This window comes from Pedobacter sp. Hv1, assembly GCF_001412215.1.
In the GTDB taxonomy this organism is placed as follows: Bacteria; Bacteroidota; Bacteroidia; order Sphingobacteriales; family Sphingobacteriaceae; genus Pedobacter.
Genome location: NZ_LLWP01000002.1, coordinates 57,672 through 173,014, shown reverse-complemented (window position 1 = coordinate 173,014; position 115,343 = coordinate 57,672). Strand labels below are relative to the sequence as shown.

General features: G+C 37.0%; 94 protein-coding genes and 2 tRNA genes (2 of these 96 cut by a window edge). 54 read left to right on the top strand and 42 right to left on the bottom strand.

Annotated features, from left to right (window positions below; all coding sequences use genetic code 11):
- The 3 genes from AQF98_RS05035 to AQF98_RS05025 form a co-directional block, all read right to left on the bottom strand.
- Positions 1-75 carry the 5' portion of an ABC transporter permease subunit gene (locus AQF98_RS05035; RefSeq protein ID WP_055130835.1) on the bottom strand. 1,332 nt of this gene lie to the left of the window's left edge, so 75 of the gene's 1,407 nt are visible here — the first part of the coding sequence; its start codon is at positions 73-75; its stop codon lies off the left edge, out of view.
- A 2-nt stretch (positions 76-77) separates the two neighbouring features.
- Positions 78-2,429 (bottom strand): TonB-dependent receptor, encoded by a 2,352-nt coding sequence (locus AQF98_RS05030; RefSeq protein WP_082434908.1) that lies wholly within the window; start codon positions 2,427-2,429, stop codon positions 78-80.
- A 105-nt stretch (positions 2,430-2,534) separates the two neighbouring features.
- Positions 2,535-2,822 (bottom strand): hypothetical protein, encoded by a 288-nt coding sequence (locus AQF98_RS05025; protein WP_055130833.1) that lies wholly within the window; start codon positions 2,820-2,822, stop codon positions 2,535-2,537.
- A gap of 178 nt (positions 2,823-3,000) precedes the next feature.
- Here AQF98_RS05025 and AQF98_RS05020 point away from each other — a divergent pair, with 178 nt between their 5' ends.
- On the top strand, positions 3,001-5,433 hold the full coding sequence (locus AQF98_RS05020) for an outer membrane beta-barrel family protein (protein WP_055130832.1): 2,433 nt from the start codon (positions 3,001-3,003) through the stop codon (positions 5,431-5,433).
- A gap of 20 nt (positions 5,434-5,453) precedes the next feature.
- Positions 5,454-7,877 carry a TonB-dependent receptor domain-containing protein gene (locus tag AQF98_RS05015; protein ID WP_082434907.1) on the top strand — a complete coding sequence of 808 codons (2,424 nt, stop codon included), beginning with the start codon at positions 5,454-5,456 and terminating at the stop codon, positions 7,875-7,877.
- 53 nt (positions 7,878-7,930) lie between these two features.
- On the opposite strand, the gene AQF98_RS05010 is transcribed toward AQF98_RS05015, so the two are convergent.
- Positions 7,931-8,323 carry a VOC family protein gene (locus tag AQF98_RS05010; RefSeq protein WP_055130831.1) on the bottom strand — a complete coding sequence of 131 codons (393 nt, stop codon included), beginning with the start codon at positions 8,321-8,323 and terminating at the stop codon, positions 7,931-7,933.
- Positions 8,324-8,414: 91 nt separating this feature from the next.
- Between AQF98_RS05010 and AQF98_RS05005 the strand changes: the two genes are divergently transcribed.
- Positions 8,415-8,936 (top strand): hypothetical protein, encoded by a 522-nt coding sequence (locus AQF98_RS05005; RefSeq protein ID WP_200911842.1) that lies wholly within the window; start codon positions 8,415-8,417, stop codon positions 8,934-8,936.
- Positions 8,937-9,008: 72 nt separating this feature from the next.
- On the opposite strand, the gene AQF98_RS05000 is transcribed toward AQF98_RS05005, so the two are convergent.
- The 3 genes from AQF98_RS05000 to AQF98_RS04990 form a co-directional block, all read right to left on the bottom strand.
- Positions 9,009-9,392, bottom strand: coding sequence for a YdeI family protein (locus tag AQF98_RS05000; RefSeq protein ID WP_055130830.1), 384 nt, complete (start codon positions 9,390-9,392; stop codon positions 9,009-9,011).
- A gap of 2 nt (positions 9,393-9,394) precedes the next feature.
- Complete coding sequence (locus tag AQF98_RS04995) at positions 9,395-9,814, bottom strand: VOC family protein (protein WP_055130829.1); 420 nt, start codon at positions 9,812-9,814, stop codon at positions 9,395-9,397.
- A 173-nt stretch (positions 9,815-9,987) separates the two neighbouring features.
- Positions 9,988-10,872: an NAD(P)H-binding protein gene (locus AQF98_RS04990; RefSeq protein WP_055130828.1), complete on the bottom strand. Its 885-nt coding sequence runs from the start codon at positions 10,870-10,872 to the stop codon at positions 9,988-9,990.
- A 78-nt stretch (positions 10,873-10,950) separates the two neighbouring features.
- Between AQF98_RS04990 and AQF98_RS04985 the strand changes: the two genes are divergently transcribed.
- Entirely contained in the window at positions 10,951-11,316 is a 366-nt protein-coding gene (locus AQF98_RS04985) for a helix-turn-helix domain-containing protein (protein WP_055130827.1), read from the top strand.
- A 65-nt stretch (positions 11,317-11,381) separates the two neighbouring features.
- Here AQF98_RS04985 and AQF98_RS04980 read toward each other — a convergent pair whose 3' ends face one another.
- Positions 11,382-11,807 (bottom strand): hypothetical protein, encoded by a 426-nt coding sequence (locus AQF98_RS04980; RefSeq protein ID WP_055130826.1) that lies wholly within the window; start codon positions 11,805-11,807, stop codon positions 11,382-11,384.
- Between the two features lie 224 nt (positions 11,808-12,031).
- Here AQF98_RS04980 and AQF98_RS04975 point away from each other — a divergent pair, with 224 nt between their 5' ends.
- A complete protein-coding gene (locus AQF98_RS04975; protein WP_055130825.1) occupies positions 12,032-12,844 on the top strand; it encodes an AraC family transcriptional regulator in 813 nt (270 codons plus the stop codon).
- 40 nt (positions 12,845-12,884) lie between these two features.
- Positions 12,885-14,456 (top strand): FAD-dependent monooxygenase, encoded by a 1,572-nt coding sequence (locus tag AQF98_RS04970; protein ID WP_055130824.1) that lies wholly within the window; start codon positions 12,885-12,887, stop codon positions 14,454-14,456.
- Positions 14,457-14,514: 58 nt separating this feature from the next.
- Here AQF98_RS04970 and AQF98_RS04965 read toward each other — a convergent pair whose 3' ends face one another.
- The 3 genes from AQF98_RS04965 to AQF98_RS04955 all read right to left on the bottom strand — a co-directional run bounded on the left by AQF98_RS04965 (position 14,515) and on the right by AQF98_RS04955 (position 18,024).
- Positions 14,515-15,465 (bottom strand): pentapeptide repeat-containing protein, encoded by a 951-nt coding sequence (locus tag AQF98_RS04965; protein ID WP_055130823.1) that lies wholly within the window; start codon positions 15,463-15,465, stop codon positions 14,515-14,517.
- 255 nt (positions 15,466-15,720) lie between these two features.
- Entirely contained in the window at positions 15,721-17,355 is a 1,635-nt protein-coding gene (locus AQF98_RS04960; protein ID WP_055130822.1) for an ABC-F family ATP-binding cassette domain-containing protein, read from the bottom strand.
- A 132-nt stretch (positions 17,356-17,487) separates the two neighbouring features.
- Complete coding sequence (locus AQF98_RS04955) at positions 17,488-18,024, bottom strand: hypothetical protein (RefSeq protein ID WP_055130821.1); 537 nt, start codon at positions 18,022-18,024, stop codon at positions 17,488-17,490.
- 142 nt (positions 18,025-18,166) lie between these two features.
- On the opposite strand from AQF98_RS04955, the gene AQF98_RS04950 reads away from it, so the two are divergent.
- Complete coding sequence (locus tag AQF98_RS04950; protein WP_055130820.1) at positions 18,167-19,222, top strand: serine hydrolase; 1,056 nt, start codon at positions 18,167-18,169, stop codon at positions 19,220-19,222.
- 59 nt (positions 19,223-19,281) lie between these two features.
- Here AQF98_RS04950 and AQF98_RS04945 read toward each other — a convergent pair whose 3' ends face one another.
- From AQF98_RS04945 to AQF98_RS04915, 7 genes are all read right to left on the bottom strand, one after another.
- Positions 19,282-20,430, bottom strand: coding sequence for a TlpA disulfide reductase family protein (locus AQF98_RS04945; protein ID WP_055130819.1), 1,149 nt, complete (start codon positions 20,428-20,430; stop codon positions 19,282-19,284).
- A 155-nt stretch (positions 20,431-20,585) separates the two neighbouring features.
- A complete protein-coding gene (locus AQF98_RS04940; RefSeq protein WP_055130818.1) occupies positions 20,586-21,620 on the bottom strand; it encodes a S41 family peptidase in 1,035 nt (344 codons plus the stop codon).
- A gap of 141 nt (positions 21,621-21,761) precedes the next feature.
- Positions 21,762-22,409, bottom strand: a complete 648-nt coding sequence (locus tag AQF98_RS04935) for a YceI family protein (protein ID WP_055130817.1) — start codon at positions 22,407-22,409, stop codon at positions 21,762-21,764.
- A 284-nt stretch (positions 22,410-22,693) separates the two neighbouring features.
- Positions 22,694-22,773: transfer RNA gene (locus AQF98_RS04930), tRNA-Leu, on the bottom strand.
- A gap of 95 nt (positions 22,774-22,868) precedes the next feature.
- A complete protein-coding gene (locus AQF98_RS04925) occupies positions 22,869-23,555 on the bottom strand; it encodes an MCP four helix bundle domain-containing protein (RefSeq protein WP_055130816.1) in 687 nt (228 codons plus the stop codon).
- Positions 23,556-23,899: 344 nt separating this feature from the next.
- Positions 23,900-26,455: an ABC transporter permease gene (locus tag AQF98_RS04920; protein ID WP_235524169.1), complete on the bottom strand. Its 2,556-nt coding sequence runs from the start codon at positions 26,453-26,455 to the stop codon at positions 23,900-23,902.
- Positions 26,433-27,128, bottom strand: a complete 696-nt coding sequence (locus AQF98_RS04915) for an ABC transporter ATP-binding protein (protein WP_055130815.1) — start codon at positions 27,126-27,128, stop codon at positions 26,433-26,435. Before AQF98_RS04915 ends, AQF98_RS04920 begins: the two co-directional genes overlap by 23 nt.
- A gap of 146 nt (positions 27,129-27,274) precedes the next feature.
- Between AQF98_RS04915 and AQF98_RS04910 the strand changes: the two genes are divergently transcribed.
- The 5 genes from AQF98_RS04910 to AQF98_RS04890 all read left to right on the top strand — a co-directional run bounded on the left by AQF98_RS04910 (position 27,275) and on the right by AQF98_RS04890 (position 32,584).
- Positions 27,275-27,904 (top strand): arylesterase, encoded by a 630-nt coding sequence (locus AQF98_RS04910; RefSeq protein WP_235524168.1) that lies wholly within the window; start codon positions 27,275-27,277, stop codon positions 27,902-27,904.
- A gap of 510 nt (positions 27,905-28,414) precedes the next feature.
- Positions 28,415-28,882, top strand: a complete 468-nt coding sequence (locus AQF98_RS04905) for a hypothetical protein (RefSeq protein ID WP_055130813.1) — start codon at positions 28,415-28,417, stop codon at positions 28,880-28,882.
- Between the two features lie 340 nt (positions 28,883-29,222).
- Entirely contained in the window at positions 29,223-29,681 is a 459-nt protein-coding gene (locus AQF98_RS04900) for a hypothetical protein (RefSeq protein ID WP_055130812.1), read from the top strand.
- Positions 29,682-29,757: 76 nt separating this feature from the next.
- Entirely contained in the window at positions 29,758-30,255 is a 498-nt protein-coding gene (locus tag AQF98_RS04895) for a very short patch repair endonuclease (protein ID WP_055130811.1), read from the top strand.
- Positions 30,256-30,361: 106 nt separating this feature from the next.
- Complete coding sequence (locus AQF98_RS04890; protein ID WP_055130810.1) at positions 30,362-32,584, top strand: DNA cytosine methyltransferase; 2,223 nt, start codon at positions 30,362-30,364, stop codon at positions 32,582-32,584.
- A gap of 125 nt (positions 32,585-32,709) precedes the next feature.
- Here AQF98_RS04890 and AQF98_RS04885 read toward each other — a convergent pair whose 3' ends face one another.
- Complete coding sequence (locus tag AQF98_RS04885; RefSeq protein WP_055130809.1) at positions 32,710-33,654, bottom strand: hypothetical protein; 945 nt, start codon at positions 33,652-33,654, stop codon at positions 32,710-32,712.
- 366 nt (positions 33,655-34,020) lie between these two features.
- Between AQF98_RS04885 and AQF98_RS04880 the strand changes: the two genes are divergently transcribed.
- Complete coding sequence (locus tag AQF98_RS04880; protein WP_152969636.1) at positions 34,021-34,464, top strand: JAB domain-containing protein; 444 nt, start codon at positions 34,021-34,023, stop codon at positions 34,462-34,464.
- A gap of 503 nt (positions 34,465-34,967) precedes the next feature.
- Here the strand turns inward: AQF98_RS04880 and AQF98_RS04875 are convergent.
- On the bottom strand, positions 34,968-36,743 hold the full coding sequence (locus tag AQF98_RS04875) for an aminopeptidase P family protein (protein ID WP_055130807.1): 1,776 nt from the start codon (positions 36,741-36,743) through the stop codon (positions 34,968-34,970).
- A 740-nt stretch (positions 36,744-37,483) separates the two neighbouring features.
- Between AQF98_RS04875 and AQF98_RS04870 the strand changes: the two genes are divergently transcribed.
- The 7 genes from AQF98_RS04870 (at position 37,484) to AQF98_RS04840 (ending at position 45,916) form a co-directional block, all read left to right on the top strand.
- Positions 37,484-38,365, top strand: a complete 882-nt coding sequence (locus AQF98_RS04870; RefSeq protein ID WP_055130806.1) for an AraC family transcriptional regulator — start codon at positions 37,484-37,486, stop codon at positions 38,363-38,365.
- A 415-nt stretch (positions 38,366-38,780) separates the two neighbouring features.
- Entirely contained in the window at positions 38,781-39,713 is a 933-nt protein-coding gene (locus tag AQF98_RS04865; RefSeq protein WP_055130805.1) for a dihydrodipicolinate synthase family protein, read from the top strand.
- A gap of 112 nt (positions 39,714-39,825) precedes the next feature.
- Positions 39,826-41,325, top strand: coding sequence for an aldehyde dehydrogenase (NADP(+)) (locus AQF98_RS04860; RefSeq protein WP_055130804.1), 1,500 nt, complete (start codon positions 39,826-39,828; stop codon positions 41,323-41,325).
- Complete coding sequence (locus AQF98_RS04855; protein ID WP_055130803.1) at positions 41,309-42,307, top strand: 4-hydroxyproline epimerase; 999 nt, start codon at positions 41,309-41,311, stop codon at positions 42,305-42,307. The genes AQF98_RS04860 and AQF98_RS04855 overlap by 17 nt, the downstream gene beginning before the upstream one ends.
- A 282-nt stretch (positions 42,308-42,589) precedes the next feature.
- Positions 42,590-43,852 carry an FAD-binding oxidoreductase gene (locus AQF98_RS04850; protein ID WP_055130802.1) on the top strand — a complete coding sequence of 421 codons (1,263 nt, stop codon included), beginning with the start codon at positions 42,590-42,592 and terminating at the stop codon, positions 43,850-43,852.
- 86 nt (positions 43,853-43,938) lie between these two features.
- Complete coding sequence (locus tag AQF98_RS04845) at positions 43,939-44,691, top strand: alpha/beta fold hydrolase (RefSeq protein ID WP_055130801.1); 753 nt, start codon at positions 43,939-43,941, stop codon at positions 44,689-44,691.
- 1 nt (position 44,692) lies between these two features.
- Positions 44,693-45,916: a sterol desaturase family protein gene (locus AQF98_RS04840; RefSeq protein ID WP_055130800.1), complete on the top strand. Its 1,224-nt coding sequence runs from the start codon at positions 44,693-44,695 to the stop codon at positions 45,914-45,916.
- Here the strand turns inward: AQF98_RS04840 and AQF98_RS04835 are convergent, their stop codons facing one another.
- Complete coding sequence (locus AQF98_RS04835) at positions 45,917-46,327, bottom strand: hypothetical protein (RefSeq protein WP_152969635.1); 411 nt, start codon at positions 46,325-46,327, stop codon at positions 45,917-45,919. It abuts the gene before it with no gap.
- 144 nt (positions 46,328-46,471) lie between these two features.
- On the opposite strand from AQF98_RS04835, the gene AQF98_RS04830 reads away from it, so the two are divergent.
- From AQF98_RS04830 to AQF98_RS04780, 11 genes are all read left to right on the top strand, one after another.
- Complete coding sequence (locus AQF98_RS04830; RefSeq protein ID WP_055130798.1) at positions 46,472-46,909, top strand: Rrf2 family transcriptional regulator; 438 nt, start codon at positions 46,472-46,474, stop codon at positions 46,907-46,909.
- Positions 46,910-47,077: 168 nt separating this feature from the next.
- Positions 47,078-49,168, top strand: coding sequence for a HEPN domain-containing protein (locus tag AQF98_RS04825; protein WP_055130797.1), 2,091 nt, complete (start codon positions 47,078-47,080; stop codon positions 49,166-49,168).
- A complete protein-coding gene (cobA, locus tag AQF98_RS04820) occupies positions 49,165-49,944 on the top strand; it encodes a uroporphyrinogen-III C-methyltransferase (protein WP_055130796.1) in 780 nt (259 codons plus the stop codon). Before AQF98_RS04825 ends, cobA (AQF98_RS04820) begins: the two co-directional genes overlap by 4 nt.
- Positions 49,928-51,439: a TSUP family transporter gene (locus AQF98_RS04815; RefSeq protein ID WP_055130795.1), complete on the top strand. Its 1,512-nt coding sequence runs from the start codon at positions 49,928-49,930 to the stop codon at positions 51,437-51,439. Before cobA (AQF98_RS04820) ends, AQF98_RS04815 begins: the two co-directional genes overlap by 17 nt.
- 2 nt (positions 51,440-51,441) lie before the next feature.
- A complete protein-coding gene (locus AQF98_RS04810) occupies positions 51,442-52,152 on the top strand; it encodes a phosphoadenylyl-sulfate reductase (RefSeq protein WP_055130794.1) in 711 nt (236 codons plus the stop codon).
- A gap of 42 nt (positions 52,153-52,194) precedes the next feature.
- Positions 52,195-53,100 (top strand): sulfate adenylyltransferase subunit CysD, encoded by a 906-nt coding sequence (gene cysD, locus AQF98_RS04805; RefSeq protein ID WP_055130793.1) that lies wholly within the window; start codon positions 52,195-52,197, stop codon positions 53,098-53,100.
- 80 nt (positions 53,101-53,180) lie between these two features.
- On the top strand, positions 53,181-54,428 hold the full coding sequence (locus AQF98_RS04800) for a sulfate adenylyltransferase subunit 1 (RefSeq protein WP_055130792.1): 1,248 nt from the start codon (positions 53,181-53,183) through the stop codon (positions 54,426-54,428).
- Positions 54,429-54,569: 141 nt separating this feature from the next.
- Positions 54,570-55,367, top strand: coding sequence for a uroporphyrinogen-III C-methyltransferase (gene cobA / locus AQF98_RS04795; protein ID WP_055130791.1), 798 nt, complete (start codon positions 54,570-54,572; stop codon positions 55,365-55,367).
- A gap of 209 nt (positions 55,368-55,576) precedes the next feature.
- Complete coding sequence (locus tag AQF98_RS04790; RefSeq protein WP_055131074.1) at positions 55,577-56,983, top strand: glycogen synthase; 1,407 nt, start codon at positions 55,577-55,579, stop codon at positions 56,981-56,983.
- Between the two features lie 12 nt (positions 56,984-56,995).
- The gene (locus tag AQF98_RS04785) at positions 56,996-58,267 is read left to right on the top strand and encodes a glucose-1-phosphate adenylyltransferase (RefSeq protein ID WP_055130790.1); all 1,272 of its coding nucleotides are present in this window, start codon (positions 56,996-56,998) and stop codon (positions 58,265-58,267) included.
- A gap of 136 nt (positions 58,268-58,403) precedes the next feature.
- A complete protein-coding gene (locus AQF98_RS04780) occupies positions 58,404-59,003 on the top strand; it encodes a CDP-alcohol phosphatidyltransferase family protein (RefSeq protein WP_055130789.1) in 600 nt (199 codons plus the stop codon).
- 82 nt (positions 59,004-59,085) lie between these two features.
- Here the strand turns inward: AQF98_RS04780 and AQF98_RS04775 are convergent, their stop codons facing one another.
- Positions 59,086-60,444: a PAS domain-containing sensor histidine kinase gene (locus AQF98_RS04775; protein ID WP_055130788.1), complete on the bottom strand. Its 1,359-nt coding sequence runs from the start codon at positions 60,442-60,444 to the stop codon at positions 59,086-59,088.
- A 211-nt stretch (positions 60,445-60,655) separates the two neighbouring features.
- Entirely contained in the window at positions 60,656-62,026 is a 1,371-nt protein-coding gene (locus AQF98_RS04770) for a sigma-54 dependent transcriptional regulator (protein ID WP_055130787.1), read from the bottom strand.
- 321 nt (positions 62,027-62,347) lie between these two features.
- On the opposite strand from AQF98_RS04770, the gene AQF98_RS04765 reads away from it, so the two are divergent.
- From AQF98_RS04765 to AQF98_RS04695, 15 genes are all read left to right on the top strand, one after another.
- Positions 62,348-63,592 carry an efflux RND transporter periplasmic adaptor subunit gene (locus AQF98_RS04765; protein WP_055130786.1) on the top strand — a complete coding sequence of 415 codons (1,245 nt, stop codon included), beginning with the start codon at positions 62,348-62,350 and terminating at the stop codon, positions 63,590-63,592.
- A gap of 20 nt (positions 63,593-63,612) precedes the next feature.
- Positions 63,613-64,005: a hypothetical protein gene (locus AQF98_RS04760; RefSeq protein ID WP_055130785.1), complete on the top strand. Its 393-nt coding sequence runs from the start codon at positions 63,613-63,615 to the stop codon at positions 64,003-64,005.
- Between the two features lie 83 nt (positions 64,006-64,088).
- Entirely contained in the window at positions 64,089-64,787 is a 699-nt protein-coding gene (locus tag AQF98_RS04755) for an ABC transporter ATP-binding protein (protein ID WP_055130784.1), read from the top strand.
- A 139-nt stretch (positions 64,788-64,926) separates the two neighbouring features.
- The gene (locus tag AQF98_RS04750) at positions 64,927-67,278 is read left to right on the top strand and encodes an ABC transporter permease (RefSeq protein WP_055130783.1); all 2,352 of its coding nucleotides are present in this window, start codon (positions 64,927-64,929) and stop codon (positions 67,276-67,278) included.
- A gap of 78 nt (positions 67,279-67,356) precedes the next feature.
- Complete coding sequence (locus AQF98_RS04745; protein WP_082434905.1) at positions 67,357-69,729, top strand: ABC transporter permease; 2,373 nt, start codon at positions 67,357-67,359, stop codon at positions 69,727-69,729.
- Positions 69,730-69,807: 78 nt separating this feature from the next.
- Positions 69,808-72,177, top strand: coding sequence for an ABC transporter permease (locus AQF98_RS04740; protein ID WP_055130781.1), 2,370 nt, complete (start codon positions 69,808-69,810; stop codon positions 72,175-72,177).
- A 78-nt stretch (positions 72,178-72,255) separates the two neighbouring features.
- On the top strand, positions 72,256-74,619 hold the full coding sequence (locus tag AQF98_RS04735) for an ABC transporter permease (RefSeq protein WP_055130780.1): 2,364 nt from the start codon (positions 72,256-72,258) through the stop codon (positions 74,617-74,619).
- A 78-nt stretch (positions 74,620-74,697) separates the two neighbouring features.
- Complete coding sequence (locus AQF98_RS04730) at positions 74,698-77,088, top strand: ABC transporter permease (protein ID WP_055130779.1); 2,391 nt, start codon at positions 74,698-74,700, stop codon at positions 77,086-77,088.
- Between the two features lie 78 nt (positions 77,089-77,166).
- Positions 77,167-79,563: an ABC transporter permease gene (locus tag AQF98_RS04725; protein ID WP_055130778.1), complete on the top strand. Its 2,397-nt coding sequence runs from the start codon at positions 77,167-77,169 to the stop codon at positions 79,561-79,563.
- A gap of 156 nt (positions 79,564-79,719) precedes the next feature.
- Positions 79,720-82,113, top strand: a complete 2,394-nt coding sequence (locus tag AQF98_RS04720) for an ABC transporter permease (RefSeq protein ID WP_055130777.1) — start codon at positions 79,720-79,722, stop codon at positions 82,111-82,113.
- Positions 82,114-82,188: 75 nt separating this feature from the next.
- Complete coding sequence (locus AQF98_RS04715; RefSeq protein ID WP_055130776.1) at positions 82,189-82,872, top strand: ABC transporter ATP-binding protein; 684 nt, start codon at positions 82,189-82,191, stop codon at positions 82,870-82,872.
- Positions 82,873-82,932: 60 nt separating this feature from the next.
- Positions 82,933-85,326, top strand: a complete 2,394-nt coding sequence (locus tag AQF98_RS04710) for an ABC transporter permease (protein WP_055130775.1) — start codon at positions 82,933-82,935, stop codon at positions 85,324-85,326.
- Positions 85,327-85,404: 78 nt separating this feature from the next.
- Entirely contained in the window at positions 85,405-87,822 is a 2,418-nt protein-coding gene (locus AQF98_RS04705) for an FtsX-like permease family protein (RefSeq protein ID WP_055130774.1), read from the top strand.
- 79 nt (positions 87,823-87,901) lie between these two features.
- Positions 87,902-90,376 carry an ABC transporter permease gene (locus AQF98_RS04700; RefSeq protein ID WP_055130773.1) on the top strand — a complete coding sequence of 825 codons (2,475 nt, stop codon included), beginning with the start codon at positions 87,902-87,904 and terminating at the stop codon, positions 90,374-90,376.
- A 690-nt stretch (positions 90,377-91,066) separates the two neighbouring features.
- A complete protein-coding gene (locus AQF98_RS04695) occupies positions 91,067-92,137 on the top strand; it encodes a gliding motility-associated C-terminal domain-containing protein (protein WP_055130772.1) in 1,071 nt (356 codons plus the stop codon).
- Between the two features lie 200 nt (positions 92,138-92,337).
- Here AQF98_RS04695 and AQF98_RS04690 read toward each other — a convergent pair whose 3' ends face one another.
- The 4 genes from AQF98_RS04690 to AQF98_RS04675 form a co-directional block, all read right to left on the bottom strand.
- Positions 92,338-93,984 (bottom strand): hypothetical protein, encoded by a 1,647-nt coding sequence (locus AQF98_RS04690; RefSeq protein WP_055130771.1) that lies wholly within the window; start codon positions 93,982-93,984, stop codon positions 92,338-92,340.
- Positions 93,985-93,995: 11 nt separating this feature from the next.
- Complete coding sequence (locus tag AQF98_RS04685; RefSeq protein WP_055130770.1) at positions 93,996-94,670, bottom strand: hypothetical protein; 675 nt, start codon at positions 94,668-94,670, stop codon at positions 93,996-93,998.
- Positions 94,671-94,841: 171 nt separating this feature from the next.
- On the bottom strand, positions 94,842-95,531 hold the full coding sequence (locus AQF98_RS04680) for a response regulator transcription factor (RefSeq protein WP_200911841.1): 690 nt from the start codon (positions 95,529-95,531) through the stop codon (positions 94,842-94,844).
- Between the two features lie 64 nt (positions 95,532-95,595).
- Complete coding sequence (locus AQF98_RS04675) at positions 95,596-97,440, bottom strand: ATP-binding protein (protein WP_152969634.1); 1,845 nt, start codon at positions 97,438-97,440, stop codon at positions 95,596-95,598.
- A 167-nt stretch (positions 97,441-97,607) separates the two neighbouring features.
- Here AQF98_RS04675 and AQF98_RS04670 point away from each other — a divergent pair, with 167 nt between their 5' ends.
- Together AQF98_RS04670 and AQF98_RS04665 are read left to right on the top strand one after the other, a co-directional pair.
- Positions 97,608-98,012: an EVE domain-containing protein gene (locus AQF98_RS04670; protein ID WP_055130768.1), complete on the top strand. Its 405-nt coding sequence runs from the start codon at positions 97,608-97,610 to the stop codon at positions 98,010-98,012.
- The gene (locus AQF98_RS04665) at positions 98,013-98,516 is read left to right on the top strand and encodes a hypothetical protein (protein WP_055130767.1); all 504 of its coding nucleotides are present in this window, start codon (positions 98,013-98,015) and stop codon (positions 98,514-98,516) included.
- Positions 98,517-98,519: 3 nt separating this feature from the next.
- Here AQF98_RS04665 and AQF98_RS04660 read toward each other — a convergent pair whose 3' ends face one another.
- A complete protein-coding gene (locus AQF98_RS04660; RefSeq protein WP_055130766.1) occupies positions 98,520-99,710 on the bottom strand; it encodes a cation:proton antiporter in 1,191 nt (396 codons plus the stop codon).
- Between the two features lie 31 nt (positions 99,711-99,741).
- Positions 99,742-100,263 carry an acyl-CoA thioesterase gene (locus AQF98_RS04655; protein WP_055130765.1) on the bottom strand — a complete coding sequence of 174 codons (522 nt, stop codon included), beginning with the start codon at positions 100,261-100,263 and terminating at the stop codon, positions 99,742-99,744.
- Between the two features lie 135 nt (positions 100,264-100,398).
- On the opposite strand from AQF98_RS04655, the gene AQF98_RS04650 reads away from it, so the two are divergent.
- Entirely contained in the window at positions 100,399-101,874 is a 1,476-nt protein-coding gene (locus AQF98_RS04650; RefSeq protein WP_055130764.1) for an alpha-amylase, read from the top strand.
- Between the two features lie 48 nt (positions 101,875-101,922).
- Here AQF98_RS04650 and AQF98_RS04645 read toward each other — a convergent pair whose 3' ends face one another.
- The 3 genes from AQF98_RS04645 to AQF98_RS22115 form a co-directional block, all read right to left on the bottom strand.
- Entirely contained in the window at positions 101,923-103,143 is a 1,221-nt protein-coding gene (locus tag AQF98_RS04645) for a DUF5103 domain-containing protein (protein ID WP_235524167.1), read from the bottom strand.
- 44 nt (positions 103,144-103,187) lie between these two features.
- Complete coding sequence (locus AQF98_RS04640) at positions 103,188-105,098, bottom strand: ABC-F family ATP-binding cassette domain-containing protein (protein WP_055130762.1); 1,911 nt, start codon at positions 105,096-105,098, stop codon at positions 103,188-103,190.
- Between the two features lie 156 nt (positions 105,099-105,254).
- Positions 105,255-105,392, bottom strand: a complete 138-nt coding sequence (locus AQF98_RS22115) for a hypothetical protein (protein WP_161805845.1) — start codon at positions 105,390-105,392, stop codon at positions 105,255-105,257.
- Positions 105,393-105,577: 185 nt separating this feature from the next.
- On the opposite strand from AQF98_RS22115, the gene AQF98_RS04635 reads away from it, so the two are divergent.
- The 3 genes from AQF98_RS04635 (at position 105,578) to AQF98_RS04625 (ending at position 107,840) form a co-directional block, all read left to right on the top strand.
- Positions 105,578-105,988, top strand: coding sequence for an Rrf2 family transcriptional regulator (locus AQF98_RS04635; protein WP_055130761.1), 411 nt, complete (start codon positions 105,578-105,580; stop codon positions 105,986-105,988).
- Positions 105,989-106,042: 54 nt separating this feature from the next.
- Positions 106,043-106,690, top strand: coding sequence for an NAD(P)-dependent oxidoreductase (locus tag AQF98_RS04630; protein ID WP_055130760.1), 648 nt, complete (start codon positions 106,043-106,045; stop codon positions 106,688-106,690).
- 121 nt (positions 106,691-106,811) lie between these two features.
- Entirely contained in the window at positions 106,812-107,840 is a 1,029-nt protein-coding gene (locus AQF98_RS04625; RefSeq protein WP_055130759.1) for a quinone-dependent dihydroorotate dehydrogenase, read from the top strand.
- A 9-nt stretch (positions 107,841-107,849) separates the two neighbouring features.
- Here AQF98_RS04625 and AQF98_RS04620 read toward each other — a convergent pair whose 3' ends face one another.
- The 5 genes from AQF98_RS04620 to AQF98_RS04600 all read right to left on the bottom strand — a co-directional run bounded on the left by AQF98_RS04620 (position 107,850) and on the right by AQF98_RS04600 (position 110,470).
- Entirely contained in the window at positions 107,850-108,311 is a 462-nt protein-coding gene (locus tag AQF98_RS04620) for a GyrI-like domain-containing protein (protein WP_055130758.1), read from the bottom strand.
- 53 nt (positions 108,312-108,364) lie between these two features.
- A complete protein-coding gene (locus AQF98_RS04615; RefSeq protein ID WP_055130757.1) occupies positions 108,365-109,084 on the bottom strand; it encodes a YafY family protein in 720 nt (239 codons plus the stop codon).
- Between the two features lie 53 nt (positions 109,085-109,137).
- The gene (locus AQF98_RS04610; protein WP_055131072.1) at positions 109,138-109,509 is read right to left on the bottom strand and encodes an iron chaperone; all 372 of its coding nucleotides are present in this window, start codon (positions 109,507-109,509) and stop codon (positions 109,138-109,140) included.
- A gap of 188 nt (positions 109,510-109,697) precedes the next feature.
- Positions 109,698-110,135, bottom strand: a complete 438-nt coding sequence (locus AQF98_RS04605) for an SRPBCC domain-containing protein (protein ID WP_055130756.1) — start codon at positions 110,133-110,135, stop codon at positions 109,698-109,700.
- A 5-nt stretch (positions 110,136-110,140) separates the two neighbouring features.
- Positions 110,141-110,470 (bottom strand): helix-turn-helix transcriptional regulator, encoded by a 330-nt coding sequence (locus tag AQF98_RS04600; RefSeq protein ID WP_055130755.1) that lies wholly within the window; start codon positions 110,468-110,470, stop codon positions 110,141-110,143.
- A gap of 138 nt (positions 110,471-110,608) precedes the next feature.
- Between AQF98_RS04600 and AQF98_RS04595 the strand changes: the two genes are divergently transcribed.
- A complete protein-coding gene (locus AQF98_RS04595) occupies positions 110,609-110,929 on the top strand; it encodes a DUF6686 family protein (RefSeq protein WP_055130754.1) in 321 nt (106 codons plus the stop codon).
- A gap of 157 nt (positions 110,930-111,086) precedes the next feature.
- Here the strand turns inward: AQF98_RS04595 and AQF98_RS04590 are convergent, their stop codons facing one another.
- The 3 genes from AQF98_RS04590 to AQF98_RS04580 form a co-directional block, all read right to left on the bottom strand.
- Entirely contained in the window at positions 111,087-111,263 is a 177-nt protein-coding gene (locus AQF98_RS04590; protein WP_055130753.1) for a hypothetical protein, read from the bottom strand.
- 40 nt (positions 111,264-111,303) lie between these two features.
- A tRNA-Cys gene (locus AQF98_RS04585) sits at positions 111,304-111,374 on the bottom strand.
- Between the two features lie 71 nt (positions 111,375-111,445).
- Entirely contained in the window at positions 111,446-112,192 is a 747-nt protein-coding gene (locus AQF98_RS04580) for an RNA methyltransferase (RefSeq protein ID WP_055130752.1), read from the bottom strand.
- On the opposite strand from AQF98_RS04580, the gene AQF98_RS04575 reads away from it, so the two are divergent.
- The gene (locus AQF98_RS04575) at positions 112,183-114,618 is read left to right on the top strand and encodes a BamA/TamA family outer membrane protein (protein ID WP_055130751.1); all 2,436 of its coding nucleotides are present in this window, start codon (positions 112,183-112,185) and stop codon (positions 114,616-114,618) included. The genes AQF98_RS04580 and AQF98_RS04575 overlap by 10 nt on opposite strands.
- Here AQF98_RS04575 and AQF98_RS04570 read toward each other — a convergent pair.
- The gene (locus tag AQF98_RS04570; protein ID WP_055130750.1) at positions 114,615-115,142 is read right to left on the bottom strand and encodes a hypothetical protein; all 528 of its coding nucleotides are present in this window, start codon (positions 115,140-115,142) and stop codon (positions 114,615-114,617) included. The two genes, AQF98_RS04575 and AQF98_RS04570, sit on opposite strands and share 4 nt — an antisense overlap.
- A 67-nt stretch (positions 115,143-115,209) precedes the next feature.
- Positions 115,210-115,343 carry the end of a patatin-like phospholipase family protein gene (locus tag AQF98_RS04565; protein WP_055130749.1) on the bottom strand. The gene runs 2,182 nt beyond the window's last position, so the window shows 134 of its 2,316 coding nt (coding positions 2,183-2,316); its start codon lies beyond the right edge, outside the window; it ends in the stop codon at positions 115,210-115,212.

Below are 115,343 nucleotides of genomic sequence, written 5' to 3'. Positions count from 1 at the left end.
TATAATGCTTAACAACACCATTGTTTTGTTGCGAAGGGCAGATCTGATTTCGTTGAATGCAATAACCTTGATCATTTTTATGATTTCTTAAAACTGTAAGTAGCGGTAAACATGAAATTTCGTGGCATGCCAGGTGCGTAAATGGTATTCACTCCGCTTTGGGCATATCGTTTATCAAAAATGTTATTGATATTGAACTGAAAGCCATAACGGTTGCGTTGATAGCCCAACATCGCGTCGGCAATGGTGTACCTTGGCAATACCAATACATCAGTATTTAATCTTTTGATATTGATAAACCTATTGCCGGTATAACGTGGTCCCATGCCAATTTGTAGCCCTTTTAAACTGCCTTTTTCAAACTGATAACTGGCCCAGATACTGGCCATATGTTTTGGCGAATTGCTAAAAGTCTGCCCAATTTCTACTGGTTTATTGCTCTTGCGTACCTTAGTGCTATTGTTACTGTAATTGACTGTTAAAAATAAACTGTTAGTAACCTTACCAGTAAGGCTCAACTCTACTCCTTGACTTCTTACCTGTCCAATTGCCCTTAATAAATTGGGGTTGCTGGGGTCTAATGCATTGGTCAATACATTCGTTTTATCAATTCGATAAATAGAAACACCCGCCAATAGGCTGTTGTCTAAGAAACTGCCTTTGTAACCAAACTCATACTGGTTGCTAGTTTCAGGATCAAATGGACCACCATATAATTTTGCGTTGTTGTATTGAGGCGTAAAACCCTGATTATAGTCGAAATAGAGACTGGTGTTTTTCCAAGGCTGGTAAACCAATCCAATTCTAGGGATAAAGGCACTGGTAACCTCAGGGTTTTCATTGTACTCGTTAAATTCTACCCCATCGTAAGTAATGCTGGGTACATGGTATCTTGCATAATAGTTCGCATAACGTAAGCCAACCAGACCCTTTAACTTTGGCGTAATTTCTATCTGATCTTGTATATAGGCCCCAAAAATATTATAGGTAAATGTTTCTTGGGTAGAAAGGTAAAATAGGGTTTGTCCCTCTATAGTAAAAGGACGATCCTCTGGATTGTTTAAGAAAATGGGATTTGCCGAGTACTGGAAAAATCCATTTGGATAATTGGTACGCTTAAAATCTGCATTGATACCAAAAGAAAAGCTGTTTTTGATGCCTAAAGTATTGAATTTACCATTCAGGTAAGGATTAATAGATATAGATGGAGAATTGATCTCTTTTTTGGTATAAGAACGTGACAACATCGTTGTTTTAGGGTTGTAATAGCCTAGTGAACCATATTCATTTCGTTTAGAAGAGCTTTCGGCAACATTAGCCAATAAATGCAGGCTCCAATTTGTATTGAACTGGTGTTGTGCCTCTGCCTGTACCTGATAAGAATTGCCTTTGTAATAAGCATCAGAGCTAGAGAAGTTGAAACGATAAGGAACAGCAAACAGGTCATTTTTTACAATGGGTAGGGTAGGTTGGTAATTTCTGGTCTGTTTATCATTTAAATAAGTTCCATTTACCTGTACAAATGTTTTGGGGCTAATGTCCCATCGCAATGCACCATATAACTGCAGGTTTCTCTTTTTATAATTGTCTAGATAAACACCACCATCCTGATAACCTACACTGCTTACAAAATAGAGGCTTTTGGCTTTATTTAAGCTTCCGCTCACATCTGCCATGGTACGGTAAAGGTTTAAATTACCCACAGCAGCACTTACATTAAAAGAAGTGTACTTTTTAGGTTGTTTGGTAACGAGGTTAATGTTGCCTCCCAATGCGCCCTGACCATATAGAATGGCTGTAGGCCCATGAATGACCTCAATGCGTTCTACATTGGAAAGCATTGGAGAGACGCCTTCTGGGTAAGGACTACCTTTCATTCCATTGAACATGATATCTTGTAGTCCGGTTTCAAAACCCCTATAATTGAAAGTGCCATAGGGTGAAGAAAAATTAACTCCAGCTACATTTTTTAGCGACTCTTCAACATATAACAGTTGTTGATCTTTGATTTGCCTTTCGCTTACCACTTGGATACTTTGTGGCAAGTCTTTTAAAGGAGTTGACGTTCTGGTGAGTGCAGTAGATTTTTTAACAATTTTTTTACTGATTTCCAGCTCCTCTAATAAATTGTCGGCAATATTTAGTTCTAGATTTACCACCGTTGTATTGCCATTGGTAATTTTAACAGCTGTATTTAGTGGAGCATAATTGATGCTGCTCACTTTTAAGGTATAATTTCCCTCAGGAAGTTGTTGAAAGCAAAATTCGCCACTTTCATTTGTGGCCGTAGTGGCATTGGTTTTTGCTAGAGATACAGTTACGGCTACTGCAGGAGCGCCATCTTTTTGTTTGATCTTTCCTTTTAGACTTCCTTGTCCATAGCAATAGCTGCTTACCAAAAGGCAGCAGAATAAGTATAAAAATTTCATTTACGAGTGTTGATTTCCAACTAGCTTTTGCCAGTTAGCGTTTAAATAATCTTGATTGTATTGTAGAAATAAGTAAACAACGCCCATGCGTTGCGGTGAGAATGATTAGGCCAAAGGAGGACCCTTATTGTCAAGAGGTATGGCAACTAAATTTGTTTTTCCCAATTGATAGGGAAGAAATTGAATTGCAATAAGGATAAAAGAGGTAGGTGTAGGGGCACTTAAGCTAGAGACTGTAATGCAACTATTCTCCTTGCTCAGTACAAATTCGCAGACTTCACATTTCTGATAAAGCTGGGCATTTTTTGAGCTTTGTGTGCTCGTACCAAAAGATGGATGGTGGTGGTGAAATTGAAACCATTGGAAAAACACAAATACCAATAACAGGGCCATGCCGAAGCATTGCCTGATCAGGGTTTTGAAAAAAGTGTTTAGGGTGACTTTCACAATTGCATCAAAGTTGCAACAAAAAATGATAATTCACTATAACATTTATGATATAATTTAAAATAATTCTAAAAATTGATGCAATCTGTTGCTCTGCTTTGCAAACTTCAAGAATGCTACAGAATTGAACACTAATTATGCAGAAAATAATTTTATGCAGCCCCTAGTTAGATTAATTACAGTATTTATCAGTTTAATGTTCGCCCTACCAGCTTTTGCACAATCAAAAGGAGAGATTGTTGGCGTGGTTAAAGAGCAGGCCAGCAACTTAAATTTAGAATCTGTAACGCTAGAGTTGAGAGAGCTGAAAAGCAATGCTGTAATCAAGAAGGAAGTAACCGATCAAAAAGGAAATTATAGGTTTACAGGTGTTGCAGATGGAAGTTATTACATCCAAACAAGTTTTGTAGGTTACCAAGTCTTTAAATCGGCTGCATTAATCGTAGACCAAAGCCATCAAAAGCTAGCCTTAAACATTACACTAAAAAACGACACCAAAATTTTAAAAGAAGTTGAGGTTACGGCTAAGAAGCAATTGTACAGCAATTCTATAGACCGTAAAGTGTATAATGTTGATCAAGATGTAATGGCAAAATCAGGTTCAGCAAGCGAGGTATTACAAAATGTACCTTTGGTTCAGGTTGATATTGATGGCAATGTTAGTCTCAGAAATTCTTCTGCAATGATATTGATCAACGGAAAACTTTCGCCCATTATGGGCAAAAATGCAGCTGCAGCTTTGCAACAGCTTCCAGCAAATAGCATTGCCAGAATAGAGGTAATTACCAATCCATCTGCTAAATATAAACCAGATGGTACCGGAGGCATTATCAATATTGTACTAAAAAAGAACAGTAAAAATGGTTTAAATGGCGGTGTTACCGCTAATATTGGCAATCAAGAACGCTACAATACTAGTATTAACCTGAATTATAAGCCAGGTAAAGTGAATTTATTTGGGAGTTACAGCATCAAGCAAGATTATCGGTTAAGGCAAACCACCAATAACAGAACGCAGGTAGATCCTACCAGTCGGACATCAAGTTATTATCAAGACGAGATCAGTGCCAGTTCAAGACCCTTTTCTAATACGGCAACACTAGGCTTAGAATATGCTATTGATGATAAGAATACCATTGGTATTTCTGGAAACTATTATTTCCGTAACATGCACAAGAATGACCTTACCCTTAAAATGGTGAGCAACAGCAACGGTCTAGTCTCAGATTATCAACGGATCCGCAAAAACTACGAATACGAAAGAGAAGCCGATGCTACCTTTTTCTTTGAGCACAATTTCAAAAAAGAAGACCACAAAATCAGGTTAGAATTTAATGCTGCGCATTCGCCAGAGGTAGAGGATAACCGTTATACCAATGTTTATAAATTTCCGAGCAATGTTAACCAGTTAGACAATACCATTATCAAACAGATTGCCGATAACCAACAATTGACATTGGCTTACGAAAACCCCATCTCAGAAAATACCAAGTTAGAACTAGGTTACGATGGGCAATACAGCAGACACGATATGGACTTCTTTGGCGAAGCGTACGATGATGGTCAACAAAGATTTATCACAGATCAGGCAAAAACCAATCGCTTTATCTATAATGAAAATATCCATGCAATTTATGGTACCATTGAACAATCATGGAAAAAATTTGGGTTAATGTTGGGGTTAAGAGGAGAGTATGCAGATCTGAACTCTCATCTCATTACCACCGATGTAACCATCCCTAATCATTATTTTAAGGTTTATCCAACACTACATTTGTCGTATAAATTAACAGATAGCAGACAACTGCAGTTGAACTACAGCCGCAGGGTGCGCAGACCTGAGGGCGATGACCTTAACCCATTTGCAGAATATGCAGACCCTACAAATATCAGGGTAGGTAATCCATACCTTTTGCCAGAGATTATCCATTCTGTAGAGCTGGGCTATCAATGGAAAAATGACAATTTTAGTATTTTACCAGGTATCTATTACCGTTATAAGTACAATGGTTTTACTTCCATTACCACTCCTTTAAATAGCACAACTTTAATTACTACACAACAAAATCTAGCCAATGATCAAGCTATCGGTGCCGATGTGGTTTTCTCTGCAAATTTGAATGATAAGGTGAACATCAATTTTACGCCGAATGCATTTTACAGTCAGATTGATGCGTCTAATTTGGGCTACAGCAGCAAAAGAAATACGTTTACATGGAGTGCCAATTTCAACTCGAGCTATACAGTTAGCAAAAGCACGGTTGTACAGGTCAATTCTAATTATAAATCTGCACGTTTAACACCCCAAGGCAAATATCTGCCAAGTTTTGTGCTCAATTTTGGTGCTAGGCACGAAATCCTTAAAAAGAAAGGGTCTATCTATTTAACCGTTTCTGATGTGTTTAAAACCCAAAGACAAGAAGCCGAATTAAGTAGCCCGATGTTAACGCAGCATGTGTTTACCCGAAGCAACTCGAGGATTGCCTACATTGGTATGAGCTATAATTTTGGGATCGTAAAGAAAAAGAAAGACCTCACTTTTGACAATACACTTTAAACTCTTTAAATGAATATATTATGTTGAAACTTAAGAAAAATGTTACGCTCATCCTATTTTTAATGTTCGCTTCTGCCATGGAAGTAGAAGCACAGACTTTTAAAGCAACAATTTCCGGTATATTGAAAGATGGAAAATCAAAAAATATTATTCCATATGCCAATGTGGTCATAAAAAATAAAAGCGACCAAAAATTTATTGCCGGTACCATTACAGATGAAGAAGGCCGTTTCAAATTGGCCGATATCGCAAGTGGAACTTATACCATCGCTTTTTCTTCCATCGGGCACCAGAATAAAACACAAGAAATGACCATCGGAACTTTAAATGCCTTTTTAGATCTGGGGGAAATTATTTTAACTGAAGATGCCAAAAGCCTCAACGAAATTACGGTCACTGCTAAAAGTGCAGATGGATTATCAGAACAAATGGATAAAAAGACCTTTACTTTAAGCAATAATGTAAGCCAAGCAGGAGGTTCAGTTTTACAGGCCATGCAAAACCTGCCAGGTGTAACCATACAAGATGGTAAAATCCAATTGAGGGGCAATGATAAAGTTGCCGTATTGGTTGATGGAAGGCAAAATGCAATGACTGGTTTTGGTACACAAACAGGTTTAGACAATATTCCGGCTTCTGCCATAGAACGAATTGAAATTATCAATAATCCCTCTGCAAAATATGATGCCAATGGAAATGCCGGGATTATCAATATCATTTACAAGAAAAATAAACAAGAAGGTTTTAATGGCAAAATTGGGCTCACCACAGGTTTAGGTGCGCTTTGGGTGAGACAAGAAAACTTGCCTACAATTAGACCACAATATCAGGCTACGCCAAAAATAAATCCATCTATCTCTGTCAATTACAGAAAAAATAAACTCAATACTTTTTTGCAGGGCGATTGGTTGTATACACAAACCCTCAACAGAAATGAGTTTGCTACCAGAACCTATGCCGATGGAACGATAATTAACCAACAAGTGAAACGAAATCGTACCACTACCTACACCACGGTAAAAACAGGTATAGATTGGAACCCAGATGAACAAAATTCTTTTACCATTTCTGGTTACTTCAATAGAGAGAAAATATTGGATAGAGGCGATATTCCTTATTTCAACAGCAATTTTTCTCAACGTTTAAGGTTGTGGCAGTTTTTAGAAGATGAGGTAAAATACACTGCAACAGGCTCTGCCATTTATCAGCATAAATTTAAACAACCGGGGCACTTGTTAAACGCTGGTTTCAATTATACTTGGCACAGAGAAGACGAAAAGTACTTTTTTACCAATATCATGCCCACTTTTACAGGAGAAGATTCTTTCAAACTGTTATCTGATGAGCATGTGGCAGATTTTAACCTCGACTACATTAAGCCATTGAAACAGGGTAGAATTGAAACTGGATTAAAGTTGAGAAGAAGGACAATTCCAACTAATATGGAGTTCTTTCCTGGGCTAAACTCACCAATAGATGTAAATGCAGGTGGTTGGGCAGACTATAAAGAAACGATCCCTGCGGTATATGCCAATTATATTTTAGAGAGCAATCATTTCGAATTAGAGGCGGGCTTAAGGTTTGAATATGTAAAAGTTCAATATGATGTGAACCCCAATCATAACACTTATCAAAGCGATGGTTACGATTATGCTCGTCCATTTCCAAACTTGCGTTTTGCCTATAAAATAAACGATCAAAATAAGCTATCGGTTTTCTTTAACAGGAGAGTAGATAGACCGAATGAAGTAGATATCCGTATTTTTCCTAAGTACGATGAACCCGAATTGCTTAAGGTAGGTAACCCTACATTGCGTCCGCAGTTTACCAATACTTACGAACTGGGCCATCGTTTAACTTGGAAAAAGGGCAGTATCTTTACTTCACTTTACCATAAAGAGATTGATGCTACCATTACCCGAATTGCAACAGCTGTTCCGGGAAGCACCATCCTTTACAATATCTTTCAGAATGCAGGTAGAAGTTACAATACCGGAGCAGAATTGATGTTACAACAAGAACTTACTAGTTGGTTCTCTTTCAATGCTAGTGTAGCCGTTTACCAGAATACCATTAAAGCTTTTAGCATTACAAATAAATACCCGGTGCCTACAGTTTATCAGATGGGCGAGGAAAAAATAACCTCTGGTAACGCAAAAGTAAATGGAATGTTCAAATTGCCAAAACAAACACAGTTCCAACTCTCTGCTGTTTATCTGGCTAAAGACATTGTGCCACAGGGTACCATAGGAGCAAGGTTTTCAATGGATATGGGCTTTAAAAAACAAATTCAAAAAGGGAAGGGAGAATTGTTCTTAAACGGAACGGATATCCTCAATACCTTAAAAATTAAAAGAGAAATACAGGGTAATGGATTTACCTTAAAGAGTACCGATTATTTAGAAACACAAGTATTCCGTATCGGATACAGCTATAAATTTTAATTGTTTTTGCTAAAGGATGGTGTATCGCTATCCTTTAGCAAAAACTAATTGCATTAGCCCATTGGGGTACAGAGCTCTATTAAAAAACCATCAGGGTCTCTTACATAAGCCACCACTTGGCCCCATGGTTTGGTTTTTGCTTTTTCAACCGCAATGGCTCCGGCTTTAATGGCATTGTCGAAAGTTTCTGGTACATTTTCGGTAGCAAAGCCAATCTCTATACCAAATGGTTTTCCTTTGGTACTGCTTTCTACAAATCCATCAGAAAGATTAGTGTTTGCTAACGTTATTGCGGCAAAAGAGAGTACAGTATCTCCAGTAACTAGCTCCCCATATTCATGATCTGGCGAAATAAATTTTCGTTTAAAACCAAAAGCATTTTCATAAAAAGTGATAGATTGGGTAACATCCTTCACATAGAGGATGGTATAGGCAAATTTAATCATACCCAAATTTACTGAACATTCTACATAAATTAAATATCTTTATTAACTGTAGCGTAAAATGTATTTTACTCGTTTAGGCTATAAACAACATATGATGAAAAGAAACCCTTACTTTATTATCTTATTACTGATTGCTACGCTATTTACGGCTTGCAAGAAAAGCGATCTTGTTCAAGAAAATGATTTTAACAAAAGTTTCAAAACTTGGTTAAATTTCAAATCGAGTAGCAACAATTCTTATCGTTATCAAACAATAACAGTATCATGGGGAGGGGCTAAGACTGAAACCATCATTACCGTAAAAAATGGTAAAGTTATTGGACGTTCTTATGTTGAAAAGAGGATCAATCGTACAACAAATGCAATGGTGGTTTACGCACAATGGGAAGAAAGTCAAGAAAACTTAAATTCACATCAAGAGGGCGCAAAAACCTTAACTTTAGATGAGATCTATGAAAAAGCCAAAACCGATTGGCTCCTCAAAAGAAAGGATGCCAAATCATCTTTTGAAGCCAAAAATAACGGCATGATCTCTTCTTGTGGTTATGTGGAGAACAATTGCGCAGACGATTGTTTTATAGGCATTTCTATTGATTTTATAGAAAAACTGTAGTTAATTGCGATCATACACAGGTCAATAACCAGATCTTCAAACCTTTGTCAAAGATCTGGTTACTGTGTTGGTCTAGGCTTCTACCATTAAATGGTCCCATTTGCCTGTATTTTTGGCAATGTCAATCGTGCGTTGCCCATGTGGCATAATCAATCCTTTTGCTTCCATTCTAGCCACACGTTCTTTGTTTGGTTCGCTCCATTTGCTTTTTGGATTGCGTGGGGTAAAGGTTAAATAAAAGCTTTCAGCATCTCTCTTTTTTGCCTTGCTGTCTATCCATCCAAAACATACGGCTTCTTCCATCGCATCGTTGTAGTTGACACTTTCTACCTTGCTTTTTTTATGGTATTGGATCAACCAAACCGATTTTTCTGTTTCAATATTTTCTGTTAACCAAGTACGCCATTCTGCCCTAGTTGGTGCATAAACAGCTGGTTTTCCGTCTTTCATTTCCATCACTATGCTTTTTGGGTTAAAATTTCTAGATAATGTTTGTTGGTCATAATGCCCAATATGTTGCCAAAAGGATCAACTACCGAAGCGGTAACAAAACTACCACTCCCCCCACTATGGTCGGTAATAGGTTGGTACGCTGTTGCGCCTAAAGTAATTAAATGATCAAGCGTAGCTTTTAAATCATCAACATGCCAATAAGCTATGGCACCTGCCGGACCTTTTGTTGCGCCTTCTGGTGCATAAGCACTGTCAATTAAGCCCAACTCATGCTGGTAATCGCCAATGCGAAACTCTGCATAACCTGGTACATTGAAATAAGGCTCCATGCCCAATAATTCGGTATACCATTTTTTTGCAGCGGCATGGTCTGCAGCATAAAAGCTGATGGTGGCTAAGCCTCGTAGTACATTTCCTTTGGTCATCTTATTTTTTATTTAGGTGAATACTGATTGAATATACTCAAAAATAACAGGCCTTACTGACAACCCTATGGCAGTGTAAAAAAGAAATTTTAAATTAATTTCAACGATAAGTTTTGGAAATAAAAAAGCCCCCGACACATCGAAGGCTTATCTATGTTATTTAATTACATTCATTACCCATTATAAGCAGCGGCAAATTTTAGGGCAAAATCTTCTAATTTGGTCTTGCCTTGGGGCACAGCTTTGTTCAAATCAAAATCTTCCCAAAGTATAGCGCTCTTAACGGCGTTACCCATCTCTACATAGTTTCTGGCCATATCTTCAGATAATCCAGCTTGTAACATTCCATCAAACGATTGGGTATCGTCAAACTCTATCCATGGTAGTTCTGGTTTTCCAATGGCCTGCCCAAGCTGCTCGGCAACTTCTTTTAAGGTACGTCTATCACTGGCAATATAAAATGTTTGGTGTCCGTTAAAACCCTCATTAATTTTATCTGTTGCAATACTGGCAATATCTTGTGGGTCTACCAATACAATTTCTTGAGCTGCACCATAATTACCCCCAATAATGCCCATATGTTTGATCATATCTATATTGCCGTACAAGTTATTATAGAAGTATGCAGGGCGAAGGAAAAGGATATCGATATCGCTAAGCTTTCTAAATAGTTTTTCAACAGCAGCCAAACCAGCAATCGGGCCTGTACCTGCATCAAGATGTGCACCAATACTACTTAATAAGACCACTTTCTTAATGTTGGCTTTCTGGATGGCATTTACATAATGTTCGCCAGTTTTTTTGATATGTGCTTTAAGGTCACTTGCAGTTAGATCGTTGGGTACCATGAGGTAGACCAGATCTGAACCCTTAAAAGTTGTAGTTAAAAAATCTTCGTCGCTTACTGAGCCGATAGCTGGTACTGCGCCTAGATTTGTGATTTCGGCTGATTTTTCATTATTGCTACTGATCACCGTTACCTGATGACCTTGTGAAATGAGGTTAATGGCAAGTGGTCTGCTGATATTGCCCAAAGAACCGGTTAAAATTATTTTCATGATTATGCTATTTTTTTCTAATAGCAAAGTTATATTTGTACTTACTTTTATACAAGTACTTACCCTAAAGTATGTATCATGACAGCCATCAAAGAAAATTCAACATTAAATAGCAATAAAAAGGCAAACGTGGCTTTATGTCCTATCAGTTATGTAATGAGCAAGTTGGGAGGTCATTGGAAACCGATTATACTTTTTCACTTAATGAGTGGCCCAAAAAGATACAGTGAATTGAAAAGGTTAATTCCGGCAATTACAGAAAAAATGTTGATCCAACACCTCAAGCAAATGCAAGAAGATACATTGGTGATTAGAAAGGCTGAAAATGTAGTGCCTCCTTTTGTAACCTATAGTTTAAGTGCCGATGGCGAACAGCTAAGGCCAATGCTTGATGAAATGGTAAAATGGGCTACTGCCCGTGATTTCAAAATGGAGCAGGTATAAAATCGAAATGTAGCTTTAAAAAGCTATTTACATCCATTGAGATGTAAATAGCCTAAATTAAATGGTTATTGTTTTGTTCCTCTAAAAATGTAGGTAACCTCACCTTGTGCTGTAGGTTGAGTAACGATCCTGATTGCTTTTTCAGAGTGTTGGTATACAACTACCCCTTCTGGTGATGAAATAGCTTCTGCGTCATCAGAATTTAGAATCGCTTTAATGGCGATAATTTTGGTGGCTACATTAGAATAGGCTTCGCCAGATTTAGCTGCAATTTTTACCTTGTTGCCACTTTCTTTGGTAATTACAATGGTGGCATTAAAGTATTCTTGGCTTGTGATATCAATGGTTCCTTTATAGGTTCCTACTACTCTTGCTGCGGCCGCTTCATCAGAGTTTCCAGATGAACTGCCTTCTTTCTTTTTACAAGCATACATTGTAGTTAAAGCCAATACGGTTAATACGATGGATAATTTTTTTTGAATTGATTTCATAGATTTTTGTGTTAATGCATTTTACAATTAAATGCGGATTGAAAATTGATCAAAATTATCCCTTATCAATTGCTAAAGATGTGCAGAAATGCTCAATTTTAGCTTTGGTACAGATGAATTCGATGATCTTGCTGTAAAAACAGAAGATTGATTAAAGATGAGGGTAGACCATACATTTTTCATCTTTCTGGTATGCTTATGCTCCAAATGTGCTATCTTTCAATATGCAGCATCAAGAATTTGAAGCCCCTGAAGCGCTACGAGATACCATTAGATGTTTTTGGTACAACAGTAAGGAATTTGGAGCACAACAAACGAGTTTTGAGGTAGTACCAGATGGTTACGCTGAAATTATTTTTCATTTTGGAGGGAATTGTAGCATTTCTTATGATGGAACCTTGCAATTATTGCCATCGCCGTTTATGATAGGCTTGCTCAATCAACCTGCTCTTTTTTATGCGAAGAATCGTTTAGAGATTATTGGTATTCGATGCTTTCCGTGGACGGTGTTCGATTTGCTTGGCCTACCGTCAGGTAAGGATAGTTTGCACCTATTTGAGCACCCTATTGCCCAGCTCCAACCGCTGTTGAAAGAGCTTGTTGATGCAGGTAGGATAGCCGAAGCGATAGTTGAAGTCAAACAGTATTTCCTAAATGCAAGGTTAAAGGTTAACCCTCATAGTATGTTGTTTAAAGCAGGAGTGGCCATGCGGAAAGCAAATGGCGTTATTCCGGTAAGTCAGGTAGCAGCGGCGGCTCATGCAACGGTTCGTACACTAGAAAGAAACTTCAAACAATCTTCTGGTCATACGGTTAAAGATGTATCTGCGCTGATGCGCTTTGAGCAGGTTAGAAATCAGTTATGGCTTTACCCAAATTCTAATATTGCCAGTTTGGCTCATGAATTTGGCTATACCGATCAATCTCATTTAAGTAGAGAATTTAAACGCTACAGTGGTAGCACACCAGCGGCATTTGCTAGAAAGGTAAAGAAAGAGGCAATAAACCACGATTTTGTCGCATTTGTACAAGCCTAGTTCAAGGGTATTGTAGAATTTTGGGTTTCCATTATTTGATATGAAACCTACACAAGCAAACAAAAAAATAATACAAAACCATACTATTTATGATGTGATCATTGCTGGCGCCGGACCCGTAGGGCTTTTCCTAGCCTGCGAGTTGGCTTTGGCCAAATGTTCAGTACTGATCTTAGAAAAGACAGAAAATCCATATTCGCCCTTAAAGCAACTTCCTTTTGGTATACGTGGACTTTCTGCACCTACTATTGAAGCACTTTATCGACGTGGATTGCTCAATGAACTAGAGGTACATCAACATCTTAAAAATCCGCATCAAAATGCTGGAGAAGGAGCAAAGCGTCAGGTAGGGCACTTCGCTGGCATTCCTTTCTATGCTGGTGATATTGATACTGCACAGTGGCCTTACCGTTTACCAAGCTCAATAGCTACCAGTTTGATCTCTACAATAGAAGAATTAGAAATCATATTAACCCGTAGAGCAGTAGCTTTGGGAGTTCAAATTGAGCGTGGGTTTGCCCTTAGCAATTTTCAGCAAACTGAAGATGGGGTAACTGTTCACTCTGGAGACCGATTTTTTAAAGGTAAATGGCTAGTGGGTTGCGATGGGAGTAGGAGCATGGTGCGCAAGATGGGCGGTTTTGAATTTGCTGGTACAGAGCCAGAATTTACAGGTTACAGCACCCACATTGCTATTGCCGATCCGGAAAAACTACTTCCAGGCCGTAACCAAACACCAACGGGGATGTACTTGCAATCGCAACCCGGTTATGTAATGATACAGGATTTTGATGGTGGGGAATTTCACAGCTCAGAAAAACCAATCACACTCCAACACGTGCAAGAGGTATTACGCCGCATCTCGAACACCGACGTAACCATCAACACTTTGCATACTGCAACCACCTGGACAGACCGAGCAAGGCAGGCTACCACTTACCGCAATGGACGAGTGTTTTTAGCTGGCGATGCTGCCCATATTCATTCGCCATTGGGAGGCCAGGGACTTAACCTTGGACTAGGAGATGCCATGAATTTGGGTTGGAAACTTGCCACAACCATCCACAAGCAAGCACCTAAAGGCTTATTGGATAGCTATGAAACCGAGCGATACCCAATTGGTGCGCAGGTTTTAAATTGGTCTAGAGCTCAGGTAGCCATTATGAAACCAGACCCCGCTATTTCTGCACTGAATGCCATTGTTCGCGACCTAGTGCATACAACTGATGGTGCTACCTATTTTGCAGCTAGAGTATGGGGTATTTTTACCCACTACAATCTTGGTGGCAGCCACCCTTTAATAGGGCATAGCGTTCCGAATTTTGAGTTCGAAGATGGAACAACGATTGGAGCGTTAATGCACAAAGGTGAAGGGATTTTGCTTGATTTTGAGGGAAATGATTCACTTGAGACTTTAATGCATAGTTATGATGATCGAATCAAGTATGTTTCTGCTAAGGTAAAAGATCAATTAGGCTTCAGCGCCTTACTGATACGCCCAGATGGAATTGTTGTCTGGGTTGCTGAAAATGACCCAGACTATAATGAATTGAAAAATGCTGTTGCCCGTTGGTGGTCGTTTTTTAAACAAAAAACCGCTCTACTTGCATAAAGAGGTTTTTGTAAGGGTTGTGGAGACTTAAAAATATGGAGAAGGCAATTCATCTGATTTAAATAAGTGTAACCTTTGATAAGTCGGCAACCCTTAAGCCTTGAAGTGCAGCATAGGTTAATTTATCCATTATTGCACCATCAAAACAAACTGTTTTAAAGGCACGATAAGCTTTGTTTGTGATAGAAAAAGGCATTTTGAATGATACATTTCTGAGTGTTGCTCCGGCAAATGAAACGTTATCTAGTGCAGATTGATCAAAATGGACACCGATAAAGGCATGGCCATCAAAGTGCATTCCACGCAAGTCGGAATATTTGAAGTCTACTCCATTAAAAATGCAGTTCGTAAAAATTGTTTCTTTAAGGTCGGTCATGGTCAATTTCACGTTTGTTAATTCTACATCTGTAAATTTTGTTCCAACCAATGAAGACTTGTTGAAATTGGTATTTACCAGAATAGTTTTGTAAAAGCTTGCATCTGTGAGGTCGGTAATAGAAAAGCTACAGTCTGTGAGTGTTGCCTTGTCAAAATTAGCCTTACGTGCATCGCATACTTCAAAAGAGGTACCTGTTAAATCGGCACCGGTAAAGTTGGCTTCATACAATAAACTGGCTTTGAATTTTCCTTTTTGTAAAATAACGTCTGCGAAATCACTTTTTTGCAGATCAACTGCGCTGAGGTTGATGTGGGTTTGGCGTTCCTGATTATTGGATAGTTTGGTCACTTCTGGTATGGTTTGCTCCATATCGTCAATACTAACAATGGGTGTTTTAAAAGGCAATCCATCATCCACAGCTTGGAAATCTTCTGAAAAATAGTTCAGGTCTACACCCAGAATTTCCGAGAGTCGGTTAAAAGTAATGATGTCTGGACTAGATTCTCCTCTTTCCCATTTTCCAACTGCTTGTGGACTGATAAATAGAAATTGAGCAAGTTGTGCTTGAGATAGATTTGTTTTCTTTCTTGCTTCGGCAATTTTATTGCCAATCATTTTTGTATTTAACATAGCTACTGTCTTTTTATTTGTTTTTTCGACACAGCAAAAGTATCTGGGTATATTTCCAGAATCGAAAAAAGCAGCATACTTCTAGTTGTATTTACGCTACTTATAGTTGTTATTCACAAATATAGGTAGTGCATAGCAAGACTTGTTGCAATAATTGAGGTCTTGGAGATAAATTGACAAAACAAAAAGCCTCCGATTTCTCGAAGGCTTTAGTAAGTATACTTAAATAGCTACTTATTGAAATAGGCGTCTATTCTAACTTTGTTCAATTTCTTTTAAGCTATCCATCTTTTTGTAGGCCAAGAACCCTTTGATGTCTTCAAAATGCTCGCGAACACGTTTGTTGCCAAATTCGAATACTTTTTTTGCCAATCCATCCAAGAAATCACGATCGTGGGATACCAGAATCAAAGTGCCATCAAAATCCTTAAGGGCATCTTTAATAATGTCTTTGGTTTTCATGTCTAAATGGTTGGTTGGCTCATCCAGTATCAACAGGTTTACTGGTTCTAATAACAACTTGATCATCGCCAAACGGGTTTTCTCTCCACCAGAAAGTACCTTCACTTTTTTTGTAGTATCATCGCCACTAAACATAAAGGCACCTAAAAGGTCTTTGATTTTTATGCTCCCATCACTTAGTGGAATTTGGTCAATGGTTTCGAATACGGTTAAATTCTCATCAAGCAATGCAGCTTGGTTTTGGGCAAAGTATCCAATTTTAGCATTGTGGCCTACTTTTAAACTTCCTTCAAAATCTATTTCGTTCATGATGGCTTTGATCATGGTCGATTTACCTTCGCCATTTTTGCCCACAAAAGCTACTTTTTCTCCTCGTTCAATTACCATTGATGCTTTTTTGAACACCACATGGTCGCCATAGGTTTTGGTAAGTTCTTCAACAATTACCGGATATTGACCAGAACGTGGCGATGGTGGAAATTTCAATCGCAAGGCCGAAGTATCTACCTCATCGATCTCAATAACCTCCAATTTTTCGAGCATTTTTACCCTCGACTGTACCTGTAGGGTTTTAGAGTAGGTTCCTCTAAATCGATCTATAAATTCTTGGTTGTCTGCAATAAAACGTTGTTGCTCTTCATAAGCTTTCAATTGGTGTACACGTCTGTCGGCACGCAATTGAAGGTAATGGGTGTATTTGGCTTTGTAATCGTATATCCTGCCCATAGTTACCTCAATGGTTCTATTGGTAATATTGTCTACAAAGGCACGATCGTGAGAGATCACCATCACCGCTTTTGCCGAGTTGATCAAGAAATCTTCCAACCATTGGATACTCTCAATATCCATGTGATTGGTAGGCTCATCCAATAAGATCAAATCTGGTTTCTTTAACAGAATTTTGGCTAACTCAATGCGCATGCGCCATCCGCCAGAAAACTCTGAGGTTTGACGGGTAAAATCTTTACGCTCGAAACCTAAACCTTTCAATACTTTTTCTACCTCTGCATCATAATTGATCTCTTCGATCGAATAAAATTTCTCGCTCAGTTCCGATACCCGTTCGATCAACTTCATGTAGTCATCACTATCATAATCGGTACGAACAGTTAATTGCTCATTCAGTTCATCTAGTTCTTTTTGCATCTGGTTTACCTCAGCAAAAGCTTTCATCGTTTCTTCAAAAACGGTTACTTTATCCTGCGTAAGCAAATGCTGTGGCAAATAGGCTATCACTGCATCTTTTGGACCAGTTACGTTACCAGAAGTAGGTTTAGCCACATCGGCAATGATTTTTAGTATGGTCGACTTGCCTGCACCATTTTTACCCATAAGGGCTATCTTATCGTTTTCGTTTATCGAAAAGGTTACGTCGCTAAATAGGGTGGTTCCGCCAAATGAAACGGAGATGTTATTTACATTAATCACAGTATGGAGTATTGAATTTTTGGCAAAGATAAGGGAAAGACATCGGATTATAAGGAGAGAAATAAAAGGAGTGATCACTGTTTCGAGCCAATCCTTAGAGGGTTTGAAAATTTTATGGCGATGGCAACGTTTTTATCTCCGTTTACTTAAGTTGATCGCCCTTTCTAACCGTGGACGGTTGTAACGTTGAAGTAAAATGGGATAAAGGTTGAGTAACACATTTAAGAGGATTAACCACAAAGCTTTGACAAACCCGAATTTGAACGCCACAAAAATGGTAAAGCCCAAAACGATAATCAAAATAAGGAGATGACCCAACTCAGACTGTTTTGTTCGGTTATGGAGATGAATTAAGGTATTGGTATGCTTTGCTACAGGATTGGATTTTTTGTTCAGTTTCTCCCAACCAATCCAAATCAATAATTTTCTGAAAAAATTGATGCCCAACTGTTCGTATATTTTTCCGCCTTTTTCCCATCCTTTTTCATGGTAATAGGTAGCATTAAGTGGACTTTTTAGTGTTTCGGTAAAGGTAAGCGCAGCGGCCATTAATATGAAATTGAGCGTCCAAGCAAATGCAAAACCCTGCATCCCGATATAATGTATTACGATGTAAATTAAGGCACTGGTGATGATTACGGTAGAAACTAAAATTAATGCTTTTTTCATTGATGAATTTGTTTGGGATTTCCGGTTGTTGCCTCAATCCGTAAATATAGGCAATAGCCTCATCGCCTAAAAACTGTATTTCTGCTGAAGATGCAACTTAAAAAATTAATTGTTGTCTAATCATTAACTTAAATTAGTTAAAATGAAGAAAATTTTAAACGTATTGTTCCTTTTCGTACTGAGTAATTATGCCTTTGGCCAAACGCAGCAAATTAACCAACTGGTAGAAACCTATGCTGCACAACATCAATTTAATGGAACAGTGTTAATTCAAAAGAATTCAAAAATAATTTATCACAAAAGCTTTGGCGTTGCCGAACGTTCGTTCAATTCATTGATTACAAATGACACCAAATATCAGGTTTGCTCTTTCACCAAAACATTTACGGCTGTTCTAATTCTTCAGCTCGTTGAACAAGGAAAAATTGATTTGAATAAAAAAATAGTCGACTATTTACCCGATTACAAAGGAGAAGCAGGCCCTAAAGTAACGATCCATCAGTTGTTGAATCATACATCCGGAATGAAAAATACAGATACCGCCAAAGACGAAAACTTTTTGAAGTATGGCATTGGCTTTTATCATAAACCCTATCAATTAAAGGAAATCGTAACTAATTTTTGTTCAAATGAGCTGGTGAATGAGCCGGGAACAAAATTCGATTACAACAATGGCGAATACATGATTTTAGGTCGAATCTTGGAGGTTATTTATCAAAAGACATTTGAACAGGTTTTAGCGCAACAAATTCTTCTTCCATTAGGAATGCACAATTCGGGATTGCTTTCTCATTATAAATTGATAAAAAACCTTGCCACTCCTTATTATAAGGATAAAAGCCTTGACCATTTAATTCCAAACATCCCAATTTATGTAGAAGACTTCTCGGCTGCTGGTGCAATGTATTCTTGTACTGCCGACATGATTAAATTTAATAATGCCCTATTTGCCTTTAAACTAATCAAAAAAGAAACTTTAGACCAGCTTTTAACACCTGGACTAGATAATTATGGCTATAGTGTTTGGATTCGGGATACGCAAAAATACAAACGCATGGAAAGGTATGGTAGAATAGCAGGTGCCAATGCTGTTTGGTTTCATTACTTAAACAGCGATTTGAGTATCATTATCTTATCGAATACCAATCTGACCGACCTGGGTGATTATGCCTTAAAAATTGGGAAAGCAATTCTTTAATTAAGTTTGATTAGCGGTGATTTTCTTTTGGGCAAGCCAAGAATAATTATTGTTTTTTGCTATTTTGAGGTAAAGATCGCTGCTAATTTTTCGTTTAACAATTTGCCGGTTAGGTCTTTTGCAATGATTTTTCCTGCTGGGTCAATCAAAAAATTAGCTGGGATACCTTGGATACCATACACTTTTGAAACTTGGTTGTCCCAGCCCTTCAAATCGGAAAGATGTGTCCACGTTAAGCCATCGGCAGCAATGGCTTTTAACCAAGATTCTTTTGTGGTTCCGGTTGCACCGCCATCTAAAGAAATACCCAAAACCGTAAAATTTTTATCTTTCCATTTGTTAAATGCCACTACCACATTTGGATTTTCTTCTCTACAAGGCCCACACCAGCTAGCCCAAAAGTCTAATAGCACATATTTTCCTTTAAAATCTGACAATTTAATCAATTTTCCATCCGTATTTTGTTGCCCAAAATCTGGTGCATTTTGTCCAATTGCTACTGCCGTATGAGATTTGAGTACAACGGGGATAGTTTTTGCCAATGTCGTTTTTTTAAGTTGTTCGGGCATTTTTTTATAGGCTTTTTCAACAGCAGTTATCATATTTGGTTGAGTGGCAGCAAAGGCTAAACTAATTATGCTGAGATAAGAATTTGGGTATTTATTGGCGAAAGCTACATGGATGGCAGCATTTTCATCAAACAGTTTTTGTTCTCTGGCAAGAAAACCCGCAAATACGATAGAATCACTTTGTTTCTCTTTCGATAAGTTATTGTACTCCTTTCTCATTGCGGTAATTTTATCATCGTTGCCTTTCAACATCTGTTTTAAATCGGCATAAAGGGTATTGGATGTTGAGCCAGTTACAGTCATTTTCTTTAGCGAATCGGCCGATTTTATCGTAATTTTTGATGGTTCGAGGTAAAATCTTGCATAATCTAATACTTCACCCTTTGCCATTTTTTTTACATAAGGATTTTTGTTGAGGTATAAACTTGCAAGTGCAGGATATTGAAGGTTTCCCTTGAAAACAAATTTTCCATTTTGAACAATAGAAGAGTCTGTAATTTGCTTTCCTTCGACTGGATAAGTGAGATAAATGATGTCGCCGTTTTTAAGGTTGCTAATTTGTGCGTTTACCTGATAGTTGTTTTGGGCAATGCTAAAAAGAGGGAATAAGCAAGTTAAGGAAAGTAAAAAAAGTCTCATGGCAAGGAGTATAAAAGGGTTGATCTATTGGCTAAAATAAACAAAACGTATCATAAACCTAACGTAAACACTAGATGTTTCCTATTTAGTGTATGGAGACTTTAAATTTTAAGTTTGATCTCAATAGTGTTACAAACTGCTAAAGTTTTAGCTTTTTACGATTTGTTCGTTATCCATTTAATGGCTTCCTGAATTTTTTGATCTAAAAGCAGCTCATCATAATTGTCTTGCTTTAGAATAGTGATATCTGGAATAATTTTTTCGTGGTAGTTGCCGTTTCTATCGCTATCGTAAGAGGTTGTTAAAGCCATGGTCATTTCAAAAGGTAAAGGCCACATCACATTTCCAGTAGTAGCTCCATAAGTGCTTTCTCCGATAAATATGGTATGAGGCCTGCCTTTAAATGCCAATGCAGTTACCTCTCCAGCGCTTGCGGTAAATATGCCGGTAATTACGGCCACTTTTGCTTGGTCTAACAGGGCGCCACTAGGATTAATAAAGGGTTCTGTTTTAGACCGGTCGATGTATTTTCCTTTTTTCAGTTTAGCGCTACGTTCTGTTTTTTTGTTGAGATTAAGTGAACCCCAAACCTCATTATCGCCCAGAAAATCATATAAGGCCAAAAGCATTGGTGTTGAGTTGCCTCCAGTATTAAAACGTAGATCGATCATCCAGCCTTCAATTTGATGCTTGGTTTTGATATCGGCAATCTGATCATATAAAGGCTGGGCTATTTGATGAATGTTGGCTGCACTTGTGTCGAAAAACAGCATACGTGGCATTAAAATGTAGCCATACTTTCCATTGAGCACTTTGGCTTCAAAACCAGGTTTGGTGTCGTATTTCTTTTGCCATTGTGTACTGTAGTCTTCTTTTGATATGATCTTTGCTGTAGAGGTGTATCTATTTTGTTGATCGAATACGGTGCAATGGGTAGCGCCTATTTTGTCGAACAATGGCTTAATTTCGTCTAATGAGTTTTTAAAGTTGCGATATGCTGCTAAACGCTGCTTGGTTTCAGCTTCAACAAGTTTCCAATTCACCGTTTGTTTGTGTAAGTATCCAATTTTTAAGGCCGAAAAAAGTTGATCGTAAAATACTTTGATACTATCTTGGGCAGTTAATTTTTCTTGTGCGGGTAGGTGGAGGGCTAAACTTACTATCAACAGTATTCCAAGGGTTCTTTTCATATATAAAAGACGAATTTTTGTAGATCAAGGTTGCAATCTATACAAATATTAGATGAAGTTGATGTTGTATTAGTGTTTAACAATTCCCTTTCTTTAGCAATTTGGTCTATAAGTTAAAAAGCTTACACCAAGCCACCTTATTTATGGCTTTGTTACCACCTTTATATGGAACTCAATATCATCTGAAATAGCTTGATTGGCTACAAGATCATAAAACTTTTGTGATTTATAGCGGACATCCCATTTTGTTCGATCGATGATCAGCTTGCCAGTCGCTTCGATAATTCCGTTCTTAACTGCTATTTTGGCAGTAAAAGTAACGGGATGTGTGATGCCTTTGATGGTGAGGTTTCCTGTAATTTCTTTATCATCGGCATTTAATGAGGTAACCTTGGTAATGGCAATTGTAGCAAACGGGAATTTGTTAACCTCAAAAAAATCGGGATCTTTTAAGTGCTTAACTAGGTTATTATCACGCCCGTGGTCTTTATCTTCAATGGTATTCATGTCTACTTCAATTGTACCACCTACAAGTTGGCCTTTTTCGATCATCAATTCTCCTTGTGATAGATAGACATACCCAGTATGACTATTTGAACCCATTAAACTAGCACCTTTCCATGTTACTACACTTTGTTTCGTATCTATTGGAATATATTTTTCATCGTCAACATGTAAGGATAAGGCACTTGCCGATGCCTTGTTTTTATTTTCGTTTTTTACAGATCCACTGCAAGCGAAGAAGAAAGGAGTAATGATTAAAATTAAGGTTGATAATTTGTTGTTCATATTACGGAAATTAAATTGATTGCTCATCAATTGAGAAAGATGATGGTTTTGATTTTTTCTAACTTTTTGATACCACAAAACTACTCTGAAGCCTTAGCGGTTAAGCGATTTGGATTGTAAATAAAAATGTAAACTTTGTAAATAAATCCAAAATGGGAGGTTTGAGAGCGAAAAACTGCTCAAAAGGAGAGGATTGAGTGTTTGTACAGATTGTTGCTATTGTTAAATAGCCAGAAAAGATTTAAAACAAAAAAAGCCTCCGATTTCTCGAAGGCTTTTTTACGTACCCAGCGCCGGAGTCGAACCGGCACGGTTTCCCACAGGTGTTTGAGACCAGCGCGTCTACCAATTCCGCCAGCTGGGCATTTGCTTATTCAGCGGGATGCAAATCTATCAAATGCAAGGCTAAATAACAAGGATTATTTTCATATTCTCTGATTTCGCTTTTTTAGCACAGTCTTAATTTAGGTTAAACTTCTGATTAGTAGTTTTTACCACATTAGAAGCGAAGATAATTGAGACGATTAAAATCCCGATTACAATGGCCAAAGCAAACTGAATACCTGAATATAACTTGCTACCAGAGACCAAATATTTGGAATCTTTCATCAATTCTTCGCCAACTTTGGTTTGTAGCTGCGTTAATTCTGCCAATTTGCTGTTAATGCTGTTGAAAGAATCCAGGCCAGTAGTTTCGAATAACGATTTGGTAGCCCCGTTGGCCTGAGTGGTTTCTGCGGCAATAATTCGGTCTTCTATAGTTTTGTTTTCTTTCAGTTTAGCCTTCAGCTCTGCCAAATAGGTTTTTTCTTGCTGTGTTAAAAAGGTCTTTTCGTATTTCTGCAATAAAGAATTGATGTTGGCATCGTGTTTAACCAAACGTTGCAATAGCTCGTGCTCACTTTCCTTTTTAGGCTGATGCTCGATAAAAGCCTCCAAAATGTAACGTTTGGCATAAAGATTCTCGGCCAGATAAAACAAATCAGTTGCCGGAATTAGCCTATCGTTATACAAAGAGATAAAAGCGTTGTTCATGCTCTTGATACTTTTATCCTCTAAAAATCTAATTAAGATGGTACAGGCCATTACTCCAAAAAGTAAGGCAGCAATTTTTGTTTTTTGCTTTACGGTGTGTGCAAATTTCATATCAATTCTATCTAAAAATGAGCGAACCTACAAAATAACCAAATATTATCAAGTAAAGAAATTATATGGCTAGAAAGCTAGGATATTAAGATAATAGTAAATAGGAAATAGGGAATAGGTTGGTTACCTTAATCTGTTAAAAAAGTATTTTGGCTAGAAAGCCAGGGTGTTAAGGGAATTGGAAATAGGGAATAGGTTGATTTTTTGAACCTAATTCGCTAAAAAATTATTGCGCACCAGATTCTTTTTTAATTTATAGTATACAATCTATTCCCTATTTCCCACTTTCTATTCCCTATTTACCATTCCCCTTACCATTCTCTATTTCCTATTTCCCATTCCCCCTATCCCTCACTTCTCAAAATCTTTAACGGCGGTTGGTTCAACACGTTTCTTGTACTTAAAACACCAGTAATTACAACTAGGCCAACTACGGTGGCAAAAAGAGCAAAGATGGGCAATAGTGGTGGGGCAAAAGCAGCCTCGAAACTAAACTTGGCCAAGAGCCAGCTGCTACCCAATGCCAGAATTAAGCCAGCACCAGCGGCAAAAACACCTAAAAAGAAGTATTCGATGGCATTAATTACCAATACCTGTTTTCTACTGGCTCCTAAAGTGCGCAATAAAATGCTTTCTTTAATGCGTTGGTTTTTGCTGGTGAGCACGGCAGAGAGGAGCACAATCCACCCTGTGGCCATACTAAAGCCAGCCATAAAGCGAATTACGAAACCAATTTTGTCTAAAATTTCATCTAATAACTGTAGCACCAGATCTAGATCTATAACCGAAACATTGGGGAATGCCCTAACCACCGCACCTTGAAACTCTGCCGAAACGGTTTTAGAAGGTACCCTTGTCATTAATACATGAAATTGTGGTGCAGATTCTAGCACACCAGTAGGAAAAACCACTCTGAAATTGGTTTGCATACGACCCCAATTTACCTCTCTTAAACTACCTACTTTAGTGGCGATTAACATGCCCTGCACATTGAACAAAATCTGATCGTTCAGTTTTACCTTAATCCTTCGGGCATAATCTTGATCTAAAGAGATATAGATAGGCGCCATGGCCGATTCGACCTTGCCTGTCCAAACCCCATCTGTTATTTTTTCTGCTGTGGTAAGAGTATCCTGATAAGTAGCTCTAATCTCACCTCTAAATGCCCTTGCATTGGTACTATCTGCGTCTATTTTTTTACCATTTATTTCTTCAATCCGCATGGTAATTACCGGAACCTGATTCATTAAAGGGAGCTTGTACGATTTGGTTAAAGTGTTTAATGCCTCTTTTTGTGTATTCTGGATGTCGAACAGAACCATGTTGGGCTGATTGGCACCAGACGATAAGGTTACCCTTTTGATTAATATACCTTGTACAAAAAATAAGGTACAGATAAAGGCAGTAGATAAACCAATAGATACCGTAAGCATTAAGGTTTGGTTGTTAGGGCGATACAAATTGGCAAAGCCTTGGCGCCATAAATAACTTAACTGCATGGGTAAAAACTTGCGCACCAAAAACATCAGCAACTTAGAAAATGCCATTAATAACAAAAATGCAATGCCTATGCTAATGGTAAAAGCTATGGTTTGTACCCAGCCTCGCATTTGTAGGTAGGTAAAACCAAATACAAAAACCACCATTAAAAGGTAAACCAACCATTTTAAAGGATCTCTTTTGGTTGCAGTATGCTCAAAAGATGCTCTAATGGCATTTAAGGGTGATATTTTACGTACAGCAAGTAAAGAAGGTAAGGCAAATAACACGGAAATGATGAGGCCTAAAATAATCCCTTGCCCAATGGCCAACCATGATATTTGCATGTTAATGGTAATGGGTAAAAAATCTTTTAGTACCAAGGGTAGCAGAAACTGGATTAAAGTGCCTAATACAGCACCGAGCACTGCACCAATTAAACCAATAAAAGAAATCTGGATCAGGTAGATGAAAAATGCATGCCTAGCCTTTAAGCCCAAACAACGCAGGGTAGCAATGGCACTTAATTTTTCTTGGATATATACATGGATGGCACTGCCCACACCAATACAACCTAGCAATAGGGCAATAAAACCTGCCAGCGCTAAGAAACGGCTCATGTCTCTAAAAGAACGACCTGTTTGTTCCTTTCTAGAGGCTACAGTTTCAATATCTAAACCTTCTTTTTCTTGTTTGGGTTCTAGTTTTTTAATTGTTTGCGCTAACGAATCGGCATTTTTATACAAATAATAATACCTGTAGGTAATGCGACTACCAATTTGGGTAAGTCCTGTTTTTTCTAGATAGGTTAAGGGAATATATACGGTAGGGGCCACCGAAGCCGAAATACCTGTTTGCCCAGGTGCTTTGTTTAAAACCCCAGCAATGGCAAAGTTGAGGTTGCCTACTTTAATCGAATCGCCGGTTTTGGCATTGAATTGGAGCATTAAGGTTTGGTCTACCAAAGCGTTTCTGCCATTTTGAAAAGTGCTGGCCGCTGTGGTAGGACTACTTTCTATTGCGCCATAATAAGGGTATTTACCTTGTAAAGCCTTAATTTGTACCAACCTGCTTCCCTGGCTTTTTATAAAATAGATCATAGAGGCAAAAGACCTTTCTTCAGATCGATCATCGCCCATTTGGGCCAAAAGCTGTTGTGTTTTAGAGGTAACGGCTCTTCTGCTCTCTACAATAAGATCGGCACCTGTTAGTTCTTTGGCCTGTGCGTCTATATCGCGTTGTAAATTGTCTTTAAATGAATAGACGGCCACCAGTGCGGCAATGCCCAATACAATAGACGAAATAAAGAGTAGCAACCTAGAACGGTTTTTGCGACTGTCTCGCCAAGCCATTAGCAATAGCCAAGCCATGCCAATGCGTTGATTTTCGATGGTAGGTTTAGGCATGTTGTTGGTTTTCATCGGCGATGATATGGCCACCTTTAATTTTAATAATTCGGTTTGTTCTAGCGGCAAGTTCCAGATCGTGGGTTACAATAACCAAGGTAGTACCTGCATCTTTATTCAAATCGAACAAAAGTTTGATCACCTTTTCACTCGTTTCGCTATCTAGATTACCGGTTGGCTCATCGGCAAAAAGTAGAGCAGGCTGATTGGAAAAAGCCCTAGCTAATGAAACTCTTTGCTGTTCGCCACCAGAAAGCTGTACTGGGTAATGGCCCGCACGTTCGGCCAAACCTACTTTATCTAAAAGGTCTAAGGCATGGGCCTTGCTATTTTTAGCACCTCTTAATTCTAGTGGCACCATTACATTCTCTAAAGCGGTAAGGGTAGGCAAGAGCTGAAAATTTTGGAAGATAAAACCTACATACTGGTTACGTACTGCGGCTCTTTGGTCTTCGCTCAAATTGGTCAACTCAATACCATTTAAAGTAACTGCTCCGGTAGTAGCTCTATCTAAACCAGCGCATAAGCCTAGTAAAGTGGTTTTTCCGCTACCAGATGGGCCTGTAATGGCTACGGTAGCACCTTTGTTAATTACAAAATTGACTTCATTTAAAACGGTTAGGTTATGGTGTGCACTTTGATAGATCTTGCTTACGTTTTTAATCTCGAGAATACTTTCTAATGGCATGCTTATTTAAGTTTTAGCTATATTTGAAATACAAACATTAATTCGGTTTACCTGTTAAAGATAATGGGTTTTGATGATTAGAGATAGAATAAATAGATATGTTACGAAAACGTTTAATAGCCATACTTGTTTTAGCAGCCCTTTTAATGGCCTGTACTAATACAAAAAATGACAAAGCCAAAACATTGGCAGATAGTACTGCAAACCAGACCGAAAAAACAGCGGCCTTGAAACATATCCTCTTTTTTGGAACCAGCCTTACTGCAGGTTATGGTTTAGACCCAACGGAGGCTTATCCGGCATTGATCCAGAACCGGATTGATTCGTTAAAACTACCTTATAAGGTAATTAATGGGGGCTTAAGTGGCGAAACCTCTGCTGGCGGCAAGGGGCGTATAGATTGGTTACTGAAACAACCTATAGATATTTTTGTGTTGGAGTTAGGTGCCAACGATGGTTTAAGGGGTATTCCGGTAGCCGAAACCACCAAAAACCTACAGTTTATTATTGATCAGGTTAAAACCAAGTACCCCAATGTTAAAATGGTGTTGGCTGGTATGCAGGTGCCACCAAATATGGGCAGTACTTATGCCAATAGCTTTAAAGAAATGTTTCCGAAGTTGGCTGCGCAGAACAAAATAGAACTTATTCCTTTTCTGTTAGATAAAGTAGGGGGTGTGCCTAAGCTTAATCAGGCCGATGGGATACACCCAACAGCTGAAGGCGATAAAATACTGGCCGAAAATGTTTGGGTAAAACTGAAGGGATTGTTGTAGGGATGATTGAAGAATTTTATTACTGCCATTTTTAACATTAAGAAATTAAGAGTTTTGTCACGTAAGGTATCTGGGTTAAGCTAAGTGCCGGTTTTAACATTAAGAAATTAAGGATTTTACTATCTAAGCTACCTGAGTTAACCCTTCTTAATGCCTTAATGTTTTAAGATAGGTTTCTGAGATGGTAAAAATTAACCACCTAAGTTAAGCTAAGTAATCGTGTGATGTTATCCAATTGTAAACACCACATAGGCACATAGTAACACATAGTGTTTAGCTTAAATTGTTAATTCTAAGCTGTTCTTAGGTGTCTGAGATGGTGAAAAATAACCAATTAAATAACCTGAGTTAAACTTTCTTAACGCCTTAATGTTTTAAGATAAGTTTTTGAGATGGTGAAAAAAATATGCTCAGAAAAACCTTAGCTGTTCTTAATGCCTTAATGTTTTAAAACATCAATTTATGTAAACTTTTAGGTTTTGGCATCTTTAGTTCAATTACTAATTAAACATGGAAAAAAATAGCCTATATCTTTTGTTAAGTATCCTGTCTATTGTGCTGCTGGCTAGTTGCAAGCAACAAAAAGACATTAGAGACCAGATGGACCAAAAAACTACCATTTGTTATACTGCTATAGACCAAACAGACACTGCTTGGCTTAGCATAGACACCGCCGGACACGAAGTTTTAGGTCTTTTAGAATTTAACTATGACAATAAAAAACATTATGTAGGCCAGATTAAGGCAGCTATTAAGGGCGATACCCTAAAAGGCCATTACGATTTTAAAGTAAACAACATAGATAAATGGTACAGAAACCCAGTGGCTTTTCTTAAAAAAGATGCAACATTAACCATGGGGGTGGGCGATATCAACCTGATTTGGGGCTCGCCATTTTTTGATGAAAAGAAAGCGATAGATTACAACAGAGGTAGGTTTGTATTTAAACAAACTGGCTGTGTAATTAAATTACCTTAAGGGGTTTAAACATTAAGAAGTTAAGAGGTTTATCGTGTAAGTAAAAATGTTTAATCTAAATTTACCAACTAGTTTTCGACAGGCTCAGACTGACAAACATCTACTCCTAAGCTGTTCTTAGGTATCTGAGATGGTGAAAATTAACCACCTAAGTAACCTGAGTTAACTTTTCTTAATGCCTTAATGTTTTAAAATAGGTTTCTGGGATGATGAATTAGCCACCTAAGTAATTTGAATTAATCTTTCTTAATGTTTTATAATTTTTAAAATATTAATTTATGTAATCTATTAGGTTTTGGCATCCTTAGTGCAAATGTCAATCTAAACCTAACCCATTAACATGAAAAGAAACCAACCAACCTTATTGTTAAGTGTCCTAACCATTCTTTTATTTAGCTGTAGCCAACCCAAACCATTTAAAACCAAAATTGACGAAAAACATACAGTCTGTTACATCGCAATAGACAAAGCAGACACCGCTTGGTTGAAATTAGATACCGCAGAGAAAAATATTTTAGGCGAAATGGAATTCAGCTACGCCAACAAAAACCATTACCAAGGACCAGTTAAAGCAATAATGAAAGGTGATACCTTAAGAGGTAATTTCTCTTTTAAGTTAAACAATGTAGATAAATGGTACAAAAACCCAATTGCGCTATTAAAAAAGGAGAACACCTTAACCATGGGCATTGGCGAAATCATGACGCTTTGGGGCTCAGGCTATTTTGATAAAAATATACCCATTGATTACAATAAAGGCAGGTTTGTGTTTGAGCGGGTGGGTTGTGAGGTGAAGTAACAGGGTTTGATTTTTGTTTTTATTGGCTTAAATTTAGGCCTTATAAACAATGCCCGTCTGTTGGTGTTTAACAATAATGAACAAACCCTACCCTATACAAGAAGATGTAATTAAGGTGCCCCGTTTTGAAGAAAGTGCAGGTTTTTACACCACCAAGCAGCGCAGCAAAACCATGTCTAAGATTAGGGGCAAAAATAGCCTGCCAGAACTCTTGCTCCGTAGGGCCTTATGGGCACAGCACATCCGTTTCCGTATCCATAGAAAAGATTTGCCCGGCAGGCCAGATCTCGTAATAGAGAAGTACAAACTGGTCATATTTGTTGATGGCGATTTTTGGCATGGCTATAACTGGCACCTGCGTAAGCCAAAAACCAATGCCGCTTTTTGGATACCCAAGATAGCACGTAACCAACAACGAGACCAGTTTGTAAACCAACAGCTTCAAAGTATGGGTTTTGCGGTAATGCGCTTTTGGGAGCATGAGGTAAAGGAAAATATAGCGGCTTGTGTAAATCAGGTAGCGTTGTATTTGGAGACGGCTAGGATAGGTAGTATACCTAATAGAGCTGAATAAACAAATTCGAAATTGTTGATAAATACTCATATTTATTTTGCTAAAAATATTTGCATTTTTCAATTATGTCCGTAGATTTGTTCGTGTCCGTAAATTTGTCCGTTATATGATAAATGTTAAATTTTACCTTGATAAGGCTGATAAAAGCAATAAATTTCCCATCTACCTAGTTATTAGGCAAAAAGATATACAAGTAAAAGTTTTTACTGGTGAAAAAATAAAAAAGAAAGATTGGGATAACAAAAATCAAGTTGTAAAAGATTCTTTATATGGATATAATGCTATCAATAAATTTCTATTGTTTTTAAAAGTAGAAATAGAGAAACACTTAGAAACAACTCCACATAGCCAATTAACTGATGTTAAACTAAAAGAGAAAATCTCTTCTTTGGTTAGTGGGCGTAGAGCCAATACAGGTATTAGAATAGTCGAAGAAGATTTGGCTTTTTACGAAGGTAAAACTGCAATTACTTTGGTAGATTTATTTGCAGGAGCGGGAGGTTTTAGTGAAGGCTTTCTTCAGGCGGAGCATGCGAATATGTATTATGATTTCCTTTTAGGAAGTGATATTAACGAAAACTGTGAATTAACACATTTGGCCAGATATAATTATCAATTAGGTTTAAGTGCAGAATTCTTAAAACAAGATATTACCGAGCCTGATTTTCTGGAGAATTTATTAGGCAAAATTGGTGATAAAAATGTAGATGTTGTTTGTGGTGGACCACCCTGTCAAAGTTTTAGCTTAGCAGGCAAAAGAAAAAAATTCGATAAGAAGGATGATCTCTTTGCAAATTATCTAAATGTAATTAAAAAATTAAGGCCTAAATACTTTGTAATGGAAAACGTTAAAGGTATTTTGACAAAGGAAGGTGGTAAAATTAAGGAGATGATTTTACAAGAAATCAAGTCAATAGTAGATTTGAAAGAATTTCATCAACTTATAGGTTTTATAGCTAGGATAAAAAAAGTTCATAAAGAAGATCTGTTTATATTAGATAGTTATCTGTTAAGATTGCAGTTTGAGACTACTTTAGAGAAAGATATTGAAGCAGTAAGAGAAAAATATATTCAAACAGTTGAAAATAAGTTTAAAATACTAGTTCCTAAAATTGTAGATTATAAAACGAGCAAAACTGATCCAAATATTAGTACAATTCGACATGGGTTTAATCTACTCAAAAGAACTACTGAGCTTGCTTATCTGAGAAAGAAAGTGATCAATGAAAAAGCTTTTAATAATCTAGATAATGATTTTTTTGCAGCTGATTTTGATAATTTTCTTACTTCTATTGAACCGGAATCGATAGTTGAAAAAGTGCAGTTGGCATTTAATAAGTTAAGATCCTCATCACACAACGAAGAAGTATCTCAGATAATAAAGTCTCTAGAGATTTTTAGTTATTCTTTTGATCAATGCATATCTGGATTAGACCCTTATGTTAAGAATCTAAATAAAGAAGTAGAGTTTGAAGAAATTCTATCCCACATCAGGTTATACAAAATTGATCAGCCATTTGTAGCACTTGCTTCTAATTATGGAGTGCCTCAAAATCGCGAACGTGTTTTATTTATTGGCTGTAGAAAGGATCAGAAAATGATACATAGTATACCTACAACCGTTAATGCAAAAGATAAGGTTACCGTTTTTGAAGCATTATATGATTTGGATTTTGTTGGTAACAATGATGAGAAGTTTGATTACGAAGATATTGATCTTAAAGCAAGGCATAATGGCTCAACTGAAAAAATGACATCTCTTTTGCGTAAAAGAAAAATAAATGGTGATGTTGATTTGCAAGCAGGGTTAACTTATGCTGACTGGTCGAAGAATGGAAGGTTAACTAATCGATTTTTAAATGCTAAAAATCCATTCTATGTTAGAAATGCAGAAGAGTTAAAGAATATCTTGGCACATCAAGTGGCCCCTCTTCATAATCATAAAACTAGCAAGCAAAACCAAGAGGTGATAAATAGGTTACAGATAATACTTGATGAGGGGAACTACGAAACTGCAAAAGAAAAATTAAAATCTAAAGGATTGGATTCGGAAAAAAGAAATTATAATGTATTAAAACCTGATTCTCAAAGTTCTACTATTATGACCATTGCCGATGATTATATTCATTATGCAAGCCCAAGATCATTAACAGTTAGGGAAATGGCTAGGTTGCAATCTTTTGATGATTCATTTGTATTTCAAGGCAAACGTTCAACTGGTGGTGATAAAAGAAAAACGGAAGTTCCTCAATATACTTTAGTGGGTAATGCAGTGCCACCATTAATGGCGAGAGCTGTTGCTATGGAAATATTGAAGAATATTGAATAGTACTTTTTCTTAATGGATTTTGGTATTTGCTTTAGAAGTGTTTAATATGAATGATGAATTGTATTTTGGGATAAATTCGGATCTTAAGATATTTTATTATACTCATACGAAAAGATCATTTTAAATCATAATAACTTAAAATATTCCAAATCACCATTCTTTTTAAAATCGGGTAAAGCTTGACGAAGATCATTTCTTAAATTTGTTCTAGAGCCTGAAGAGTAATTATTATTAAAAATCTCTTTTACCGATCTAGCGACACCAACATTTGTATGCTGACCCCAAAAATTACCCCCTGACAAATTTGTAACACGTTTAACAGCTACAGAATTTTGATTATAATTAGCCCTTGCGTTTGAAGGGACAGTTACAAAAGAATATGTGAAATTTCTAACATGCTGAATATTGAAATTATTTCTGCCAATTGTTATATTTCTACCGGAGAATCCGCCAGCAGAATATATCATATCCCAAAGCATTGGAATTTGTGCATTATCGTTCCAATTAGTTTTACATTGTATTACTCCAATTTCTAGATTTAAAAAATCTCTTTCAGTTAGGAAGTTAAGGGCATGAGGGTTAATCCTTCCTGTCACAGTAGTTGGGATTGTGTTTCCGTGGTCATCAATAATGTTTAAATTATTAACATCTTGATTATAATCATTAGCATTTGGGAAAATAATTACAGTAATATCTGATTCGGTATTGCAGGCAAAATTTGCATAATTAATTGTTGTTGCATCTTGAATAGGTTTAGGAACCATACTCATAGTTTTAATAGCAACGATACGACTACCTACACAACATAGATTTATATACCAACAAACAAGTGATTCCCATGCTGTTCCTCCACTCGAAAGTGCGCCTTGATCTCTCCCTGCTATTGCAGTAGATCTAAATATATTTCCTAAGTTATCCCCTAAGTTAATTATATCATTTTCTGCAAAATTTGCACCTAAGTGGTGATGTATTTCATTTAACCAAGTTGGCCATACATTTTGCATAGTAGGAGTTTGAAATATAGCTTGAACAGATTTCTTACGTAGTAATTCAGGAATAGTATTTAGCATTATCTAATTTTAACATTGTTGATTTTTAAAAGGAAAAGTCAAGATTTTGTAACCTAATAGCTTAAAGTAAGAATTAAATAAGATGTTCTTTATTGACTTTAATTTTTATAAACATAGGGAAATTTAAATTAAAAGTGATTTAAAGGATTTGGTATTTGTTAAAATCTGGATTACTTCCATAACTTTATCCGATTATATACGGGTAGTTAAAAACATAATTTGCATTTTTATAATGCGAATCCCAATTGGAGCAATCCAATAAATAAATTTATTTACAATATCCTAGGCGAGCAGTTGAAAGTACTGTATTCTATCGGTTTCCGATTGGGGTTCGCAGCGACCTGGGCTTTTTACAATTTTTCTACCATGCGAACCCCAAAAAATAACCCCACAGCCGCCGAGCTCTCCATCAGTTATCAGCTATACGCAGATAGCCTGATTATTAAAGACGCCAAACAGGCCCACGAACTCTTTTTAAAACTATATGCATACCAAGCCCACCAAGATGGTTGGTGTGTGCTTTTTCTGGGTGCCAAACAACAGTTTAAATGCTGGCATTTTTTAGAAAACTTTTTAGACATTACCGCAAGTGCCAGAAATATTATGGGTACTGCCATTAGTATCAATGCCAAGCAGGTAATTGTAGCCCGTATAGATGTAGAGCCCCATGCCAAGCTTAGCCACTTAGATATTTTATGGCTAATCCAGTTGTTAAAAACAGCCAAGAAAAAACAGATTGTACTTAAAGATTATCTGGTTATAGCGCTAGAAGATTGGTGCAGTTACCAAGACGAAGAATACGTTAATTAAGTGTTGGTTGATCTAACTTAATAGCTCATAAACAATTGTCTCTATTGTTGCCATATATACAGTGCATGCTCGCTGCTACTATTATAAATTGCTAACAAATTATATAGAAACCCTAACAAATTGTTCAATATGCCTAAATACTAGTATAGTTTTACCTACTTAGCCTATACTTCTTGCTCCTGAGACTATACTTTCTGCTACTTAGACTATACTTTTTGCTACTTAGCCTATACTTCTCGCTACTGATACCATACTTCTTGTTACTGAGACTACGGTTTTTCTGTTGTAACTATAATAAACTTGCTATAAGGTTTTTGGCAGATTGAAGAGGGGGGTATGCAAATGGCCAATCCAATTGCACCGCAATCAAATTGGCCATTAAAAATATTGTATTGTAAACGTATTCAGTCAATGAACTTTAAGCGCTTTCTATTAGTTATCAACCATCAACCATTAACCACGGGTAAATGAACTATTGACTAATGAACTAATGAACCATCAACCTACAAAGCGCTCGTCATTCCTGCCAAAAATGCCTTTTCATCCTCATTCAAAAACGGACTCAATTTAGTATACACATTCTCGTGGTACGTATTTAACCAATCTATATGTGCTTGTTCTAACAGTTCTTTTTTAACCAAGGTGGTATCTATAGGCGCTAAGGTTAAGGCCTCAAATGCATAAAACTCGTTAAACTCATTGGCTTGGTCGGCAATGGTAAGCACTAGGTTTTCAATCCTGATACCATGTTTGCCGGAGCGGTAAATGCCAGGTTCAATAGAAGTGATCATGCCCAGCTCAACAGGTACAGGTGTTGCCGTAGCATTAAAAACCTGTGGCCCCTCGTGTACATTTAAGAAATAACCCACACCATGCCCAGTGCCATGGCCGTAGTTTAAGGCATAATCCCACATCGGTCTGCGTGTAATGGCATCAATCTGATAACCACAAGTGCCTTTCGGGAAACGGGTTTTACAACCCTCTATCATGGCCTTTAATACCAAGGTATAATCAATGCATTCCTCTTCCGTATTGTTGCCCATAGGTAAAACACGGGTAATATCTGTAGTGCCATAACGGTATTGGCCACCAGAATCTACCAAAAACAAACCTTCGGCCTTAACCGTTACATCGCTAGCAGTAGTAGCCGCATAATGTGGTAAAGCCCCGTGTGCTCTGTAACCGGCAATGGTATTGAAACTTTCGCCAATAAAACCATCTTGTGCGGCCCTAAAAGCCTTTAATTGTGCAGCGGCAGAAATTTCGGTAATGGTTATCTCGTTTACATTGTCTTTAACCCATTTTAAAAATTGGGTAATGGCAACACCATCCTTAATCATGGCTAAACGGGTATTGTTAATCTCGGTTGCATTTTTTACCGCTTTTAACTGGGTAGAAGGGTTGATCTCTAAAATACGCTGTACCGAGTTAGGGATCAATTTATAAAGGGCAAAACAATTGCGTTTTGGGTCAATTAAAATAGAACTTTCGGCAGGTAAAAAGCCCAGGTCCTTGGCAATGGTATCGTAACTTAAAATTTCTACACCATTTTTAGCCAGACTGGCTTTATCATCAGCACTTAACTTATCGTGTTGGATATACAAGGTAGCTTGGTTTGCCGAAATCAGCGCAAAACTTAGCACTACAGGGTTGTAGCTCACATCATCGCCACGCATATTGAACAACCAAGCCAAATCATCTAAAGAAGAAATGAGGTGGTAATCGGCATGTAGTTGTTTCATCACCTTTCTAACCTCGTTAAGCTTGGCACTAACAGATTGGCCAACAAACTCGTCTGCTACTAAAAATGCAGGGTTGGTAGGTAGGCTAGGTCTGTTTGCCCAAATTGGGTTCAGGTAATCTTTATGTTGAAAATTGATGCTCTTGTAGGCCAATTGTTTGTGCAATAACTCTCCCAATGAAATAGAGACCAGTTTCTCGTCGAATGCAATTGTAGCACCCTGTGGTAAAACCTCGCCCAGCCACTGGATATACTCTGGTGCATGTTGCACCTTTAACTTAACCAGTTCAAAGCCACTGTTCTGCAATTGCTCTTCGGCCTGTTCAAAATATCTAAAATCGGCCCATAAACCAGCAAAATCTAAGGTAATTACTACGGTACTTACCGAGCCTTTAAAGCCCGTGGCAAAAGAGATACACTTGTAGTGGTTTGGCAGATACTCGCTAATATGAGGGTCGGCAGAAGGAATAATGTAGGCAGCAACACCGTCAGCCTTCATTTGCTCGCGGATGGCATGTAGTTTTTCAGGATAAGTCATGCACAAATGTGAGAAAGAAATGGGAAACCAAGAAATTGTTTCAAATATTTTGACATTTTGGTTTGTTAGTTCAATGGTTCATTAGTCATTAGGGAATAGTAAATTGTAAATAGGGAATAGATATAAAATGCCTCAATTCTGTGTGCATATCATCATACTTTGTGGACGTTAATCACTTTGAACTCCATCTTCCATTTACTTATTGGTTCAATGGTCAATAGTCACTAGTTCAATAGTCAATGGTTCATTAGTTCATTGGTCATTAGTCAATAGCCAGGTGTCCAAGTTAAAGAATATCAATTGATAACTTATTACTTATAACTTTCCACTTTTAACTTTTTACTTTGAATTCCATCTTCCATGTACTTATTGGTTCATCGTCTTCGACAGGCTCAGACTGACAAAATCATTGGTAAAGAGATATTGGTATTGTAAAACATCCCAATTTTGTGAATAGATTCAATAATCATCACACTTTGTGAATACTTTCTACTTTGAGCTTTATACTTTCAACTTATAACCTGCAACTTTTAACTTTCTACTCCATCTTCCATTTTCCATCTCACCTTTTCCATAAAAAGAAAGTACCTGAGCGGTAGCGAGCTTAACAACGATTTACAAAAATAATACCCCCAAATGTTATTTAATGTAATAAGTATGTGTTTATGAAGAATATTTTAACCCATAAATTCATTTTATTAAATATTTAAGTTAATATTGGGTTGGTATAACTCAGCTAAATGAAAGTTTTACAATTTACCATTCCGGTAGCACACGATAATACCATTATTGTGCAAGAAGATAACATGGCCCATTTTTACCCTTATCTGCATCGCCATAAGGAAGTACAATTGATGTGGATTAAAGAAGGAGAAGGTACATTGGTTGTAGACAATAACATGTATGCTTTTAGAAAAAATGATATTTACCTACTAGGTGCCAACCAACCACACCTCTTTAAAAGCAATGCAGAATACTTTAATGAGGGAAGCGATTTAAAAGTGCAGGCTTTAATGATTTTCTTTGACCCCAATGGAAAGCTGATGCCAGTTTTGGCACTGCCAGAAATGCAAATGTTAAGGTCGTTTTTACAACAGCACCAAAGCGGTTACAAAGTGCCGGCAGAACATGTAGACACTGTGATACAGAAAATGTTGAGTATGCAATATGCCAAAAACCAGGAAATTGTAATCCAATTTTTAAACCTGCTGCACACCTTACAACAAATTGGAAACCAAGCAGAAGGACTCTCTAATAAAAGTTTATCAAGTTTTTCTGAAAGTGAGGGGATCAGGATTGGACATATTTTCAACTACCTGATGCAGCATTACGAACGACCGATTAGTTTAGACGAGGTTGCAGCCGAAGCGCACATGACCCCGCAGGCTTTTTGCCGATATTTTAAAAAACATACCAGACAAACATTTGTTGAATTTTTAAATGAACTGCGCATTAACGAAGCCTGTAAAAAACTAACCAGTGGTAAGTTCGAAAACATTGCTACCGTTGTATATACTTGTGGTTTTAATAGTGTAACCAACTTTAACAGGGTATTTAAAGCCAAAAAAGGCGAAGCTCCAAAAGCCTATCTTAACCACTATTTTAAAAACATTAAGGTTTAATTTTATTAGTGTGAATAGAGCTAAGCATTCAGTCTATGTGGGCTATGTTGCGATGTGGCCGTTTCTATAATAGGATTTTTGAAATGCAAAATCTTTTAATTTGTTGTCATGCTGAGCCTGTCGAAGCATCTTTATATGTAAATTCGTTCATTTAGCTTCTTTGTTTTACTTATAATTACACAATAGTCTATGTGGACTATGTTTCTATGTGGTTATCTGTTTGATTATAAAAAAGACGAATATGTCCTTTAAATGTTGCGGTTAATATCTGTCAATTATTCATTAAAACCTGTTAAAAATAGTCAATAAGCACTAGCTACTTTTGGTGTATACAAAATTGACAAAGAACCACAGAGCGTAGCTAATTGATAAATAACAGCAAAACCTCTTTAACACCACATTAAAATAAATATTTATGAAAAACGTTGCATGGCAAGGTGTATACCCTGCACTTTTAACCCCATTTACCACTAACGATACCATCGATTATCCTTTGTTCCAGAAAAACCTCGATGCACAATTGGCAGCTGGAGTAGATGGAATTATTATCTGTGGCTCTTTGGGCGAGGCAAGTACCTTAAGCAGTACCGAAAAACTAGAGCTATTGGCTTATTGCGTAAAAAGTATCGGTGGTAAAGTACCTGTAATTTTAAACATAGCAGAACAAGTAACCAAAGATGCTGTGGCCATGGCCCAACAAGCAGAAGAAATAGGTGCCGATGGCTTAATGTTATTGCCTCCATTGCGTTATAAGGCAGATGATGAAGAAGCTTTAACCTACTTTAAAAGTGTAGCAAAAGCAACTACTTTATCTATCATGATCTATAATAACCCAGTTGATTATGGAGTTAAAGTATCAATAGAGATGTTTGAAGAATTGGAACAGTTTCCCAATATTCAGGCCGTAAAAGAAAGTACCAGAGATGTAGCTAATGTTACCCGAATGATTAACCGATTTGGTGATCGTTTTAAAATTTTATGTGGTGTAGATCCTTTGGCTTTCGAATGTTTGGCCTTAGGTGCGCATGGTTGGGTAGCAGGTTTGGTAGATGCTTTTCCGGCAGAAACCGTAGCCATTTATCGTTTGGTAAAAGCCAATCGCTATGCAGAGGCCCTTACCATTTACCGTTGGTTTTTGCCAATTTTAGAGTTGGATATCCATGCCAAGTTGGTACAGTATATTAAATTAGCTGGCGAGGCTACAGGTATCAGTTCTGAAATAGTAAGAGCACCAAGATTAGTGCTAAAAGGAGAGGAAAGGGTACAAGTATTGAAAGTAATTAACGATGGATTGGCCAACAGACCAGAATTACCAGCTTATTTACACTTGCAGGTAGAACACGTTTAGTTAATAGAGCCTTTAATGCTCTAGTTGGCGTCCTCGCCAACGATGATGTTAAGAGTTAAATTAACCACATAGGCACAGAGGAATCGCCAAAAGAGAATAAAAAAATAATACCATGTATAAAGATACAAGTACAACAGCACTAGACGATGTATTGGCAAAAGCTGTAAAAGCATACCATCAATATAAAACCTGTTCTTTAAAACAACGTGCAGATTTTATGCGTGCCATAGCCGAAGAAATTGCGGCTTTGGGCCCTGAGTTGATTGATACTGCCATGCAAGAAACCAACTTGCCGCAAGCACGTTTAGAGGGAGAAAGAGCAAGAACCATGTTCCAGTTAACCAGTTATGCCGCCGCTGCAGAGCAAGGCAATTGGTTAGAGGCAAGTATTGATACCGCTTTGCCAGAACGTACCCCTCCTAAACCAGACCTACGCAAAATGTTGGTGCCTTTGGGCCCTGTGGTGGTTTTTGGGGCTAGTAATTTTCCTTTTGCTTATTCTACCGCTGGTGGCGATACAGCTTGTGCTTTTGCTGCAGGTTGCCCGGTAATTGTAAAAGCACACCCTGCACATGCTAAAACCTCTACCTTAATGGCCGATGCCATTTTGAGGGCAGCAGAAAAATGTAACATGCCCGAAGGTATTTTTGCACATGTTTATGGAGCTGGATTTGAAGTAGGAACTTATTTGGCCAAACACGAAGCTGTAAAAGCAATTGGTTTTACAGGTTCTTATAGTGGTGGCAAAGCATTGTTCGATTTGGCTAACCAACGCAAAACCCCAATTCCTGTATTTGCAGAAATGGGCAGCGTTAACCCGATATTTATCTTACCAGAAAAACTAATTAAAGAGGCAGATACGCTATCTAAACAATTAGCCGCTTCGGTAACCTTGGGCATGGGGCAGTTTTGTACCAATCCGGGTTTAATTGTGGCTATAGATAACGAGGCATTAGAACGTTTTATTCTGGGTTTTAGAAGAGAGATTAAACCAATAAGCCCTGCCAAGATGCTTCATCAAGGTATAGCCACCAATTATGCAGAAAAATTGGCAACAGCTTTGGCACAAAAAGGGGTGCAGCTGGTGGGACAAACAGATGAGGAAGAATTAACCGAAGGAAAAGGCTTAATTAGCATAGCCACCACAAAGGCACAAACATTTTTAGCAAACCCTATATTGCACCAAGAAGTTTTTGGCCCATACTCGCTCATTATTCAATGTGTAGACGAAACCGAAATGCTGGCTGTTGCTAAGGCTATGGAAGGTCAATTAACGGCTACCATAATGGCTACGCCAAACGACATTAGACAGCATCAACCATTGTTAGATTTTGTACAAGACATTTGCGGACGCTTTATCCTTAACAATGTACCTACTGGAGTAGAGGTTTGTTTAGCCATGCAACATGGAGGCCCTTTTCCGGCAAGTACCGATAGCCGTTTTACCTCGGTTGGTGCAGATGGAATTAAACGTTTTGCCCGCCCTTTGAGCTTTCAGAATTGGGATGACGAGTTTCTGCCAAAAGAACTTCAAAATGCCAATCCTTTAAACATTTGGCGAACTGTAAACAACGAATTAACCCGCAACCAACTCCATGAAGAAAACATTTAGTTGTATAGATGCACATACCTGCGGCAACCCAGTTAGGGTTGTGGCTGGTGGTGGTCCATTGCTGGTAGGCAATAGCATGATGGAGCGCCGCTTACATTTTTTAAAAGAATACGATTGGATCCGTAAAGGCCTAATGTTTGAGCCACGGGGCCATGACATGATGAGTGGAAGCATTTTGTATCCACCAATAGATCCTACAAATGATATCGGTGTATTGTACATTGAAACCAGCGGCTGTTTGCCCATGTGTGGTCATGGTACCATTGGTACGGTAACCATTGCCATAGAAGAAGGGTTGGTGATTCCGAAAGTGCCGGGCAAACTTCGTTTAGAAACGCCTGCAGGTTTGGTTTTGGTAGAGTATGTGCAAGAAGCCGGAAAAGTTAAATCGGTAAAGCTGATCAATATCAAATCTTTTTTAGCGGCCGAAGGTTTAACCGTTCAGTGTCCAGATTTGGGCCAACTGGTGGTAGATGTAGCCTATGGGGGAAATTTTTATGCCATTGTAGATCCACAAGAGAACTTTAAGGGTTTGGAACATTTTACTGCCGATCAATTGATCAGCTGGAGCAGAACCTGCCGCAAGTTGATGAATGAGCAATATACTTTTATCCACCCCGAAGACAAAAACATCAATGGTTTAAGTCATTTTTTATGGGCTGGTGCTACCATTTCGCCAGAGGCAACTGCACGTAATGCTGTTTTTTATGGCGATAAGGCAATAGACCGCTCACCATGTGGTACCGGAACATCGGCCCGTATGGCACAATGGTTTGCAAAGGGCAAGCTCAAAAAAGGAGATCGATTTATTCATGAGAGTATTATCGGATCTCAATTTATTGGCACCATTGAAGAAGAAACTACCATTAACGGACAGCCCGCCATTGTACCGGGTATAGAAGGTTGGGCAAAAGTAACAGGCTACAATACCATATTTATAGACGATGATGACCCTTATGCACATGGATTTCAGGTTATTTAGTAAGAAGTCTGTAGTCTTTAGTCCATGGTCAATAGTCAATAGTCGGGAGTCTGTAAGCTGTCAATTAACCAGTTGGCAGTTTTCAGTTGACAATTTACAGTTAAGGAATAAAACAATTAACCAGTTAACCAGTTATTCAATTAAGCAATAGAACAATTAACCAGTTAGCAGTTTTCAGTTGACAATTTACAGTTAAGCAATAAAACAATATAACAATTAACTAGTTAAGCAATTAACCAGTTAACCAATCAAGCAATAGAACAATTAAACAGTTAACCCCGAATGAGTCTTCCACAACAAAAACCCACGGTAACCATTATAGGTGCAGGTATTATTGGCCTTTGTAGTGCTTATTACTTAACAAAAGCAGGTTTTAAAGTAACCTTGTTAGAGCAGGGCGATTTATACAATAATTGCTCGTCTGGTAATGCAGGGATGATCGTACCAAGCCATTTTGTGCCTTTGGCAGCTCCAGGTATGATCAGTAAGGGTATAAAATGGATGTTTGATAACAAGAGCCCTTTCTATGTAAAACCTTCTCTAAATCCGAAATTGATTTCTTGGGGCCTAAAATTCTGGAAACATGCCAACCCACAACATGTAGAACATTCGGCCGCACCGTTGCGTGATTTACACTTGTTAAGTAAACAACTGTATGATGAATTGGCCAAAGAACCAGAGCTAGATTTTGGTTTAGAGAAAAAAGGCATCCTAATGTTGTATAAAACGCAAGCTGCGGCAGAAGAGGAGATTCATTTAGCCAAAAAAGCACAACAAATGGGCCTTGATGTTGATGTTTTAAATGCAGGTGCAGTGCAAAATTTAGAACCAGACACTGCCTTAGCTGTTTTGGGTGCAGTACATTACCGTTGCGATGCACACCTGAGCCCAAGTACTTTGGTTAAACAGCTCATTGCCTATCTCAAAAACAAAGAAGTTGAAATCATCACCAATTGTAAAGTAAACGGCTTCGAAACTAACCAAGGTAAAATAACCGAAATCCATACCACAAACGGAACTTTTAAATGTGATTTGGTAGTGATGACAGGTGGTGCCTGGTTACCAGAACTGGCTCAAAAAGCTGGATTAAATATTCCAGTGATGCCGGGCAAAGGTTACTCTTTTATGGTAGATCCTTACCATCAAATTCATCATCCATCGCTATTGCTAGAGGCTAGGGTAGCTGTAACCCCAATGGGCGCACAAGTTCGTTTTGGTGGTACCATGGAGATTGCCCCAATTAACCATCAAATTAACATGAATAGGGTACAAGGAATTGTCAATGCCATACCCCAATATTATCCAGATTACCAAGTGGCCGTACCACAAGTAGAAAAAATCTGGTATGGTTTTAGGCCATGTTCGCCAGATGGTTTGCCTTATATCGGTTATAGCCACAAATTGGCTAATTTAATTATAGCAGGCGGGCACGGAATGATGGGGCTAAGTTTGGCACCTGTTACCGGTAAATTGGTTACAGAGTTGGCAACAAATGCTCCATTGTCTATCCAAATCGATAATTATCAGCCAAATAGATTTAATTAAATATATAATCTATAGAAATAGTAGTCTTTATTTAAAATATTGCTATTTTTGGAAAGTTTTGTGTTTCATTTCAAAATTTCCAGATTATGCAGGTACAATTAAATCACACTCCAAAAACCTTTCTTCCACATTGTGTTGCACAGACTAAAGACATTATTCTGCTTCACGGTTTATTTGGCAACCTTAGCAATTGGAAAAAAGTAGAGCACAGATTTGCTGTTCAACATCAGGTATGGACACCTGAACTGCCCCTGTTTAGTAAAATTGTAGGACAAGGTTTAGATAGGCTAGTGCTATTTTTGGAGCAGTACATAGAAAAGAACCACATTGTTAAACCAGTGCTCATTGGTAATTCTTTGGGTGGGCATGTGGCCTTGCTTTATACTTTAAAACATCCTGATCAAGTAGATCGTTTGGTACTAACCGGAAGCTCTGGTTTGTATGAAAATACTTTTGGCGGTTCGTTCCCGAGGGTAAAAGACTATCAATACATCAGAACTAAAATTGAAGATGTTTTTGATCGGAAAGAAGTTGTTGATGAAGAAATGGTGGCCCATGTGTTTGGTATTGTACAGCAGAAATTAAAAGTACTGTCTATTATTGGTTTGGCCAGAGATGCCCAAAAACAAAACCTCAAAGATTTTTTGCCACTCATTCACATCCCTGTATTGTTAATTTGGGGTTTACAAGATGTGGTAACACCGCCAACAGTAGCAGAACAATTTCACAGGTTATTGCCCAATGCTACTTTGCACTATATCAACCAATGCGGCCATGCACCTATGATGGAACAACCAGAGTTGTTTAATCACCATGTTCATAATTTTTTGAGCGCCTAGTATGCAGCAGATCAATTACCTGGCTTTTGCCATACCTGCTTTTTTTTTGTTCTTGTATTTGGAATATGCATTAGCAGTCCATTTAAAAAAGACCCATCTCTTTAAGTACGAGAGTTCAGTGTCAAATGTAAGTATTGGTATTGCAGAGCGCTTGTTAAACTTGTTTATTGCAGCTAGTTTTTACGATTTGTTTAACTACATCTACCTAAAATATGCCATTTTCAATATCCCTAATACCTGGTGGGTTTGGGTGCTGTTAATTTTGGCTACAGATTTGGTTTGGTATTGGTACCACCGATTGGGGCATCAGGTTAATTTTTTATGGGCAGCCCATATTGTGCACCACCAAAGTGAAGAGTTTAACCTTAGCGTGTCGGCACGGATTACCACTTTTCAGGCACTGATCAGAAATGTTTTCTGGTGTATTTTGCCGTTTATCGGTTTTCATCCAATAATGGTGGTGGTAATTTTGACGGTGCATGGGGCCTATTCTTTTTTTACCCATACACAAATGATTGGTAAACTGGGTTGGTTAGAGCATGTGCTAATTACGCCTTCTTTGCATGGGGTGCACCATGCCAGCGATGAAAAATACCTAGATAAAAACTATGGAGATGTATTTGTTTTTTGGGACAAAGTGTTCGGCACTTTTCAAAAAGAAGAAGAGGCCCCCAAATATGGCTTAACCCACCCTATAAAAAGTTATAGTTTTTTATGGCAGCATTTTCATTACTATTTTGAACTGGCCGAAGCTTTTAAAAGAGAAAAGGGCTTAAAGAATAAGTGGAAAGTAGTTTTTGGTAGCCCAGCTTTATTAGATCAAGACATTAGGCCCATTTTAGAGAAACGATTTTTACAGCATAAATCTGAAGATGTTTATCGGTTTAAATTTAAAAAATACCTCAATATACAATTGGTAGTCTGTGTGGCAATTTTAACCTTTACTACAGCTTTTTTTAATTCATTTCAAATCGTCGACAAACTTTTTGTGCTTTCATTCGTGTTGCTTACCCTCATCAATTGTGGGGCATTGTTAGAGCAAAGAAAATGGATCTACTATTTAGAATGTTTAAGATTGATGCTTTTAGTGGCTTATGTTTTTTATCAGTTAGATTTAGTGAACTTGATTTTTGTTCCACTAATTATATTGATTGCCTTAGAACGTACTTTCTCTTTAAGCAGAGTGTACCGTAATTATGTGCTGCAGTACGAAAAGATTAAATAATTAAGAAGCAATGCCAATTGGCAATTTTAAAAACTGATGCCGAATGGTATAAAGGCCAAAACCACCTGCAATAACCAGTAAAATCCAAGCATAATCATCAATAGGACATTGTTGGGTGTAGTTATCTTTAACTCCACAAGAACCATTAACAATACAGTTTCTTAAAGTTGCAGGGGCAGTAGCAGGGTAGGGGCTCCATTGACAGCCAGAGGCCAAGTTTACAGAGGGCGAAGTATTAAAGTTTTCAACTGTTTGTCCATTACAAGTACTGGATGTGCCTTTGCTAGATGTGTAAACTACAGTACCAGCCGATCCTGGACCGTATACAATTACACAACCAGTTTGTGCATAACCCATTAAACTGATAGAACATAAGCTTAAAACGGTTATAAATATGTAGAATATACGCATTGAGATGTTTCTTATACTTAAATATAAGCAAATTAATTAAATAATGTAATATTATAGATACTTATTGGAGCGAAAAATAATTTGAGCTTTAACTCCACGTTAAGCTTCTGTATTTCATAAATCTTTTATTAGCTTTGTTGGTATATGTTATCTAAGAAAACAAAATATGCTATAAAAGCACTAGTGGTTTTAGGAAGAAACCTAACACAGCCACCCATGCAGATTGCCCGTATTGCGGAAGAAGAACATATTCCCAAAAAATTTCTTGAACAGATTTTGCTCGACCTGCGCAATGCAGGATACTTATACAGTAAAAAAGGTGCAGGAGGAGGTTACAGTCTGAACAAAAACCCAGAGGATATTTATTTGGTAGATATCTTAAGGATTACTGATGGACCTATCGCCATGCTACCTTGTGCCAGCATCAAATTTTACCACAAATGTGAAGAGTGCCATGACGAGGTTACCTGTGGTATTCGTAAAGCTTTTATTAAAGTTAGGGATGCCAGTTTACAGATTTTAAGCGAAACCAGTATCGCTCACATCATCGAAAGCGAAAAAACTGCTGCCTCATTATTGTAGTAAATCCCTTATTTTAAGCTTTTTAAATAGGATTTAAATTTGTTTTCAAAATAAATACTACTATTTCTATGGATTTTATATATTTGCTACTTCATTTTGATATATAGTCTGCCTTTATGAGGCGGCTTTTGTTAAAGATGAAAATATCGCCTATAAAAAACAGACCAAATGCAGAGTTTCAGAACCGAGTTAGAAAATCCTATTGTAGCAAAAGATATCATTGATTTGGAAAAAAAGATCAATGATTTTCGTTCAGGAAAGATACATGAAGAGCGCTTTAGGAGTTTGCGCTTGGCCCGTGGAGTGTATGGGCAAAGACAGCCCGGTGTACAAATGATCCGTATTAAACTACCTTTTGGTAAAGTTACTTTTAAACAATTATTGCGCATTGCCGATATTGCTGATGAGTATGCAAGTGGAAACCTTCATTTAACCACCCGTCAGGATATCCAGATCCACTATGTAAGCTTAGACCGCACACCAGAACTTTGGGCCAAGCTAGAATTGGATGACATTACCTTAAGAGAGGCTTGCGGTAATACCGTTCGGAATGTTACCTCATCGCCAAATGCAGGCATAGATCCAGAAGAACCCTTTGATGTTTCTCCGTATGCACAAGCAGTTTTTGCTTACTTTTTACGTAATCCAATCTGTCAGGAAATGGGAAGGAAGATCAAAATTTCCTTTTCGTCTAGCGATAAGGATACGGCGTATAGCTATATACATGATTTGGGCTTTATCCCCAAATTAAATAACAATGGCGAGCGTGGTTTTAAGGTTTTATTTGCTGGGGGATTAGGGGCGCAGCCTTTTTTGGCTACTGCAGTACACGAATTTTTACCAGAAAACCAATTGATTCCATTTACAGAATCGGTATTGAGGGTTTTTGACCGTTATGGCGAACGCAACAATAGAAATAAAGCCCGCTTAAAATATTTGGTGCAGAAACTTGGGCTAGATGAGGTTTTAAGGTTGATTGATGAAGAAAGAACGGCCAATAAGGTGCAGACTTTCAAGATTGACCTGAACACAGTTCCACAACCTGCTTTACCACCTCAGTTGGCTTATTTGCCAGTAACACCAAGCAATGAAACTCATTACAAACATTGGTTGGCTACCAATACCATAGCGCAAAAACAAAAAGGTTTTTATGGGGTGTATGTAAAAGTACAGGTTGGCGATATCAAAACAGATCAGGCCAGAGCATTGGTAAAGGCCATAGCACCTTATGTGGCCGACGAAATTCGGATTACTCAAAATCAGGGCTTATTGTTAAAATTTGTAGCCGAAAATGCCTTGCCCTCTTTGTACCAAGCGCTAAGTGCCATCGGATTAGCCAATGCCGGTTTTGATAGCCTGGCAGATATTACCACCTGTCCGGGTACGGATACTTGTAACTTGGGTATTGCCAATAGCATGACTTTGGCAGAAGTGCTGGAAGAAGTGGTTTATGAAGATTTCCCTGAATTTATTTACGAGAAAAATATCAAGATCAAGATCAGTGGTTGCATGAACTCGTGCGGACAACATAGTTTGGCCGAAATTGGTTTTCACGGTAGTTCGGTAAAAGCAGATGGCAAAGTGGTACCAGCCGTACAAGTAATGTTGGGCGGTGGAACAGTTGGGAATGGAGTAGGCAGAGTGGCAGAGCGTGTAATTAAAGTGCCTACCAAAAGGGCAACCCAGGTTCTGCATTTGTTGTTAAATGATTTTAAGGCCAACCAACAAGCAGCAGAAAACTTCCATACTTATTATGATAGACAGGGTAAAGATCATTTTTACCAATTGTTAAAACCATTAGCCGATTTAACCAATCTGAAAACAACTGAGTTTGTGGATTGGGGGCACGAAGAAACTTTCGAAACAGCAATTGGTGTTGGAGAATGTGCCGGAGTAGTGATTGATCTGGTGGCCACTTTGTTGTTAGAAGCCGAAGATAAATTGACTTGGGCTGCCGAAGCCTTGAAAAATAAAGCATACGCTGATGCCATTTATCATGCATATAGTGTTTTTGTAAATGCTGCCAAATCATTACTCTTAGATAAAAACATCAACAGCAGTACACAGGCAGGTGTAATTAAAGAGTTCGATAATCACTTTGTGACAACAGGCGAATTTAATTTCGGAACAACTTTTTCTGAGCTCGTTTTGCAGATTAATAAAAACGAGCCATCCACGCTCTTTGCCGTACAATACTTTGGAGAAGCAACCCAATTTTTAAATCAAATTAAAGCCTTTAGGGCAGTAGAAATAGCATGAGTTTAATACAAAATATCAATCGCGAACCAAAAATAACCCTTTTGGGTGCAGGGCCCGGAGATCCAGATTTGTTGACACTAAAAGGTGTAAATGCATTAAAAACTGCCGATGTAGTACTCTATGATGCGTTGGTAAATGAAGCCTTGTTGATCCATGCACCAGTTAATGCCATTAAGGTTTATGTGGGTAAACGCTCTGGTGAACATTCGTATGAGCAAACAGCCATCAATAAATTAATGGTTGATTATGCTTTAAACTATGGGCATGTAGTGCGTTTAAAAGGTGGCGATCCTTTTGTTTTTGGTAGGGGCTATGAAGAGTTGGCTTATGCAGATTCTTACAGTATTCCTGTTAGTGTAATCCCCGGTATTTCAAGTTCAATTGGTGTACCTGGTTTACAGCAAATTCCAGTTACGCATCGTGGCTTGAGCGAAAGTTTTTGGGTAATTACCGGAACTACTTCAAATGGAGAAATCTCGCAAGATATTTACCAAGCCAGTCAATCTAGTGCAACGGTTATCGTTTTAATGGGCTTAAATAAGTTAGCGCAAATTGTAGAGATTTTTAAAACTGCCGGAAAAGATCAATTGCCTGCTGCGGTTGTACAAAATGGCTCTTCTACCAGCGAGAAATTGGTAGTCGGTAAAGTTGCCACCATTTTAGCTATGGTTAAAAAAGAAAAAATAGAAGCACCAGCACTATTGGTTTTTGGCGAGGTGGTATCCCTTCATCCATCATTTAAAACATTGGTTAAACAATATGCTTCCATTGCCTAATCTCCAATATAATGAGCAACCTTTGGCTGATACTGGCAAAGGGAACCAACTGTTTCCAGTTTTTATTAAACTGAACCAGTTGCGTACATTGGTAATTGGTGCAGGTTATGTTGGGTTCGAAAAGTTAAATGCCATTGTCAATAATAGTCAATTGGCAGCTATTACTGTAATTGCAGAAAATATAGCTCCAGAAGTGGAGCAATTAAAGCATAAATACCCTCATTTAAAACTTGAACAAAAAAGTTTTGAAACGGATGACCTTGATGATATTGACATTGTTTTTGTAGCCACAAACAATGCTACTTTAAATGAAAAGATAAGAACAGCAGCACATGCCAGGAGTTTGTTGGTTAATGTAGCAGACCAACCAGACCTATGTGATTTTTACTTAGGTTCTATTGTAAAAAAGGGCGATTTAAAGATTGCCATTTCTACCAATGGTAAATCGCCAACAATGGCCAAACGTTTAAAGGAGATTTTAAATGAAGGTTTGCCTGCAGAATTGGATACTTCTTTACAACAATTGAATGTTTTGCGACAATCGCTAAATGGCGATTTTGCACAGAAGGTAAAAAAACTAAATCAGGTTACAGCTAGTTTAGTTAGCCCTAAAAAGAGTTTTGTAGAGACAAATATCCAATGGTTGATCTGGCTGTCTACCGTACTTTTTATTGCTTCAGTAGGTTTAACCCTATGGAATACCGAGCCCGCGTTTCAATCGTTCCTCATCCATATCGATCCTTTGTTTTACTGGTTTTTAGGGGCAGGTTTTGTGTTTGCAATGGTAGATGGTGCAATTGGCATGTCGTATGGCGTAACCTCTGCCTCGTTTTCTTTAGCTATGGGCTTACCTCCAGCATCGGCCAGCATGGCCATCCATATTTCGGAAGTTTTAAGCAATGGTATCGCAGGCTGGATGCATTACCGAATGGGAAATGTGAACTGGAAACTCTTTAAGTTATTGATTATTCCGGCAGTAGTTGGGGCAATTATTGGGGCTTACCTATTGTCGTCATTAGAGCATTATAGTCAATATACCAAACCATTAGTGGCTATTTATACGCTAATATTAGGTGCTGTTATTTTAATGAAAGCCTTTAACATCAAAAGAAAAAGAAATGGTCAAAAAATTAAAAGAATTGGAATATTGGGCTTTTTTGGAGGCTTTATCGATGCCGCTTTTGGTGGGGGCTGGGGCTCTATTGTACTGTCTAGTTTAATTGCTGGGGGTAGGCATCCTTTATTTTCGTTAGGTACAGTTAAAATTAGTCGCTTTTTCATTGCCACTTTAAGCTCGCTAACTTTTTTTACCATGTTGGGTGGCCGATATTGGGAAGCCGTACTTGGGTTGATCATCGGCAGTGCTTTGGCGGCGCCTATTGCAGCAAGGGTATCTAATAAAATTTCGGCCAAAACCATTATGGTAGCTGTGGGCATTATTGTAATGGTGGTGAGCTTAAGGAGCGTGGTTTTGTTTATTTTAAAATTGATATAGGGATGAGTGTTTTGGAAAACATAGCAGGGGAATTAAAAGGATTAGACATTGTTGACAAGCTTTGGTTTTTAGCTCGAAAATATCAAAATAAGGTTGTTTTTAGTACGAGTTTTGGTATAGAAGATCAGGTGGTTACAGACCTCATTTTTGCCAATCAGATTCCAATTAAGGTGTTTACGCTAGAAACCGGAAGGTTATTTCCAGAAACTTATTATGTATGGAACAGAACTTTAGAGAGCTATCAACAGCCCATTCATGCTTATTATCCACAAACAGATTTGGTTCAGGAGCTGGTGAATACAAAAGGGCCAAATAGCTTTTACGAATCTGTAGACAATAGAAAGGAATGTTGTCACATCCGTAAGATAGAGCCTTTAAAAAGAGCATTGGCAGGTAATGAGATTTGGATTACAGGAATTAGAGCAGAACAAAGTATTAACCGGGAGGGGATGTATGATTTGGAGTGGGATGAAGGGAATCAGTTGATCAAATTCCATCCCCTGTTTAACTGGAGTTTGGAAGAAGTAAGGCAGTACATTGCTACCAACAATATCGTTTACAATACCCTACACGATAAAGGCTTTCCGAGCATTGGTTGTGCACCCTGTACCAGAGCCGTACAGCCCGGCGAAGATTTTAGGGCAGGAAGATGGTGGTGGGAAGACCAAAGTAAAAAAGAATGTGGCTTACACGCTACTGTAGTAAAAGGTTAAAGTGTTAAAACTTAACCTTCAAACAAATAACAACTACTTTAAATGAGTGCATACAATTTAAATTATTTAGACGAATTAGAGGCCGAGGCGATCCACATTTTACGTGAGGTGGCGGGGCAATTTGAAAAACCGGCATTGCTTTTTTCTGGTGGTAAAGATTCAATTACCTTGGTAAGGTTGGCCGAAAAGGCATTTAGACCAGGTAAATTTCCTTTTCCACTGGTACATATTGATACTGGTCATAATTTCGAAGAAACGATCCAATACCGCGACCAGATGGTAGAAAGAATTGGCGAGAAGCTAATTATTGGTTCTGTACAACAATCTATTGACGAGGGAAAGGTGGTGGAGCAGACTGGTAAAAATGCGAGTAGAAATGCGCTGCAAACCGTTACACTTTTGGATACCATTTTAGCCAATGGTTTTGATGCTTGTATTGGTGGTGCAAGGCGGGATGAAGAAAAAGCCCGAGCCAAAGAACGTATATTTTCGGTTAGGGACGAATTTGGTCAGTGGGACCCAAAAAGACAACGCCCAGAATTATGGAATATTTACAATGGAAAGATTCATAAAGGCGAAAATGTGAGGGTGTTTCCGATCAGTAACTGGACAGAATTAGATGTTTGGAATTACATCCGTAGAGAAAATATTGCTTTGCCAAGTATCTATTTTGCACATCAGCGTGATTGTATTACCAGAAATGGCCAGTTAATGGCAGCTTCGCCATTCTTAAATATGGATGAAGAAGACGTTGTAGTGCGTAAAAAAGTGCGTTTTAGAACAGTGGGTGATATGTCTTGTACAGCTGCAGTAGAATCTGATGCAGACCTGATTGACGATATTATTCAGGAAATCAGTGAATCGAAAATTTCAGAACGTGGAGCACGTATGGACGATAAAGTATCTGAAGCAGCGATGGAAGACAGGAAAAAAGGAGGGTACTTTTAAGAAGTACCAAGTAGTTAGTATCAAGTATAAAGACAGATCCAAGTCTTGATACTTGATACTTTTATCTTAATACTAACAAAATGAACATATTAAAATTCTTTACAGCGGGCAGTGTAGATGATGGTAAAAGTACACTCATTGGTCGCTTGTTATACGATACAGACTCGATTTTGGCAGATCAGCTAGAAGCTTTGCAACATGCCAATAGAAAAAATGACGATGGAACCATAGATCTGGCCATTTTAACAGATGGTTTAAGAGCAGAACGAGAGCAGGGTATTACCATAGATGTAGCCTATAAATACTTTCAGACAGCGAAACGAAAATTTATCATTGCCGATACCCCCGGGCATATCCAATATACCAGAAATATGGTTACAGGAGCGTCTACTGCAAATTTGGCCATTATTTTAATCGATGCCAGAAATGGAGTGGTAGAGCAAACCATTCGCCATTCGTATTTAGTTTCCTTATTAGGGATCAAACACATTGTGGTTTGTGTTAATAAAATGGATATGGTAGCCTATAGCGAAACAGTTTTCGAAGCCATTATTGAAAAGTATAAGGCTTTGGCCCAGCAATTGGATTTAAAAGAGGTAAGCTATATTCCTGTGAGTGCTTTAAAAGGTGACAATATTGTGCAAAAATCTGAGCAGATGGACTGGTATGAAGGCGAAAGCCTACTGCATTTTCTGGAGCAGGTAGATACCGATCTACAAGATCAAACCTCATTAGCTAGAATGCCAGTACAATGGGTAATCAGGCCACAAACAGACCAGCTTCACGATTATAGAGGTTATGCAGGAAGAGTATTGAGCGGTAATTTTAAAGTAAATGATGCGGTTACTATTTTACCATCAGGAAGTAGTTCTACCATTAGCAAAATTGAGTTTTTTGATCAGGAATTGAATGAAGCATTGGTCGGACAGTCTGTTACCATTCACTTAAAAGACAATATCGACATTAGCCGTGGCGATACTTTGGTCAATTCGTTGGCCCTGCCCAATGAAACCAAATTAATTGAAGCAGATTTATGTTGGATGGACGCTCGGGCTTTAGATACTTCATTAACCTACCTTATTCAGCACAACAGCACAACTACCCGCTGTAAAATTGACGAAGTGATTTACAAAGTAGATATCAATACTTTAGAAAAACATGGTGCAACTGAGTTTAAGCTCAACGACATTGGTAGGGTAGTTTTAAAAACTGCAGATGTTTTAGCATTCGACCTTTATAAAGAAAATAGGGCCAATGGTTCAGCCATTTTAATCGATAGTCGGAGCAATTTAACCATTGGCGCACTGATGTTTAGAGCTGCTGTTTAATCTGTAATTAATTGATTGATAGTTGTTTGTTATTTATTTTGGCTATTGCTAAAAAGAATAATTAAATTATTTTAAAATAAATACTACTAATACTATAGATATTATATACATTTGTGTCGTTGACCTCATAATTAGTAAGCGATGATTTTGAACCAGATTGAAAAACAAACAGTAGAACCTCAAATAACTTTGGTAGGGGCAGGTCCTGGAGATCCAGATTTATTGACCTTAAAAGGCGTTAAGGCCTTAAAAACTGCAGCAGTAGTTTTATACGATGCTTTGGTAAACGAAGCCCTTTTAAATTTTGCTCCAGATCATGCCATTAAGATCTATGTAGGTAAACGTTCTGATGATGAAACATTTTCGCAAGAGTTGGTTAACAAATTGATGATTGATTATGCGTTAAATTATGGGCATGTGGTGCGTTTAAAAAGTGGCGATCCATTTGTATTTGCCCGTGGTTACGAAGAAATAGATATTGCAGAATCGTATAGCATTCCTACAACAATTATCCCAGGTATTTCAAGTGCTTTGGGTGTACCAGGCCTACAGAAAATCCCTATGGTGTACAGCAAGCTGAGCGAGAGTTTTTGGGTAGTTACCGGAACCAACGCTGCTGGAGAGATTTCGCCAGACTTGTATGTAGCAGCAAAGTCTAACGCCACCATAGTAGTACTAATGGGTGTAGAAAAAATTGCTGCCATAACCGCCATATTTAAAGCAGAGGGCAAGGCCGATTTACCAGTGGCTGTTATAGAAAATGGTTCTTCTACTCAAGAAAATGTGGTAGTTGGTGTGGTAGAAACGATAGAAGAACTCATTGTAGAAAAAAATATTACTTCGCCTGCTTTATTGGTATTTGGTCAGGTGGTTTCTTTGCATCCACAGTTTAATCCCATTCATCAGTTTTATAGTATTCTTCAACAAGAAGAATATTAATTCATCAGTTTATTAGTAAAATTCATATTTATTTTTGTTTGGTTGTAAAAGGCTAGGTTTAATCACCTGGCTTTTTCTTTTCATGCAATTTATTTTCTTTAAACAAAATGCAGTTGCTCGTGTTCTTTTATTGAAAAAATATTTTTTTGTAAATGTTTGCAATACTCAATCTATTGCCTATTTTGAGTAAGTTTTTCAAAGCCCTAATTATGGAAATTATACACTTTAGTGCAGAATGTTATCCGGTTGCAAAAGTTGGGGGCTTAGGCGATGTTGTTGGTGCCTTACCAAAATATCAAAATAAGCTCGGACATGTAGCTAAAGTGGTTATGCCAGCCTACCAGACCAAGTTTTTGCACCAGCATGATTTTGAAGTGGTGTATGATGGTTGGGTAAGATTAGGCTATACTAATTTTCAGGTTAGAATTTTCAGAGAAAAAACAAATGAACTAGGTTTTGATCTATATCTGGTTCATATTGGAGGTTTGTTAGACCGAGAGAAGGTGTACGGCTATGACGATGATACAGAGCGTTTCCTAGCCTTTCAGATTGCGGCACTAGATTGGATTGCCCAATGGGAGCATCAGCCTAATGTTATCCATTGTCATGATCACCATACGGGTTTAATTCCATTTATGTTGGGCAATTGCCATAATTATAGACATTTAAATCATATCCCAACGGTACTCACCATTCATAATGCACAATACCAAGGTCAGTTTGGCTGGGACAAGCTATATTATCTGCCAGCTTTTGATCTTCGAAATTCGAGCAAATTAGATTGGGGCAATTGTATCAATCCACTGGCATCGGCCATTAAATGTGCATGGCGGGTAACTACGGTATCTCCGAGCTATTTGGAAGAAATCAGTTACAATGCCAACGGATTGGAAAATTTATTAGCGCAAGAGCGAGGCAAGTCTTTTGGTATTTTAAATGGAATTGATGTAGAGGTATGGAACCCACAAAAAGACCCAATGTTAACCAAAGGCTTTAATGCAAGAACTGTAGAGAGTGGTAAAAAAGCAAACAAGGATGCAATTTGTGCCATCTTTAACCTAGATAAAGAAAAGCCATTGTTTACTTTTATTGGTCGTTTGGTTGGAGAAAAGGGAGCGGATTTATTGCCCGATATTTTTTACAATGCCTTACAACAAAGTGATGGCGAAATTAATATTATCGCTTTAGGATCTGGAGATCCACATGTTGAAGATAGGCTAAATGAGCTTACACATCAGTTTCCGGGCAGTTATAATGCCTATATCGGTTATAATGAGGCTTTGTCGCATCAAATTTATGCTGCAGCAGATTTTATTTTGATGCCATCGAGGGTAGAACCTTGCGGCTTGAACCAAATGTATGCTTTGCGTTATGGAACTATTCCTATTGTAAGGCGCATAGGCGGATTAAAAGATACCATTATAGATATTGGTGATGGAGGTTTTGGTATTTGCCACGATCAAACCAGTATTTGGGACGTAGGACATGCCATTGGAAGAGCTTATGAGTTGTTTTTAGACCAGAAAAAAGTAAAAGAAATCCGTAAGTTTATCATGGCTTTGGATCACTCTTGGGATAAAGCAGCGCAACAGTACATAGATTTATACCAAATGTAAAAGTAAATATATATGACCGATAAAGTATTGGGTGTAATTCTTGGCGGTGGCCAGGGATCAAGATTGTCTCCACTTACACAAACCCGTTCTAAACCAGCAGTGCCAATAGGTGGCAAGTATCGTTTAGTTGATATTCCAATTTCAAATTGTATGAATTCGGGCATACATCGGATGTTTGTTTTAACACAATTTAATTCTGCATCACTCAATAAGCACATTAAAAACACCTATCATTTTAGCCATTTTTCTAAGGCTTTTGTAGATATTTTGGCAGCAGAACAAACGCCAGATAATCCAACCTGGTTTCAGGGTACGGCAGATGCGGTGCGTCAGTGTATGCACCACATTGTGAACCATGAGTTTGACTATATTTTAATTCTATCTGGTGATCAGTTGTACCAAATGGATTTCAAAGAGATGTTGAAGGCCCATATTGAAAAAGGCGCAGAAATTTCTATTGCAACCATACCGGTAAGTGCTAGAGATGCTACCGATTTTGGTATTTTAAAAACAGACGAAGACAGCTTTATTACTTCTTTTATCGAAAAACCAAAGGCAGATTTATTGCCAGATTGGACTTCTGAAACAAGTGATGAAATGAAAGGTGCGGGAAGAAATTACTTGGCCTCGATGGGGATTTATATTTTTAATCGCGACTTGCTGATTAAAATGCTGAATGAAAATCCGGAAGAAAAGGATTTTGGTAAAGAGATTATTCCACGTGCTTTATTAACCAATCATGTATTGAGCTATCAATATGAAGGTTATTGGACAGATATTGGTAATATTTCTTCTTTCTTTGAAGCCAATTTGGGCTTAACAGATGAGTTGCCACAGTTTAACATGTTTGATAGTGCACACACTATTTTTACCAGGGCAAGGATGTTGCCCCCTTCTAAAATATCAGGTACAACTTTAGAGCGAACTATTATTGCCGAAGGCTGTATCATTCAGGCAAGTAGGGTAGAAAGGGCAGTTTTAGGAATTCGCTCTCGAATTGGAAGAGGAACCACGATTGTAAACTCGTATATTATGGGTAGCGACCATTACCAAACCCTCCCAGAAATAAATGAAGAAACACGTATCGGACATCCTCTATTAGGGATTGGCGATCGTTGTTACATCAATAATGCCATTGTAGATAAAAATTGTCGTATTGGAAACGATGTGCGCATTAATGGCGGTTCTCACTTAACTGAAGGTGATTATGGATTATATGTGGTTAAAGATGGAATTGTAGTGGTTAAAAAAGGAGCTACTATACCGAATGGCACTGTGATTTAAATTGGGGAGTAAATAGGAAATAGGAAATAGTTTAACCTTGCTTCGTGTCAATATGAACTTTCAACTTTGGTTCGTGTTAATACGAATCAAGGTTTTTTTATTACCTTGAAAAATCTGTTCATTATACCCACGTTTTATGAGTATTCCTTATCTGTTAATTCTTTTCAGGTTTTTATTAGCGCCAACTATTATTGGTCTTTCTTTTTTGATGGGAGAGGAAGCGGCTTACATTGTATTGGTTCTGATGTTTTTAGGGCTGTTTTCTGATGTTTTTGATGGCATTATTGCCAGAAAAATGAAAATTGATACCGAAAAGATGAGAAGATTAGATAGTCAGACTGATTTGATATTTTGGTTGAGTATTGCTTTTAGTTGTTACTTGATTTATCCAGATTTAATCAGAGAAAACTGGATTGGTGTTATTGCAGTATTGGTAATGGAAGCGATGTGTAATGCGGTTAGTTTAGTCAAGTTTAGAAAGGAAGCCTGTACTCACGCATTTGTGTCAAAAATGTGGGGACTAACCTTGCTGGCAACATTTACTTCTCTATTGGGTTTTGCTTATGGTGGATGGATGATGAAAGCTTGTATTATTTTGGGCTTAATCTCGCAATTGGATGTAGTGCTTATCATTCTGTTTCTACCTAAATGGACGCATGATATTCCTAGTTTTTACCATGCCATTTTAATTAGAAAAGGAATTGACTTTAAGAAGAGTAAGTATTTGAATAGCTGAGTAGGAAATGGGGAATAGTAAATAGGGAATAGGAAATAGACTTGGTTTGTGCCCACACGAAACAAGGCTTGCTATTGATACACTAAGCGTAGTTAAATACCAAAGAGAAAGTGGTGCGTTCATTCGGAATAGAATCGACTTCTAAACTGCCTCTATGCATTTTCATAATGTTGCGTGTGATGGTGAGGCCTATACCTGAACCATTTTTTCGGGTAGTATAAAAGGGCACAAAGATTTTCTCAATATTGGCGGTTTCAATCCCCTTTCCATTGTCAATTACATCTACATAAACCTTATTATGTGCCAATCTGTAGGTGATTTCTATTACAGGTTGCTCTGTATGTTCTAATGCATACATGCTATTGGTAATTAAATTGATCAGCGCTTGTTCTACCAACTTAAAATCAATTTGTAGGGATATTTTAGAGGCAGTTTGCAGTACTTGTAATTTAATGTGTTTGGCACTCACCATTGGATGCATCAGCACCTTTACATGCTGTAAAATTTCGCCAACACTGTGTTGTTCAACATTTGGAGTTGGTAATTCGGCAATCAAGCGGTAATCTTTTACAAAATCTAAAAGACCTTCAGAACGTCGTTTAATGGTTTGTAGCGCAGGTTTTAAATCCTCCAAATCTTCTTGGTTCAGTGTCAGTTTGTTAGTGATCATCTGGTTAACCGTGTCTGATAAAGAGCTAATTGGTGTTATCGAATTTAAAATTTCATGAGAAATCACCCCAATTAAGCGGTTCCATGCTTCTGTTTCTTTTTGCTCAATTTCATCCTTAATATTTTGGAAAGAAATAATGATGTGATCAGCCCCATAAAGATTGAGCGGAATAACTTCTATAGAAAGTTGGATAAACTTATCTTGGATCTTCAATTCCAAAAAACGTTTTCCACCAGAATTGATCTTTTCTATCTCGGCAGCAAAAATTGGTAAATGTTCTTCAAAACGGTTCCAATAACTGTAAGCAGGTACATTTAAAAGGTTACTTGCGGCAATATTGAAGAAAGAGATCTCCGATTTTTCATTAACAGTTTTACTTTTTTTAACTACAATTACTCCAACCGGAACCTGCTCTAGAATAGTTTTAATTAGCTGAAAAATAGCGTCCTGTTCTAATTGGATGTCCTTATGAATTTGAATAATGTCGTTAAATGATTCATAGAGCTCTGGGAAACTGCCTTTGGTAATTTTGTTTTTGAAATTTAAAGTATGATCTCTAGTTTTTACTGCGAGAATAAATCGTTTAATGTCATTTCTAATCTGGTTGATGTAAAAATAAAGAGAAATGGTACTGCCCAATAAAACCAAACCAACACCGGTAATGGTAAACCATAGTTGTGTGTTTCTAATAAGATAAACCAATAACACCGCCAATATGTTAACAAACAATAAGCGACTAATTAAACGGAAGGTAAATCTTTGGTAAAACATCTCTGGGTTAAAAGTAGTAAGTATTTAGTTAAAAGTCTATAGTTCTAAAGTCGGGAGTCTGAAGTTTGGAGGCTGGAGTTTGGAGAGCAAAGTCATAGTATAAAAAGTTGAAAGCTTTGTATTGCAGGTTGCAAGGTCTTGATACTTGATACTCCATACTTGATACCCAAATCTCATATCTCACATCTCACCTCTAATATCTCCCTATCACTTACAAGCCAAATTTCTCAATTCTTCTGTAAAGTGCCGCACGGGTTAAGCCTAACTCTGCCGCCGCTCTAGAAATATTGCCTTTATGTTTCTCTATCGCTTTGTTGACCATCATTTTTTCCATCTCATCTAATGGCATATCGGTTTGCAAAACAGCTTGGTTGCCAAATTTCTGCGGAGAAAGTTGCAAATCATTCTCGGTGATTTCCAAACCATCGGTCATAATTACGGCCCGTTCCAATACATGTTGCAATTCTCTAATGTTACCTGGCCAACTGTAATGAAGCAGGGTTTGTTCAGCTTTTGTATTAATACCCTTTAAATTTTTATGGTATTTGTTGCTAAAGGTTTGCAAGAAATGATGGGCCAGCAATATAATGTCTTTGCCACGTTGACGCAATGGAGGTAGAATTAATTCTACAGTATTGATACGGAACAGTAAATCTTGTCTAAAGGTTCCTTTGGCTACCATTTCATTTAATGGCATATTGGTGGCACTGATTAAACGCACATCAATTTTTCTTTCCTTACTTTCTCCTAATCTGGTTACTGTTCTGTTTTGCAGTACACTGAGTAATTTAGCTTGCAAGGGTAGAGAAAGGTTTCCAATCTCATCTAAAAAGATCGTTCCTCCATCAGCCATTTCAAAACGACCGGGTTTATCTTCACGGGCATCGGTAAAAGCGCCTTTTGCATAACCGAACAGTTCGCTTTCAAATAGATTTTCGTTTAGCGAACCTAAATCTACATGCATAAAAATCTGTTTCCTACGCAATGAGTTTTTATGGAGTTCGTAGGCGAAAACCTGTTTTCCTGTACCATTTTCGCCTAAAATTAATACATTGGCATCTGTTGGGGCAACTTTTACTAAGGTTTTTTGAAGTTGCTGCACGCTATCATCATTACCTACAATGTGCTCAAACTTCCGAGCCATATCACTTTGGATAGAGGTATGTATTTTTTCTAGCTTTTTAACCTTTTTGTTAGATTGTCTGAGTTTGGCAGCAGCAGATAAAGTGGCAAATAATTTTTCGTTTTCCCAAGGTTTTAAGATAAAGTCTGTAGCTCCTTTTTTGATCGCTTGCACAGCTAATTCTACATTACCAAATGCAGTCATTAAAATCACGACATAATCTTTATCAATAGACAGGATATGTTCTAACCAATATAAACCTTCGCGACCGTCACTTGCCCCTTTTTGGTAGTTCATGTCTAATAAAATAATATCAACTTCGTTTTTACTTAGCAATACATTTATTTCTCTCGGCGATTTACAAGTTAACACTTGGTTAAAATGTTGCTTTAGAAATAAACGAGCACTTAATAAAATATCGTCATCGTCATCAATTACTAAAATATTGGCTTCTGTCATGTAGAAAGTATTAAGTATAAAGATTGATATGGGCTGCGGGCTGTGAGTTATGGTACGGGGCTCATGATCATCTTAGGAGCTTTAACATTTTAATCCTATTTACAGATCGATGTATAGCCTTAAACCCTATACCCTACACCTTTTACCTTATTTTCAAGAACAAATTTATAAGAAACTGTTCGATGGTGTACAGCTACTGTTCGATATTGGACATAATTTTACAGTCATTAAAAATAATTAGCTGATTTACAGTGTTTTAAAATTTTTATCGCTCTTGGCATAAACTTGGCAAAAGGCATAACAATAACAGAATATACCCACATGGACAAAGTAATACAGAAAAAAAGATTTAATAAAAAAACGATATTAATTATTGTTGGTGCCGTTGTTTTTCTAGCACTCGTAGCTTATGGATACAATTTATCGTTAAATAAAGTGTTTAAAGCAGATGCAGATAAAATTACCATTAGTAAAGTACAATACGGAGATTTTGAGGATGTAGTTTTACTTAATGCAAGTGTAGTTCCTTTAACCTCTGTAATTGTAAGTTCATCAGAAGGTGGTACAGTTGCACAGATTTTTACAGAAAATGGAGCATCTGTAGTGGCAGGAACCCCACTCTTAAGAATTGCTAACCCTAATGCTTTATCGAGCTATACAGCAAGCGAAACAAGTATTACCGAGCAGATTAATCAATTGCGTAAATTGAGATTAGATTTAGAGCAAAACCAAAGGGTAATGAGCCAAGATATGATGGACATTGAAAATAGCCTAAGAACCTCAACCCGTAAATATAAAATAGACAGTACATTATTTGCCAAAAAGGTAATTACCCAGCAAGAGTTTAATGCCTCTAGTCAAGACTATGAGTATTATCAAGGTAGAAAAGCATTGTTGAAACAAGCGGTTAAGCAAGAAAACCAAAGCCGTACCATGCAATTGCAGCAAATAGAAACTTCTATTGCCAGAATGAACGAGAGCTTAGAAACTATCCGTCAAAACATTGAGAACATGACCATTAAGGCACCAGTTTCAGGTCGTTTGTCATCTTACGATCCGGTTATTGGAAAATCATACAGCGCCAATGAGATGTTGGGTAAAATTGATGTAATGCAAGGTTATAAGTTACAAGCAGGGGTTGATGAATATTATATCAACCGTGTAAAAGAAGGACAGACTGCACAATGTGAGTTTAACGGAAAAACTTACTCATTAACGGTAAGAAAAGTAATTCCAGAGGTTACTGCGGGTCAGTTTCAAGTAGAGTTGGTTTTTGAAGGAAAGTCTCCTGATGAATTGAGAAGAGGTTTATCTATGCAGGTAAAATTAACTTTGTCTGATAACAGTAAATCACTTTTATTAACGCAGGGACAGTTTTTCCAAAGTACTGGCGGATTATGGGTATTTGTAGTAAACAATGGCAAAGCAACCAAAAGAAATGTAAAAATTGGTCGTAAAAACTATTTATACTATGAAGTATTAGAAGGCTTACAAAAAGATGAACAGGTAATTACCTCATCATACGATCAGTTTAACCAATATGATATTATTGAAATCAATAAATAACATTTAAAATATTAAACCCAATGAAGAAATTTATGATGATAATGGCCTTTTTATTTACAGCAAGTATTGCATTTGCTCAAAAAAAGGAATCAAACTATTCTAAATGGTCAGAAGTTAGAAATGGGAGTAAATATAGAATGGAAGTGACTGAAGAACAGCTTCAAAGTAAAATTGGCGAAAAGCCCAACGCAGTATTTAGTATTGGTGGAGAAGTAGCGCTTTTAGATAAAGTTGTTCTGGTTCAGAAAGACAAGGTAATGATGACTCTGGCGCTAAGTAAAGCGGTGCAAGAAATTAATGTTGAACCAGGTGTTTATACATTGAAGTTCTACCATAAAAAAATTGGTGAAAAAGAATTTGAAGTGAACCTTAAAAAGGGTGATCATAAAAATATCAAACTCACCTTAAAATAAAAATTTAGATTGGTTAAGCCTCGTGCCTTTGCGTTTGGTCGGGGCACCAATCTTTAAAAATATAAACCGATAAAAATACAGCAATGATTAAAATTGAAAATCTGGAAAAAGTTTACAAAACTGAAGAAATTGAAACTACAGCTTTAAATGGCATTAACCTGCACGTTGCGGCAGGAGAATTTGTATCCATTATGGGACCATCTGGTTGTGGAAAATCAACTTTGCTAAATGTAATGGGACTTTTAGATAAACCTGAAAGTGGAAGTTATAAATTCATCGAAACAGAATTATTAACCCTGAATGATAAAGAACGTTCAAATTTCAGAAAAAGAAATATGGGCTTCGTTTTCCAAAATTTTAATTTGATTGATGAATTAACCGTTTTCGAAAACATTGAACTGCCTTTGATCTACAATAAAGTTCCAGCTGGTGAACGTAAAAAATTAGTAAACGAAATTATCGGTCGTATGAACATTGTGAACCGCAGTGGTCACTTTCCTCAACAGCTTTCTGGTGGTCAGCAGCAACGTGTTGCAGTAGCACGTGCTTTGGTTACCAAACCAAAATTGGTTTTGGCCGATGAGCCAACTGGAAACTTGGATAGTACCCATGGTAACGAAGTAATGGAATTGCTTTGCGAACTAAATGAAACTGGTACCACCATTGTAATGGTAACACACTCTAGCCACGATGCAAGTTTTTCTAACCGGATCATCAATCTTAAAGATGGTCATGTAATTTCGGAAAAGGTGAACAAAGGAAGAACCGAAGAACTAATTTAATCACACCAAATGAAGGAGTAAAATATAAAAATGGAGAATAAATGGGCGGTGGGGTTAGGCCACCAACCATTATCCCATTGACAATGAAACTTCAAACCATAACATATAAACACACACACACAAATAAATCTCATACAGCATGTTTAAGTTAAACTTAAAAATCGCTTTGCGCAACTTATGGAAAAACAAAGGATATACCGCACTGAATATCTTTGGTCTTTCTGTTGGTTTAACAGGTTTCATTATGATCTTGTTATTTGCGAACCACGAAGGAAGCTACGACACTTGGAACCCAAAAGCAAAAAATGTGTATCGCGTTTCTGTAAAATGGGGTCCGGGCGAAGCTGAATATTCATCAAGTCCGGCAGAGCTAGCGCCAGCACTAAAAGAAGCCTTACCTGAAATATTAGATTATGGCCGTTTTTATGTTTGGGATATGAGCCAGAGATTGGTGAGTAAAGATAAAAACGAAGCCTATGTAGACCACATTATGGGGGTAGACAGCACATGGTTTAACTTGTTCCCCTATAAATTTGTTTATGGTGAGCCTCAAAAGGCCCTTTTAACTCCAGATCAAATTGTATTGAGCAGTAAAACCAGTAAACAGTTTTTCGGCGATATCAATCCCGTTGGACAAACCTTGCTGATCAATACCAACAAAAGATATACTGTAAGTGGTGTTTACGAAGAACCCAATACACCTGAGCACATGGATTTTGATGGTTTCGTGAAAAAATCTTCTGCCGGTGATGGTTGGGGCAATGGAAATTTCTTTACCTATTTTTTGGTTAAAGACGGAATAGACAGAAAAGCCTTTGAAGAAAAAATCAACAAAACCTTTTTAAAACTACCTATTGTTAAAAAGGATTCTGATCTAAAAAAAGCACAGATTTTTATTACCTCAGTTCCAGATATTTATTTGCATTCTAAAACAGATCAAGATCCGGCAAAAAGAGGTAATCCAGCCATCATTACTATTTTATTGTTGTTCTCTGGTTTGTTATTGGTTATTGCCTGTATCAATTTTACCAATCTGTCTATTGCACAATCTGTTAAACGTGCCAAAGAAACAGGTGTGCGTAAAGTGCTTGGTGCCAAAAGAAGCAACCTCATTACCTACTTTTTAACAGATACGGCAATGCAATGCATTATGGCCTTGTTGCTGTCGTTTGCTTTGGTAGAGATAGGGATGCCAGTGTTAAATAACCTAATGGGAACAGAACTTTCGCTGTTCGGTTTTGCTAATCCGAAGTTGCTGATTTTCCAATTGTCAATCGTAATGTTATTGGTAATTACGCTTTCTGGTGGTTATGCTGCATTTTTCCTTTCGAGCTACGAGCCGGTAAAAGTATTAAAGGGTAACCTATCCAGAAGTATCGGTAGTTTATGGATGAGAAAGACATTAATGTTGGTTCAATTTGCTGTAGCCACCATATTTATGGTTTCTTTAATCATTATTAAACAACAGGTCAATTACATTAAGAATAAAGATTTAGGCTTTAATAAAGAACACGTACTGGTATTTAAAATCAGGAAAGGTGAGACCCGAAACAATTTCGATCAGATTAAACAAAGATTGGCCAAAGTAGAGGGAGTTACGGCTGTAAGTAGAGTAAACTATTATCCTGGTGTAAAATCGATGCAGGTAGTAGGTAGAGAATACAATGGCAAAAGTGTACAAAACTTAAGTATGATCACCGTTGATTTTGATTACTTTAAGGTAATGGGCATGTCGGCACAATTGGGTAGGGCATTCTCTAAGCAATTTGCAACGGATAGTGCCGCCATTATGGTAAATGAAACAGCTGTAAAAAAATATGGCTTACAAAAAGAAGTAGGTAATAAATGGATTGAAGGCAGAACGCTTGTAGGTGTGGTAAAAGACCATGTACAAAAAGGAATGGAAACCAATGCAGAACCTACTGCTTATGTAATTGAAGGTAGAAATACCAATAGTGCAAATAATGTAATCATCAAGGTTAATGGTGCTAACATTCAACAAACCTTAAATGAAGTAAAAGAAGTATGGCAGTCGATAGAACCATTTCCTTTCCAATATTCGTGGCTAGATCAAAGTTTTGCGAATGTGTATATCCAATATGTAAGGCTTGATAAGTTGTTTAACATCTTTACTTATGTTACGCTTTCTATTGCCATATTGGGTTTGTTTGCTTTGGCCTCATTTACAGTTCAAGAACGTACCAAAGAAATTGGGGTAAGAAAAGTTTTGGGCGCAGAAACCAGAGATATTTTGCAGATGCTGAACAAAAGCTTCTTGATTTTGGTGGTGATTGCTAACCTCATTGCTATCCCAATTGCTTACATTTTATCTAACAATTGGTTGTCTGGATTTGCCTATCGTACCACAATTACCATATGGCCATTTTTAATTGCCATAGCAATATCTATTATAGTAACCATTATTACGGTGAGTTTACAGGCTTATCAAACGGCCAAAGCAAAACCAGTAGATGCATTAAAATATGAATAATGGCTTAGAGGTTTAAGGTAAAAGGCGTAAGGATTATACGCCAAAACCCTAAACCCTATACCCTAAACCTTATACCTTATGTTTAGATTAAACTTAAAGATCGCTTTGCGCAACTTGTGGAAGAACAAAACTTCTTCATTTATCAATATAATTGGTTTGTCTATCGGGCTTGCCGCCTGTTTAATGTTATTGATGTATGTAACCTACGAATGGAACTTTGATAAACAAGCAAAGAATTCGGCAGATGTGTATACAGGAATGACCAATATTGCCGGCGATAATAAAAAGATTTCGGGAACTTTTGAAGGCTCGACAACAGCCTTTGGCCCTGCCATTAAACAAGATGTACCCGAGGTTAAATATATGGCAAGAATGGATTATGGTAGGAAAAATCTGATTGCCAATGGCACCAATTCATTTAAACGTAGTTCGAGGTTTGCTGAGCCGGCCATACTTCAGATCAACGAATACCAATTTATTCATGGCAATCGTGAAACGGCCTTAAATAATCCCAATTCGGTTATTTTAACAGAGTCTACAGCTCAAATACTCTTTGGGAACACCAATGTGCTCAATCAAACGGTAAAGTTTAAAGATAAGATCGACCTAAATGTTACAGGGGTGATCAAAGATCTACCAGATAATAGTTCCAATAAATTTGACTACTTGATGCCTTGGGCTTTGTACGAAACTATTGATGTGAGCTCTAAAGACCTCAATTGGACAAACTATAGTTTTTTAACTTTGGTACAGCTTAAAGCTAATGCTAACCTTGATGTAGTTAACCAAAAGATAAAAGCGGTACTCAAAAAGAACACACAAGAAGAAGTACAATCGCAACTTTTATTTCCTTTGAGTAAATTGCACCTGTATGGAAAATTTGAAAATGGACAAAGTGTAGGTGGCGCCATAGAGCAGATTTACCTGTTTATGGGTTTGGCTTTTGGCATCCTTTTGATTGCATGTATCAATTTCATGAACATGACTACTGCAAAATCAGAAAAACGTGCTAAGGAAGTAGGCATCAAAAAAACAATTGGTGCAACTCGTACTTCACTAATTACACAGTTCCTGACCGAATCTATGGTGCTTACATTTATTGCTGTAATTGTTGCCATTGCGCTGTTAGAAGTTTGCTTACCCACTTTTAATAACCTCTTAAACATTAAATTGAGTATTGGTTATTTCAGCAGCACAAGCTGGATAGGGATTTTAGCAATTGTGTTTGCAACTGGCCTCATTGCTGGCAGTTACCCTGCATTTTACTTGTCTGCCTTTAATCCAATTCAAACTTTAAAAAGAAGAATTAAATCTAGCAGTTTCTTTACTGTTAGTTTAAGACAAGTATTGGTGGTGGGTCAGTTTTGTTTTGCCATTATCTTAATCATCTCTACCTTAGTTATCTATCGTCAGATCCAGTACATTAAAAACAAACCAGTAGGTTTTGATATCAATGCATTGGTAGAAATACCACAGGATGGAGAATTGAAAACAAAATATGAATTATTTCGTTCGCAATTGTTAAAGTCTGGTGCTGTTACTTCCATGTTCCAATCTTCTGTAGGTTTATCGCACCGTGGACATAATTTTATGGACATCAGATGGGAAGCAATGACCAAACCAGAAAATACACAATTGTTTAATCAGGTGATCACTACCTACGATTTTATCAAAACGAACGGAATTAAATTAACAGCTGGAAGAGATTTTTCTGAAAACTTTGCTTCAGATACTGCTGCAGTAATGGTGAGTTCTTCGGCTATTAAAATGTTTGGTTACACCAATCCGGTAGGAAAAACAGTAACCGTATTTGGCGATAAATTTAATATTATTGGTGTTTTTGATGATTATGTGTGGGATTCGCCCTACAACTCAAATAATCCCATGGTCGTATTTTTTGATAAACAACGTACTGGAACCATTACCATGCGCTTAAACGAAGCCAATAGTCTTCAACAAAATATAGATCTCATTACCAAAGTTACTAAAGAGATCAATCCTGCTTATCCAACGGAAATCAACTTTTTAAATGAGATTTATACCGAGAAATACAATACCGAAAAGACATTGGGAATTTTGTCTAATCTTTTTGGTGGACTGGCCATTTTTGTGTCGTGCCTGGGCCTATTTGGTTTGGTTGCCTATAGTGCCGAGCAAAGAACCAAAGAATTTGGCGTAAGAAAGGTATTAGGTGCTTCTGTAGCCAACCTGATGCAATTATTGTCACTTTCATTTATAAAGATGATTGTAGTAGCCATTATCATTGCTGCCCCATTGAGTTATTTTGCCATGGATAAATGGTTAACAAAATTTGAATTCCATACAGAATTTAGTTGGTGGATTATCCCGATTGCTGCATTTGGAACTTTATTAATGGCACTAGTTACCGTAAGTTTCCAAGCCTATAAATCGGCAAAGGCCAACCCTGTTGATGCTTTAAAATACGAATAATTGCTTTGAGGTTTAAGGTAAAAGGCGTAAGGTTGATACGCCCAAACCTTAAACCTTAGGCCTTAAACCTTATACCCTATGCTTAAATTAAACTTAAAAATAGCCCTAAGAAACCTTTGGAAAAACAAGGGCTTCTCGTTAATTAATATTGGTGGCTTGGCAATTGGATTAGCCAGCTGCATGATACTGCTTATCTATGTTTCTTATGAATGGAGCTATGATAAACAATTTAAAAACCATGATAAAACCTATGTAGTTTATCAAAGTGTGGTTGCCAGTGGTAAAACCTTTAGCTGGCCATGGACACCAAATGTAATGGCAAATGAAGTTCAAGAAAAAATTCCTGGAGTTAAATACGCTTCGCATTCTACTTACCCACGACCAAATTTAATAACCGTTGGAGATAAAAAATTGAGCAGTAAGGTGATTTTTACTGATCCAAATTTCGTTAAAATACTAGATTACAAATTTATTAAAGGTAATCCATCACAGGTTTTAAATGATATCAATACGATTATACTCACCAAGTCTTTTGCTGAGAAACTGTTTGGTAATGAAGATCCGATTAATAAAACCGTAAAATTCGAAAATAAGGAGGTTTTAAAAGTTTCGGCAGTAATTGAAGATGTACCTGCAAACAGTAGCATCATTTTCGAATGTATCATGCCATGGGAATTATTTATCAAAAATGAACCTTGGGCAAAAGATAGCAATTGGGGCAACAACATGTGTTTAACGCTGGTGCAATTGCAGGATAATAAATTTTTTCAGGAAGCAAATGCTGCGATGGAAGGAATTTATAAACGCAACCAAAAAGACAATGTAGCAGTAGCCTTATTGCACCCTTTGGTTAAATGGCATCTCTATGCCGATTTTGAAAATGGCAAGTCTATTGGCGGTAAAATCGATCAACTTAAAATATTTCTGCTCCTTGCTTTCTGTATATTGTTAATCGCCTGTGTAAATTTTATGAATTTATCAACTGCTCGGTCTGAGCGGAGAGCAAAAGAAGTGGGTGTTCGTAAAGCGATCGGTTCAACACGTAAATCACTAATTAGCCAGTTTTTTATAGAATCTTTGCTCATTACATTTATCTCTACTGTTTTAGCCTTTATCCTGGTTGAAGTGAGTTTGCCATATTTTAACAATATTTTAAACATCAAATTAACAATTGATTATACCAATAGTGAATTTTGGATCATCTTGTTCTCCTTAATGATTTTTACTGGATTTGTTGCCGGAAGTTATCCTGCACTTTATCTCTCTTCTTTTGAGCCGGTTAAGGTATTAAAAGGTCTCAAAATTAAAACAGACTCATCAGTTTCTGTAAGAAAAATACTGGTAGTGGGGCAGTTTGTTTTTGCTGCTTGTTTAATTGTATGTACTGCAGTAATTTATCAGCAATTGAACTATGTGAAAAATAAGCCTATTGGTTACGATCAATCAAATTTGATACAAATCAAAATAGATGGCAAAATGCGTGAGTCTTCAAAATTCGAATTGCTCAAAACTCAATTGTTAAAATCTGGTGCAGCAACTAACGTAACTATATTCAGCTCGGATGTTACCGAAGGAGGAAATAATACCACAAACATAGAGTGGGAGGGAAAAAATCCTAAGGAATTGATTTCGTTTAATCACAGGGCAATAGGTTATGATTTTATAGAAACTATTGGAACCAAATTAATTAGTGGAAGAGAATTTTCACGTGAATTTAAAAGTGATACCAATAACGTAATGTTAAATGAGGCCGCTGTGAAAATGATGGGTTTAAAGCAACCAATTGGTGCAACAATTACCTTTTGGGGCAATAAGCTAACTAATGTAGGTGTAGTTAAAGATTTTGTGGTAGAAAGTGCCTATCAAAAAGTAGCACCAATGATTTTTTACTTAGATACCCATGAGAATGCTACAGTGATACTCGCACGTTTAAACCCAAATCAGAATATAAGCTCTTCTTTAGCTACTATTGATGAGTTGGTTACACAAATTGAGCCTAATTATCCTGTCAATCGCAAGTTTGTAAACGAATCATTTGAAGTTAAGTTCCAAGATGAAAAATTGCTAGGTACACTTTCCAATTGGTTTGGTGGTTTTGCCATTTTTATCTCTTGTTTAGGCCTACTTGGTTTAGCCTTATTTATGGCAGAGCAACGTAAAAAAGAAATCAGTATTCGTAAAGTTTTGGGAGCCAGCACAGGAAATATACTGACACTGTTAAATAAAGATTTTATAAAGTTAGTAGCTATAGCAAATGTGATTGCAATTCCTATTGCTTACGTTGTGATTAATAAATGGTTATCTGCTTTTGAGTATCGGGTTTCTATATCATTTTTACCTTTTGCATTAGCGATCATTATTTCAATTTTAATAGCCGTTTTAACAGTAAGTATACAATCTATAAAAGTAGCCAAAGCCAATCCGGTTGATGCCTTGAAATACGAATAATGACTTAAAGGTTTAAGGTAAAAGGCGTAAGGTTGATACGCCCAAACCCCAAACCTTACGCCTTAAACCTTATACCCTATGTTTAGATTAAACCTAAAAATTGCCCTACGAAACCTTTGGAAAAATAAAGGGATAACCGCTATCAATGTTGGTGGATTGTCTATTGCTTTGGCTGCCTTTATTTTAGTAATGATGTATTTTACTTATGAGACGACCTTTGATCAAAAGAATCCTAATCATGACAATATCTATATCATTGGCAGGACTTTTCCTGAATTTAAAACCAATTTCACACCAGCGCCATTTGGAAAAGTAATTAAAGAGCGCTTTCCAGAAGTGGCTGCAGTTGGTAAAATGAAAAAGGGGGGCTTTGAGTTTGCTGTTTCTAAAGATGAGCGCACTGTTTTTAGCAAACAACAATTGTTTGTAGAATATGAAGCAGCTAAAATGTTTAACCTGATCCCAAAAAATGGCTTGCAAAAACCAGAGGGAACCGAAGTACTCTATTACTTGAGTGAGCCTTTTATGCAAGTGCTTTTTCCTGATAAAAAAGATGATAAACCAGAAATGGTACTTGTTGGGGGTAAATCTGCCGGCCAAATGGGTAAAGTTAGTGGTAGCATTGCACCAGATCCACATTCTAACATCACTTTTGATGCGGTTTCTATTGTAAATGAAATAGGTGAGGGCGATGATTATGGGCAAAATAATTATTTTACCTATATACAGGTTAAACCAGGAAGTGATATCCAAAATCTTGAGCAAAAAATAAATCAGTTATACAAAACCGAGCTCATTAAGGCAGGAATGGAGAAGGAGAAAGTTGCCACCATAACGGCATTTATAGATCCTTTAAAAAACCAACATTTAAGACCGAAGGCTGGTAATGATGCCAATTATAAAGTATTGATTGCTTTGTCTGTATTGGGCTTTTTGATTTTGGTAATTGCTTGTATCAACTTTACCAATTTAAGCATTGCACAAGCAGCTAAAAGGGCTAAGGAAGTAGGGATTAAAAAAGTAATGGGTGCTTATCGTTTTCAGCTCACCATTCAGTTCATCGCAGAAATTTTAATGCAATGTTTGGTAGCTACAGTTTTAGGACTGATTATAGCAGAACTTGTGCTCCCTAAATTCAATTCTTTGTTTTTGGTAGAATTATCTATTTGGAATAGGGACAATAGTTTACTTTGGCAATTGCCATTAATCTTGGTATTTATTACCTTAATTGCAGGTTTTTATCCAGCAATGGTATTGAGTGGTTTTAAGCCAGCTGCTGTTTTAAAAGGTAATTTCCAGACCAGTAGACAAAGTTATTGGCTAAGAAATAGTTTGCTCATTGTACAATTTGGTGTTGCCGTTACTTTTATTTCAGGGCTATTGATCATCAACTCACAATTAAAATACATGCGTACACAAGATCTTGGCTTTAAGGCCGAGCAGGTGGTATATGTAAAAAATATTGCTTGGTATACAAAACCAGAAGTTTTTGCACCTATTAGAGAGCGAATAATGAAAATTCCTGGTGTAAAATCGGTAACTGTTGCCAATGCCATCCCAGATGGTAGCGGAATGGGCTATAATCGCTATGCGGTTAATGGGCAAGAGCATAGCATCAATATGGCAGATGTAGATTTTGATTATTTTGAAACATTAGGTATCAGCATCAAAGAAGGAAGATTTTTCTCTACCACTTTTAAAAGTGATGTCGAAAACTCGGCTATTTTAAACGAAGCCGCGGTTGCCAAATATGGCTTGGTAGATCCTATTGGAAAAACGATTAAAGGTTGTAATATGGCTTATACCATTGTAGGTGTAGTGAAAGATTTTAAGGCCGAAGGATTTGAAAAAGCAATAGAGCCAACAATTTATATGGTTAACGATCCTTGTGGCAATGCGAAGACCGAAATTATGCTTAAAATAGACGAAACCCAAATGGGAGCGGCACTGGCTACATTAAAGTCGCAATGGTCTGATATCAATAAATTAGATGGAGATCATTTTCGCTACCAATTTTTAGACGAAATGTATGGCAAGCTTTTTCAAAAACAAGAACAGCTACAATCTGTATTTTTTGCAGCAGCCATGCTCACGATCTTCATTGCGGTATTAGGCTTGTTTGCTTTTGCTAAATACATTACCAATGGTAGAATTAAAGAGATTGCAGTACGTAAAATATTGGGTGCAAGCGATCTACAGTTATTTAAATTGATCAACACCTCATTTTTTGTAATGGTGATGATCGCTAACCTCATTTCTTGGCCTTTAGCCTATGTGTTAACAAAAAAATGGCTGGAAACCTTTGCTTATAGGATAGATATGCCTGTGCTGCCTTTTGTATTGAGTGCCCTAATTACCATTTGTTTAACCATTATTACGGTAACCATACAAGCTAAGAAAGCTGTAAAAGCCAACCCTGTTGATGCTTTAAAATACGAATAATTGCTTTGAGGTTTAAGGTAAAAGGCGTAAGGTTGATACGCCCAAACCCCAAACCTTATGCCTTAAACCTTATACCTTATGTTCAGATTAAACCTAAAAATAGCTTTACGTAATCTTTGGAAGTATAAAGGTTATACATCGATTAATGTTCTGGGGCTTTCTATTGGCATGGCCAGCTGTATTCTGATTTTTATATTTATCCGTTACCAATTGAGTTATGATACTGGTTTTAAACATAAGGATAGGATTTACCGTGTAGTTACCAATTGGAAATATAATTCTTTTGATGATTGTTCTGCTGGTGTGCCTTATCCTTTTACACAAGCGGCTCGAAATGAATTAACAGGTATAGAAAAAATTGCTGCCATCACCAAAAGATGGGGCATTGTCCATGTTAAAGATCAAAGTGGCAAAGAGTTGATTAAAAAGCAATCTGAAGTTTATTATACGGAGTCTTCCTTTTTTCAAATATTTGATGTGAAGTGGCAATTGGGCGAACCTTTAACCGCCTTGAAAGAACCCAATACTGTAGCTTTATCAGAATCTAGGGCCATTACCTATTTTGGAAGTGCAAAAAATGCAATTGGGAAAAACATAACACTAGATACCAGAACACATTTAAAGGTTACAGGTGTATTTAGTGATCTACCAACCAATACCAGTTTTCCTTTAAATATAGTCATTAGCCATCAAACACTTAAAGAAGGGAATACCGATTGCTGGGATTGTGTAAATTCAAGTTCCAGTAGTTACCTCTTGCTGAAAGAGGGGTTTGACGAAGCCAGTATGCAACCTGCCTTAGACCAGTTCAATAAAAAATATTACCACAAGCCTAAAATTTCAGGCAATCAGAATAACCAACTTCAAGCTTTAAAGGATATCCATTTTGATGAGCGTTACGATAATTTTGCCGACACAAGCATCGGTAGATATCAAATTTATGGTTTGGGCATTATTGGCTTGTTTTTAATTGTAACAGCCTGTATCAACTTTATCAACCTCAATACTGCACAAGCTGTTAACCGTTCTAAAGAGGTAGGTGTGCGTAAAGTAATGGGAGGCATGCGTAAACAATTGATAGTTCAGTTTTTAACCGAAACCTTTGTAATTACTTTTATCGCTTTGCTCATTGCCTGCGTATTCAGTGAATTGATGCTTCCAGTAATGCACCACCTATTCAAAAACCAGGTATCACTAAGTCTGTTTGGTCATCCGTTAATTTTTGTCTTCATGATGCTATTGGTCATTTTTGTGAGTTTTTTAGCCGGATTTTATCCAGCATTAATTATGTCGGGTTTTAATCCTGCTCTGGCCATTAAAAATAAAATGGTGCTGAACAACAATGGATTAAGTTTGCGAAAGATTTTGGTGGTGGCCCAATTCTCAATCACCATCATATTGATCATTAGTACATTGGTAGTAGTGTATCAAATGAAATATGTGCAACAAAAAACATTGGGTTTTAAAACCAATGAAGTGGTGATGATCGGAATTCCAGGCGATAGTGTTGGAAGGAGCAAGCAGCAGATTTTTAAAGATAAAGTAATGCAAATACCAGGGGTGAAGATGTTGAGCTATTGCATGGCACCACCGCTCTCTAATGATATTAATTCGACAAATTTTACTTTTAACAATGTCAAAAATAAAGACTTTGAGCTTCGGACTGTTGCGGCAGACGAAAACTATTTTGATCTTTTTGATATCAAGCTTATTGCCGGAAAAGTCTATGCAAAAAGCGATACTGTTAATGGTTATGTAGTTAATGAAACTTTTATTAGAAAGTTGAACATTAACAATGCGCAAGATGCTCTTGGGAAAATGATAGACGCTACAGGAAGAAACCTACCCATAGTTGGTGTAGCGAAAGATTTTAACGATAAATCACTAAAAGAAAGTATCTCTGGATTGGTTATCTACCCACGTAAAGGTCAGTATTGGAATGCAGCCGTTAAGGTTGACGGAAAACAACTACCCTTGGTAATGAAACAGCTAGAGACGATATGGAATGAAAATTTTCCAAATGGAATTTATGAAGCCAATTTTTTAAATGATAAGATTAATAATTATTACGAAAGTGAACGTATTACAGGGGTATTGTTCAAATTATTTGCAGGTGTAATTATCTTCATCTCATTTATTGGATTGTTTGGTCTCATTTCGTTTGTGGCCACACAACGCACTAAAGAAATGGCGATCAGAAAAGTATTGGGAGCCACTACTTTTGAACTGGTGAAGATGTTAAACAGTTCATTTTTGTTAATGGTTTTCGTAGCCAATTTAATTGCATGGCCATTAGCCTACCTTTTTGCTTCAAACTGGCTTTCGAGCTTTGCCTACCGTATGGAATTGAGCATTTGGCCGTTTTTATTGGCCATGTTTATCACCATGCTGATTACTCTGATCACGGTTAGCATCCGTTCTTATAAAGCAGCTGTGGCCAATACTATAGATGCATTGAAATACGAATAATGGCTTAGAGGTTTAAGGTAAAAGGCGTAAGGTTGATACGCCCAAGCCCTAAACCTTATACCTTAAACCTTTTACCTTATGTTTAAATTAAACCTAAAAATCGCCCTACGCAACCTCTGGAAAAATAAAAGCTATACTTTGATCAATGTAATGGGATTGTCTATTGGTATGGCAAGCTGTATCCTGATCTATGTTTTTATCAATTATCAATTAAGTTTCGACCAATCATTTGTCAATAAGAACCGTATTTATAGGGTGATTACTAAAATGGATATAGATGGGGTTGTAGACTATTCTGGTGGCGTTCCTATTCCTTTGGCACCAGCTATTCGAGAAGAATTGCCGCAGATTGAAAAGGTGGCTGCTATCCAAAAGAGCGGAGGTATTGTCAAAGTAGATGATGTGAATGGCAAAGAAAGGATCAAAACAAATGAAGATGTATATTTTGCCCAACCAGATTTTTTTGAAATTTTTAAAGTAAAGTGGTTATCAGGTAATCCTATGCAGTCTTTACAACAGCCCAATACGGTTACATTGACTAAGGAAACTGCGAATAGATATTTTGGCAATTGGCAAAATGCGTTGGGCAAGACCATTCGTTTTGAAAATACACTCGATTTGAAAGTTAGTGGTATTATAGACGAGCTCCCAATCAACAGTAGTTTTCCATTAAAAATCATTATAAGTTATGCTACCTTTCCGAGAAGTACCAATACCAGTTGGAGATCATTAAGAACAAATTCAAACTGTTATGTGCTATTGAAAGAAGGAGTTGATGAGCAAGAATTTGATAAAGCCCTAACACAATTTTCTAAAAAGCATTATAGCGATCCGAAGATTACGGGAAAAAGAGGGAATTTATTACAGCCTTTGTCCGAAATTCATAAAGATGAGCGAACAATGAACTTCGCTAACCAAACTACGCCAATGAAATCGATTATCGGTTTAGGTATAATTGGTATATTTTTATTGCTTACCGCCTGTATTAATTTTATCAATATGGCAACCGCCCAAGCTATTGCCAGATCAAAAGAAGTAGGTGTACGAAAAGTAATGGGAAGTTCAAGAAAAAAACTGATGATACAGTTTATGAGTGAAACCACACTGATCACATTTATTTCCATATTATTGGCCTGTGTAATAGCAGAACTAAGTATGCCAATTGTGTCAAATTTGATGGATACCTTGGTTGTTTTTAGCTTTTTCTCTAATGCAGGTATTTTTGTGTTTATTGCAATTTTATTGCTTTTAGTTAGTTTTTTGGCAGGTTTTTACCCAGCGCTAATCATGTCAAGATTTAGTCCGGCATTGGCTGTTAAAAATAAAGGCATTATTTCGGCAGGTGTTGGTAGTTTGGTACTTCGAAAAACCTTAATGATGGTGCAGTTTGCAATTACCACCTTGTTAATTGTGGGTACCTCAATTGTAATCTGGCAAATGAAATATGTTCGTGAAAAGCCTTTGGGTTTTAACCGAGAATCGATAGCCATGGTAAATCTTCCGTATGATAGTTTAAGTCAGACCAGATATCAACTAGCCAAAGCACGTATATTGGCCATTCCAGGTGTAAAACAAGTAAGTTTATGCAATACAGCACCTTCTTCGGCATTAAACCACGATACCAATTTCTCTTACAATAGTCCGGTAGCAGCAGATTTTACCATTAATACAAAATTTGTAGATCAAGATTATTTTAAAACATTCGGCCTGCAATTGATAGCAGGTAGAAACATTTCAAAAAGCGATACACTTAAAGAATATGTGGTAAACGAAACCTTGTTAAAGCGGTTGAATATCACAAACCCAAATGAAGTATTGGCCAAACCCTTAATTGTTGATGGCAAGAAAGCCTTGATTGTAGGAGTGGTTAAAGATTTTAACAATGTTTCACTTAAAGAAACCATTTCGCCAATTGTGATTTCTTCTGCAAATTCAGAGTATGAAACATTGGCAATTAAGCTCGAGTCTACTAATGTAGTACAAACCATGCAATCAATTGAAAAAGAATGGAAGTCTATATTTACAGATGGGGTGTACGGGGCCAGCTTTTTAGATGATCAGATTAATAGCTATTATCAGGCAGAACGAGTTACAGGTGTTTTGTTTAAACTTTTTGCAGCACTTATTATCTTTATTTCATTTATTGGGCTGTTTGGCCTAGTTTCTTATGTTGCTAGCCAAAGAACAAAAGAAATTGCTGTTAGAAAAGTATTGGGGGCCTCTACTATTGAACTGATCAGAATGTTAAATAGCTCTTTTTTAAGAATGGTATTGATTTCTAATCTGGTAGCTTGGCCTATTGCCTACCTGCTGGCTGTAAAATGGTTATCCAATTTTGTTTATCGAATAGAGCTGAGTGTTTGGCCATTTGTATTGGCAATGTGCGTTTCACTTCTAATTACCATCATTACCGTAAGTTTAAGATCTTATAAGGTAACTAAGGCTAATGTAATTGATGCTTTAAAATATGAATAACCAGCCGTAGTTCGCTTACGTACAGGTATTGTACGAAAACGAACATATTGAATTTTATTTAGTTTTTAATCAGCTGATTATTAGGTGTTTGTATTTTATTTTTGACTTGGTATAAAATTGGCATAGGAAACAGCATATTGTTGACCATACCAGATTATGTTTAAATTAAACCTAAAAATCGCACTGAGAAACCTTTGGAAATATAAAGGTTATACTGCCATTAATATCTTTGGCTTAGCCGTTGGTTTATCCAGCTGTATCCTTATTTTCATATTTATAAACTATCAGTTGAGTTATGATAAAGACTATCAGAATGCTGATCGAATTTATCGTGTGGTTTCTTCTTGGAAATATGCTGATGGAAATGAATTTTATTCGCAAGGCGTACCAAGACCATTGGCACCTGCCATGCGAAATGATTTTTCGCAATTAGAAAAGGTAGCTTCCATACAACAAGCGGGCGGAATTATAAAAGTTCGTGCCCAAGCAGGCAAGGCCGAAATCAAAACAGTTGAAGATGTACATTATACTGAACCTTCATTTTTTGAAATTTTCAATTACCAATGGTTGGCAGGTCAACCCAATCAGTCGTTAAGTGCACCTAACACAGTGGTGCTCTCTGAAAAAACAGCCAATACTTATTTTGGCGATTGGAGAAAGGCGATGGGAAATAGCATCAATTTCGATAACAAAACAGATTATAAGGTAACAGGGATTATTAAGGATAACCCACAGAATAGCAGTTTCCCGCTCAATATTGTGTTTAGCTATGCAAGTTATACAAGTAGGAACAGCAAAAGCTGGGGTTCGGTTTCTTCAGGTACCGAATGTTATGTCCTCTTAAAAAAGGGTGTGACTATTGATCAGCTCAATCGCCCTTTGGCACAATTTATTGCAAAATATTATGTTGATAAAGGACCTGGAAAAGAAGGCCACACTTTTCAACCTTTAAGTAATATCCATCACAATACCGATTATGGAAATTTGGTAGGTAGTGTAACCCCTTATAAGCAGTTAATAGGTCTTGGTATCATTGGATTGTTTTTGTTGCTTACAGCTTGTATTAACTTTGTGAATTTGGCTACTGCCCAAGCCATTAGCAGATCTAAAGAGGTGGGTGTAAGGAAAGTAATGGGTAGCAGACGCAACCAATTGATTTGGCAGTTTTTAAGCGAAACCACTTTAATTACTTTAATAGCATTGCTATTGGCTTGTGTATTTACAGAGCTAGCGCTTCCGGGTATGGAAAGCTTATTTGGAGCCAATATTAAATTTACCCTTTTTGGCCATCCTATTATTTTTGTGTTTTTACTGGTGATGCTTGTATTAGTTAGTTTTCTAGCTGGTTTATATCCTGCTTTAATCATGTCGGGCTTTAGTCCGGCGCTGGCCATTAAAAATAAGGTGAGCAGCACAAAGTCTGGAGGTGTTGGTTTACGTAAAACCTTGGTGGTTGTACAATTTGCCATTACTGCTATTTTAATTGTAAGTACCTTGGTAGTGATTAAACAAATGAGCTACATTCGTGATAAATCTCTAGGTTTTGATACCAAAGCTATCGCCTTAATCAGTGTGCCAACAGATAGTTTGAGCAAATTAAAATACAATGGTTTTAGAGAAGAAATCTTAAAAAAATCTGGAGTAAATAGGGTAAGTTTCTGTAATGAGGCTCCTTCATCACGCAACAATAACGAAACCAATTTCTCTTATAACAGCTCAAAAGATGCCGACTTTCAGGTCAATTTAAAAATGGCTGATGAGGACTATTTTAAAACATTTGGTCTACAGTTCGTAGCGGGTAAGCAATTGTCGAAAAGTGATACTACAAAAGAATTTGTGGTAAACGAAACCTTACTGAGAAAACTGAACGTAATTAATCCGAGCGAGGCTTTAGGGAAAATAATTAATGTAAATGGTCATAAAGCTCCAGTTGTTGGGGTAGTTAAAGATTTTAATAACTCCTCGCTGCACGATGCGATTTCGCCAATTGTTATTTTTTCTACAAAAAATAATTACCGTACAATGGCCATCAAACTAGAATCTAAAGAGATGGTGAGCACCGTTAAATCTATTGAACAAACATTTAACAGTACTTTCCCAGATTATGTATACAGCCTGAGGTTTATAGACGATCAAATTAGCAATTACTATCAAACAGAACGGGTAATGGGGATTTTATTTAAAGTTTTTGCCGGGGTAGTGATCTTTATCTCTTTTATAGGTCTATTTGGTTTGATTTCTTTTGTGGCTACACAACGCACCAAAGAGATTGCCATTCGTAAAGTTTTGGGTGCTTCAAATCTCGAATTGATCAAAATGTTAAACAGTACATTTTTATGGATGGTATTGATTGCCAATATGGTGGCTTGGCCAGTTGCCTACATTTTTATCTCCAAATGGTTAGCCAGTTTTCAGTACCGAATTGATTTAAGTATCTGGCCATTTATTATTGCAATGGTTATTTCTATGGTCATTACCTTAGTTACGGTAACTTTAAGATCTTACAATGCCGCCAGAGCGAACACCATTGATGCTTTGAAATATGAATAAAACGAGTTACAAGTTATGAGTTTCCAGTTAAAGGTCTAAGCTCATAACTTGCAACCCTTAACCTATAACTTAATTATGATTGAATTAAAAAATATAGAAAAATACTACGCCAATAAAGGGGTAAAGAGCTACATCCTTCGTCATGTAACAACAACAATTAAACAGGGCGAATTTGTTTCCATTATGGGGCCATCTGGTGCAGGAAAATCAACACTGTTAAATATATTAGGTATGCTCGAAGAGCCAACCTATGGCGAATATAATTTTATGGGCGAAGATGTAACTGCCATGAACGAGCGTAAAAGAATAGAGCTATATCGGAACCATATTGGTTTTGTATTTCAGGCCTATCATTTAATTGATGAAATGACAGTTGCAGAAAATATTGAAGCACCATTATTGTATAAAAAAATACCAGGCTCTGAGCGTAAAAGCCGTATTGCCGATATTTTAGATCGCTTTAATATGGTTGCCAAAAAAGACCTCTTCCCCAACCAGCTTTCTGGTGGGCAACAGCAATTGGTGGGTATTGCCAGAGCTTTGGTAGCGCAACCTTCCATTATTTTGGCAGATGAGCCTACTGGTAATTTACAGTCGGTACAGGCAGAGCAAATTATGGATCTGTTTAAAAAACTAAATGAGGAAGAAAATATTACCATTCTTCAGGTTACCCACTCTGAGAGGAACGCCCAATATGGCAACCGTATTTTAACCATAGAAGATGGAGTAATTAAAGAAGATGTTAAGGTAAGTAGTTAATGGTTTACCCTTAATAGATTTTGATGTAACGCTAACAATTGATACTTAAACAATAGGCCAATGTTTAAACTTAACCTAAAAATTGTACTAAGAAATATCTGGAGACATAAATTAACAACAGCCATAAAGTTGGTTGGTTTAATTATTGGTTTAAGCACCGTTGTGGTATTGATAGCTTATGTGATGTTTGAACTCTCTTTTGATCGCTATGCTCAAAATGCCATGCAGATCTACCGTTTACAATCTATTGAAGCAAAAAGTCAAAAAGAAAATATACAACTGCCGTCTGGTTTGGCCGAAATGCTATTGAGAGAAATACCAGAGATCGAAAAAACGACAAATTTATTTACCTATAACGAACAGATAAAAGTTGGCAATACTCTTTTTAAGAGAGAGTTGTTAACTACAGACCCTGTTTTTTTTGAGATGTTTAGCATCCCATTAATTGCTGGAGATTTAAAATCTGTACTAAAGCAGCCCAATACTATTGTTGTTTCAGCAACATTTGCCAAAACTGCATTTCCAAAGGGTAATGCGCTTGGGCAAAGTATATTACTTGAAAATGATAAGAAACCTTTTCAAGTTGTAGGGATTATGAAAGATGTACCCAAGGCTTCACATTTTAATGCAGACCTTGTTATAAAGTCTGATTTGAAAAAAGAATTGAACTGGCGGGCCTATTCTTCGGTTCCACAGTATATTCAGATCAAAAAGGGTACATCCGTTGAATTTGTACAACAAAAATTAAAATCGCTCTATAAAAAATATCAATTTCCAGAAGGAGTCTCGATCAAGCTGATGCCTCTGACCAAGATCCACCTATATTCTCATACAACAAGAGAATTAGCAGCCAATGGCGACATCAAGTATGTATATATCTTTTCTATTGTTGCTTTTTTTATCCTTTTAATCGCCATAGTCAATTTTATCAACTTAACGGTAGCAGCTTCATTAAAAAGAGGTAAAGAGATTGGGATCAAAAAAGTAATGGGAGCCTCTGTTGGACAATTGAGGATACAATTTTTAAGCGAAAGTTACCTGTATTTCTTGCTGGCAACTGTTTTGGTTTTAATATTAACTTATGATTTGATACCAGTTATCGGTTCAAAAATAGGAATTGCCATTTCTTTAGCAGATATGGTTAATGTAAAAACAATTTGGATATCTATAGGTGTAATTATCATATCTGGATTTGTAGCAGGCTTATATCCAGCCATTATTCTTTCTAAATTAATGCCTGTTAAAACCTTAAAGGGATATACCGGGCATACTTCTGGCAGATTTGGTTTTAAGAAAATCTTAATGGTTTTTCAATTTTCTATTTCGGCCTTTTTAATCGTTTGTACATTAATTATCTACGCACAACTGAAGTTTATTAAAACCAAAAACTTGGGTTTTGATAAAAACCAGCTAATGGTATCTTCTTATAGGCGGTTTGGCAATAATTTTACTGCTTTTAAAGCAGAACTGCTCCAAAATAAAGAGATTAAATCTGTAAGCCTTTCTTCTTTTGATCCGGGCAAGACTTTTGGTGGCTCCTCTTCATGGACGAATGACAATGATACCACCAATTATACTGCGGATTTTATTGACGCTGATTTCGATTTCATCAAAACTTTAGACATTAAAACCCTAAAAGGGAGAGTGTTTTCTGAAAAATATGGTAGTGATGTTTTTGATTATTACAAAGCTGCAGAAAACCTTTCTGGAGAAGAGGCAAGAAAATTGACCGATCAAAAGCCTATTCTGTTAAATGAGGCAGCGGTTAAAGCATTTAATTTAAAAAGACCAATTGATACTATTTTAAGTTATGGAGGTTTACAAGGAAAGGTAATAGGAGTAGTGAGCAATTTTAACGGCATGTCTTTGCATACCGAAGTAAAACCTGTGGCTATTCAAGTTAGTTTGAACCCAACATCTGGATATCTTTACATCAAGACCAATACAGAAGATTTGGTGGCCACTAAGGCAAAAATAGAAGAGATATGGAAAAAACACTTTCCAGAAATTTTACCTGACCTTCAGTTTATGGATGAGCATTTGCAACAACTGTATATGGCCGAGTTGCGTTTGGGTTCTATCTTTATTTCTTTTGCAGCAATTGCGATATTCTTATGTTGTATTGGCTTGTTTGGAATGGTCTACTTTGATCTAGAGCAAAGAACAAAAGAAATAGCTGTGCGTAAAATTCTAGGGGCTTCTGTAAAAGATTTATTGACTTTGTTAAATAGTGGCTTTATGAAGGCGGTACTTCTGGCAAACCTGATCATCTGGCCAATAGCTTACTACCTAACCAAAGAATGGTTAAATAGCTTCTACTATAGGATAGAAATTTCTTATGTCCCATTTGTTGCAGCCCTTATGCTTTGTATTATACTTACACTTTTAACAGTTTCACTTCAAGCCATTAGAACAGTAAAAAAATCTCCGGTAGATGCTTTAAAATACGAATAATTGCTTAAAGGTTTAAGGTAAAAGGCGTAAGGTTGATACGCCCAAACCCCAAACCTTATGCCTTAAACCCTATACCTTATGTTCAGATTAAACTTTAAAATCGCATTGCGTAACCTGTTTAAGAACAAAGTTTATGCAGCCATTAACATTGGAGGCCTTGCAATTGGGCTAACTGCTTTTGTGTTATTGCTTTTATTTATCAATCACGAGGCTAACTACGATAAATGGAGCTCAGAACTAGACAAAGTGTATGAGCTTAGAGAAAGGCACGATTTTTTTACGCCAGACAATAAACAATATTGGCAGGACAATGGAGATTCGAGAATTGCTAACCTAGTAAAGGAAAAAGTACCCCAATTTAAATATGTAACCAAAATTGATAAAGGCTGGGGTAGTGGACGTGCCATTAAAGTGGCCAATGCAGACCCAATCATAGTACAAGAAATTAAAGATGCCGATTCTTTATTCTTTAAAGTATTTCCCTATCAATTTATACAAGGAGACCGATTAACAGCCATTAATGCCCCCAACACCATTGTGCTTAAACAGAGTTTAGCCATGCGGCTTTTTGGAACTGATAAGGTATTGGGTAAGCAAATTAAAATTGTAGTGTGGCAAAGTGATGAGGGAACTACCATGACGGTTACTGGTGTGGTGGCAGACCCACCAACTGCAGAAAGTGTAGTTTTTAATGCAATTACCCATAGTGGAAGAAGAGAAGCGGATCCTGAGCAGGTAGGTAGTTCTAACTATTGTCAGTTTTATGCCCTAGCCAATGAAACGTTAGACACTTCAGCAATTAATCAAACCTTACAAAAAGTATATGTAGATTTTAAAAAGGCCTCATTTGTTCAGCGAAAAATATCTTTTAACGATTTTTATAAAAATGGAAAAACACCTGGACTAAAAGCTGTTCCACTTCAAGAAGTGCATGCAAAACCAGCATTAGGTACAAATTGGTTAACCAAGATCAAACCCATTATTGCACTTTCTATTTTCTTGCTTTTGGTATCGATCATCAACTTTGTGAATTTAGCTACCGCACAATCTGTACAAAGAGCCAAAGAAGTAGGGGTTAAAAAAGTACTGGGAGCTTATAAAAAACAGTTGGTAGTTCAATTTTTGTTAGAATCGGCCATACAAAGTTTAGTGGCTTTATTTATCAGCGTTATCTTGGTTGAGGTTTTATTACCCACTTTTGGCAATCAGTTCGATGTACAATTGAGTTTTTGGCACAGTGAACAATTGGCCAGTATGTTATTGCAATTGTTTGGTGTATTTGTATTGATTACACTTTTGGCCGGATTTTACCCAGCTTGGATTTTGTCGAAATACAATCCAGTTAAAGTACTTAAAGGCAATTACGAAAGTGGATTTAGTGGAGTTGCCCTAAGAAATGGATTAGTTGTAGTTCAGTTTATCATCGCTGTAACCTTTATCATTGGCATAGGGGTAATCTATAAACAAACAGATTATGTAGCCAATAAAGACCTTGGGTTTAATAGAGATAAACTAATCAATATTGCTACGAATTATGAAGATACATTTGCCGAAAGAATTAAACGCATACCTGGGGTAAAATATGTAGCTACAACTACTCAGGTAATGGGCAATGCTTTTAATGTGCCTGAAGAGATCAGGTATAATAATCAAGATTTTCAGTTCAATACGGTTACGGTAACCATGGATGCCCTACCTGCATTAGGGGTACAGGTGGTGAGTGGTAGAATTTTTGCTCCAGAGTATAAGCAAGATACCGTTAACACCGTAGTATTAAATGAAACTGCAGCTAAATTATTGGGCAAAAATGTAATAGGAAAACAATATGATGTGCTTGATACCAAAGAAAAATATACTTTTCAGATTGTAGGTGTAATTAAAGATTACCACAACGAAGGTTTTGACAAAGCAGTTTTGCCTACCATTTATAAGGTTACCCGATTAGGAGGTACCTCAAATACCAATAACTTATTGGTACGTTTTGATAGCGAGAATTATAAGCCTGTAATTAAATCGATAGAAGCCGAATGGAAAAAATTGTATCCAAACTTTCCGATAAAATATACGTCAGTAGAAGATTCATTTAAAGAACAACTCAAGTCAACGAATAGATTGATGCAGCTGGTTATTTTATTTAGCATTATTTCGGTTGTATTGTCACTATTGGGTTTGTTTGCCCTATCAACTTTCATGGCCAAGCGGAGAACAAAAGAAATTGCCATCAGAAAAATTTTGGGGGCTTCAGATTTCCAGATCATCAACATGTTAAATCGATCTTTTTTGATCTTGGTACTGGCTGCCAATTTAATCAGTTGGCCAATTGCTTTTATCTTAACCAAAAACTGGTTATCGGGTTTTGCTTACCGCATTGATATGCCGATATGGCCATTTTTGATAGCTACCTTAACTTCAGTAATGATTGCTTTATTTACCGTGAGCCTACAAGCCAGAAAAGCGGCCGTTAATAATCCAGTAGATGCGTTGAAATACGAATAAAGGTGTAAGGTAAAAGGTATAAGGCGTATGGTTATGCGCTAAACCTAACCTTACACCCTAAGCCTTAAACCTTATACCTATGTTTAGATTAAACTTAAAAATTGCTTGGCGAAATCTTTGGAAAAACAAGATATATGTAAGCTTAAATATATTTGGGTTGGCCGCTGGTTTGGCTGGTTTTGTAATAATATTACTCTATATTAATTACGAAACAAATTTTGATAAATGGGATCCTGAACTAAAGAATGTATATCGTGTGGGTACACACCTCGTTATTAACGATGCAGAAAAGAAAGAAGAAGCGGTAAAAGGAAGTTTCGCCAAGGTCATTACCACTAATTTTAGCGAAGTAGAAGCTATTTCTTTTGGACTTTGGGCTGGAAAAGGTCCAATAAGAAATTACGATTATAACGGTAAAAAATTTGAAACCGCTTTTACTATTGCAGTTACCACAAATAATTTTCTAAAAACCTATCCACTTAAAGCGGTAGAAGGTAGCTTTGAAGAAGTATATAAGACCCCAAAATCTTATGCCATTAGTTTATCACAGGCTAAAAGGATCTTTGGAAACGAGAGTCCCATCAATAAGGTGATTACCATGAATGATGGTAATTTTAATGAGAAGATGCTGATTAAAGCGGTTTGGGATGATGTCCAATACCCCTCAGTTTTTGCCTTAGATTTAATTGGCGGAGAGCAGTTTAATGAAGCTGATGATGCTGAATTTCCTTTTCGATATTTTAATGTGCTGATTAAATTTAGACCTGGGACCGATGTAGAGGCGTTGACACCAAAAATTAATGCAGCTTTCCTACAAGAAGAAGCAAAAAGATCAGTAAGAAATAGCAGTCCAAATTTTAAATTAAGTACCACAGAGGCGCTAGCTATTTTAAAAAAGAATGAAGGCATTACAACACATGAACTTATTATTGAGCCAATTTCTGACCTAAACATAAATTCTTATTTTTTGAAAGATCCAAAGCAAAATACAATTTATGTTTTAACAGCCTTAGCCAGCTTTTTGATCATTATCTCATGTGTAAATTTTACCAATTTAGCAATTGTTCAAGCTACAGGAAGAGCAAAAGAAGTAGGTATTAAAAAAGTATTGGGTGCATTTAGATTTAATTTGGCCAAACAATTTTTAGCAGAAACAGCTATACAGTGTATAATCGCATTCTTTTTTTCTTTAGTATTGGTAGAGTTGCTTTTGCCAATATTTAACAATTTATTAAGCACCCAATTGAGCTTATTTAATAGCAATGAGTTTTTTAAAATGCTTAGCCAAGCCTTGTGTATTGTTGTGCTTGTGATTATAATTTCTGGTATTTATCCTGCCATAATATTATCAGGTTTTATGCCTATTAAAGTACTTAAAGGTAATTTTTATACCAATATTGAAGTAGGAAGGGTGAGAAAGTGGTTGATGGTAATGCAATTTACGATCTCTGGTGCTTTGGTAATTTGTTTTTTAGTGATGAATGCACAGCTCAATTACATGAAAAATAAAGATATGGGTATGCAGATGGACCAAGTGGTTGCTTTAAGTGTGCGGAAATTTGACAATAGAAGACTTAATCCTGAACAATTTCAACATATTAAAAATAGGCTTTTACAAATCAATGGAGTGAAAATGTTGGCCAGAGCAACCGATGGTCTAATAGGGGAGGGTATTTGGCAAAAAGACTATACCTATAATGGTGTTAAAACGCAGTTTATTGCTCGATATACCGATTTGGATTATTTTAAATTAATAAATGCAAAGCTTATTGCAGGAAGAGATTTTTCTAAATCACTTTATGCAACTGATACGATTGATAATGCCATTGTGAATGAAACCGTAGTGAACACACTAGGTTTAAAGAATGGTGGTATAGGCCAATATTTAAGTTACGACAATGATGGAAATAAACAGAAGATAAAAATTATCGGTGTTGTAAAAAATATTCAATCTGAAGGATTTGAAAAACAGATTAAACCGACTATTTACCTTGCCGGAAATTTTACTACAATTTGGAGAAGTAGGATTTTGTTGAGCCTAGAACCCCAAAATGTTTCTAATACTATGAGACAAATTACTGCCTTATGGAAGGAAATAGAGCCTGAACAAACACCAATCCTTAAATTCGAAAGTGAAAAGTTTGCGAATCTGTTTGTAGGATATGAAAGAATGGGTAAAATAATGCTTTCGTTCAGTATCATTACGCTTTTGATTTCTTTTTTAGGCTTGTTAACATTAGCCGCATTCAATGCGAAAATTAGAATTAAAGAAATTGCGATTAGGAGAATTTTAGGTGCATCTACCCAAGCGATTTTGGGATTACTAAATAAGGATTTGATTAAATTGGTTTTGATGGCTAATATTCTGGCAGATGTGTTTGCTTACCTGTACATTCAAAATTGGTTTACAACATTTGCCTATAGAATTAATTTGCCAATTGGTTTATTTATAATGGTTAATATAGTTACCATCGTATTTACACTATTTATTGTAAGTATACAAAGCCTAAGTGCAGTTAAAGCAAATCCGGTTAAGGCGCTAAAATACGAGTAAAAATTTAGGTTGGAGTAGAGAAGTCTGAAGTCTATAGTCTAGCGTAAGGAGTCGAGAGTCCTGAAGAGGGAGTTGGGAATATTCAGTTCATCGTTTTTAGTTGTCAATTACCAACGATAAATCAACTAATGACCAATGAATCAACAACAAATGTCAGTCTGAACTTATCGAAGACAATGAATAAAGGAGTTATAAGTATTCAGTTTGGAGTTACCATTGACTAATGAACCAATAAACTACCTAACTAATTATTTTGGTTGCTTACCATCAGCGATGCGTCAAGTACATCTAGGTGTGCTGTTGATCAACCTACTAGAGCTTGTATATCCCTTCTTTCAAAAGCCAAAGAAGTTTCTTGAGTACATCACGTGGATCAGTTGCGACAAATTGATATCGATTTGGATCGTTATGCATATATCCTTTTGATGAAATGGAACATTTCGATTTCAAAAAAATATTGGATTTATTAATTTAATTAGCTGATAATTAGTTGTTTAAAAACAAATTATGGAAATAATTTATTAACTAATAAAATAGTTGTAGCTTTAAGTAAGCGCATAGAAAAAAACTGTAACTAGTATTGACAGCAGCTATACCCCAGGTGCTATCGGTTTTGAGAGATAATTCAAAGCGCTGTTAGGGAAAGACTTATTGCAAAAACAGAAGAAATCAAACCATAAAATATAAAAAATGAAAATCAACATGTTGAACAGAAAAAGAACTACTGTCTGGGCCAGCCTCAGGTGGTTAGTGGCACTGCCACTAGGTGGCATAATGTTGACTACCTCTACAATGGCGTTTGCCAAAAATGATGGTGATGTAGTACTGTATACTAAGAAAATGACAGTTCTCAAAGCCGATTTTCAGGAAGCCCAACAGGGATCACTACCTGTAAAAAAAGACAGAACTGAAGCTGCAAAGAAACCGATGAAAAAAAGTTTCTTTCCCGTGTTGGTAACCGAACACCAGAATGGTAAAACCCACAGTGTGGAGAAAAGATATATCTTAGTTAATGGGAAAAAAGTATCAGACTTGAGTACTTTCTATGGCGTAACCAATGCTCAAAAAGTATTGCACCTCAATGCCGAAGTAGCGACAAGAAAATATGGGAAAGAGGCTGGATTTGGAGCGGTAGAGATTACTGGTAACAATATCAATTGGTTAAAGGAACCGAATACATCCAAAAAAGAACAGGTATTGTTTCCACCACCCATAGCGAAATCTGTCGCTCAGACCAGATTTCAGCCTAGGAACGGATATAAATACGATGGAGAAAAATATATTCCTGTTGAAGTTGATAAAAGATACATTGTGATCAATGGTGAAGCAGTGAAGGATAATGCTACTTTCTATGGAGTTATCAACGCAGAAAGTGTAACGATTTTGAGTAAGGATCAAGCCAGTAAGATTTATGGAAAGGAAATAGGTAGAAATGGAGCTGTGGAAATCAAAGGTGCTGATCTCAAGTATTCACCTCCCATTGGCCCACCTCCATTTTATGGAAAACTTACTTTGGACAGGACCAAGGGCGACCTACTGAAGATTCCTGATTCTGAAGCAGAGCTCAAAACCCTAACCATTTATAATAGTAAGCATGTTATTGTTTATAACAATGTAGATTATCGTGACGATTGGAAAGCTGAAACCGGGAACTATAAGGAGTTTGATGCAAAAAAATTGGCTGCAGGTACCTATACTTATTTCATGAAGATCGATGGGAGGCCTACGGAAAATAAAAGGGGGCAGATTATTATCAATTAGCACATCAAAGAAATGGATAACCTGAGGTGATTTTTATGACATAAATGATTACGCTGTTAAGGCTAATCCGGTTAATACATTAAAATACGAATAAAGTAATTATTACTTAGAAGCATCAATAGCAAAAAAGCCGAACAAACGCAATGTTAAGATAGCGTTTGTTCGGCTTTTGAATTACACTTCAACTTTTTGTATTCGTTTTAATTACAGTCTTTATTGATCAACCCAATCAATTTTAAAGTGTTAGTTTCATCATTATAAGCAATCGCTCCAGTAAAATTAGGTGCTGGAATCATTGGCACACTATTCTTGGTTGCTGTAAATTTTTGGGTGTAGCTTTTTCCATCTATGGCTACTGTAACATCATAAGTTACCCCATTTGTAAGCACACCTCTGGCTTTACCATTTACCAAGGTAAATACCATAGCCTCATCTGCAGGTGCGCCTTCTGGCTTAATAGTGATCATTGCATTTACACCTGTACGTAAATCTTTATTATTGCATTTGAACATCAAATCGATAGTTGCATTGATCTGATTTGTAGGAGGGGCTGGGAACGTGAATGTAATTTTCTGATCACATAGACCTAAATAAACCTCACTGGTCAGAGTTTGGTACAATGGAGACCCTTCAGTAGGTAGCGGCGTCGCAGTTAAATCTTGAACAGTAAACCTCATTACTTTCACTTGAAAGGTTTTGGTTTTTTCCCCTACTGCTAAACTCATGTCGCTGTTGCTAACAAGTGGACTAATTCTAAAATATTGAGCTACATCGGCATTAGCTCTGTTAATGGTGATTTGTGCATTGCAACTATTTGGTATTGCACCAGGTACAATGCGGGTTGAGTTGCCAAAAAGAAAAGCTGATAAGTGGGTGATTTGTGTTCTAGCCACTAATTTACCAGCTGTATTTTTTACAATTCTTCCATTACTTTCATTTTTCCACTGTCCTGTTTCTTGGTTCAAGCTCCAAACCTCAATGCTCTCATTCTCTTGGATAGGCTGGTTAGTACTTGGATTAACCATATTGCTGTTTACTTCTATATCAAGATTAACCGGTTTGGTAAAGCTTTTTACTTCTTTTGTGCCTGCAAACATATCTATCGTAGCTACTCCTGCCGTGAAAAAATACACACCTTCAGCTATAGGCTGTCCGTTTGCACCAATCACGTTTTTGGCAATATTTCCTCCAGTTGCAATAGGAGATTTTCCGTTGGTTGCTGTACCAGTATATACAATACGGGCTTCCAGTTGTGAACCAACTATTGGCTGGCCAGCTGCATCTAAAAAGCCCGTTCCAGAAGCGATAGTAATTTCTGCTTTTTGGCTCAGGTCTGCATTTGTAGCAGTGGTAAAGGCCAGTTCGCTATTGGCAGTTCCGTTACTGATGGCTTTGGTAGCAACTATTGTTCCGCTGCCAATTGCCGGATTGGTATATTGTATCATGGCTACCTTATATAACATCGGATCGGTAGCACTGGTAATCTCTACATCCTGAAAAGTAGGGGCAAAGCCTGTTGTATTTATAATTAACGTAAACTTAACTGGGTTGTTTGGTGTAGGGTTGGCAGCTCGATCTAACATCAGGTTTAAAAGGCTACTACTTGCCTTAAATACTTTCCCCCCAGAAGGTGTACGTACCAGATCGGCATTTTGGCCCTTGATTTCTACGGTAAAATCTTTGGGTTCTTCGCCACCCTTTTTAGCATTTACAAATTGAAAGAGCATGGGCGATTTAAAGATATCGGTGTTTACAGTAACATTGATATCTCTTGCAGGGTTTTTACACCCATTCAACAGGATGATCATAACCGTTAATGCTATAGCTGTTTTTTTGAATAATTTCATTGGGTGTATGGTTAGAATTTAAAATTAAAGTTCAACTGAGCTACCGGTAAAAAACGGTAGGATTTCATGTTGTTTTGAATAATTATTGCATTAGAATCGTTATTGGTAAGCAATTTGGTACCTATAGCGGTAACCTTTGGTGTAGAAATATAATAGGCGCCCAGGTCAACGTTAACATTGAATCTGTTCTTTGGAATGCCCCTACCTATACCTACACCTAAGTAAGGTGCTACGGTAGCCCAATTCATTTGAAATTCTAACGAGCCAATTTCCTGTGGTGTCAATGTAATTCCTTCAAAAGAGTAGGCGTCTTTTGGTTCGAAATAGACAGCCATCCTTGCATTCGGAAGGTAGGCTGCACCAGCTACCACGCGGATGAATTTTTGGGGCATCAGTTCTGCTAGGGCATGTATGGTACCAAGCTTGCCAGATAACCTGTTCTTGGAGTTAAATGCACCAACAGCTAGTTTGTCATTAATTCCTGCCTGAGCATAGCTGCCTCCAAATCTAAGGGCAATATTTTTGTTCAAGACATATCTGAAATTGGCGCCTATGCCTTGGCTGCCAGCCAGAACCTGTATAGACATTTGCCTGTTCTTGGTTTTAATGCTATCGGCAACTTGAGCAAAAGCTGTAGTGGCCTGTAATACCATTAGCAAAAGAATGAAATTGATTGTTTTTTTCATGGGGATGAAATAATTGGTTTATCAATTGCAAAAAAGAAATAAATACAGTTAGCCAGCAATAGCTAATACTAGCTATTGCTGAGCGTATAATGTTTTCAGAAATTGCACCGATCCGTCATCGACCAGGTGGCATGCTTTGGTAAATGGTAATTGAACCTTTTCTGTAGGGGTTTAAAAAGGATTGATCAGCCGTTGTTGTATGGCCAAACGAACGGCCTCGGTAGCGCTGTTTACATGTAGCTTCTCATATATCTTTTTGATATGATTGCAGACTGTAAAATAAGAAATGTTGCTCTTGTCGGCAATCATTTTATAGCTGTGCCCATCAACAAGCAGCTTAAGAATACTCTTTTCGCGTTCGCTCAAACTATAGTCTGTAGTGCTGGGCTCGTCTCTAAAAAACTGCAGTACCTTAATGGCAACCGTGCTCGTCATTGGAGCTCCACCTTCCAGTGCTTCACGGAGCTGTGCCAATAGTTTCTCGGGAGGAGTTGTTTTTAAAATGTAGCCATTTGCCCCAGCTTTTATGGCTTCGAAAATATTTTGGTTATCGTCTAAAACAGTCTGTATAATAATAGGTAGATGAGGAAAATGTACCTTAATTTCTCGAGTACCCATAATGCCATTGGCCTTGGGCATATCCATGTCCATCAGTACCATATCTGGGTTGGTTAGTCTAATCTGTTCAGCAGCATTAATGGCATTCTCAAAAGTAGCTACACATTCCATATCGTGACACATGTTCAGTAACATCGAAAGGCTGTCCCTTCGGCTAGGGTCATCATCAAATATGATTATTCGTTTTTTTACGCTGTCTGCCATTAAGGTATCTGGTAAGCAATTGACTGCGGCACTGATCATTGCTTTTTTAAGGGTGTTTAACAGACAAAATTAGTATTATTGAAACGTTACACAATAGCTAATGTTAGCTATTCTTGCTAAGGGTAAAGTTAAGTGTAAGCCTTGTTCCTTGCTGTTGTTTACTGATAATTGCTAAGGTTCCATTCATTTCATCAGCCCTGTGCTGCATATTCTGTAGCCCATTTCCCTGATGTTGTGTTGCTATTTCAAATCCTATTCCATTATCCGAAATTTCCATTCCAAACCGATCATTACTGCCGGTTAATGTAACCGTTATTTGTTTACAAGCACTATATTTTACTGCATTGTTAATGGCTTCCTTATAAATCAGGTAAAGGTTTCTGCGGGCCGACATTTCTACGACCAGTTTGATGACCTCCTCCTCAAAATTAAATACAAAGGCTATCCCGGCATGCTCTGTCATGTCGGCGCCAAAAGCACGCATACGGGCCACTACTTGTGCCATCTGGTCCATATGTGGGTTTACACTCCAAATAATGTCACTTACACTCTCTTGTACATGTTGGGCATTCTGTTTAATCTTTTCTAGAATGAGTTGTTGTGCTGCTGTTTGGGGTTGCATCAATAAAGAATGCGTGTATAACGATATACTGCTAAGCGTACTGCCAATATCATCGTGCATATCTGCACTAAGTTGTTGTCTAAGCGCTAATAAACGATTAAGTTCTTCAATATGTTTTTTGTTTTTCTCTAAACGGCTTCTGTAGCCTCTCACTATCAAAATACCCATTGCTGTAAGTATTAAAATAATGGATACTGCCCAAAGCCGAATTTGCGAGACCTTTCTATAGTTTTCGAGCTTGCTTTTTTCTTCAGTCAATTTTTCCATGTCTGTACGTTGCTGTACACGCATTACGAGTAGGTTATTGAAAATAGAATCGTTACGTTTAATGGCGTTTATTGCAGAATCTCGGTAGGCAATTGCTAATGGAAGATGACCTCGAAGCTGGTAATACTTGCTGCGTATAGGGAAAAACCGTTCGAGTCTTTCAGTTTGTCCGCTCTGAGCAATATAGGTTCTCGCCATGGTAAGCAGGCTATCTGCAGGTTTCCATTTTTGTTCAGAAAGATAGATGTCTGCCAATGGAATTGCTGCCCCAACGGCCAAACCTTTATCATCTATACGTAGTGCTCCTTTTAAATCGGCAGTTAACAGTGGCTTGGCCAATTGGAATTTTTGCTGACTATAATAGCTATTACCGATATTGCCCAAAGATATGGTACGGTAAATGTCTGGTTTTTTTCTTTGAATAGCCTCTGCTACTGCTTTTTTTAGGTAGTAGATTGAGGTGTCTGCTTGAGACAGTTCCCCATAACATAAGCCAATGGTATTGTAGAAATCCCACTTGTCATTGGCATAATTTACGCCATTTTTAGCAAGTTCAACAGCCTTTTTGTAATTCTTGAATTTGTAGTAGGCCGATGCAATTTCGCTGCAGTAATCTGCATAATCGGTAATTACCTTTGGACCATAAATTTCAAGTAGCTTTTCCAGTTGGAGATAGGCATCGAAAGCCTTTTCGTAATTGATATCTCCAATAAAATAGTGGTAACCTAGTATTTGATATGCCCTGGCCTGTACATTGGGGAATGCGCTGTATTTTGCATCCACTTCATTCCTGAATTTTTCTACAAAGGGCGAATTAGGCTTCATTAATACCATAGACTTGAGCACTTCAAGAAATGCAAATAGTTCTTTATCGTGGGTTTTGTTGTATTGCTGTAAGAGCTTATGCTCGATGTCCTTTCTTTGTGTTTTATTGAAACGGTAAAGCTTGCGCAAGGAATCTTGAGCTTTGCCTTTTTGAAACTGGCTTTGAGATGGTTGTGCAGCTACACTCACACAGAAAAGGAAGCAAAAAAGGATAGAGGTGAAAATACGTTTCAAAGGATATAACTAAAATACGAATATACCAAACGAGGTTAGGATTTACTAAAGGTGTCTGCATTTTACCAATTTGATTGATAGTTGAGTACAAAAAGTAGCGTTTTAACCATCAACCATATTTCGATTATAACTTTAAATCGTAAATTCGGGCATTATAAAAATATACTATGAATTATTGGTTAGTCAAATCAGAACCTTTTAAATACAGTTGGGAGAAATTCAATAAAGATGGCCGTACCTTTTGGGATGGAGTGCGCAATTACCAGGCTAGAAATAACCTCAGAGAGATGAGAGAAGGAGACCTGGTTTTGTTTTACCACAGTAATGAGGGTAAAAATGTAGTGGGTGTAGCCAAAGTAGTTAAAGAATCTTATCAAGATCCAACTACTAGCGATCCAAATTGGGTTGTGGTAGATTTGGCACCGGTTCAACCTTTAGCAAACCCAGTTACCTTAGAGCAGATCAAGGCAGAAGAAAGCCTTAAAGATATCTCCTTGGTTAGACAAGGTCGTTTATCTGTAATGCCTTTAAAAGTGACTGAATTTGATAAAATTTTAGAAATGGGCAGCTAAATGAAAGCTTTGCTATTTACCTTTCTATTGGTGTTTTCTGGTTTGGTACTCCATGCGCAAAACGCAGATTTTGAAGTGAAAGTGGTCTCTAAAAAATACCAAAATGTAAAAGGAAAACTGCAAAAGGTATCTCCAGAGGGAATTGGAATGGTTGATTACAAAGGCAATTACCTGATCTTTAGACCAACCGAAATTGTGAAGATTAAAATTAGGAGGAGAGGATTAACCGTAGGCGAAGGTGCTGGAGCAGGAGCTACTACAGGTCTGGTCATTGGAGCAGGAATATGGTCTTTAGATAAAGAAGGCGAATCAGCCGGAGAAATGTTAAAGTTAACCGGGGTTTTAACAGCAAGTGGAGCCGCACTAGGTGCAATAACAGGTGTAATAGCTGAGATTATCAATTCAAAATTAATCCTCAACATAGATGGGAACGAAGAGAAATATCACCAGAATTATAAAAAACTGGAGCAATATATCAATCTCATCAATACTGAACGTTTTTAGCAATTACGCTGATACTGCGGTTGACTTCCCCTTTTTAGAAGTCATTAACCCAATACTCATTACTAAGCTAGAGCCTAACACTACCATAAATAAAAAGGCTGTGCTTATTTCTGGCAGTTTTAGATGCTCTGGTAAATTATAATAAAGTAATATACTAATCAAACCACGTGGTGTTACAAACGCTTCCGGTAAAACATGTTGCCTTTTAAAGATTAATAAATAGGCAAAGCGGATAATGTAAATGCTCAATAAGATTAAGAAACCATTGATCAATAAGTTTTGATTATTGAGCTCATAGATATTCATGGTAAAACCAAAAATCACAAAGAAGAATGTACGAATAATGAAGGCGCTTTCTGCCGAAAGCTGGTGCAATTGTGTCAAGTCGTTTGACAGGTTTTTATAAAGAAAGATTGTCCTAAACCAAGCATACTTAATGGTATCTGCATTGTTTAAAAATAGACCAAAAGACAAAATTAAAATGAGCGAAGACAAGTGGTAAGATTGTCCAATTGCATACACCAATATTAAAATTGAAATGATTAAAAAGAACTTGATATGATGGGAAATCTTGCCCATGATATACAGTAAAAAGATGCAAGAAATAACAGAAACGATTAATATCAGTAAGGTGGTTAAACCTAAACTTGCAAAAGAACTTGCCGAAACATGAGGGTTGGAAACGGCAAAATTAAATAAGATAATCCCTAAAATATCAGAAAAAGAACTTTCGTAAATAATAAATTCCTTACTGCTTTTCTGCAGGCCAGCTACAGAAGGAATGGCAATAGCCGAACTAATTACACTAAAAGGAATGGCGTTTACAAAACAGAGGTATAATTCTTTTCCGGTAATCTGATAAATGATGAAAGTAATTACCGAAACCGTAAGCAGTAAAATCAGTATGGCCGCAGAAAAAGCTCCCTTAATTACCTTGTTTTTCGCTTTATCGTATTTGAGCTCTAATGATCCCTCAAAAACAATTAAAATTAAACCCACAGTACCTAGAGCAGGTAAAATGCGTAAAAAATTAAAGGTATGAAGGTTTAAATTGTCAACTAACAAACGCAGTCCAATACCCAATAATAGCAGTAAAAGTACCGAAGGTAATTTCGTTTTGCTGGCAACAAGATCAAATAAGTAGGAAAATATAACTAATCCACTTAAAATAATGAGTACGGTATAGGTTGTCATAATTAAACTTTAGGCAACCAAAAGGTCGGTATTAATCTTTAAAAAATAAAGCCTTTAATTCGCTTGCATCATTAGGCTCCATTTTTCCGCCTAAAATTAACCTCAATTGTCTGCGGCGTAGGGCTCCATTAAACAATTCTATTTCTTCTTCAGTTTCTGGTTTCAGTTCAGGAACAGGTATGGTTCTGCCACTTTGGTCTACAGCAACAAAAGTGTAATAAGCTTCGTTAGATTTGGCTCGGGTTCCAGAAGGAATGTTTTCTGCCCAAACATCTAAGCGAACTTCTACAGAGGTATTAAAAGAACGAGTAACTTTGGCTTCAATGGTAATTACATCTCCCAATTTAATGGCTTGTTTAAAAGAAACATTATCTACAGATGCAGTTACCACAATTCTATTACAGTGTTTTTGAGCAGAAATTGCTGCTGCAATATCCATCCAATGTAATAATCTACCACCCATTAAATTATTTAAAGTGTTGGTGTCGTTTGGCAACACTAATTCGTTCATTACAGTGAAAGAATTTTTCGGGCTTTTAGCTTTTATACTCATAATGCTGCGAAATTAAGTAAAATTGAGAGTTTTTCGATGCTTTTATTTGATAAAACATGCTTTTAGCTAATATTAAAGTTCGTCAAACATAAAGCTGTTTTTTACGTTCTAGTATATAAAAGCCCAATTTTAGCCATGCAAAATCAAACGCTCATCCAATATTTTCATTGGTATTACAATGAAAAAGACAATCTATGGACCAAAGCAAAAAATGAGGCTGCAAATCTGGCCCAAATGGGATTTACAGGCGTGTGGTTTCCGCCAGCATATAAAGCTGCAAACGGCAAAAGTTCAATAGGCTATGATAGTTATGACTTATTTGATTTAGGCGAGTTTGATCAAAAAAATAGTGTGCCTACTAGATATGGAAGTAAATCTGAATACTTGGCCGCAATAGACGCCTTACAGAAGCAACAAATTATGGTTTTGGCAGATACCATCTTTAACCACAAAGCAGGAGCAGACGAGGTGGAAAAGGTGCCTGTTAGAAAAGTAAATAAAGAAGATAGGAACGAATTTATCTCTGATGAATTTGAAATTGAAGCATGGACGAAGTTTACTTTCCCGGGGCGGAAAGGGAAGTATTCTGATTTTATTTGGGACCACACTTGTTTTAGTGGCGTAGACTGGGCCGAAGATCTTAAAGAATCAGCAATTTATGCTATTCAAAATCAATTTGGAGAAGGATGGGAAGAGGTGCCTTCAGAAGAACTGGGCAATTACGATTACCTCATGTTTGATGATCTTGATTTTCGAAATTTAGCCATTAGAGCCGAACTGAAAAAGTGGGGGAAATGGTATTACGAAACCACTAATGTTGATGGTTTTAGGCTAGATGCAGTTAAACATATTTCGCCAGGATTTATCATCGAATGGATAGACGATATGAAAAAGAATTGCGATAGAGACTTTTTCATTATTTCGGAGAATTGGAATATAGAAAGTGTTGAAGAGCTAGAACATTACATAGAAATAACAGGTGGAAGAACCCAACTTTTCGATTCTTTATTGCACCATAATCTTTATTTGGCATCGATAGGGGGAAGAGACTACGATTTGAAGACCATATTGGACAATACTTTAGCCCATAGGAATCCAATGTTAGCGATCACTTTTGTAGATAACCACGATTCTCAGCCTTTACAGGCCTTAGAGTCGTTCATCGATTTTTGGTTTAGGCCATTGGCCTACGCAATGGTTTTATTGCGAATTCAAGGTATTCCTTGTGTGTTCTATCCAGATATTTACGGTGCAAGTTATGAAGACGATGGTCAAACAATTGAATTGCAACCCGTTCAGGAATTGCCGCAAATGCTAATTACAAGACAAAATTTGGCTTATGGAGAGCAGATTGATTACCTAGACCATCATAACTGTATTGGTTGGACTAGGGCAGGTGATGAGGAACATCCAAATTCTGGACTTGCCATATTGATGAGCAATGGTGATGAAGGTTTTAAGGAAATGGAAATCGACAAGAAATTTGCTGGTCAAATATTTATCGATGTATTAGGCAAACGAACAGAAGAAGTAACCATTGACGAAAACGGTTGCGGTGAGTTTTTTTGTGATGCGGGCAGTGTAAGTGTTTGGGTGTTAAAGATCCAATAACACAATTGAACCAATGATACCAATGACACTAGCGAACAACTGAACCAACTATCTCTTGATATTATTAATGTTCGTAAACCCAACTAACTCATCCCATCTACCACCAGGTTTACGGTAATAGACTAAGATCTGATAGCTATTTTCGGTTTCGAAAAATGAACCCTCAAAAACAGTATCATCGAATTTTCCATTTTCGTCTACCCAAATGTATTTAAAATCGTATAAACCTTGTTTCAGTTTAATGTTCGTGTAGAACCGTTTTCTAGAAGGTTCATATTCCATTTTGCTTTCGTCATTTAGGATATAGTTGTTAAATCTTCCTAAAACGTAGGCATTCCCTTTTGGGGTAGGAGGAGTAGCATTTAACGAAAATAAGACACTGGCATAATCGCTATCGGTTACGTTGTCTCGGCCATCTTGGTTACGGATAAAGAAATTGCCATTTTCATCAAATTGATTTGCGTATTTGGTCGAATTATTGGGTTGATCTGTAAAAAGGATTACATTTAAAGTGCTGTCTCTATAAAAATCCTGCACATGTTCTGCCTTATAACGGAAACTGCGCATATCAAATTTTCTAAATTCATATCCACCCCAAAATTCATTGGCATTCAGCTCATTATAAACCAAAGAACCTTGACGTACAAAAGTAGGTTTGGTATTTACAATGGCAGTTTGAGGAATGCCATTTTGCATAATCACCGCTTTAATGTCCTGATAGGGATTTTGGATAGGGGCTTGATGAAAGATAGTGAAGTTTACCTTTTGCTTGGTTAAACGAGATTGAACCTGACTACTGGGTACCACTTCAGCACCTACATTCATTACATTTTCTACCACATAAAAACGTTGGGTAATCACAATTTTTTGAGGATTGTTGTTCTCATAAACCTTTAACAGATAGTTGCCGCTAATTTTAGGTTTAACTTGGTCGTTAGGTAAGGTGAGCTGGTAATGTGTAAATTTCTGTAGCGTATTGAAAGAATAGCGGTAATTGAAAATGATATCCTCTTTCATACCATCCAAATAATCTAAGGAATTAATTCGGGTTGGTTTCCAGTCATTGCTACAATGTTCAATAGTATAACTGTAGTTTTTATTGCCACCCTTCAGATCGTCAAAGCCAAATGTGATTGTTTCTCCACTGCGTAAGGCAATGATCGGGAAAGATTGTTCCTTTTTAGAATTGTAACACTCTACGGTTTTAATATTGGATTGATATATTTTATTATCGTATACCAGAACTGGGTTTTGTGCGCTAACACTCAAGTAATAGCACATTATAATAAAAAATATCAATCCTGTTTTTTTCATTAGGCTTCTAACTCCATAATTTCAGCTGCTAAATCTTCCCAAACTTTTTGAGCATGGTCTAACAAAGCTTTTTCTGCTATATATTTTTTGTTGGCTTCTTCCAATTTTTGTTGATTAGAAAAAACTTCTTCTTTAGCCAGTTCTGCCTCTACTTCTTTCACGCTTAACTCAAAAGCTGAAATTTCTTCTTCAGTTCTTTTCAGTTTTTCGTTCAACTTTTTAAGTTGTTGTTGGATATTAGCTGGAGCTGGTTCAACTACTTTTTTCTTTTCTTCGCCAGTAGGCTTAACTGGAATTGGTTTTGGTGCCGGAATTACCCTTTTACTGTTCCATTCTTCGTATTCTGCATACGTTCCAGGATATTCTTTGATCTTTTCTTCTTCAATGAACCAGATTTTATTGGCTACGTTATCTAAGAAATACCTATCGTGAGATACAGAGATGAAAGTACCTTCGTATTGCTGTAAGGCCTGAATTAAGATGTTAACCGATTGGATATCCAAGTGGTTGGTAGGCTCATCCAAAATCAAGAAATTCGAATCTGTAGTTAAAGATTTTGCCAAGGCCACCCTCGATTTTTCTCCACCAGATAATACCTTGATCTTTTTGAATACATCATCACCCGTAAATAAGAAACAGCCCAAAATAGAGCGGAGTTCTGTATCGGTATGTTTTGGTGCGAAAGCCTGCAGTTCTTCTAAAATCGTGTTGCCTAAATGCAACGATTCCAACTGGTGCTGTGCAAAGAAGGTAGTGGTTACATTATGGCCAGTTTCGCAAGAACCTTTAAACTTCTCTGTTCCTGCAATCATTCTCAATAATGTAGATTTACCTTTACCGTTGGCACCAATTAAGGCAATTTTATCTCCCTTTTCGATTAAAGCTTCCGCATCATCTAAAATGTCAATATTTGGATAACTTTTGCTGGCATGCTCAATCTTGATCACATGTCGGCCAGATGGTTTAGAGAACTTAAAGCTAAAGTTTACCGTCGGATTGTCGTCATCAACATCTTCTACACGTTCCATTTTGTCTAACGCTTTCATTCTCGATTGCGCCATTTTAGCTTTACTCGCCTTTGCCTTAAAACGTTCAATTAAACGTTCTTCTTGCTTAATTTTGGCCTGTTGGTTTTTAAATTCCCCTTTTTGGATTTCACCACGTAAAGCCTTCTCTTCTAAATAGAATGAATAATTTCCGGCATAAACAGTTAATTTTCCTTTTCTAGATTCAACGGTTTTACGTACAATTTTATCTAAGAAATACCTATCGTGAGAAACGATGACAATGGCACCTTCAAAACCAGCCAAATAACTTTCTAACCATTTAATAGAGGGTAAGTCCATGTGGTTGGTCGGCTCATCGAGCAATAAGATGTCTGGAGTTTGTAAAAGGATTTTGGCCAACATTACCCGCATTCTCCAACCTCCAGAGAATGTATTTAGTGGACGGTGCTGATCTTCAGTGCCAAAGCCCAAACCTGCTAAAATCTCATTTGCACGGTATTCGATATTGTAACCATCCAAAGCTTCAAATTCCTGTTGTTTGTCGCTCAGTTTATTTAAAACCTCTTCACTGTAATCTGTTTCAATTTGTTTTAAAAGGTCTTCAATTTCATCATGCAATTGGTTTTGGCGCTCAAAAGCCTCCATGGCCACATGCAAAATGCTATGATGAGAATCATATGAAAGTAGATCTTGGTTCAAGTAACCAATTTTTAAATCTTTCGCCATCGATATGCTACCAGAAGATGGTGCATATTCTCCCACAATTATTTTTAGTAAAGTAGACTTTCCGGTACCATTGGCACCAATAAGTCCAACTCTATCGCCTGGTTTAATGTGCCAGTTCGCTTCGTCGTATAAGGCTCTAGAGCCAATTAAGAAGGTTAAGTCGTTTATAGAAATCATTTCGCCGCAAAAATACGATTTTTTAAGGCCGTTTTCAAGTCTAAGTTTCTGAAAATTAAGCCCAATAAAATAAGTTAAAATGTAAGAGGGTAGAGGTGAGATGTAAAATGTAAGATGTTTTGTTGGCTACATGTTCCATTTACCATTTTCCCTGTTTCATGTATGAATGTAAGAGGTAGGATGTAAAATGGTTAGTCTGGCTACATCTTCCATTTTCCCCGTTCCATCTTCCATGTCAAAATGTAAGAGGTGGGATGTAAAATGTAAAATGGCCTGTCTGGTTACATCTTCCATTTTCCCTTTTCCATATATGAATGTAAGAGGTAAGATGTAAAATGGTTGGTCTAGCTACATTTTCCATCCTCTATTCCCTATTTCCCATTCCCCATTTCCTACCCCCTCATTCCCTCTCTTCAACAATAAATTTGGAAATTCAAAAAATAAACCTACCTTTGTACTGTAACAAATAAAATTACAGAATGAATAACGGAAGATTTGCCATCGCTTTGCATATTTTGGTTTTGCTAGACAAAGCAAAGGGAGAGGTATTGTCTTCTGAGTATTTGGCAGGTAGTATTAATATTAACCCTGCAATGGTGCGTAAAGAACTGATCAGTTTACGTAAACACGGATTTGTGCAAACTAAAGAAGGTAAAAATGGGGGGGCAACTTTAGCAAATGCCGCGAATGAGATTACTTTAGGGGCCATTTACCAAAGTGTAAAACAAATCTCTTTATTAGGACATCAAAAAAACACACCCAATCCGCAATGCCCTGTTGGGAAAAACATCAATACACATTTAGATCGTTTATATAATGATACAGAATTGGTATTAATTAATCAGCTGAGCAAACAAACTTTGGCAGATTTTAGTAGTCATTTCAATTAAAATTTTTTAACTTAAACTGTAACAAAATTAATTACAATATAAAAAATAAATCATATGAAAGTAGCAGTAATAGGAGCCACAGGATTTGTAGGCCAAAATTTAGTAGAAGAATTAAGCAATCGTGGTCATGAAGTGATTGCCATTGCCCGCCATGCAGCAACATTAGAAGGTAAAGCTAATGTAACGGCTAAAGCAGCCGATGTAAATGATGTGCCTGCATTGGCAGCAGCACTTAATGGAGCAGAGGTAGTGGTAAGTGCATTTAATGCAGGTTGGACAAACCCAAATTTGTATAATGATTTTTTGAAAGGATCAAAAGATATTCAACAAGCAGTTAAAGATGCTGGTGTAAACAGACTAATTGTAATAGGTGGTGCGGGCAGTTTGTTTATTGATGGAAAACAATTGGTAGATGGGCCCGATTTTCCGGCTGATTACAAAGCCGGTGCCACTGCAGCTAGAGATTATCTGAATTTAATTAAAGAAGAGAAAGATTTAAATTGGTCATTCTTTAGTCCTGCCATAGAAATGCACCCAGGTATTACCACTGGTAGAACAGGGAACTATCGTTTAAGCTTAGAAAATCCGGTTTTTAATGAAGAAGGTCGTAGCATTTTATCAGTACAAGATTTAGCTGTTGCGATTGCGGATGAGGTAGAAAACAATCAACACTCACAACAAAGATTTACTGCAGCCTATTAATAACTAAAATGCTAAATGTAAGATGGGGAATGTAGTACTAACTATATTCCCCATTTTATGTTTTTAAACACATTTTCCCTTTTCTCTTTTACATCTTCTATATCTTGCCTATCTTCGTGGCATGTATCGCCTCATAAAGCCAGTCTTCTTTAAGTTCGACCCAGAAAACGTTCATTACTTTGTAGTAAAACGCCTCAAATGGTTTCATGATTATTTCCCATTAGGTAAAACAATTCTGAGAGGGAGTTATGATATTCATTTGAAGGGATTGGAGCGAGAGGTTTTTGGTATCAAATTTAAAAATCCAGTAGGTTTAGCTGCAGGTTTTGATAAAAATGGCGAATACGTAGAAGCGCTAAGTAATTTGGGTTTTGGCTTTATTGAAGTAGGTACAGTTACACCGTTACCACAACCTGGTAATGATAAACCACGCATGTTTAGGCTTCAAGAAGATGAAGCGATCATTAACCGCATGGGTTTCAATAACAAGGGTGTTGATGTAATGGCCGAGCGTTTACGGATGCTTAAAGAAAAAGATCCACAGATTGTGGTGGGTGGTAACATTGGTAAAAACAAAAATACCCCAAATGAAGAGGCAGTAAACGATTACATTAAATGTTTCGATCGTTTATTCGACGTAGTTGATTATTTTGTGGTTAATGTAAGTTCGCCAAACACACCTGGCTTAAGGGCATTGCAAGAAAAAGAACCGCTTAAAGCATTGTTGAATACACTACAACAACGCAATCTTAAAAATAACATCTCTAGACCAATTCTCCTTAAAATTGCACCAGATTTAACCAATGAGCAATTGGATGATATTGTGGAAATAGTTAAGGAAACAAATATTGCAGGCGTAATAGCCACCAACACAACCGTAGATAGGAATGGCCTTTATGCAGAAGAAAGCATGAAAAGTGAAACGGGTGGTTTAAGCGGCAAACCTTTAACCCAAAGATCTACCGAGGTGATCCGTTATTTAGCCGAAAAATCTGGAAAGTCATTTCCGATTATTGGGGTAGGTGGTATCCATTCTCCACAAGATGCAAAAGATAAAATCGAGGCTGGAGCTTCATTGGTTCAACTCTATACTGGTTTTATTTATGAAGGCCCAGGCCTGATTAAAAGGATTTGTAAGGAATTGGCTTAACGCTGCGGTTTACTGGCCAACAGCAATGAAAATATCAACTTCTGCATCTTCAGGATTTTGTGCCTTTTCTCCATAAATTTCAAAGTCTGCTGTAAATGTTCTGGGTAAATTAGCCTCCCAAATTTTTAGCCATGCATTGTAAACTAGTCCTTGGTATATATTTCCTTTTGCTACATGTTTTTCATAATTGGCAGTTTCGAAGGTTTTACCTACCATGCCATCAGGAATGATTGCTAAACTTTCAACTTTGCAACCAAGCAAGGTAGTGTAGGGTTTGGTATGGTCTTTTTCGTAGTCTGTGTAGATGCAATACAACGAATGGTCTATTTTATTCGGAATTTTTTCGGCTATTCCTTCGTCCATAAATTTTTCCCACAGCGCTGGAATATCCGTTGCTGCCTGTTCATTTTCATTAGTGGTTCTAATTGCGATGCCAATTACATTAAATGTTTGAATTTTTTGAGTGCTCATTCTTTCTGGGTTTTAAGATTAAAACACAAAAGTAATGGGGCCTGTTGACAGCCTTATGTCAGGGGTGTTGGAGTAGATTTTTGTTTGCAAATTTCAAAGTATTCTTGCAGCGAAATTGGATGTGGCTCAAATTGCTCTTCCAATATTTCCAACGTTTGAATTCGATCTAACCTAAATGCTCGGTACTCTTTTCTTAACCGACAAAAAGCGATAAGTAGCCAATTTTCTTGGGTGTTGTATACCGCAAAGGGCTCCACAATTCTACTGGTCTTTTCATCTTTTTCTATAGCATGGTAGCTGATTTTGGTAAGTTTGTAATTGGTTAATGCCAATTGTAATGCAGATAGGTAATTACTGGTCTGATTGTTTTCCGCATTGTTTCTAAAAACAATTCGGTTGGCCAGTAAATTTGCTTTGTCTTTTGTGCCGTATTGTAATACAGATTTGATTTTATTGATGGCGGCCGTATATTCTTTTACAAAAGAAGAGTCTTTGTTTTTGAGCACCAATTGTTCTGCAGTAATCAATGCATTGGCTTCACTTTCTGTAAACATTACTGGCGGAATTCTATAACCCTCCATTAAGGTATAGCCTTTTCCTTCTTCGGTAATGATAGGGATATTAGCCTGCTCCAATGCCTTCATATCACGATAAATCGTTCTGATACTTACCGAAAACTTTTTAGCCAACTCGGTAGCCGTCAAAAGCCGTTTGGTTTGCAATTGGGTAAGTATGGCGGTTAATCGCGAAAGCCGTTTGGTGTCATTGCTCATTGTTGGGTTCAAAGATACAAAAACACAAAATAAAGCTTTTCTCTATGCTAAATTTAAGATGATTTCTTTTTCAGAGGTTTGGCTAGGTTTTGCTTTACCCGATAGGCTGTAATTCTGGCAATTAAATCTAAAGGCATGGGTTTGTTTAATGGAAATTGAACAGAGCCTTTGGCACCTTTGTAGGCAGAGAGCTCTTCTTTAAAAGCTTCAATGCCTTGTGGGGCAGGGTAGAGGCCAATATGGTGCTTGTAAGCTGCAAAATGGATCAAGTTTCCATTTAGGGCAAAAGTTGGCATGGCATAGCTAATTTTCTCTTCTGCTGTAGGTGCTGCCTTTTGGATGGTAGACCGAACCTGCTGCAAGAGCTTTTGTGTTTCTTCTGGAAAGGTAGCGATATACTCGTCTATATTTTTAAATATATTCATGGTTCTTTTGATTTGATCAAACAAACTTACCATGTAATATACTAAGTTTTGGTACCTAAATAAGACAATTTAAAGGGTTTATTGCGACAGTATAACTACACAAGCCTCAGCGTGTAACTTATAACAAGAAAAATAAAACAAAGCCATAACCGCCAATGGATTAGGGCTTTGTTTGCATAATAATGAGTCTAGCTTTCTGCTGGCTCTAAATGGTTTTTTAAAGCAGTATGCATAAAGTAGGTCCAGCCACCATTGAAACTTGTTTTGGCAAAATCTGGTCCAATTTCTTCAAAAGTTTCCAATCCAATATGGGTTAATACAAGTAAGGTTTGTTCTCCTTTGTCAAAGAGCTCCCAGGTTACAAAAGAGTTGCCAGGGTAGTTGTCATACCTCCAGCTGTAAGTTAGTTTCTTGCCCTCAACAACTTCGGTTACCTCGCACAAGTGCAGGTATTGGGTACCGTCTTCCGGCCCACCGATAAAATCAAACTTAAATCCAACTTTGGCCTGAAAATCTTTTAACTGGAAATACCAGTTTTTCAATTCATTGTTATCTGTAATGGCACGCCATACTTTCTCGATAGGCGCATTAAATGTTCTTTCAACAACAACTTGTTCTTTTTTCATATCGATTATTTTTTAAAATTAACTTCGTTAATACTGTTTGATAAGTGGTTTTCGAGCGCATCTAGTTTATCAATCCAGAAAATACGGTACTGTTCTACCCACTTAGAAACTTCCTTTAGTTTTTGGAATTTGACCTTACAAAATCTTTCTCGGCCCTCCTTTTTAATGCTAATTAAACCGCATTCGGTCAGAATTTTAATATGTTGAGATATAGCTGGCCTGCTCATCTCAAAGTTATCTGCAATGGCATTTAAGTTTAACGACTGAGTGGCAATTAAGTTGATAATTTCTCGTCTGGTAGGGTCGGCGATAGCCTGAAATACATCTCTTCTCATTTTAATTATGTAAGTGTTTGCTTACACAAATATATAGGTAAGTATTTGCTTACGCAAATAAAATAGTAAATTTCATTTTTATTTGGAATTATTCTAAATAAGGTGATATTTGTATCTTTAACAATTGAAGAACAGCGTATGTGTAAAAAGACAATTATCGCCCAGAGAGAAGGAGTAGCTATCACACAATGTGTAAACTGCAAAACCGTAAATATTTGGAAAACAGGTTTGTTGATGAGGTTTACTTTTGATCAATTTGACCAATTTGCAGCAATTACCAATCGTATAGAGTTTGATAATTATGTAGAATATGCACCAGATGGTACTGAGATTGTTATTTTATCTACCCCTTGTAATGATATTTGTTTAATGTTTACCAGAGTGGAACTCGATAATTTTGCGAGCGCAATTGAGGAAGCTATTTACATGCAGAACATTTATAAGCTGGTTCACAATTAGGTTACGGGTTGCAGGTTGTGCGTTGCTGGTTATGAGTTATAAGTTACAGGTTATGGGTTTAAATAGTTCATCATGAACTTCAGAGATTAGAGCGCACAAAAAAGCATCCCAGAAATGAATCTAAGATGCTTTAAAAGTCTTAAAAGAAAGAAATAGACTAAGCTTTAGCTTCTAATTGAGCTAAAACAGCATTGTTTTTAGCCAATTGATCTTTTGTAGATTGCTTAGAACGGCTTCCCAATTCTAGGTTAGTAGCTAATTTTAAAGTTTTAACTTCTAAACGAGAAACTGTTTTATTGTATCTGTCTTTTCTTTTTAATCTTGTTACTGCCATGATAATGAGCTTTATTTTCTTTTAATTATTGTTAATCTTGAGGTCGAGAGCGGATTCGAACCGCTGTACAAGGTTTTGCAGACCTCTGCCTAGCCACTCGGCCACTCGACCTTTTTAAATTCAAGGTTGCAAAAATAACAATTATAAGTTAGTATACAAAGCCGAATGTTTAATATTTTATTTTATTTCGATACTTTTCCCAATTCGCTGCAAAAAATAGCTGCCGAAACAGCCACATTTAGCGATTCTGCCTGTCCAATTCGGGGTATGGTTACCGGAATAGTTATTTTTTTAATGAGTTCCTCAGAAATCCCATGCCCCTCGTTGCCTAATAAAATTAATCCTTCTTTACCCCAATTGGTTGTGTAAATATTATTGCCCTCTAATAAAGCGCCAAAAACAGGCAGTTTTACTGTTTCAAAAAAAGTAGAGAGGTTAGTGTAACTGATATTTACCCTGCACAGCGAGCCCATGGTGGATTGTACAGTTTTAGGATTGTAGGCCTCTACAGTATGTGCAGAGCAGATAATGTTGGTAATGCCAAACCAATCTGCAGTTCTGATGATGGTCCCGAAATTGCCTGGATCCTGTACATCATCCAATACCAAAGAAAAACAATTGTTTAATTTTTGAAGGTCAAGTTTTTGATCAGATGGGATATACACCAGGGCCAAAATTCCTTGTGGGGTTTGTAAAGTACTAATCTTCTCCAATTCAACGTTGTTTACTTCAAATAACTTTATATTTGCAGTGTTTTTGGGTAAAGAAGAAGTGTACTGAGGGGTGTAATAAATGCTATGGAGCTGATAGCTTGAATTTATGAATTCTGTGATAGATTTTATACCTTCAATAATAAATATTCCACTTTCTTTGCGGTACTTTTTTTGATGTAGGGATTTTATAAAACTGATTTGAGATTTTGAAAGCATACAAGTATAACTATAAGCAACAGGTACAATTTCTTGCAATATTACTATTTATTCTTGTTTTTGTAGCAGGATGTTCATCAACAAAGTACATTGAAGACTATCAATCTATTGTTAAAAAGGTAGAAATAGACAGCATAGATAAACAATTTGAGGAGCAAGCCTATAATTATGTACAAAAAGATATTCGCCCTTCTGGTGGCATAGGAATTAACGTAGCGATATACAACATATTCAACACCAAAAACGGAAAATATAAAACCTCTGGCATTAAGCAACAACTAGGTTCTCCACCTCCAATTTTAGACAGTACTTTAGTAGAAATTTCCCGTAATCAAATCGAAAAATACCTCAAAAGCAAAGGCTTCTTTATGGCAAAGGTAAAGTCGGAAATTACCGTTGCTAAGAAAAAAGCAAGTCTTAAATTTATTGCCAAACCGGGACCGGCTTTCAAGATCAACGAGATCACCTACCAAATTCCAGATCCTACAGTTAAAGCACTTTATCTTTCCAATAAAACTGCATTTACCCATTTGCGTGAAGGTATGCAGTACGATGAAGATTCGTTGGCCTATGAAAGAGAACAGATCTATACGGTAATGCGTCAGAATGGTTATCGATTTTTTGAACGCCCTTATGTAAGGTATGAACCAGATTCGAGTCAAAAAAGTAGTAAGGTAAGCGTAAGGCTAATTATTGACGATCCACTTGATGGAAGCAAACATAAAGTATATACCATAGATACCACCAACGTAATTATTGCCGAAAATTCTGATGGATTTTCAAATATGGAAAGATTGGCCGATTCGTTAAAGTTAAAAAGAGCAATAAGGGACATAAGATTTACAGATTTATCGGGTAGGTTTAGAAGAAATCCGATTGTAAGGTATAATTTTATCAAAGAAAGTGAAGTTTACGATGTTAGAAAGGAAAACCTAACCTACGATCGATTGTACGAGCTTAATGTATTTAAAAATGTGAAGATAGAATACACCAAGGCAAAGGATAGCAGTAACAAATTAAATCCTTATATCTTACTCATTCCGCAAAAACGGATGAGCAACCGGATAGAAGGAGAGGTGCCATTTAATAGTGGTACTGTAGGTTTTACCCTCAGTAATACCTATACCAACAATAACTTTTTAAAGGGTGCAGAGCGATTTCAGTTTCAGGTTAAAGGTGGACTACAATCAAGGATAGGTTCTGGAAAATCGATATTTACAGATATCTACCAAAGAGACTTTTCTGTAAGTGCAAGTTTAACCGTACCTAGGTTAATGATCCCGTTTGTAACCATCCCCCAAATGGGAAAAAATGGAATGCCTTTTACCACCTTTTCATCTAGCTATTTATATGCTTTGCAAAAAGACATTACTACCCGTAAAATATTTATCAATGCCATTACTTACGATTGGGTAGAAACAAAATCAAAACTACACTCATTTACGCCCTTAAATATCGAGTATCGCTTTGGTAATGTGTTGATTGATACCCTAGATAAATCAAATTTAGAGCAGTACAATAACAATAAACAGATTTTAGAGGCCAACTCTTATAATATTAGATTAATTGGTCGTAAAGACTTTACGCTAGGTATGAAATATGCCTATACATTAAATGCGAATAAACTATTAGAAAATAGGTCGTTTATTTATTTTAGGGGAAACATTGACATTGCAGGTAATTTATTGCAATTGACATCGAAACTTTTCGGGCAAACCCACGATCCGAAAAATGGAGATTTTGGCACCTTGTTTGGTTTGCCATTTAACCAATATGTTCGTCCAGAGATTGATGTGCGCTGGTATAAAAGTTTAGGTGGCGAGCGCCAATTTATTGCCAGGTTAAACACAGGTATTGGTTATGCCTATGGAAACTCGATTTCTATCCCTTTCGAAAAATTGTTTTATGCTGGCGGATCTAGTGGCATTAGAGCTTGGCAGGCCAGAACTTTAGGTCCAGGTAATTACAATAGAAAGGTAATTGCAAGTGAGGCAGCAAGAAATTCTTCTTTTGGAATAGACCAACTTGGTCAAATGCGTATCGAAACCAATTTTGAGTATCGCTATTTATTGGTGAATAAGATAATGGGTGGAAGATTAAAAGGAGCTGTATTTGTTGATATGGGAAATGTATGGAATATTTCTCCAAATAACCCACAGCCAGAAACCTATTTTAAATTAGATCAATTGGGTAAACAGGTAGCCATTGGTACAGGTGTTGGTTTTAGATACGACGTGCAGTTTTTTGTTTTCAGGTTTGACCTAGGTTTAAAAATAAAAGATCCGCAGTTTGAAGGCTCAGAACAATGGGTTATAGGCAAATTTATTAACGGAGGTAGAGCGTTTAAAGATCTGTATAAAGTAACAAATGCCCCAGATCGCTATCGTTTTATGCAATATAACTTTGGTATTGGCTTACCTTTCTAAATCAGATTCTTCAAATAATCAAAAGTAGTTTCGAAAAATGTAGAAATGTTTAGGCCATTACTATAGGTGAAATACATAAAAATAAGCAAGAGGATAAGGCCTATATAAATGAATTTTTTGAAGGCAAAAACCAATATGATTAAGAGCAGTGGAATAATAATCAGAAATATTCTGCTAATGGTAAATGGGTTCAGGTTGCCATCCTTTTTATAAACGTAAAGTAATTTACTATGTGTACCCTGATCATTTTGATGTTTAATGTAAACAAAGGTAGATTTGTCTACCTGTAAAGGTAAAATAGCTACACCGTTGTTAAATGTCAGCTCTTGCGTAAAACCACTTACACTAAAGGTATATAATCCATTGATCTTCTCGAGCGGTTGGTCTAGCGAATCGGCAGCAATAATGGCCAATTTGCTATTTTTAAGCAAGCTTTCTTTAACTAAGAAGTTGTTGACATTGGCATTTTGGGCAAAACAGTTACTTGTTATAAACAGCAAAAACAATAGAGCTATTTTTTTCATTGTATAAATTTTATTTTTAAGAGAGTGCGTACTACGAATGGATACTGCTGGTAAATAGAGCGTAACATCATTCTATAGATCTTTTATTGTAAATTAGATAGCCTAAATGTAGTAAAACACCGCTTCTTTTTATAGGATCGTTGTATAAATTATAGCTAAAACTAATTGGGCCAACTGGGGTATTATAAACTAGGCCTGCAG

Bases quoted from the DNA above. Each gene is read 5' to 3' on its own strand.
- AQF98_RS04670 (WP_055130768.1), top strand. From the start codon at position 97,608: ATGAATTATTGGTTAGTCAAATCAGAACCTTTTAAATACAGTTGGGAG.
- AQF98_RS04940 (WP_055130818.1), bottom strand. From the start codon at position 21,620: ATGAAAAGAACCCTTGGAATACTGTTGATAGTAAGTTTAGCCCTCCAC.
- AQF98_RS04835 (WP_152969635.1), bottom strand. From the start codon at position 46,327: ATGCGTATATTCTACATATTTATAACCGTTTTAAGCTTATGTTCTATC.
- AQF98_RS04790 (WP_055131074.1), top strand. From the start codon at position 55,577: ATGGAAATTATACACTTTAGTGCAGAATGTTATCCGGTTGCAAAAGTT.
- AQF98_RS04920 (WP_235524169.1), bottom strand. From the start codon at position 26,455: ATGAAAACCAACAACATGCCTAAACCTACCATCGAAAATCAACGCATT.
- AQF98_RS04660 (WP_055130766.1), bottom strand. From the start codon at position 99,710: ATGACAACCTATACCGTACTCATTATTTTAAGTGGATTAGTTATATTT.
- AQF98_RS05000 (WP_055130830.1), bottom strand. From the start codon at position 9,392: ATGGAAATGAAAGACGGAAAACCAGCTGTTTATGCACCAACTAGGGCA.
- AQF98_RS04880 (WP_152969636.1), top strand. From the start codon at position 34,021: ATGCGAACCCCAAAAAATAACCCCACAGCCGCCGAGCTCTCCATCAGT.
- AQF98_RS04775 (WP_055130788.1), bottom strand. From the start codon at position 60,444: ATGTTTTACCAAAGATTTACCTTCCGTTTAATTAGTCGCTTATTGTTT.
- AQF98_RS04705 (WP_055130774.1), top strand. From the start codon at position 85,405: ATGTTCAGATTAAACTTTAAAATCGCATTGCGTAACCTGTTTAAGAAC.
- AQF98_RS04970 (WP_055130824.1), top strand. From the start codon at position 12,885: ATGAAACCTACACAAGCAAACAAAAAAATAATACAAAACCATACTATT.
- AQF98_RS04740 (WP_055130781.1), top strand. From the start codon at position 69,808: ATGCTTAAATTAAACTTAAAAATAGCCCTAAGAAACCTTTGGAAAAAC.
- AQF98_RS04950 (WP_055130820.1), top strand. From the start codon at position 18,167: ATGAAGAAAATTTTAAACGTATTGTTCCTTTTCGTACTGAGTAATTAT.
- AQF98_RS04685 (WP_055130770.1), bottom strand. From the start codon at position 94,670: ATGAAAAAAACAATCAATTTCATTCTTTTGCTAATGGTATTACAGGCC.
- AQF98_RS04625 (WP_055130759.1), top strand. From the start codon at position 106,812: ATGTATCGCCTCATAAAGCCAGTCTTCTTTAAGTTCGACCCAGAAAAC.
- AQF98_RS04755 (WP_055130784.1), top strand. From the start codon at position 64,089: ATGATTAAAATTGAAAATCTGGAAAAAGTTTACAAAACTGAAGAAATT.
- AQF98_RS04765 (WP_055130786.1), top strand. From the start codon at position 62,348: ATGGACAAAGTAATACAGAAAAAAAGATTTAATAAAAAAACGATATTA.
- AQF98_RS05005 (WP_200911842.1), top strand. From the start codon at position 8,415: ATGATGAAAAGAAACCCTTACTTTATTATCTTATTACTGATTGCTACG.
- AQF98_RS04980 (WP_055130826.1), bottom strand. From the start codon at position 11,807: ATGAAATCAATTCAAAAAAAATTATCCATCGTATTAACCGTATTGGCT.
- AQF98_RS04770 (WP_055130787.1), bottom strand. From the start codon at position 62,026: ATGACAGAAGCCAATATTTTAGTAATTGATGACGATGACGATATTTTA.
- AQF98_RS04570 (WP_055130750.1), bottom strand. From the start codon at position 115,142: ATGAAAAAAATAGCTCTATTGTTTTTGCTGTTTATAACAAGTAACTGT.
- AQF98_RS04780 (WP_055130789.1), top strand. From the start codon at position 58,404: ATGAGTATTCCTTATCTGTTAATTCTTTTCAGGTTTTTATTAGCGCCA.
- AQF98_RS05010 (WP_055130831.1), bottom strand. From the start codon at position 8,323: ATGATTAAATTTGCCTATACCATCCTCTATGTGAAGGATGTTACCCAA.
- AQF98_RS04725 (WP_055130778.1), top strand. From the start codon at position 77,167: ATGTTTAAATTAAACCTAAAAATCGCCCTACGCAACCTCTGGAAAAAT.
- AQF98_RS04715 (WP_055130776.1), top strand. From the start codon at position 82,189: ATGATTGAATTAAAAAATATAGAAAAATACTACGCCAATAAAGGGGTA.
- AQF98_RS04760 (WP_055130785.1), top strand. From the start codon at position 63,613: ATGAAGAAATTTATGATGATAATGGCCTTTTTATTTACAGCAAGTATT.
- AQF98_RS05025 (WP_055130833.1), bottom strand. From the start codon at position 2,822: ATGGCCCTGTTATTGGTATTTGTGTTTTTCCAATGGTTTCAATTTCAC.
- AQF98_RS04870 (WP_055130806.1), top strand. From the start codon at position 37,484: ATGAAAGTTTTACAATTTACCATTCCGGTAGCACACGATAATACCATT.
- AQF98_RS04735 (WP_055130780.1), top strand. From the start codon at position 72,256: ATGTTTAGATTAAACCTAAAAATTGCCCTACGAAACCTTTGGAAAAAT.
- AQF98_RS04855 (WP_055130803.1), top strand. From the start codon at position 41,309: ATGAAGAAAACATTTAGTTGTATAGATGCACATACCTGCGGCAACCCA.
- AQF98_RS04990 (WP_055130828.1), bottom strand. From the start codon at position 10,872: ATGAAAATAATTTTAACCGGTTCTTTGGGCAATATCAGCAGACCACTT.
- AQF98_RS04785 (WP_055130790.1), top strand. From the start codon at position 56,996: ATGACCGATAAAGTATTGGGTGTAATTCTTGGCGGTGGCCAGGGATCA.
- AQF98_RS04730 (WP_055130779.1), top strand. From the start codon at position 74,698: ATGTTCAGATTAAACCTAAAAATAGCTTTACGTAATCTTTGGAAGTAT.
- AQF98_RS04710 (WP_055130775.1), top strand. From the start codon at position 82,933: ATGTTTAAACTTAACCTAAAAATTGTACTAAGAAATATCTGGAGACAT.
- AQF98_RS04700 (WP_055130773.1), top strand. From the start codon at position 87,902: ATGTTTAGATTAAACTTAAAAATTGCTTGGCGAAATCTTTGGAAAAAC.
- AQF98_RS04595 (WP_055130754.1), top strand. From the start codon at position 110,609: ATGTGTAAAAAGACAATTATCGCCCAGAGAGAAGGAGTAGCTATCACA.
- AQF98_RS04935 (WP_055130817.1), bottom strand. From the start codon at position 22,409: ATGAACAACAAATTATCAACCTTAATTTTAATCATTACTCCTTTCTTC.
- AQF98_RS04945 (WP_055130819.1), bottom strand. From the start codon at position 20,430: ATGAGACTTTTTTTACTTTCCTTAACTTGCTTATTCCCTCTTTTTAGC.
- AQF98_RS04925 (WP_055130816.1), bottom strand. From the start codon at position 23,555: ATGAAATTTGCACACACCGTAAAGCAAAAAACAAAAATTGCTGCCTTA.
- AQF98_RS04845 (WP_055130801.1), top strand. From the start codon at position 43,939: ATGCAGGTACAATTAAATCACACTCCAAAAACCTTTCTTCCACATTGT.
- AQF98_RS04665 (WP_055130767.1), top strand. From the start codon at position 98,013: ATGAAAGCTTTGCTATTTACCTTTCTATTGGTGTTTTCTGGTTTGGTA.
- AQF98_RS04810 (WP_055130794.1), top strand. From the start codon at position 51,442: ATGAGTGTTTTGGAAAACATAGCAGGGGAATTAAAAGGATTAGACATT.
- AQF98_RS04640 (WP_055130762.1), bottom strand. From the start codon at position 105,098: ATGATTTCTATAAACGACTTAACCTTCTTAATTGGCTCTAGAGCCTTA.
- AQF98_RS04690 (WP_055130771.1), bottom strand. From the start codon at position 93,984: ATGAAATTATTCAAAAAAACAGCTATAGCATTAACGGTTATGATCATC.
- AQF98_RS04875 (WP_055130807.1), bottom strand. From the start codon at position 36,743: ATGACTTATCCTGAAAAACTACATGCCATCCGCGAGCAAATGAAGGCT.
- AQF98_RS04850 (WP_055130802.1), top strand. From the start codon at position 42,590: ATGAGTCTTCCACAACAAAAACCCACGGTAACCATTATAGGTGCAGGT.
- AQF98_RS04800 (WP_055130792.1), top strand. From the start codon at position 53,181: ATGAACATATTAAAATTCTTTACAGCGGGCAGTGTAGATGATGGTAAA.
- AQF98_RS04975 (WP_055130825.1), top strand. From the start codon at position 12,032: ATGCAGCATCAAGAATTTGAAGCCCCTGAAGCGCTACGAGATACCATT.
- AQF98_RS04590 (WP_055130753.1), bottom strand. From the start codon at position 111,263: ATGGCAGTAACAAGATTAAAAAGAAAAGACAGATACAATAAAACAGTT.
- AQF98_RS04720 (WP_055130777.1), top strand. From the start codon at position 79,720: ATGTTTAAATTAAACCTAAAAATCGCACTGAGAAACCTTTGGAAATAT.
- AQF98_RS04985 (WP_055130827.1), top strand. From the start codon at position 10,951: ATGACAGCCATCAAAGAAAATTCAACATTAAATAGCAATAAAAAGGCA.
- AQF98_RS04650 (WP_055130764.1), top strand. From the start codon at position 100,399: ATGCAAAATCAAACGCTCATCCAATATTTTCATTGGTATTACAATGAA.
- AQF98_RS04840 (WP_055130800.1), top strand. From the start codon at position 44,693: ATGCAGCAGATCAATTACCTGGCTTTTGCCATACCTGCTTTTTTTTTG.
- AQF98_RS04890 (WP_055130810.1), top strand. From the start codon at position 30,362: ATGATAAATGTTAAATTTTACCTTGATAAGGCTGATAAAAGCAATAAA.
- AQF98_RS04610 (WP_055131072.1), bottom strand. From the start codon at position 109,509: ATGAATATATTTAAAAATATAGACGAGTATATCGCTACCTTTCCAGAA.
- AQF98_RS04680 (WP_200911841.1), bottom strand. From the start codon at position 95,531: ATGATCAGTGCCGCAGTCAATTGCTTACCAGATACCTTAATGGCAGAC.
- AQF98_RS04655 (WP_055130765.1), bottom strand. From the start codon at position 100,263: ATGAGTATAAAAGCTAAAAGCCCGAAAAATTCTTTCACTGTAATGAAC.
- AQF98_RS04580 (WP_055130752.1), bottom strand. From the start codon at position 112,192: ATGCTTTCAAAATCTCAAATCAGTTTTATAAAATCCCTACATCAAAAA.
- AQF98_RS04750 (WP_055130783.1), top strand. From the start codon at position 64,927: ATGTTTAAGTTAAACTTAAAAATCGCTTTGCGCAACTTATGGAAAAAC.
- AQF98_RS04885 (WP_055130809.1), bottom strand. From the start codon at position 33,654: ATGCTAAATACTATTCCTGAATTACTACGTAAGAAATCTGTTCAAGCT.
- AQF98_RS04615 (WP_055130757.1), bottom strand. From the start codon at position 109,084: ATGAGCAATGACACCAAACGGCTTTCGCGATTAACCGCCATACTTACC.
- AQF98_RS04955 (WP_055130821.1), bottom strand. From the start codon at position 18,024: ATGAAAAAAGCATTAATTTTAGTTTCTACCGTAATCATCACCAGTGCC.
- AQF98_RS04905 (WP_055130813.1), top strand. From the start codon at position 28,415: ATGGAAAAAAATAGCCTATATCTTTTGTTAAGTATCCTGTCTATTGTG.
- AQF98_RS04915 (WP_055130815.1), bottom strand. From the start codon at position 27,128: ATGCCATTAGAAAGTATTCTCGAGATTAAAAACGTAAGCAAGATCTAT.
- AQF98_RS04865 (WP_055130805.1), top strand. From the start codon at position 38,781: ATGAAAAACGTTGCATGGCAAGGTGTATACCCTGCACTTTTAACCCCA.
- AQF98_RS04995 (WP_055130829.1), bottom strand. From the start codon at position 9,814: ATGACCAAAGGAAATGTACTACGAGGCTTAGCCACCATCAGCTTTTAT.
- AQF98_RS04825 (WP_055130797.1), top strand. From the start codon at position 47,078: ATGCAGAGTTTCAGAACCGAGTTAGAAAATCCTATTGTAGCAAAAGAT.
- AQF98_RS05030 (WP_082434908.1), bottom strand. From the start codon at position 2,429: ATGAAATTTTTATACTTATTCTGCTGCCTTTTGGTAAGCAGCTATTGC.
- AQF98_RS04830 (WP_055130798.1), top strand. From the start codon at position 46,472: ATGTTATCTAAGAAAACAAAATATGCTATAAAAGCACTAGTGGTTTTA.
- AQF98_RS04630 (WP_055130760.1), top strand. From the start codon at position 106,043: ATGAAAGTAGCAGTAATAGGAGCCACAGGATTTGTAGGCCAAAATTTA.
- AQF98_RS04745 (WP_082434905.1), top strand. From the start codon at position 67,357: ATGTTTAGATTAAACTTAAAGATCGCTTTGCGCAACTTGTGGAAGAAC.
- AQF98_RS04635 (WP_055130761.1), top strand. From the start codon at position 105,578: ATGAATAACGGAAGATTTGCCATCGCTTTGCATATTTTGGTTTTGCTA.
- AQF98_RS04695 (WP_055130772.1), top strand. From the start codon at position 91,067: ATGAAAATCAACATGTTGAACAGAAAAAGAACTACTGTCTGGGCCAGC.
- cobA (WP_055130791.1), top strand. From the start codon at position 54,570: ATGATTTTGAACCAGATTGAAAAACAAACAGTAGAACCTCAAATAACT.
- AQF98_RS04860 (WP_055130804.1), top strand. From the start codon at position 39,826: ATGTATAAAGATACAAGTACAACAGCACTAGACGATGTATTGGCAAAA.
- AQF98_RS22115 (WP_161805845.1), bottom strand. From the start codon at position 105,392: ATGGAAGATGTAACCAGACAGGCCATTTTACATTTTACATCCCACCTC.
- AQF98_RS04895 (WP_055130811.1), top strand. From the start codon at position 29,758: ATGAACAAACCCTACCCTATACAAGAAGATGTAATTAAGGTGCCCCGT.
- AQF98_RS04815 (WP_055130795.1), top strand. From the start codon at position 49,928: ATGCTTCCATTGCCTAATCTCCAATATAATGAGCAACCTTTGGCTGAT.
- AQF98_RS04910 (WP_235524168.1), top strand. From the start codon at position 27,275: ATGGCCTGTACTAATACAAAAAATGACAAAGCCAAAACATTGGCAGAT.
- cobA (WP_055130796.1), top strand. From the start codon at position 49,165: ATGAGTTTAATACAAAATATCAATCGCGAACCAAAAATAACCCTTTTG.
- AQF98_RS05015 (WP_082434907.1), top strand. From the start codon at position 5,454: ATGTTGAAACTTAAGAAAAATGTTACGCTCATCCTATTTTTAATGTTC.
- AQF98_RS04600 (WP_055130755.1), bottom strand. From the start codon at position 110,470: ATGAGAAGAGATGTATTTCAGGCTATCGCCGACCCTACCAGACGAGAA.
- AQF98_RS04965 (WP_055130823.1), bottom strand. From the start codon at position 15,465: ATGTTAAATACAAAAATGATTGGCAATAAAATTGCCGAAGCAAGAAAG.
- AQF98_RS04605 (WP_055130756.1), bottom strand. From the start codon at position 110,135: ATGAAAAAAGAACAAGTTGTTGTTGAAAGAACATTTAATGCGCCTATC.
- AQF98_RS04620 (WP_055130758.1), bottom strand. From the start codon at position 108,311: ATGAGCACTCAAAAAATTCAAACATTTAATGTAATTGGCATCGCAATT.
- cysD (WP_055130793.1), top strand. From the start codon at position 52,195: ATGAGTGCATACAATTTAAATTATTTAGACGAATTAGAGGCCGAGGCG.
- AQF98_RS04900 (WP_055130812.1), top strand. From the start codon at position 29,223: ATGAAAAGAAACCAACCAACCTTATTGTTAAGTGTCCTAACCATTCTT.